Source organism: Paracoccus yibinensis, from assembly GCF_030846195.1.
In the GTDB taxonomy this organism is placed as follows: Bacteria; Pseudomonadota; Alphaproteobacteria; order Rhodobacterales; family Rhodobacteraceae; genus Paracoccus; species Paracoccus yibinensis.
On sequence record NZ_JAVCWH010000001.1, the window covers coordinates 500,378 to 614,103 of the forward strand.

111 protein-coding genes, 3 tRNA genes and 1 pseudogene (2 of these 115 running past the window's edge) are annotated in these 113,726 nt (G+C 66.2%); 61 read left to right on the forward strand and 54 right to left on the reverse strand.

Annotation, left to right across the window (positions count from 1 at the left end):
- The 3 genes in view from RAH32_RS02520 to RAH32_RS02530 are tightly spaced (at most 5 nt apart) and all read left to right on the forward strand, a layout consistent with a single transcriptional unit that may run on beyond the window.
- On the forward strand, positions 1-1,031 hold the 3' portion of the coding sequence (locus RAH32_RS02520; RefSeq protein WP_306604816.1) for a hypothetical protein. Its footprint begins 1,060 nt before the window's first position; only the last 1,031 of its 2,091 coding nucleotides appear in the window; its start codon lies off the left edge, out of view; the stop codon is at positions 1,029-1,031.
- The gene (locus tag RAH32_RS02525) at positions 1,028-2,542 is read left to right on the forward strand and encodes a tyrosinase family protein (RefSeq protein ID WP_306604817.1); all 1,515 of its coding nucleotides are present in this window, start codon (positions 1,028-1,030) and stop codon (positions 2,540-2,542) included. The genes RAH32_RS02520 and RAH32_RS02525 overlap by 4 nt, the downstream gene beginning before the upstream one ends.
- A gap of 5 nt (positions 2,543-2,547) precedes the next feature.
- Entirely contained in the window at positions 2,548-3,456 is a 909-nt protein-coding gene (locus RAH32_RS02530) for a trypsin-like serine peptidase (protein ID WP_306604818.1), read from the forward strand.
- Here the strand turns inward: RAH32_RS02530 and RAH32_RS02535 are convergent.
- Positions 3,453-5,732 carry a coiled-coil domain-containing protein gene (locus tag RAH32_RS02535; protein WP_306604820.1) on the reverse strand — a complete coding sequence of 760 codons (2,280 nt, stop codon included), beginning with the start codon at positions 5,730-5,732 and terminating at the stop codon, positions 3,453-3,455. The two genes, RAH32_RS02530 and RAH32_RS02535, sit on opposite strands and share 4 nt — an antisense overlap.
- Before the next feature lie 95 nt (positions 5,733-5,827).
- Between RAH32_RS02535 and RAH32_RS02540 the strand changes: the two genes are divergently transcribed.
- The 3 genes from RAH32_RS02540 to RAH32_RS02550 are packed head-to-tail and all read left to right on the forward strand — an operon-like array spanning position 5,828 to position 11,102.
- On the forward strand, positions 5,828-6,916 hold the full coding sequence (locus RAH32_RS02540) for a trypsin-like peptidase domain-containing protein (RefSeq protein WP_306604821.1): 1,089 nt from the start codon (positions 5,828-5,830) through the stop codon (positions 6,914-6,916).
- Positions 6,913-7,959: an effector-associated domain EAD1-containing protein gene (locus RAH32_RS02545; RefSeq protein ID WP_306604822.1), complete on the forward strand. Its 1,047-nt coding sequence runs from the start codon at positions 6,913-6,915 to the stop codon at positions 7,957-7,959. The genes RAH32_RS02540 and RAH32_RS02545 overlap by 4 nt, the downstream gene beginning before the upstream one ends.
- Entirely contained in the window at positions 7,959-11,102 is a 3,144-nt protein-coding gene (locus RAH32_RS02550; RefSeq protein ID WP_306604823.1) for an AAA family ATPase, read from the forward strand. Before RAH32_RS02545 ends, RAH32_RS02550 begins: the two co-directional genes overlap by 1 nt.
- A gap of 54 nt (positions 11,103-11,156) precedes the next feature.
- On the opposite strand, the gene RAH32_RS02555 is transcribed toward RAH32_RS02550, so the two are convergent.
- The 3 genes and pseudogenes from RAH32_RS02555 to RAH32_RS21645 form a co-directional block, all read right to left on the reverse strand.
- Positions 11,157-11,657 carry a YciE/YciF ferroxidase family protein gene (locus tag RAH32_RS02555; RefSeq protein ID WP_306604824.1) on the reverse strand — a complete coding sequence of 167 codons (501 nt, stop codon included), beginning with the start codon at positions 11,655-11,657 and terminating at the stop codon, positions 11,157-11,159.
- A 124-nt stretch (positions 11,658-11,781) separates the two neighbouring features.
- Positions 11,782-13,410 carry a Na/Pi cotransporter family protein gene (locus RAH32_RS02560; protein ID WP_306604826.1) on the reverse strand — a complete coding sequence of 543 codons (1,629 nt, stop codon included), beginning with the start codon at positions 13,408-13,410 and terminating at the stop codon, positions 11,782-11,784.
- A gap of 149 nt (positions 13,411-13,559) precedes the next feature.
- A pseudogene (locus RAH32_RS21645) lies at positions 13,560-13,685 on the reverse strand (IS30 family transposase); the annotation flags it as partial.
- Between RAH32_RS21645 and RAH32_RS02565 the strand changes: the two are divergent.
- The 6 genes from RAH32_RS02565 to RAH32_RS02590 all read left to right on the forward strand — a co-directional run bounded on the left by RAH32_RS02565 (position 13,675) and on the right by RAH32_RS02590 (position 17,561).
- Positions 13,675-13,929, forward strand: coding sequence for an ABC transporter permease subunit (locus RAH32_RS02565; protein WP_306604827.1), 255 nt, complete (start codon positions 13,675-13,677; stop codon positions 13,927-13,929). The pseudogene RAH32_RS21645 and the gene RAH32_RS02565 overlap by 11 nt on opposite strands.
- 46 nt (positions 13,930-13,975) lie before the next feature.
- Positions 13,976-14,602 (forward strand): amino acid ABC transporter permease, encoded by a 627-nt coding sequence (locus RAH32_RS02570; protein ID WP_306604828.1) that lies wholly within the window; start codon positions 13,976-13,978, stop codon positions 14,600-14,602.
- Between the two features lie 127 nt (positions 14,603-14,729).
- Positions 14,730-15,443, forward strand: a complete 714-nt coding sequence (locus tag RAH32_RS02575) for a transporter substrate-binding domain-containing protein (RefSeq protein ID WP_306604829.1) — start codon at positions 14,730-14,732, stop codon at positions 15,441-15,443.
- 57 nt (positions 15,444-15,500) lie between these two features.
- Positions 15,501-15,947, forward strand: a complete 447-nt coding sequence (aroQ, locus tag RAH32_RS02580; RefSeq protein ID WP_306604830.1) for a type II 3-dehydroquinate dehydratase — start codon at positions 15,501-15,503, stop codon at positions 15,945-15,947.
- 65 nt (positions 15,948-16,012) lie between these two features.
- Positions 16,013-16,531: a hypothetical protein gene (locus RAH32_RS02585; protein WP_306604831.1), complete on the forward strand. Its 519-nt coding sequence runs from the start codon at positions 16,013-16,015 to the stop codon at positions 16,529-16,531.
- 358 nt (positions 16,532-16,889) lie between these two features.
- A complete protein-coding gene (locus RAH32_RS02590; protein ID WP_306604832.1) occupies positions 16,890-17,561 on the forward strand; it encodes a shikimate dehydrogenase family protein in 672 nt (223 codons plus the stop codon).
- On the opposite strand, the gene dinB is transcribed toward RAH32_RS02590, so the two are convergent.
- Positions 17,491-18,606 carry a DNA polymerase IV gene (gene dinB, locus RAH32_RS02595; protein WP_306604834.1) on the reverse strand — a complete coding sequence of 372 codons (1,116 nt, stop codon included), beginning with the start codon at positions 18,604-18,606 and terminating at the stop codon, positions 17,491-17,493. The two genes, RAH32_RS02590 and dinB, sit on opposite strands and share 71 nt — an antisense overlap.
- Positions 18,607-18,794: 188 nt before the next feature.
- Here dinB and RAH32_RS02600 point away from each other — a divergent pair, with 188 nt between their 5' ends.
- The 3 genes from RAH32_RS02600 to RAH32_RS02610 all read left to right on the forward strand — a co-directional run bounded on the left by RAH32_RS02600 (position 18,795) and on the right by RAH32_RS02610 (position 20,709).
- Positions 18,795-19,214, forward strand: a complete 420-nt coding sequence (locus tag RAH32_RS02600) for a pseudoazurin (RefSeq protein WP_306604835.1) — start codon at positions 18,795-18,797, stop codon at positions 19,212-19,214.
- A 174-nt stretch (positions 19,215-19,388) separates the two neighbouring features.
- Entirely contained in the window at positions 19,389-19,967 is a 579-nt protein-coding gene (locus RAH32_RS02605) for a response regulator (RefSeq protein ID WP_306604836.1), read from the forward strand.
- Positions 19,968-20,073: 106 nt separating this feature from the next.
- Positions 20,074-20,709, forward strand: coding sequence for a cysteine hydrolase family protein (locus RAH32_RS02610; protein WP_306604837.1), 636 nt, complete (start codon positions 20,074-20,076; stop codon positions 20,707-20,709).
- On the opposite strand, the gene RAH32_RS02615 is transcribed toward RAH32_RS02610, so the two are convergent.
- A complete protein-coding gene (locus RAH32_RS02615) occupies positions 20,706-20,957 on the reverse strand; it encodes a hypothetical protein (RefSeq protein ID WP_306604838.1) in 252 nt (83 codons plus the stop codon). The genes RAH32_RS02610 and RAH32_RS02615 overlap by 4 nt on opposite strands.
- A gap of 7 nt (positions 20,958-20,964) precedes the next feature.
- Positions 20,965-21,177: a hypothetical protein gene (locus RAH32_RS02620; protein ID WP_306604839.1), complete on the reverse strand. Its 213-nt coding sequence runs from the start codon at positions 21,175-21,177 to the stop codon at positions 20,965-20,967.
- Between the two features lie 175 nt (positions 21,178-21,352).
- Between RAH32_RS02620 and RAH32_RS02625 the strand changes: the two genes are divergently transcribed.
- The 6 genes from RAH32_RS02625 (at position 21,353) to RAH32_RS02650 (ending at position 29,749) form a co-directional block, all read left to right on the forward strand.
- A complete protein-coding gene (locus RAH32_RS02625; RefSeq protein ID WP_306604841.1) occupies positions 21,353-22,210 on the forward strand; it encodes an SDR family oxidoreductase in 858 nt (285 codons plus the stop codon).
- A 2-nt stretch (positions 22,211-22,212) separates the two neighbouring features.
- On the forward strand, positions 22,213-23,922 hold the full coding sequence (treZ, locus tag RAH32_RS02630) for a malto-oligosyltrehalose trehalohydrolase (RefSeq protein ID WP_306604842.1): 1,710 nt from the start codon (positions 22,213-22,215) through the stop codon (positions 23,920-23,922).
- Complete coding sequence (treY, locus tag RAH32_RS02635) at positions 23,919-26,153, forward strand: malto-oligosyltrehalose synthase (protein WP_306604843.1); 2,235 nt, start codon at positions 23,919-23,921, stop codon at positions 26,151-26,153. The genes treZ and treY overlap by 4 nt, the downstream gene beginning before the upstream one ends.
- Before the next feature lie 105 nt (positions 26,154-26,258).
- Positions 26,259-27,380 carry a sugar phosphate nucleotidyltransferase gene (locus tag RAH32_RS02640; RefSeq protein ID WP_306604844.1) on the forward strand — a complete coding sequence of 374 codons (1,122 nt, stop codon included), beginning with the start codon at positions 26,259-26,261 and terminating at the stop codon, positions 27,378-27,380.
- A 10-nt stretch (positions 27,381-27,390) separates the two neighbouring features.
- Positions 27,391-29,484: a glycogen debranching protein GlgX gene (gene glgX / locus RAH32_RS02645; protein ID WP_306604845.1), complete on the forward strand. Its 2,094-nt coding sequence runs from the start codon at positions 27,391-27,393 to the stop codon at positions 29,482-29,484.
- 1 nt (position 29,485) lies between these two features.
- Positions 29,486-29,749 carry a DUF2934 domain-containing protein gene (locus tag RAH32_RS02650; protein WP_306604847.1) on the forward strand — a complete coding sequence of 88 codons (264 nt, stop codon included), beginning with the start codon at positions 29,486-29,488 and terminating at the stop codon, positions 29,747-29,749.
- Positions 29,750-29,786: 37 nt separating this feature from the next.
- Here the strand turns inward: RAH32_RS02650 and RAH32_RS02655 are convergent, their stop codons facing one another.
- From RAH32_RS02655 to RAH32_RS02700, 10 genes are all read right to left on the reverse strand, one after another.
- Positions 29,787-30,329, reverse strand: coding sequence for a DsbE family thiol:disulfide interchange protein (locus tag RAH32_RS02655; RefSeq protein ID WP_306604848.1), 543 nt, complete (start codon positions 30,327-30,329; stop codon positions 29,787-29,789).
- Positions 30,322-30,465, reverse strand: a complete 144-nt coding sequence (gene ccmD / locus RAH32_RS02660; RefSeq protein ID WP_306604849.1) for a heme exporter protein CcmD — start codon at positions 30,463-30,465, stop codon at positions 30,322-30,324. The genes RAH32_RS02655 and ccmD overlap by 8 nt, the downstream gene beginning before the upstream one ends.
- Complete coding sequence (ccmC, locus tag RAH32_RS02665; protein WP_306604850.1) at positions 30,462-31,187, reverse strand: heme ABC transporter permease CcmC; 726 nt, start codon at positions 31,185-31,187, stop codon at positions 30,462-30,464. The genes ccmD and ccmC overlap by 4 nt, the downstream gene beginning before the upstream one ends.
- A 42-nt stretch (positions 31,188-31,229) precedes the next feature.
- Positions 31,230-31,886: a heme exporter protein CcmB gene (gene ccmB / locus RAH32_RS02670; protein WP_306604851.1), complete on the reverse strand. Its 657-nt coding sequence runs from the start codon at positions 31,884-31,886 to the stop codon at positions 31,230-31,232.
- Positions 31,883-32,509 (reverse strand): heme ABC exporter ATP-binding protein CcmA, encoded by a 627-nt coding sequence (gene ccmA, locus RAH32_RS02675; protein ID WP_306604852.1) that lies wholly within the window; start codon positions 32,507-32,509, stop codon positions 31,883-31,885. Before ccmA ends, ccmB begins: the two co-directional genes overlap by 4 nt.
- The gene (locus tag RAH32_RS02680) at positions 32,506-32,859 is read right to left on the reverse strand and encodes an Mth938-like domain-containing protein (protein ID WP_306604853.1); all 354 of its coding nucleotides are present in this window, start codon (positions 32,857-32,859) and stop codon (positions 32,506-32,508) included. The genes ccmA and RAH32_RS02680 overlap by 4 nt, the downstream gene beginning before the upstream one ends.
- On the reverse strand, positions 32,859-33,839 hold the full coding sequence (gene secF / locus RAH32_RS02685) for a protein translocase subunit SecF (RefSeq protein ID WP_306604855.1): 981 nt from the start codon (positions 33,837-33,839) through the stop codon (positions 32,859-32,861). The genes RAH32_RS02680 and secF overlap by 1 nt, the downstream gene beginning before the upstream one ends.
- Positions 33,840-33,850: 11 nt before the next feature.
- Entirely contained in the window at positions 33,851-35,515 is a 1,665-nt protein-coding gene (gene secD, locus RAH32_RS02690; protein WP_306604857.1) for a protein translocase subunit SecD, read from the reverse strand.
- Positions 35,516-35,552: 37 nt separating this feature from the next.
- Complete coding sequence (yajC, locus tag RAH32_RS02695) at positions 35,553-35,885, reverse strand: preprotein translocase subunit YajC (RefSeq protein WP_306604859.1); 333 nt, start codon at positions 35,883-35,885, stop codon at positions 35,553-35,555.
- Positions 35,886-36,019: 134 nt separating this feature from the next.
- Entirely contained in the window at positions 36,020-36,604 is a 585-nt protein-coding gene (locus RAH32_RS02700; RefSeq protein WP_306604860.1) for a LysE family translocator, read from the reverse strand.
- A gap of 90 nt (positions 36,605-36,694) precedes the next feature.
- Between RAH32_RS02700 and RAH32_RS02705 the strand changes: the two genes are divergently transcribed.
- Positions 36,695-37,147, forward strand: coding sequence for an Lrp/AsnC family transcriptional regulator (locus tag RAH32_RS02705; protein ID WP_306604861.1), 453 nt, complete (start codon positions 36,695-36,697; stop codon positions 37,145-37,147).
- 3 nt (positions 37,148-37,150) lie between these two features.
- On the opposite strand, the gene RAH32_RS02710 is transcribed toward RAH32_RS02705, so the two are convergent.
- A complete protein-coding gene (locus RAH32_RS02710; RefSeq protein ID WP_306604862.1) occupies positions 37,151-38,317 on the reverse strand; it encodes a M20 aminoacylase family protein in 1,167 nt (388 codons plus the stop codon).
- 61 nt (positions 38,318-38,378) lie between these two features.
- On the opposite strand from RAH32_RS02710, the gene mazG reads away from it, so the two are divergent.
- On the forward strand, positions 38,379-39,194 hold the full coding sequence (gene mazG, locus RAH32_RS02715) for a nucleoside triphosphate pyrophosphohydrolase (protein ID WP_306604863.1): 816 nt from the start codon (positions 38,379-38,381) through the stop codon (positions 39,192-39,194).
- Between the two features lie 66 nt (positions 39,195-39,260).
- Here the strand turns inward: mazG and dusA are convergent, their stop codons facing one another.
- From dusA to RAH32_RS02740, 5 genes are all read right to left on the reverse strand, one after another.
- Positions 39,261-40,247 (reverse strand): tRNA dihydrouridine(20/20a) synthase DusA, encoded by a 987-nt coding sequence (gene dusA / locus RAH32_RS02720; RefSeq protein ID WP_306604864.1) that lies wholly within the window; start codon positions 40,245-40,247, stop codon positions 39,261-39,263.
- Between the two features lie 26 nt (positions 40,248-40,273).
- Positions 40,274-40,348: transfer RNA gene (locus RAH32_RS02725), tRNA-Val, on the reverse strand.
- A 57-nt stretch (positions 40,349-40,405) separates the two neighbouring features.
- The gene (locus tag RAH32_RS02730) at positions 40,406-40,729 is read right to left on the reverse strand and encodes an HU family DNA-binding protein (protein ID WP_306604865.1); all 324 of its coding nucleotides are present in this window, start codon (positions 40,727-40,729) and stop codon (positions 40,406-40,408) included.
- Positions 40,730-40,855: 126 nt separating this feature from the next.
- The gene (locus RAH32_RS02735) at positions 40,856-42,709 is read right to left on the reverse strand and encodes a DEAD/DEAH box helicase (protein ID WP_306604866.1); all 1,854 of its coding nucleotides are present in this window, start codon (positions 42,707-42,709) and stop codon (positions 40,856-40,858) included.
- A 147-nt stretch (positions 42,710-42,856) separates the two neighbouring features.
- On the reverse strand, positions 42,857-43,108 hold the full coding sequence (locus RAH32_RS02740; protein WP_103172693.1) for a DUF2312 domain-containing protein: 252 nt from the start codon (positions 43,106-43,108) through the stop codon (positions 42,857-42,859).
- A 112-nt stretch (positions 43,109-43,220) separates the two neighbouring features.
- On the opposite strand from RAH32_RS02740, the gene RAH32_RS02745 reads away from it, so the two are divergent.
- Together RAH32_RS02745 and dtd are read left to right on the forward strand one after the other, a co-directional pair.
- Positions 43,221-43,445, forward strand: a complete 225-nt coding sequence (locus tag RAH32_RS02745; RefSeq protein ID WP_306604867.1) for a hypothetical protein — start codon at positions 43,221-43,223, stop codon at positions 43,443-43,445.
- Entirely contained in the window at positions 43,445-43,894 is a 450-nt protein-coding gene (gene dtd, locus RAH32_RS02750; RefSeq protein WP_306604868.1) for a D-aminoacyl-tRNA deacylase, read from the forward strand. The genes RAH32_RS02745 and dtd overlap by 1 nt, the downstream gene beginning before the upstream one ends.
- Here the strand turns inward: dtd and RAH32_RS02755 are convergent.
- Positions 43,891-44,850: a calcium-binding protein gene (locus RAH32_RS02755; protein WP_306604869.1), complete on the reverse strand. Its 960-nt coding sequence runs from the start codon at positions 44,848-44,850 to the stop codon at positions 43,891-43,893. The genes dtd and RAH32_RS02755 overlap by 4 nt on opposite strands.
- A gap of 507 nt (positions 44,851-45,357) precedes the next feature.
- Between RAH32_RS02755 and RAH32_RS02760 the strand changes: the two genes are divergently transcribed.
- The 8 genes from RAH32_RS02760 (at position 45,358) to RAH32_RS02795 (ending at position 52,769) form a co-directional block, all read left to right on the forward strand.
- On the forward strand, positions 45,358-46,590 hold the full coding sequence (locus RAH32_RS02760; protein WP_306605206.1) for a DEAD/DEAH box helicase: 1,233 nt from the start codon (positions 45,358-45,360) through the stop codon (positions 46,588-46,590).
- A 114-nt stretch (positions 46,591-46,704) separates the two neighbouring features.
- On the forward strand, positions 46,705-47,277 hold the full coding sequence (locus RAH32_RS02765) for a thymidine kinase (protein ID WP_306604870.1): 573 nt from the start codon (positions 46,705-46,707) through the stop codon (positions 47,275-47,277).
- A 90-nt stretch (positions 47,278-47,367) separates the two neighbouring features.
- Positions 47,368-48,513 carry a D-alanyl-D-alanine carboxypeptidase family protein gene (locus tag RAH32_RS02770; RefSeq protein WP_306604871.1) on the forward strand — a complete coding sequence of 382 codons (1,146 nt, stop codon included), beginning with the start codon at positions 47,368-47,370 and terminating at the stop codon, positions 48,511-48,513.
- Entirely contained in the window at positions 48,513-49,109 is a 597-nt protein-coding gene (gene tmk / locus RAH32_RS02775) for a dTMP kinase (protein ID WP_306604873.1), read from the forward strand. Before RAH32_RS02770 ends, tmk begins: the two co-directional genes overlap by 1 nt.
- Positions 49,106-50,212, forward strand: coding sequence for a DNA polymerase III subunit delta' (locus tag RAH32_RS02780; RefSeq protein WP_306604874.1), 1,107 nt, complete (start codon positions 49,106-49,108; stop codon positions 50,210-50,212). The genes tmk and RAH32_RS02780 overlap by 4 nt, the downstream gene beginning before the upstream one ends.
- A 3-nt stretch (positions 50,213-50,215) precedes the next feature.
- Complete coding sequence (locus tag RAH32_RS02785; protein ID WP_306604875.1) at positions 50,216-51,013, forward strand: TatD family hydrolase; 798 nt, start codon at positions 50,216-50,218, stop codon at positions 51,011-51,013.
- On the forward strand, positions 51,010-51,828 hold the full coding sequence (locus tag RAH32_RS02790; protein ID WP_306604876.1) for an MBL fold metallo-hydrolase: 819 nt from the start codon (positions 51,010-51,012) through the stop codon (positions 51,826-51,828). The genes RAH32_RS02785 and RAH32_RS02790 overlap by 4 nt, the downstream gene beginning before the upstream one ends.
- Positions 51,825-52,769, forward strand: coding sequence for an AEC family transporter (locus RAH32_RS02795; RefSeq protein ID WP_306604877.1), 945 nt, complete (start codon positions 51,825-51,827; stop codon positions 52,767-52,769). Before RAH32_RS02790 ends, RAH32_RS02795 begins: the two co-directional genes overlap by 4 nt.
- Positions 52,770-52,829: 60 nt before the next feature.
- Here the strand turns inward: RAH32_RS02795 and RAH32_RS02800 are convergent, their stop codons facing one another.
- The 6 genes from RAH32_RS02800 to RAH32_RS02825 form a co-directional block, all read right to left on the reverse strand.
- Positions 52,830-53,780: an ABC transporter permease gene (locus RAH32_RS02800; RefSeq protein WP_306604878.1), complete on the reverse strand. Its 951-nt coding sequence runs from the start codon at positions 53,778-53,780 to the stop codon at positions 52,830-52,832.
- Between the two features lie 3 nt (positions 53,781-53,783).
- Entirely contained in the window at positions 53,784-55,082 is a 1,299-nt protein-coding gene (locus tag RAH32_RS02805; protein WP_306604879.1) for an ABC transporter permease, read from the reverse strand.
- A 63-nt stretch (positions 55,083-55,145) separates the two neighbouring features.
- On the reverse strand, positions 55,146-56,231 hold the full coding sequence (locus tag RAH32_RS02810) for an ABC transporter substrate-binding protein (RefSeq protein ID WP_306604880.1): 1,086 nt from the start codon (positions 56,229-56,231) through the stop codon (positions 55,146-55,148).
- Positions 56,232-56,274: 43 nt separating this feature from the next.
- On the reverse strand, positions 56,275-57,351 hold the full coding sequence (locus tag RAH32_RS02815) for an ABC transporter substrate-binding protein (protein WP_306604881.1): 1,077 nt from the start codon (positions 57,349-57,351) through the stop codon (positions 56,275-56,277).
- A gap of 90 nt (positions 57,352-57,441) precedes the next feature.
- Positions 57,442-58,512: an ABC transporter substrate-binding protein gene (locus RAH32_RS02820; protein ID WP_306604882.1), complete on the reverse strand. Its 1,071-nt coding sequence runs from the start codon at positions 58,510-58,512 to the stop codon at positions 57,442-57,444.
- A gap of 72 nt (positions 58,513-58,584) precedes the next feature.
- Positions 58,585-59,688 carry an ABC transporter ATP-binding protein gene (locus RAH32_RS02825; RefSeq protein WP_306604883.1) on the reverse strand — a complete coding sequence of 368 codons (1,104 nt, stop codon included), beginning with the start codon at positions 59,686-59,688 and terminating at the stop codon, positions 58,585-58,587.
- 276 nt (positions 59,689-59,964) lie between these two features.
- On the opposite strand from RAH32_RS02825, the gene RAH32_RS02830 reads away from it, so the two are divergent.
- Both RAH32_RS02830 and RAH32_RS02835 read left to right on the forward strand, forming a co-directional pair.
- Entirely contained in the window at positions 59,965-60,720 is a 756-nt protein-coding gene (locus RAH32_RS02830) for a sulfite exporter TauE/SafE family protein (RefSeq protein ID WP_306604884.1), read from the forward strand.
- A gap of 2 nt (positions 60,721-60,722) precedes the next feature.
- A complete protein-coding gene (locus tag RAH32_RS02835) occupies positions 60,723-61,070 on the forward strand; it encodes a RidA family protein (protein ID WP_306604885.1) in 348 nt (115 codons plus the stop codon).
- On the opposite strand, the gene lpxB is transcribed toward RAH32_RS02835, so the two are convergent.
- The 8 genes from lpxB to RAH32_RS02875 all read right to left on the reverse strand — a co-directional run bounded on the left by lpxB (position 61,054) and on the right by RAH32_RS02875 (position 71,173).
- A complete protein-coding gene (gene lpxB / locus RAH32_RS02840) occupies positions 61,054-62,208 on the reverse strand; it encodes a lipid-A-disaccharide synthase (RefSeq protein WP_306604886.1) in 1,155 nt (384 codons plus the stop codon). The genes RAH32_RS02835 and lpxB overlap by 17 nt on opposite strands.
- Before the next feature lie 66 nt (positions 62,209-62,274).
- Positions 62,275-63,087, reverse strand: coding sequence for an LpxI family protein (locus RAH32_RS02845; protein ID WP_306604887.1), 813 nt, complete (start codon positions 63,085-63,087; stop codon positions 62,275-62,277).
- Positions 63,084-63,866: an acyl-ACP--UDP-N-acetylglucosamine O-acyltransferase gene (lpxA, locus tag RAH32_RS02850; protein ID WP_306604888.1), complete on the reverse strand. Its 783-nt coding sequence runs from the start codon at positions 63,864-63,866 to the stop codon at positions 63,084-63,086. Before lpxA ends, RAH32_RS02845 begins: the two co-directional genes overlap by 4 nt.
- Entirely contained in the window at positions 63,859-64,338 is a 480-nt protein-coding gene (gene fabZ / locus RAH32_RS02855) for a 3-hydroxyacyl-ACP dehydratase FabZ (RefSeq protein ID WP_306604890.1), read from the reverse strand. Before fabZ ends, lpxA begins: the two co-directional genes overlap by 8 nt.
- Positions 64,339-64,397: 59 nt before the next feature.
- Positions 64,398-66,509, reverse strand: coding sequence for a hypothetical protein (locus RAH32_RS02860; protein ID WP_306604891.1), 2,112 nt, complete (start codon positions 66,507-66,509; stop codon positions 64,398-64,400).
- Complete coding sequence (locus RAH32_RS02865) at positions 66,506-69,274, reverse strand: DUF4159 domain-containing protein (protein WP_306604892.1); 2,769 nt, start codon at positions 69,272-69,274, stop codon at positions 66,506-66,508. Before RAH32_RS02865 ends, RAH32_RS02860 begins: the two co-directional genes overlap by 4 nt.
- Positions 69,274-70,158, reverse strand: coding sequence for a DUF58 domain-containing protein (locus RAH32_RS02870; protein ID WP_306604893.1), 885 nt, complete (start codon positions 70,156-70,158; stop codon positions 69,274-69,276). Before RAH32_RS02870 ends, RAH32_RS02865 begins: the two co-directional genes overlap by 1 nt.
- Positions 70,159-70,165: 7 nt before the next feature.
- Entirely contained in the window at positions 70,166-71,173 is a 1,008-nt protein-coding gene (locus tag RAH32_RS02875) for an AAA family ATPase (RefSeq protein WP_306604894.1), read from the reverse strand.
- Positions 71,174-71,236: 63 nt separating this feature from the next.
- On the opposite strand from RAH32_RS02875, the gene RAH32_RS02880 reads away from it, so the two are divergent.
- Both RAH32_RS02880 and RAH32_RS02885 read left to right on the forward strand, forming a co-directional pair.
- On the forward strand, positions 71,237-71,779 hold the full coding sequence (locus tag RAH32_RS02880; RefSeq protein WP_306604895.1) for a DUF1285 domain-containing protein: 543 nt from the start codon (positions 71,237-71,239) through the stop codon (positions 71,777-71,779).
- Positions 71,779-72,534, forward strand: a complete 756-nt coding sequence (locus tag RAH32_RS02885; RefSeq protein WP_306604896.1) for a hydroxypyruvate isomerase family protein — start codon at positions 71,779-71,781, stop codon at positions 72,532-72,534. The genes RAH32_RS02880 and RAH32_RS02885 overlap by 1 nt, the downstream gene beginning before the upstream one ends.
- Before the next feature lie 34 nt (positions 72,535-72,568).
- Here the strand turns inward: RAH32_RS02885 and RAH32_RS02890 are convergent, their stop codons facing one another.
- Positions 72,569-72,835, reverse strand: a complete 267-nt coding sequence (locus RAH32_RS02890) for a hypothetical protein (RefSeq protein WP_306604898.1) — start codon at positions 72,833-72,835, stop codon at positions 72,569-72,571.
- On the opposite strand from RAH32_RS02890, the gene typA reads away from it, so the two are divergent.
- The 4 genes from typA to metK all read left to right on the forward strand — a co-directional run bounded on the left by typA (position 72,834) and on the right by metK (position 78,502).
- A complete protein-coding gene (typA, locus tag RAH32_RS02895; protein WP_306604899.1) occupies positions 72,834-74,654 on the forward strand; it encodes a translational GTPase TypA in 1,821 nt (606 codons plus the stop codon). The two genes, RAH32_RS02890 and typA, sit on opposite strands and share 2 nt — an antisense overlap.
- Positions 74,655-74,946: 292 nt before the next feature.
- Complete coding sequence (locus RAH32_RS02900; protein WP_306604900.1) at positions 74,947-75,597, forward strand: TetR-like C-terminal domain-containing protein; 651 nt, start codon at positions 74,947-74,949, stop codon at positions 75,595-75,597.
- A 330-nt stretch (positions 75,598-75,927) separates the two neighbouring features.
- On the forward strand, positions 75,928-77,319 hold the full coding sequence (ahcY, locus tag RAH32_RS02905) for an adenosylhomocysteinase (protein ID WP_306604901.1): 1,392 nt from the start codon (positions 75,928-75,930) through the stop codon (positions 77,317-77,319).
- A gap of 4 nt (positions 77,320-77,323) precedes the next feature.
- Entirely contained in the window at positions 77,324-78,502 is a 1,179-nt protein-coding gene (gene metK / locus RAH32_RS02910) for a methionine adenosyltransferase (protein ID WP_306604902.1), read from the forward strand.
- A 54-nt stretch (positions 78,503-78,556) separates the two neighbouring features.
- Here the strand turns inward: metK and RAH32_RS02915 are convergent, their stop codons facing one another.
- Positions 78,557-79,024 carry a type II toxin-antitoxin system RatA family toxin gene (locus RAH32_RS02915; RefSeq protein ID WP_306604903.1) on the reverse strand — a complete coding sequence of 156 codons (468 nt, stop codon included), beginning with the start codon at positions 79,022-79,024 and terminating at the stop codon, positions 78,557-78,559.
- Positions 79,025-79,102: 78 nt separating this feature from the next.
- Here RAH32_RS02915 and RAH32_RS02920 point away from each other — a divergent pair, with 78 nt between their 5' ends.
- The gene (locus RAH32_RS02920; RefSeq protein ID WP_306604904.1) at positions 79,103-79,288 is read left to right on the forward strand and encodes a hypothetical protein; all 186 of its coding nucleotides are present in this window, start codon (positions 79,103-79,105) and stop codon (positions 79,286-79,288) included.
- Between the two features lie 110 nt (positions 79,289-79,398).
- Here the strand turns inward: RAH32_RS02920 and ypfJ are convergent, their stop codons facing one another.
- Entirely contained in the window at positions 79,399-80,244 is an 846-nt protein-coding gene (gene ypfJ, locus RAH32_RS02925; protein ID WP_306604906.1) for a KPN_02809 family neutral zinc metallopeptidase, read from the reverse strand.
- Between the two features lie 177 nt (positions 80,245-80,421).
- Between ypfJ and RAH32_RS02930 the strand changes: the two genes are divergently transcribed.
- The 3 genes from RAH32_RS02930 (at position 80,422) to RAH32_RS02940 (ending at position 84,853) form a co-directional block, all read left to right on the forward strand.
- Complete coding sequence (locus RAH32_RS02930) at positions 80,422-80,886, forward strand: disulfide bond formation protein B (protein WP_306604907.1); 465 nt, start codon at positions 80,422-80,424, stop codon at positions 80,884-80,886.
- A gap of 171 nt (positions 80,887-81,057) precedes the next feature.
- A complete protein-coding gene (gene gyrA / locus RAH32_RS02935) occupies positions 81,058-83,739 on the forward strand; it encodes a DNA gyrase subunit A (protein WP_306605208.1) in 2,682 nt (893 codons plus the stop codon).
- Positions 83,740-83,785: 46 nt separating this feature from the next.
- Positions 83,786-84,853, forward strand: coding sequence for an AI-2E family transporter (locus RAH32_RS02940; protein WP_306604908.1), 1,068 nt, complete (start codon positions 83,786-83,788; stop codon positions 84,851-84,853).
- 41 nt (positions 84,854-84,894) lie between these two features.
- On the opposite strand, the gene RAH32_RS02945 is transcribed toward RAH32_RS02940, so the two are convergent.
- The 4 genes from RAH32_RS02945 to RAH32_RS02960 all read right to left on the reverse strand — a co-directional run bounded on the left by RAH32_RS02945 (position 84,895) and on the right by RAH32_RS02960 (position 90,331).
- Entirely contained in the window at positions 84,895-87,309 is a 2,415-nt protein-coding gene (locus tag RAH32_RS02945; RefSeq protein ID WP_306604909.1) for a DUF3772 domain-containing protein, read from the reverse strand.
- 5 nt (positions 87,310-87,314) lie between these two features.
- On the reverse strand, positions 87,315-88,346 hold the full coding sequence (locus tag RAH32_RS02950; RefSeq protein ID WP_306605210.1) for a cysteine synthase A: 1,032 nt from the start codon (positions 88,344-88,346) through the stop codon (positions 87,315-87,317).
- Between the two features lie 81 nt (positions 88,347-88,427).
- Positions 88,428-89,483, reverse strand: a complete 1,056-nt coding sequence (locus tag RAH32_RS02955; protein WP_306604910.1) for an NUDIX domain-containing protein — start codon at positions 89,481-89,483, stop codon at positions 88,428-88,430.
- A complete protein-coding gene (locus RAH32_RS02960) occupies positions 89,480-90,331 on the reverse strand; it encodes a hypothetical protein (protein WP_306604911.1) in 852 nt (283 codons plus the stop codon). Before RAH32_RS02960 ends, RAH32_RS02955 begins: the two co-directional genes overlap by 4 nt.
- Positions 90,332-90,422: 91 nt before the next feature.
- On the opposite strand from RAH32_RS02960, the gene RAH32_RS02965 reads away from it, so the two are divergent.
- Positions 90,423-90,512: transfer RNA gene (locus RAH32_RS02965), tRNA-Ser, on the forward strand.
- A gap of 575 nt (positions 90,513-91,087) precedes the next feature.
- On the opposite strand, the gene RAH32_RS02970 is transcribed toward RAH32_RS02965, so the two are convergent.
- Entirely contained in the window at positions 91,088-91,912 is an 825-nt protein-coding gene (locus RAH32_RS02970) for a VPLPA-CTERM sorting domain-containing protein (RefSeq protein WP_306604912.1), read from the reverse strand.
- A 545-nt stretch (positions 91,913-92,457) separates the two neighbouring features.
- Here RAH32_RS02970 and RAH32_RS02975 point away from each other — a divergent pair.
- The 7 genes from RAH32_RS02975 to RAH32_RS03005 all read left to right on the forward strand — a co-directional run bounded on the left by RAH32_RS02975 (position 92,458) and on the right by RAH32_RS03005 (position 98,878).
- Positions 92,458-93,132, forward strand: coding sequence for a response regulator (locus RAH32_RS02975; RefSeq protein WP_306604914.1), 675 nt, complete (start codon positions 92,458-92,460; stop codon positions 93,130-93,132).
- On the forward strand, positions 93,129-94,571 hold the full coding sequence (locus RAH32_RS02980) for a sensor histidine kinase (protein ID WP_306604915.1): 1,443 nt from the start codon (positions 93,129-93,131) through the stop codon (positions 94,569-94,571). The genes RAH32_RS02975 and RAH32_RS02980 overlap by 4 nt, the downstream gene beginning before the upstream one ends.
- Positions 94,572-94,639: 68 nt before the next feature.
- Complete coding sequence (locus tag RAH32_RS02985; RefSeq protein ID WP_306604916.1) at positions 94,640-95,629, forward strand: tripartite tricarboxylate transporter substrate binding protein; 990 nt, start codon at positions 94,640-94,642, stop codon at positions 95,627-95,629.
- A gap of 12 nt (positions 95,630-95,641) precedes the next feature.
- Positions 95,642-96,082 (forward strand): tripartite tricarboxylate transporter TctB family protein, encoded by a 441-nt coding sequence (locus RAH32_RS02990; protein WP_306604917.1) that lies wholly within the window; start codon positions 95,642-95,644, stop codon positions 96,080-96,082.
- On the forward strand, positions 96,082-97,605 hold the full coding sequence (locus tag RAH32_RS02995; RefSeq protein WP_306604918.1) for a tripartite tricarboxylate transporter permease: 1,524 nt from the start codon (positions 96,082-96,084) through the stop codon (positions 97,603-97,605). Before RAH32_RS02990 ends, RAH32_RS02995 begins: the two co-directional genes overlap by 1 nt.
- A gap of 1 nt (position 97,606) precedes the next feature.
- Entirely contained in the window at positions 97,607-98,503 is an 897-nt protein-coding gene (gene prpB / locus RAH32_RS03000) for a methylisocitrate lyase (RefSeq protein ID WP_306604920.1), read from the forward strand.
- A 12-nt stretch (positions 98,504-98,515) separates the two neighbouring features.
- A complete protein-coding gene (locus RAH32_RS03005) occupies positions 98,516-98,878 on the forward strand; it encodes a 5-carboxymethyl-2-hydroxymuconate Delta-isomerase (RefSeq protein ID WP_306604921.1) in 363 nt (120 codons plus the stop codon).
- 56 nt (positions 98,879-98,934) lie between these two features.
- On the opposite strand, the gene RAH32_RS03010 is transcribed toward RAH32_RS03005, so the two are convergent.
- Positions 98,935-99,399 carry an Lrp/AsnC family transcriptional regulator gene (locus tag RAH32_RS03010; RefSeq protein WP_306604922.1) on the reverse strand — a complete coding sequence of 155 codons (465 nt, stop codon included), beginning with the start codon at positions 99,397-99,399 and terminating at the stop codon, positions 98,935-98,937.
- Positions 99,400-99,510: 111 nt separating this feature from the next.
- On the opposite strand from RAH32_RS03010, the gene putA reads away from it, so the two are divergent.
- The 8 genes from putA (at position 99,511) to RAH32_RS03050 (ending at position 109,221) form a co-directional block, all read left to right on the forward strand.
- Positions 99,511-102,909: a bifunctional proline dehydrogenase/L-glutamate gamma-semialdehyde dehydrogenase PutA gene (gene putA, locus RAH32_RS03015; protein ID WP_306604923.1), complete on the forward strand. Its 3,399-nt coding sequence runs from the start codon at positions 99,511-99,513 to the stop codon at positions 102,907-102,909.
- 1,154 nt (positions 102,910-104,063) lie between these two features.
- On the forward strand, positions 104,064-104,735 hold the full coding sequence (locus tag RAH32_RS03020; RefSeq protein ID WP_306604924.1) for a phage tail tip fiber protein: 672 nt from the start codon (positions 104,064-104,066) through the stop codon (positions 104,733-104,735).
- A gap of 182 nt (positions 104,736-104,917) precedes the next feature.
- The gene (locus RAH32_RS03025) at positions 104,918-105,472 is read left to right on the forward strand and encodes a hypothetical protein (protein ID WP_306604926.1); all 555 of its coding nucleotides are present in this window, start codon (positions 104,918-104,920) and stop codon (positions 105,470-105,472) included.
- Positions 105,473-105,475: 3 nt separating this feature from the next.
- Positions 105,476-105,820 carry a carboxypeptidase-like regulatory domain-containing protein gene (locus RAH32_RS03030; RefSeq protein WP_306604927.1) on the forward strand — a complete coding sequence of 115 codons (345 nt, stop codon included), beginning with the start codon at positions 105,476-105,478 and terminating at the stop codon, positions 105,818-105,820.
- Between the two features lie 107 nt (positions 105,821-105,927).
- Positions 105,928-106,317 (forward strand): hypothetical protein, encoded by a 390-nt coding sequence (locus RAH32_RS03035; protein ID WP_306604928.1) that lies wholly within the window; start codon positions 105,928-105,930, stop codon positions 106,315-106,317.
- Positions 106,318-106,337: 20 nt separating this feature from the next.
- Positions 106,338-107,750, forward strand: coding sequence for a hypothetical protein (locus RAH32_RS03040; protein ID WP_306604929.1), 1,413 nt, complete (start codon positions 106,338-106,340; stop codon positions 107,748-107,750).
- An 81-nt stretch (positions 107,751-107,831) separates the two neighbouring features.
- Positions 107,832-108,293: a hypothetical protein gene (locus RAH32_RS03045; protein ID WP_306604930.1), complete on the forward strand. Its 462-nt coding sequence runs from the start codon at positions 107,832-107,834 to the stop codon at positions 108,291-108,293.
- Between the two features lie 250 nt (positions 108,294-108,543).
- Positions 108,544-109,221: a hypothetical protein gene (locus RAH32_RS03050; RefSeq protein ID WP_306604932.1), complete on the forward strand. Its 678-nt coding sequence runs from the start codon at positions 108,544-108,546 to the stop codon at positions 109,219-109,221.
- Positions 109,222-109,889: 668 nt separating this feature from the next.
- Here RAH32_RS03050 and RAH32_RS03055 read toward each other — a convergent pair.
- The 7 genes from RAH32_RS03055 to RAH32_RS03085 all read right to left on the reverse strand — a co-directional run.
- Positions 109,890-109,965, reverse strand: a tRNA-Phe gene (locus tag RAH32_RS03055).
- A 23-nt stretch (positions 109,966-109,988) separates the two neighbouring features.
- Positions 109,989-110,195 (reverse strand): DNA gyrase inhibitor YacG, encoded by a 207-nt coding sequence (locus RAH32_RS03060; RefSeq protein WP_306604933.1) that lies wholly within the window; start codon positions 110,193-110,195, stop codon positions 109,989-109,991.
- Positions 110,195-111,244, reverse strand: coding sequence for a ribonuclease E/G (locus tag RAH32_RS03065; protein ID WP_306604934.1), 1,050 nt, complete (start codon positions 111,242-111,244; stop codon positions 110,195-110,197). The genes RAH32_RS03060 and RAH32_RS03065 overlap by 1 nt, the downstream gene beginning before the upstream one ends.
- Positions 111,241-111,849: a Maf family protein gene (locus RAH32_RS03070; protein WP_306604935.1), complete on the reverse strand. Its 609-nt coding sequence runs from the start codon at positions 111,847-111,849 to the stop codon at positions 111,241-111,243. The genes RAH32_RS03065 and RAH32_RS03070 overlap by 4 nt, the downstream gene beginning before the upstream one ends.
- Before the next feature lie 25 nt (positions 111,850-111,874).
- Positions 111,875-112,093 (reverse strand): translation initiation factor IF-1, encoded by a 219-nt coding sequence (gene infA / locus RAH32_RS03075; protein WP_036636451.1) that lies wholly within the window; start codon positions 112,091-112,093, stop codon positions 111,875-111,877.
- 86 nt (positions 112,094-112,179) lie between these two features.
- Positions 112,180-113,214, reverse strand: a complete 1,035-nt coding sequence (locus RAH32_RS03080; protein WP_306604953.1) for a FliM/FliN family flagellar motor C-terminal domain-containing protein — start codon at positions 113,212-113,214, stop codon at positions 112,180-112,182.
- A gap of 85 nt (positions 113,215-113,299) precedes the next feature.
- Positions 113,300-113,726: the end of an ATP-binding protein gene (locus tag RAH32_RS03085; protein ID WP_306604955.1), read on the reverse strand. Its footprint extends 2,225 nt past the window's final position; 427 of the gene's 2,652 nt are visible here — the last part of the coding sequence; the start codon falls outside the window, past its right edge; it ends in the stop codon at positions 113,300-113,302.

Sequence of the window (113,726 nt, forward strand, 5' to 3'; positions counted from 1 at the left end):
CCTGGCCGAACAAGGCCGTCTCCAGCCTGGCGCGCGGCTGGCCGGTCGAATTTTCCGCGACGCTTGACCCCGACCTCCGCCCCGCGCTGCGCCTGGCCTGCGACCTGGGCGATCCGCGCCTGTCGGCGCCGGGCCGGGCCTGGGTGGCCCGTGCGTCCCTAGTCCGCGCGGCCCGGAAGCTGGAGATGGATCCGCAGCCGCTGCGATCAGGTCTGGCGCCGCTGATCGCATCGGCGCACCAGTGCGATCCGGGCGAACGTTTCCTGATCTGGGGCGGAATGGACCTGATGGACGGCCCGCAGGAACCGCAACCGATCCTGAAGGCCTATGCCAACCTGGCCTTGGCCGGTCGGGATCCCGCCGACCGGCTGAAGCTTGCCGCGCGGATCGTCGCGGCTGCTGGAGGCACGGATGTCGGGGCGGATCTGCTGGCGCTGAACGCCGCCCTTGGGGCTGGCCATCCGCAGCAGATGGGCCTTGCCCTGACGGCGCAGGGTCTGGCGGGTGCCAAGGTCTATTGGGAGTTGCCGCATTACGACGCGGCGGCGGTGGCGCGCATGGCCGTGGCCGTGGGACTGACCAACCTGCCCGACACCTTTACCCCCGAAATTCCCGGCATCGCCAGTCATGCCTCGGCCCTGCGCGTGCTGTCGGGGCTGGCGGTCCATATCCATCCGGTCCGGGGGCTGGCACCCGAACTGACCTTGGCGGTCCAGGCGCCCCAGGGCGTCACCTGGCGCGACGCGCACGAGGCCGCGTCGATCGCCGCCTGGGCCGCTGGGATGGGCCTTTCGGCCAAGCCCGCCCTGGCGCTGATGGCCGCGCTGCGGTCCGAGGGCCCGGCCCCCCGAAGCCTGCACACGCTGACCCTGCGTGCCGATGGGCGCCTGCGGGCGGCGGTCTATTTCCACGCCGATGGCTGGCTGGGCCGCCACCTGACCCGTCCAGCGTCGCCAAAGCCCTTGTCACAGCCCATTCCGATGCCGCCGCGCCACCCAGGCCCGGCCCCCCTGCAAGGAGGATTGTCATGACATCCGATCACCACGACAACGCCCGCCTGTCGCGGCGCGGCTTTCTGGGAACCGCCGCCCTTGGCGGGGCCGCAGCCCTCGGCATGGCCTTTCCTGCCAGCGTTCCCGCCCAGCCGGGCGGCGGGTCCAGCGGGTCGGGCACCGGCACCGCGCAGGGCACCCGCGTGCGCCGCAACATCTATGCCCTGGCCCAGACCGCCGAGGGACGCGCAATGATCGAGGCCTATCGCACGGGCGTCAAGGCGATGATGGCCAAGCCCTATTCCGATGTCACAAGCTGGCGCTTCCAGGCGGCGATCCATCTGCCGAACCCGGCCGATGCCAGTGATTTCGCCAATCTGCCGGTGGAATTGCAGCTTTACCTCGACCGCGCGAACCTGTGCCAGCACCGCAACCTGCGCTTCCTGCCCTGGCACCGGATGTATGTCTATTTCTTCGAACGGATCGTGCGCAAGGCGTCGGGCAAGGCGGACTTCACGCTGCCCTACTGGAACTACACCGACAGTTCCGCCGAACGCGCCCTGCCCGAGGCATTCCGCAATCCCGCCTCGGAATCCGCGAACGCCCTGTTCCGCAGCGCGCGCGGGCCGGGGATCAACACCGGCACGCCACTGGACAGCGCGTCGGTCAGCACCTCGGCGGCCTTCAACGAAACCTCTGCCGCGCCAGCGGGGGCCAGGCCGGGGTTCTATCAGGAAATCGAAAGCCAGCCCCATAACATCATCCACGTGATGCTGGGCGGCGACGGGCTGATGTCCGACCCCGCGACCGCCGCGCTGGATCCGATCTTCTGGCTGCATCACTGCAACATCGACCGGCTGTGGACCCGCTGGAACGCGCGGGGGCGGCCCAACATCAGCGACGGCGCCTTTCTTGGCCGCGTCCACCGCTTCTGGGACGAGGACGGCAACCTGGTCGAGATGACCACGCGCGAGGTGATGGATACCGTCACCCGGCTCGATTATCGCTATGACGACGCCACTGGTCCCGAGGCGGGCGAGGTGATCCTGGCCAATGCCGGCACCGGGGTCGAGGCGGGCGTTCCGGTCAGCGAACTGGCCGCATCCCTTGGCCCCGTCACCCTGTCGCGCCAAGGCGTCAGCATCGAAACGCAGCCCGTGGTCGAGGCAGGCGGACCCGAGCTGTTCGCCACGACGACGGCCGACCAGCTGGCCGAGCCGGTCGTGCTGCGGCTGGACGACATCCGCTTCGACACGCCCCCGCGCACTGTGTTCGAGGTCTATCTGAACGCCCCCGAAGGCAGCGCCCGCGACATGGATCCGGCCTACTTCGTGGGGCTGTTCGCGCCCTTCACCCCGCCGGAAGGTGGCGACACCTATGATGAGGCTTTCGATGTCAGCGGCCTGATCAACCGCCAGATCCAGGCGGGCATCTATGACGGCGGCTCGCTCGACGTGCAGATCGTGCCCCGCGCGCCCGCTGCCGACCCAGGCGTCGAGGCAGGACCGCTGCCCGAGATCACCGTGGGCCGTGTGTCGCTGATCCGGTGACAGCGATGGAATTGTTCAGCGTCAGCAACCGGCCCTTCGACACGCCCCCGGCGGCCCCCGATCCGGTGGCCCCGGTCGAGGCGGGACAGATCGCCCCGGTCCCCGCCCCCGGACCCACACCTGCGACAGGCTTCCAGCCCCCACGGCCCGGCCCGCGGGCGCGCAATCCCGTCACAGGGCTGGAAACCGTGATCGGCAACGACGAACGCCAGCGCGTGCCCGATGCGGGCGGCGATCCCTGGCGGCGGATCTGCCAGCTTGACCTGATCGGGCCGCGCGGCACCTTCAAGGGCACCGGCTGGCTGGCGGGACCGGCGACGGTCATCACCGCCGGGCACTGCGTGCATTATCCGTCCTTCTTCGGCGGCTGGGCCGACCGGATCGTGGTCGCGGCCGGGCGGACCGGCGACAGCTACCCCTTCGGCAAGATCGAATCCGTGCATTTCTCGACCCTGAATGTCTGGGTCGATGGCTTGGCTGCCGACCACGACATTGCCGCGATCCATCTGTCCGAGGCCCTGGGCGACCGGACCGGGATCTTTCCGGTCAAGATATGCGCCGATGCCGACCTGATCGGCCGGATGGTCAACGTGTCCGGCTATCCGACCGACAAGGAATTCGCCAAGGTCCAGTATCACCACGCCAATCGCATCATGGCGGTGACACCCCGGCGGCTGTTCTATGACATCGACACCGTCAGCGGCCAATCGGGCGCGCCGGTCTGGGCACAGGATGCCCCCGACAGCCCGGCGGTCTGCGTGGGCCTGCACGCCTATGGCATTCCGGGAACACCCATCGACCTGCACATCACCGCGAATTCCGCCCCCCGGTTCGACGATGCCGTCCTGGCGATCCTGCGGGACTGGGTAAAGGCGGATTGCGAGCGGCTGGGACTGCCGGTGCCGGTGATCTAGCCGATGTTGAGCGTCTTGAAGACAGCATCGCGCCGTGCCTGCAGCGCCTGGATCGCGTCCGGCAGGTTCAGGTTCACGAAGAACCCCCAGAGCAGCGGCGCCAGCAGCGCCCACCAGCTTGTCAGCGGCACCAGCGAAAACACCGCAACGCCCGAGATCAGCGCCAGCACGGCCGCCGCACCTGTCGCCAAAGCGTCGGCCCGGCGCAGTTCGGTGGTCAACGCCGGGATGGCGTGGTCGGCGGCAGGCTGGACCGTCAGGGTGGTGGACTGGCGCGACAGCACATGGCCCTGCGCGTCGGCCAGCACGATCTGGACCGGGATCAGTCCGGGATGCAGGGGGCGAATTGTCAGCGCGGGATCGTCCCGGCCGGTGAAGCGCGCGGATCCCTGCGGCGTCCAGAGATGGGCGATGTGGCCGGCGGGCAGATCCATCACCCGGATGGTCAGGTCGCGTCCGGCCACCGGCAGGCGGGGATCGGTCTCGATCGCCAACGCATGCGGCTCCGGCAGCTCGATGCGGCGCTCGACGGGCGGGACGAACTCCACGCCGCCCTCCACGCCCGAGGGCTGGACATCGGCCAGATCCTCGAACGTGGCCAGCTTGGCGGTCCGGGCATGACGCTGATAATCCTGGACGAGCAGGGACAACCGATCCAGGGCATCCACGGGCCGCTGGTCCAGATCGCGCAAGATTGCCTCGGTCCGGGCGAAGGCGTCGGGAAAGTGGCTGTTCGCCGCGCCAGCCGCCAGCGTGCGCAGCACGCGCGCAATGGCCGGGTGCCCGGTCGCCGCCGCGCGGCGCAGATTGTGGTGGGCATCGCGCAGGGAGGTCAACACGCCCGGCGGGGTCGCCTCGACCGGCAACAGGAACCCCGCCCCCGCAGCTTGCAGGGGGGCAAAGGCCTGGACGGCCGCGTCGCGCGTCCAGCGGTCCAGGTCGTGGATCGCATGTCCCGCCTGGGCCGCGAAGTCCGACAGTGCCGCCAGCGCGGCCCGTTCGGCCTGGGCCACCTCGGTCTCGATCAGGCGGGCGGGACGTTCGATTTCCCCCGCCTCGATCAGCGCCTGCGCCTTGGCCAGGGCCGCGCCCCAGGCATCCAGCGGTTGTGCGGGCAGTTCGGAAACCGCAGGCAGCGTGCGCAGGGCCGCCAGAGGCGGTGCGATCACTGCCGCAAGGTCCTGACGCCGGGCATCGGCGGCCTGCACCTGGGTGGCGATCCCCTGGTTCAGCGCCTGAACCGCCGTTGCGATGACCGGTTCTTCGGTCGCCGCCAGAAGCTCGGCCCGCTGGCGGGCGATCAGGTCATCCAGTTCCTGCGCCAAGGCCTTGTCGCGCTGTTCGTCGCGCAGTCGGGCCGCCGCGACAAAGGCGCGTTCCGCATCCAGACGCGCGCGGGCCAGCACCTGCCGGGGCAGGATATGGCGGTTGACAAGCGCGCCCAGCACGATCCCCAGCACCAGCATCGACAGCACGGACATCCAGCCGATCCGGCTGGTGGCACGGATCGTCAGCGCGAATGGCTGCACCAGTTGCGGCGCCGTGATCCAGGCCTGCCCGGACAGCGCGCCCAGGGCAGGAAAGGCCCCGGCGGACCCCGGCACCAGCGTCAGTTCGGCGAACCGGCTGGCGGTGACGGTGCTGCCGCCGGTCAGTTCCAGCGATACGGGCACGGGACTGCCCTGCCTGTCCGCCGCATGAAGGCTGGTCCGCGTCGAAACGGTCAAGGGGCCGATGGCGGGCTGGTTCGGCGCGGGAAAGACGGGCTGCATCCGGTCCGATCCCGCCACCCGGCCGAACAGATCGGCATGCAGGACGCCCAGATCCACCTCCGCCGGCAGCGCCAGCAGGCTGGATGGACGCTGCACCACCAGCGTCTGGTCGCAGGCCAGCGGCGCGCCCGCGCGGGGAAATCCGAAATGCAGGGTGGCGGGGATGGCCGGCGGCACCTCTTGCAAGGGATGAAACCAGATGGTCATCCGGCGGGTCGTGCCATTCCCGATCTGCTGGATGGGCGCGGTCTCGACCCGGACCGCCGCATTTCCGAAAGGCGGCAGGGTCCAGCAAGCGACCGGGGGCTGTTCCCCGTCGAACAGAATCTCCACGCAGCCACGATCCGCGTCCTCGGGACAGGTGACGATGGGCAAGGTCCCTTCGGCCAGGCGTTGAATGGCGGGCGGCGGCGCGGGCGGGACTGCGCCCAGGGGCTGCGCCACCAGCGGTCCGGCGATCATCCCTGCCATCACGATCAGGGCCAGCTTCAGTCGGGAAAGCATCTGTCCAACCCCCGCATCCGCGATGCCGAAAGGATGACACGAATGTTGATTCGCAGTAAGATTCAGACCCATGGTCCGTGGTTCAGGTGGCTGCCGTGAATAAGGCCAAGCTCAGCCGGGCGCTCTTGTCGGCATTCCCCAGCCGGGCGAAATTCGCCATGCTGCTGAGCCAGCGGTTCAACGTCCATTACGACACCCTGACCCCGCAAAGCACGGTGGACGTCGAATATCACAACATTGTCGTCCAGGTCGCTGCCGAAGGCTGGCTGGAGGCGCTGGCCCGCGCCGCGCACGAGGCGGTGCCGGGCAACCCCCAGCTTGCCGATCTGATGGTCGAGGAAGGGCTGACCAGCGGCGCGCGCGTCAGCGACGGCGCGGCCACCGTGATCGCGGAAAAGCCGAAAACCCGGCTGGAACGCTTGGTGCGCGAAAACAGCGCATTCACCGACATCGCCACCTTTTTGGCCCGCCTGTCCGCGCTGGAGGGGCAGACCTGCCGGATCGAACTTTCCGGCTCTCCTCCTCGGGCGATCGGAACGGGCTTCCTGGTCGGCCCCGATCTGGTGATGACCAACCAGCATGTGATCGAAGGGCTGGAGAAGGGCACGCGAATGATCTGCCGCTTCGATTACCTGGTCGATGCGGGCGGCGTGCAGGTGCGCGCAGGCGCCGCCGTGCCGGTCGCCGATGACTGGCTGGTCCGCGCGCAGCCCCCCGATCCGTCTGACGAAAGCCTGGAGGAAACCGATCCCCCCGCGCCCGAGAACCTGGATTTCGCGCTGATCCGCCTGGCGCAACCGGTGGGCGAGATGCCGCGCGATGGCGAGGAAGGACCGGACAACCCCCCGCGCGGCTGGATCGCCATCGACCCGGCCTTGCAGGCCGGCGAAGGCGACGACCTGTTCATCCTGCAGCACCCCGAAGGCGCACCGCTGAAGCTGGGCGTCGGGCGGCTGACCGCCCTGCACGGCAACGGCCTGCGATGGCGCCACGACGTGGCGACCGAAGGGGGATCGTCTGGCTCCCCCGTCTTCAACCGGGAACTTGCCCTGATCGGCCTTCATCACGCGGGCGATCCCAACTATTTCCGCATCGCGCTGTTCAACCAGGCGATTCCGATCGCGCGGATCGTTCACTGGTTGCAGGACAAGGTTGACCCCTTCTGGACGCAGGCGCCGCCATGAAGCTGAGTTCCGCCGAAACACTTCAACTGGTCAAGGGGTTGACCGAGGCCTTCCCCAACCGGGTGAAGCTGGACATGATCCTGGCCGCTCCACCCATCGAAAAGTCGCTGGCGCGGGTCGTGACGGGAGGCACGCTTGACGCCGATTACTTCCAGCTTGTGCAGGCAGCCAACGACGAAGGCTGGATCGGACGGCTGCTGGACGGGCTGCGCGCCGCCGACGGGGTCAACCCGGCCTTGCTGGCGCTGATCGACGGCTTTGCCGGGACACGCGCCCCCAGCACGGTGCCTGCGCATCTGGAACTGCTGCTGGAAGGTGCGCCCTTCGTGAACCAGCGTCCCTTGCGACACGCATTGCTGTCGATGACCCAGGCCCACGGCCCCAAGGTGCTGCATGTCACCGGAACGCCCGCCAGCGGCAGGACATACAGCCAGTACCTGATCGCGCATGTCGCATGCAGTGTCGGTGCCCGGATCAACGTCCCGCTCAGTTTCGAAGCGACCACCACGGCACGCGACGTGATCCTGGATCTTGCGGATCAGATGAAGCTGGGGACGCCCCCCACCCTTGCGGATGGGCCGCAGGATCCCGCGGCCGTCACGCGAATGGTGCGATGGTTCGCCATCGCCGCAAGCGAGCTGAAGGAAACCTGGTGGCTGATCTTCGACGGCTTCGACAGCCAGAAAATCGACGACAGCGTGCGGATGCTGATGCACGGGCTGGGACAGACCATCGGCAACGGCCAGCCCCGGCAGGTGCGGCTGTTCCTTCTGGCCTGGGACAGCCCGATATCCGGCCCTCCTCCGGGGCGGGTGTTCGGCCAGGACGTGCAGCCCTTCGACAAGCTGCATGTCAAGGAATACCTGGACGACCTGGTCAGCCAGTTCGCCATGCCCTCCGGCATGACCTCGACCGACGAAATCCTGGCGCTGTGCTATGAAGGGTGGGACACGGTGCCTGATCCGATGGCGCGGGCCACGACGCTGACGATGCGCATCCAGAAGATCGCCCAGGCGGCGCTTGCCGCCAAGGCAGGGATGTGATGGACCTGCGCCAGGCCTTGTCGGAGACGGCGTTTTCGGCCGGTCCCGCCCCCGCGGCGGCCGAGGCCCGGCCCTGGATCGCGGCGGCGGCGGTCCTGACGCATTTCGAACCGCTGACCCTGAAGTCCGAAGCGGGAACCCTGTCCCCGCTGTCACCTGCGATGGCGGAACTTCTGGATGCCTCCACCCCCAGCCGCGCATCCCGCCATGCGCGGCAACTGCGGACCGGCATCCGCAGGCAGGCGCTTGCCAGCCTGGGCGACCGCCTGGCCATGAAGGCGCAGCTTGCCTTGAACCCGGCCCCGGATCACCCCACGCAGACGGCGTTCCAGGCGCTGCTGGAAGGCCCGGATGCCATAGGCCCCTGGCTGGAATCCCAGGACCCGATCCGACTGGCCGCCCTGGACGAGGCCGTGGGCTGGGTCGACGGCATCCTGGACGCACTGCCCAGCCCAGACGACATCGCCGCGCGCCTGTCCCGCGCCCGCCTGCTGGCGCCGCTGCGGCGTCTGGTGGGCGAACATTTTGCCGGCCGGGAAGACGTGCTGATGGAAATCGCCCAGCATCTGAACCTGGCGTCCGAAGGCATGGTGCTGATGCTGCAGGGACCCGGGGGCGTCGGCAAGTCCACGGTTCTGGCCAAGTTCATCCTGGACGCCGTCGAGAAAAGCCCCGACCCCCCCACCGTGATCGTCCTGAACCTGGACGACCCGCAACTGGTCCTGGACGACCCCTTCACCCTGCTTCAGGAAGCCGGGCGGCAATTGCGCATCCAGCATCCAGACCTGAACGCCCCGCTTGACGGGATCAAGGGCTATATCGCCTCGCTGCAGCTTCGCAGCCGAACCACCGAGGTGCTGGAATCCGTCTCGGGCGGGACGGTCCTGTGGGCCGCGATCAATGATGTCGCCCGCGAGATCGTGGGCCTGATCCCCGGAACCCAGCCCATTCTGCTGGTGCTGGACACGTTCGAGGAAGCGCAGACCACAGGTCCCAGCGCCGTCGCCCGTCTGCTGCAACTGGTCGAAAGCCTGCGGGCGGGGAACCCCCGCCTCAGCGTGATCATCGCCGGACGCGTGGACGAAACCTCGGCCCCGCGGCGCACGCTGACGCTGGGTGCGCTGGATCCGGTGTCTGCGCGGGCGGTTCTGGAAAAGGTGGCGGGCCTTGGTCCCCTGCCCGATGATCTGGCCGACCAGATATTCGACGTCGCGCGCGGCAATCCCCTTGCCACCCATCTGGCGGGCAAGATCCTTGCGGCCGAAGGCGCCGACATCTTCCGGCGCGACGCCGATCTGGCGCGGCTGATCGGCCAGATCAGGACCGAAAAGGTCCAGGCCCAGCTTTACGGCCGCGTCCTGGGCCATATCCGCGACCCCGAGGTGCGGCGCCTGGCCTATCCCGGCCTGATCCTGCGACGCATCACGCCCGATGTGCTGCGGTATGTCCTGGCGGATGCCTGTGGCGTCCCCATCCCCGACGATGCCGAGGCCGCGCGCCTGTTCGACCTGTTCGCGTCCGAAGTGGCCCTGGCCGAACCCGAAGCCGGCACCGGCGCCCTTCGTTATCGCGAAGATGTGCGCCGCGTCATCCTGGCCGATCTGCGCGCCGATCAGCGCGAGCTGGCGGCCCGGATCGACCAGGCCGCCATCGCATACTACCGGACGCAATCCGGCGCCGTCGCACGGGCCGAGGAAATCTATCACCTGCTGGCCAGCGGCGCAGGGGAACCTGAAATCGACGCCCGCTGGGAACCCGGCGTCGAACCCTATCTGGTCCGTGCGGTCGAGGAATTGCCGCCGCGTGCCCAGGTCTGCCTGGCCAACCGCCTGCGCATGGACCTGCGCCCCGAGTTGCAGAAGGCCGCCGACCAGCATCAGTGGGAACAGAACGCCGAACAGACCGCCCGCGACCTGCTGCGCGACGACCTGCCCGAACAGGCGCTGTCCGTCCTGAACCAGCGCACGACCCGCCTGCCCGGATCGCCCCTGTTTCTGACCGAGGCCGAGGCCCTGGCGGTCCTGGGACAGCCCCACACTGCGCTGGAGGTCATTGCGGCAGGCCTGGCCAGCGCCGAGGCAGTGGGCGACCGTCTGCTGGTCGTCAACCTGCGGCTGCTCGAAAGCCTGCTGCACGGCGGCAGCCAAAGGGAAAACACCGAAGTTGCCCCGCATCCCGGACCCAGCGTGCAGGCCGGTGGCGAGGCAAACGCCAAACCAGCGATGCGGCGACGAGGGGTGGCAATTGCCGCCATCATTTCAATGCTGCTGATGACTTTGATCGCCTTGGCGGCCTTGGCCTTCGTGTTCCTTGCCGGATCGGACGAAAACGCGGCCGACATCATCCTGGGACCGCCGATCGATCCGGCAGTGCCGGCCTTGGCCCGCCAGGAAAATCACCTTGTCTGGATCCTGCTTCCGGCGATGCTTGCGGCGGGAAGCCTCTGGCTATGGTCCAGACGGCGCGGCCGGGTGCCGGACCGCGCCGTGGGTCCGCCTGTGACCGTGGCCCCTGCCGAACAGGACAGGCAGGCAATCCGCCATGCCGCCGCCGAGGCCTACCGCATCGCCAGCCTGACCCATAACGACATGGCGCGTCTGCGGTCCATCGCAAACCTGTTGCGGTTGCATCGCAATGCCATGCCGCCAGACGGGTCCGACCCGTCCGCCCTGGTGGCCGAGGCCGAAGAGATCATCGACAGGATCGGCCTTGCCGCCCTTTACGAGGCGCCGGGCCTGATGCGGGAACTGGCGGCGGAACTGGGAATGCGCAATCCGCAGCTTCTGGCCATGGCGCTGCGGGTGACGGGCAGCCATGTCGTCATCCCGCCCGAACTGCGCAGCGAAGAAAGCGGCAGCGCGGCCGCCGTCACCTCGGACCCGCGCGCGCGCGTCATTCTGGGGGATACGACCCTGCCCGCCGGCACGGCGGTGGATGTCCTGATGATGATCGCCACGGCCAGAACAGCGGATGAACGCTATGCGATGATGGCCCTTGTCACGGACCTGCTGGCCGCCGAACTGGACGCCAGGCGCGGCACCCTGCCGCCGCCGGAAATCCGCCAGCGCCCCCTGCCCTGGCGGCAGAACACAATTTCGCCGGATGACATGGCTTGGTTCGAGACGACTAAGGCCGCATTCTGACGCATGAAAAAGGCGGCCCCGCCAGGGGACCGCCCGACAGAGTGGTGCAGACGATCAGGCCGCCTTGCTGGTCGCCGCGGCGTTGATCACCGCTTCGGCCAGACCGGTCAGCTTTTCATCCGTTGCGGATTCTTCCTGAAGCGTCTCGTCAAGCAGCGAGACAGCCTCGTTCATTCCCAGCGTTTGCGCCCAGGCCTTCAGGGTGCCATAGCGGCTGATCTCGTAATGCTCGACCGCCTGGGCCGCAGCCAGCAGGCCCGCGTCAAGCGCCGGGCTGCCCTTGAATTCGTCCATGATCTCTTCGCCCTCGGCGATGATGCCTTCGATGGCATCGCAGGTCTTGCCGCGCGGGCGCTTGCCGATCAACTCGAACACCTGGGTCAGACGCTCGATCTGGCCCTGGGTCTCCTGTTCGTGCATCTCGAACGCGGCCTTCAGATCCTGGCTCTGCGCGGCGCGGGCCATCTTGCGCAACGCCGTGGTGATCTTGCGTTCGGCGTAATAGATGTCCTTCAGGGTTTCGTGGAACAGGGTGTCAAGCGTTTGGTCGGCCATGAAAAGCTCCTCTTGGTTGCGCCACCGTCCCTGTCCGGGGCAGCGGCATCGCCAAGTCAACAAACCCGCAGGGCGAGCGTTCCCACAGCCTTTTCAAAATCACAATTATTTAGCCGCATCCGCGTCAGCGGCTGCGCAGACGGCTTTCGAACAGCAGCCCATCTTCGTCCAGAATCGGATGGGCGACCGAGATGACATGGGCATTCACCCGCTTGAGGTCGCGCAGGATGTCCAGATGCAGCGACGACGTCTCGCGGCTGGCCGCCAGCCCCTCGCGCAGGCGGAACAGGTGCCGCTGCGACGACTGGCGTTCAAGATTGCGGATCTCGACCTTCAGTTCCATCAGCCTGCGCGCCATGTCGCGGTCGCGGGTCATGAAGACCGTCTGCGCCATGCGCAGGTTCTCCTGGGTCATCACGAACATCCGGTCCAGTTCGTCAAAGCCCTGGGGCGAAAATCGCAGGCCGAGGCCGATCTTCTTGCGCACCTCGGGGGCGAGGCCCTTGTCGATGATGTCGCCCACATGTTCCAGGTTGATGACGTAGTCCAGGATGGTGATGGCGCGGCGGCGTTCCTCCTCGCTGGCCTGGTTTCCCAGGCGGGACAGATAGGTCTTCACCTCTTGCTGGCGGCGATCGACGCGGCGTTCCAGTTCCAGCACCTCGGCCAGGGGGGCGGGGTCGTTCTGCTGAAAGGCCAGCCGGGTCTGGGCGAGCATCCGCTCGACCGTGTCGCCGATGGCCAGGACCTCTCTTGCGGCGCCGGTCAGGGCGACAAGCGGGGTGTCCAAGGCCGCCTCGTCCAGCCACAAGGGGCCGGGTTCGGACTCGCGGTCATCCGCCGCGACAAGGCGGTCCAGCCCGCGGGTGATCAGGCCGGCAAAGGGCCAGATCAGCAGGGCAAGGGCCAGGTTGAAGGCCAGATGCGCCTCGACCGCAAGGCCGGTCAGGGGCAAGGGCACCTGCTGCAGCGCGGGGCCGATCCATCCGGCAAAGGGCAAGGCGATGAAGCAGCCGATGGCGCGGATCACCAGGTTGCCCACCGCAACGCGCCGCGCGGGTGCAGCAAGGCCCCTGGTCAGCATCACCGGCACCACCGCGCCCCCCAGGTTGGCGCCCAGCACCAGCACCACTGTCAGCGGGGCAGGAAGGCTCAGCGACAGCACCAGCAGCACGGCCGCAAGCGACGAGGAACAGGCAAAGGCCAGGCCCGCAGCCATCAGCAGGGCCACGGGCCAGGCCTGATCCAGCATCGGCAGGAATGCCGCCAACAGGGGCGATTCCCGCAAAGGCGCCGCCGCAACATCCAGCAGCGACAGGGACAGCAGCATCAACCCGATGCCGATCAACCCGCGCCCGGTTCCCGCCAGCATCGGCCCGGTCCGCCTGGACAGGGCATAGCCCGCCACCAGCAACACAGGTGTCAGTGCGCCTGCCCCCGACGAGACGACCCAGGCGGTCAGCGCGGTTCCGACATTCGCGCCCAGCAGCACGATCTGCGCCATCCGCGCGCGGATCATGCCGCGATCGACGAAGGACGCAGCCAGCAATGCCGTCGCGGTCGAGGATTGCAGGCCCAGCGTCGCGGCAAGCCCGGCCAGGAACGCACCCGGCCCCGTGCGCGTGCCTATACCCAGGGCCATGCGCAGGCGGATCCCGAACGCCTCGGTCATGCCGTCGCGGACCAGATGCAGACCGAACAGCAACAGGGCGACGGCGCCGCCCAGTTGCAAGATGATCATCAAAGACGCCATGCCACCCCCTTTACCCACAGGGAAACACGCACCACCCCCTTTTGCCAATCGCCGAGTTGCCTAAAAGTTTCCTTTGCTGATTGGCGCTGTCCGCCGCCGCGCGAAGCGTCGCGACAGCCAGGGTGGCCGGCATTCGGGCGGTGGACGCGCTACCCCAATTGCGACTTTGGCTGCCGGGAAAGTTTCTCGCGTCTGTAGCTGCGGCCGAGCAGGTTGGCCTTGAACACCTCTGCGGGTGTCCGGTAGCCCAAGCACTTGCGCAGCGTGGCATTCAGCCCCGCGCCGCTGGCGGGCATCCGGCTGAACCCCACGGCCACCGCCATCATCGCCCTGGGGCTGAACGGCAGAGCCTATGCGATCGAGATCATCCGGGGCGGCGTCGAAAGCATTCCGAAGGGCCAGACCGAGGCTGGGCTGGCCCTGGGCCTGAAGCAGAGCGAGATCTTTCGCAAGATCATCCTGAAGCCCGCGCTGCGTCGTCTTTCCATCGCTGTCCAGCCAGTTCGCTGTTCGCCCTGATCAGCTGGGCCCCATCACCTGTCCCATGCGCTGACTGGGGACGATCATGTCAGCCCTCGGACCCCCCGAGCTGCTGTTCCTGCTGCGCGCCAGGGGCTGGCCGCTGGCGCTGACTGCGATCGGTTTCGTGGGCGGGATCGCCTTCGGCCTGGTTATGGCCCTGATTTGCGTCGCCCGCAGTCGGTGGCTGCGCACAGTCGCCGCTGCCGGGATCGCGATCTTCCAGGGCACGCCCCTGCTGATGCAGCTTTTCATCGTCTATTTCGGCCTGCCGCTGGTGGGGTTGGCCCCCCGCCCGGGGGCCGTCGCCATCGCGCTGACCGCACGGCCGGTTTGGGCGAGGTCTGGCGCGGCCATCCAGGCCGTGCCGCTGGGCCAGTCCGAGGCCGCGCACCCCCCGGGCATCGGGTATCGCAGCCTGATGCGCGACATCATCCTGCCCCAGGCGTTGCCCGCCGCCATTGGTTTTCTGGTGCAGCTTCTGAACGGAACCTCCTTGGCCGCCATCGTGGGCTTTATCGAACTGACGCGGGTGGGGCAGATCGTGTCGAACCAGCCCTTCAGGCCGCTTATCGTTTTCGGCATTGTGGGGGCGCTGTATTTCCTGCTGTGCTGGCCCTTGTCGCTGTGGGGCAGCCGCATCGAGCGCCACCTGGTCCGTGACCGTCGCTGAGTTGCAGAAATGGCCTCGGGTTCCCGCCCCGGACCCTCGGGGCACCCCTGACGGCGTCAGCTTCACCGCGGCGACAATAGGCTTTAAGACAGCAAGGACCGCCGGTCCCCTTTCCGGGAGGAGAGATATGCTGCATTTCACCCGCATCCCCGCCGCCAGCGTCCTGGAGCTTGCCGCACCGGGCGCAACCAAGGCCGACGGTTACGACGCGGCCATGGGTCGCGCCTCCGCCGAATACCTGGGGGTCGAGGCCGAACTCCTGCCCCTGGCCGTCGCCAACCGCATCCCGGCGCTGACCACCGACAAGGTGGACGTTCTGTTCGCCGCCATGGCGATGAACCCCGAACGGGTGCAGTCGATCCAGTTCCCGGTCCCCTATGCCGCAAACCAGATGGCGGTGGTGGGATCGAAGGACGCGGATCTCTCCACGCCGGAATCACTGGCGAACTGCCGGATCGGCGTGCCGCATCCGGCGGCCCAGGATACCGCGCTGACGGCGATGGCGCCCGAAGGCACGACCATCATGCGCTTTGACGACGCGGCGACCATTCGGGCGGTGATGTCGGGACAGGTCAATGCCGTGGGCGGCAACCAGTTCTACAACAACCGGATCGAGGAAGGCGCACCCGGCAGGTTCGAAAACAGGATACCGCTGACCGTGCTTCATAACGGCGTCGGCCCCCGCCTGGGCGAGGCGGACCGGAACCAGACGGTGAACGCCTTCTTGACCGAATTCATGGCAACCGACGAATTCCAGGACATCTACAACACCTGGATGAAGATGGATCCGCCGCAGTTGCCGCTGGAAATGGAAGGCGTCCCCTTCAGCATTGCCCAGTAAATCCCCCCGCCCGGCGCACGGTCCGCCGGGCATCCCCCTACCCCGGAAGGTCAAACCATGCCGAAGCCTGTCTATATCCTCAACGGTCCCAACCTGAACCTGCTGGGCAAGCGCCAGCCCCATATCTATGGATCCGAGACGCTGGCCGACGTGGAACGCGACTGTGCGGCCCTGGCGGCCGACCTGGGGGTCGGGATACGTTTCCTGCAATCGAACACCGAAGGCCAGATCATCGACTGGATCCACCAGGCGCGAGAGGACGCGTCGGGCATCGTCATCAACCCGGCCGCCTATACCCATACCTCGGTCGCGATCCTGGATGCACTGAACGCCTTCGACGGCCCGGTGATCGAGGTCCACATCTCGAACGTCCACAAGCGCGAGGCGTTTCGCCATCACTCCTATGTCAGCCTGCGCGCCGATGGGGTGATCGCGGGCTGCGGAACGGAAGGCTATCGCCTGGCGCTGCGCCGCATCGTCACGCTGGCCGGGACGAACGCGTGATGCCCCGCATCGCCGTCATGGGCGCGGGCTGATCGGCCACGCGGTGCATGTCGCGGCATCACTCGATGCCGACCTGGCCTGCGTCATCGACCATGGGCCAGATCGCAGCCGTCACTGCGCGCGAGTTCAATGGCGTGCGCGGCAACGCGGTCGAGGACACCACGGTCATTCTTCTGGAATTCGCCAGCGGGCTGCTGGCCACCGCCAGCGTCTGCGATGCCACTGTCTCCTCCTGGAGCCGGGAGATGACATCGGGCGCAAACCCCGCCTTTCCGCAGACGGACCGGGACTGCTATCTGATCGGCGGCACGCATGGGTCGCTGGCCCTGCCGTCGCTGAGGCCGCGCACCGCGACGGGCGACGGAAGCTGGTATTCGCCCCCGGACATCCGGCGCATCGACGTGGGCAGCCAGGATCCCCTGGCTCGCACGGTCACGCAGTTCGCCCGCGTGATCCGGGGCGCGGAACCGCCGCTGGTTTCGGGCCGCGGGGCTGGAAACCCTGCGCGTGATCGCGGCCGTCAAGTGGTCAGCCGCGACCGGCGCCCGCATCGTTCCTTGATCCCGCAGGAGAGGAGATCATGACCGAAAACTATCTGATCAGGATGGAAACGTCCGCCCCAAACACGAACGCGCCCTGAACTTCCTGGGCGAAATCGTGCATCACTGCCCAGCTGATCGCGCATATCGGCTTTCCCACCGATACCTTCAAATCACCGATGATCTATAATCCCCGGCTCGACGCGCAGGGCAGCGACGCCGCGGTGGTGCCGATGGGCTGCAAGGCCGGGACTACGCGGGTTTCCTGCCGCTGCTGTCCCGCCTGTCCAACATCCACGGCGCGCTGACCACCACGCCCCACAAGACAGCCACCATCGCCCCTGCCGACCGGCTATCCGTATCCGCCCGGATCGCGGACGCGGCCAATGCGCTGCGGCGGGGTGTGGACGGACTTCTGGAAGCCGACATGTTCGACGGCAAGGGCTTCGTGCTGGGCGTGCTGGCCAAGGGGCACCGCCTTCAAGGCGTCAGCGCGCTTGTCGTGGGCGCATGCGGCGTCGGACCGGCCATCGCCGCGTCCCTCGCCAAGGCAGGCGTGGCGCGACTGGCGGCCTTGGATGCCAACCCGGCCTCATCGCAGGCCCTGGCCGACCGGTTGGCGGCATACCCGGCCTTGCGGGTGAAAACCGGCAGCAAGGATCCGGCGGGGTTCGGACGGATCGTCAACGCCACGCCCGTGGACATGAACGCGGGCGATCCCTTGCCGGTGGACGTGGCGCGCATCGACCCCGGCGCCTTTGTGGTCGAGGTGGTGCTGAAATCCGGGATGACGTCCTTCCTCTCCGCCGCCGAACGCGGCTGCCGCTATCAGGCGGGTACCGACATGCCGTTCGAACAGATCCCCGCATACCTGGACTTCTGCGGCTTCGGCAGGCCCGCCGCTGACGAACTGCGCCGGGCGGCCATGATCGGCTACCAAGGCCCACCCTTGGCACCGCAATGCCGGCGAGAGTCGCCACATAACGGCCGCACCCGGGCGGCGATCAGAAACCGGGCAGGCTCAACGAAAGCTGCTGCACCTCGGCGTTGTCATCTTCCAGCGAGGACAGCGTGACACCCAGCAGGCGCACGCCTTTTTCCACCGGGAACAGCGGCTGCATCAGGCCGACCGCGATGGCGCGCAGATCCTCGGCGCCGTGGACGGGGGCGGACAGGGTGCGGCTGCGGGTGATCTGCTGGAAGTCGGCGTATTTCACCTTCAGCGTCACCGTCCGGCCAGTCAGCCCCTTTCCTTCGCAGGCCCGCCAGACCTTCTGGGCCAGGGGGGCAATCTCGTGGCAGGCGGCGTCGAAATCGAAGATGTCGCGGTCGAACGTATCCTCGGCCCCCACGGATTTGCGGATGCGGCAGGGCTCGACCGGGCGATGGTCGATGCCCCGCGCGATACGGAAATACCAGTCGCCGGCCTTGCCAAAGTGCTGGCGCAGGAACTCGACCGGCTTGTCGCGCAGGTCGGCACCGGTGACGATGCCCAGCCGTTCCATCTTGGCCGCCGTGGCGGGTCCGATGCCGTCGAATTTGCTGACCGGAAGGGCCGCGACGAAGGCTGGACCGCGCGCCGGGGTGATGACCGCCTGGCCGTTGGGCTTGTTCAGGTCGCTGGCCAGTTTCGCCAGGAACTTGTTGTAGGAAATTCCGGCCGAGGCGTTCAGCCCCGTCACCTGCCGGATCCGGTCGCGGATCATCAGCGCGATGGTGGTGGCGATGGGAATGTCCTGCTTGTTCCGGGTCACGTCCAGATAGGCCTCGTCCAGGGACAGCGGCTCGATCAGGTCGGTATGTTCGGCAAAGACCTCTCGAATCTGCTGGGATACGGCGCGATAGACCTCGAATCGGGGCCGGACGAAGATCAGGTCGGGACAGCGCCGTTTCGCCGTGACCGAGGGCATGGCCGACCGAACGCCGAAGGTCCGCGCCTCATAGCTGGCTGCGGCAACCACGCCGCGCGCGGCGGACCCGCCCACGGCGACCGGCTTGCCCCGCAGGTCGGGATTGTCGCGCTGTTCGACCGAAGCATAGAAGGCGTCCATATCCACATGGATGATCTTGCGGACCGCTTGTTCGGCTGCGGATGCGATTTGATCCTGGGGTTCCGCCATCTGGTTTCCCTGGTGTGCCGAAGGGCAGTCTAGTCCACCCTTCCACGGAAACAAAGACAGAACGAAAATCGCCTTCGAACGTCAACCGCGCCGCTGTTTGCGTTTGGTCAAAGTGTGCGCCAGACCCAAAGGGTAATCCGGTCCATGAACAGGCCGCCTTCCTGGCCTGACCTGACCGGAGAATGACAATGAGACTTTCCCTGATCCTCGCTGCCCCCGCCCTTGCCCTTGTTCTGTCCGGCACCGCCTTTGCGGCCGAGCACGAGGTCCACATGCTCAACAAGGGCGAGGCCGGGATGATGGTGTTCGAGCCCGCCTATGTGAAGGCCCAGCCGGGCGACGTGATCCGCTTCGTGCCCACCGACAAGAGCCACAACGTCGAGGCCATCAAGGACATCCTTCCCGAAGGCGTCGAAGCCTTCAAAAGCAAGATCAACGAGGAATATGCGCTGACCGTGACCGAGCCGGGCCTTTACGGCGTCAAGTGCACGCCGCATTTCGCGATGGGCATGGGCGACGCGCCCGCGAACCTCGACGCCGCCAAGACCGCCAAGATGTCGAAAAAGGCCCGCGAACGCATGGATGCCGAGATCGCGCAGGTCCAGTGACAGGCTTGCGGCGGGCGGCCCCCGGCCGCCTTGCCGCATCGGCGGTTTCCGGCCGCGATCGCGTGGATCACAAGGATTAGGTTGCCTTTCGGTTCATATGATTGCAATCGCTCCTATCTTCAGGAGGCTTCCTTGATCGGGGGCGTATACCCTGCCGATGGAAGGAGAGGCCAGATGGCGATCGACGCCTTGCGTGTCATGCTTGTTCAGGCAGATGCCGTGCTTGCCGAAAGGCTGGCCACCGAGATCCGCAGCTATGGCCATGTGGTCGTCGGCCCCTTCGCCGACATGCACGAGGCGATCGAGGTTGCGGCAACGGTGCAGGCGGCGATCCTGGACATGGCCGTGCAGCCCGAAACCGGCTTGTGGCTGGCCGACAGCTTGCAGCGCAGTGATGTCCCCTTTGTCTTTCTGACGGAAAGGGGCAATGCCGCCCTGCCCCAGCGCTTCAAGGGACGCCATACCTATCCCCGCCACCGGCATGCGGCCCCGCTTCTGGCCGATCTTCACGGCCAGCGGCAAAACCTCAGGCCCGCGGATGACGACAGCCTGGGTGCGATCGCCACCCAGATGATGCAGCGGTCGCGCCGGATCATGCCGGACGATCCATCGGCGGAACGGCTGGTCGAGGCGACCTTGCAGCGCGCCGTGGCGCAGCGGACCGCAGGCCGGGCGCCGGACGATGTCGGCGATTGGCTGCTGCGATTGCTTGACCAGGAATACCGGCTGCGGGGACGGACGCATCTGCACTGATGCCGTGCAAGGCGGTGGACAGAACAAATGTTTGGACGCGGGCGGACTTGGAAACTTCCCCTCGGGCGTCGCCGTTCTGGGTGATGCTCAATCACAGGGGGAACCGATGACCGTGCAAGGGGCCGAGGCAGGCAAGGTGGAAGAAGGGCTTCGCTATGGTCCGCCGGGCGATCGGGCAGTGCATCTGTGCATCGACATGCAGCGGCTGTTCGACAAGGGATCCGAGTGGGCGGTGGACTGGATGCGGGAGGTGCTGCCCAATGTCTGCCAGGTGGTCGAGATGTTTCCCGCCCGCACCATCTTCACCCGATTCATCCCGCCCGAGAGCCTGGACCACGCCCCCGGCGCATGGCGGCGCTATTATGAAAAATGGCCGCAGATGCTGCGGCAGAACCTGGATCCCGACTGGCTGCGGCTGCTGCCGGAACTTGAAATCCACCTGCCGACCGCGCGGGTCTTCGACAAGGCGGTCTATTCGCCCTGGATGGACGGGCGCCTTCATCCGATGCTGCAACAGGATCGCGTCGATACACTGATCGTCACCGGCGGGGAAACCGACATCTGCCTGCTGGCTGCCGTCATCGGCGCGGTCGATCTGGGATACCGGGTCATCGTCGTGTCCGACGCCGTCTGTTCATCGACGGATGACACGCATGACGCCGCGATGGAGATGTATGCGAAACGCTTTGGCCAGCAGATCGAGATGATCCCGACCAACCGCCTAATCGCCGCGATGGTCTAGCCGCGATCCGCGTCGGCGGGCGGGCAGTCCAGTCTTTCGGCAAGCTGCCGAAAGATTTCCGCGATGGCAAGTTCGGTCTCCAGACCCTCGACGATCACCGCGCCGGGGTCTTCCTGGCCGTCATGCAGAACCTGGCGCGGGGCCAGCCAGTCGCACAGCGCCTGGCGGCCCCTGGAGTCCAGCAGGTCCGGCAGGGCATCGATCAGCTTGGAATAGGCGATCAGCCGGGCGTCCTGTCCGATGGGCATGGCAACCTCAATAGGTCGAGGGCGGATCGCTGGCGGGAAAGGATTCGTCCACGGCTTCGTCCACGCGGTCCCAGTCGCGCGGCGGGGCCGACATTTCCCGTGGGCCTGCCGGACGGACATAGCGGTGATGCGACGACCGGTTGCTGCCGATGGCCTTGGCGATCAGCCCGCCCGCCAGCAGGATCCCCCCCGCTGCTATCATGATATCGCAGTTTCGCATGTCATTGCTCCGATCCTTGTTCAGGTGCCAAACGACCTCATGGCGGCAGATGTTCCGCAACGGTTTTTTCGAACTGATAAACAGCAAGGCGGAAACTTGATCGGCCCCCGGTGGTTCTGCATTGGCAAGGCCGTCCCCCGACGGACAGCATTCTTCAGACCAGAAAGGCCGCAAGATGCGCGACTATCCCAAGCCTCCTTTTCCGAAGCAGCAGCAGGAACTGCCCGGCAGCTTTCAGAAGATGGATCCCAAGCCCGATCACGGCGAGGAAAGCTGGCGCGGCGCCAACCGGCTCGAGGGGATGAAGGCCATCATCACCGGCGGCGACAGCGGCATCGGCCGCGCGGTCGCCATCGCCTTTGCCCGCGAAGGGGCGGATGTGGCGCTGTCTTATCTGGACGAAACGGATGACGCCCAATCCACCGCGCAACTGGTCCGCGATGCAGGCCGCGAATGCCTGACCTTTGCGGGCGACATCTCGGACCCCGACCACTGCCGCAAGATCATCGCGGAAACCGCGGCAAAATTCGGCCGGATCGACATCCTGGTCAACAACGCCGCCCACCAGGAAACCTTCGACAAGATCGAGGAAATCCCGGACGAGGAATGGCAATACACCTTTGCTACCAACATCCACGCGATGTTCTATCTGACCAAGGCTGCCGTGCCGCACATGAAGCCCGGAGCCGCGATCATCAACACGGCATCCATCAACGCGGACAATCCCAGCCCCAACCTGCTGGCCTATGCCACGACCAAGGGCGCGATCCAGAATTTCACCATGGGCCTGGCGCAGATGCTGGCCGAACGCGGCATCCGTGCCAATGTCGTGGCCCCCGGTCCCGTCTGGACGCCGCTGATCCCCGCCAGCATGGATCCCGAAAAGGTGTCCAAGTTCGGCGAGAACTATCCCATGGGCCGCCCTGCCCAGCCGGTCGAGCTTGCCTCGGCCTATGTGATGCTGGCGGAGCCGATGTCGTCCTATGTCTCGGGTGCCACGATCGCCGTCACCGGCGGCAAGCCGATGATCTGACGATGACACAGACATGGGGGGGACGATGGACGGATGCGGGCTGGACGGTCGGCATCTGGGCGCCCAAGGCGGATGATGTCGATCTGATCCTGAACGGCCGCGCGCATGCCATGACACGCGCGCCCGACGGGTTTTGGGCGGCCACGGTTCAGGCGCGTGCGGGGGACAGTTATCTGCTGCGCGTGGACGGCCAGGACATTCCCGATCCGGCCAGCCGCTTGCAATCGGGCGATGTCCACGCGCCTTCGGTTGTGGTAGGTCCGTCCAACCACGACTGGCAGACACCCTGGACGGGGCGCGACTGGGCCGAGGCAGTCATCTATGAACTGCATCTGGGCACCTTCACGCCCCAAGGCACTCTGGACGCCGCGTCGGACAAGCTGGCCGAACTGGCCGACCTGGGCATCACCGCGGTCGAACTGATGCCCGTCGGCCAGTGGCAGGGCGAGCGCGGGTGGGGATATGACGGGGTGCTGCCCTATGCGCTGCACCCGGCCTATGGCAGCCCGGACGATCTGCGCCGCTTTGTGGATCGCGCGCATTCCCTTGGGCTGATGGTAATCCTTGATCTGGTGATGAACCATTTCGGCCCGGAGGGCGCCTATCTGCATCACGCCGCCCCGCCTTTCTTCGACGAGGGCCGCCATACCCCTTGGGGCGCAGCGATCGACTTTTCGCAGGACGCGGTTCGGGAATACTGGATCCAATGCGCGGAATACTGGATCGGCGACTTTCGCCTGGACGGGCTGCGGCTGGATGCGGTCCATCAGATCAGCGGGCCGGGTGCCGACGATTTCATGACGACCTTTGCCCGCCGCGTCCGCGCGGTGGACGCCGCCCGTCCCATCCACCTGATCGTCGAGGACGAACGCAACGAACGCTTCCTGCGCGAAAACGGCTATGACGCAAGCTGGAACGACGATTTCCATCATGCCATCCACTGTGCCCTGACGGGCGAATCCGCCAGCTATTATGCCAGCTTCTCGCATGATCCCATCGGCGATCTGTGCCTGGCCTTGCAGCGCGGTCACATCGAGGAAGGCCAGCCCCGCCCCGGCCGCGACGAACCGCGCGGAGAGCCTTGCGGCGATCTGCCCCCCACCGGCTTTGTCAATTCGACCCAGACCCATGACCAGGTCGGCAATCGTGCCCTGGGCGAACGCCTGTTGTCGCTGGCCGATCCGCAGGGTGTCAGGACAGCCTTCGCCCTGCTGCTGACCACCCCCTATATCCCCATGATCTTCATGGGAGAGGAGCGCGGCGCGACGACGCCCTTTTTGTTCTTTGCCGATTTTACCGGCGATCTGGCCCGTGCGGTGCGCGAAGGCCGGGCGGCGGAATTCACAGGCATCGCCAGTCTTGGATCCAAGGTGCCCGACCCCCTGTCGCCGGACACCTTTGCCCGATCGAAGCTGGATTGGAACGATCCGCTGGCCGGCGACTGGCTGGATATGACCGCCCGCGCCCTGGCCTTTCGCCGCGACCATGTGGTGCCGTTGCTGAAAAGCGGCCGCAGCCAGCCTGCGCAGGTCACGCGCCACGGCCCGGCATCCTTGTCCGCCACCTGGAATTTCCAGAAGGGCGTGCTGGATCTGCGGCTTAGTTTGGGCCAGGCTGAACCGGACCTGGCACCTTTTCAAGACGCGGCGTTTTCGCTGGGTCGCATCGGCACCGATCCTTTTGCCCTTTCTGTCAACGCAAGGCTCAAATGACCCCCCATATTCCCACGGCGACCTATCGGATCCAGTTGCGCGACGGCGTTGATTTCGCGCGGGTGACGCAGCTTCTGCCTTATCTGGAAGACCTGGGGATATCGCACCTGTATCTGTCGCCGATCTTCCAGGCATCGACGGGATCGACCCACGGCTATGACATCATCGACCCGACCCGGATCGACCCGGCGCTTGGCGGGCGCGAGGGGTTTGACGCCCTGGCTCATGCCGCCCGAGAACGCGGGCTGGGGATCATCCTGGATATCGTGCCGAACCATACGGCCTTTACCTTGGAAAACCCCTGGCTGCTGGACGTTCTGAAACACGGACCCGCCAGCCGCTATGCCCGGCATTTCGACATCGACTGGGAAGCGGGGCCGCTGATCCTGCCGTTCCTGCCCGAACCGTTCGAAAAGATGCTGGCCGATGGCGCCTTTCGCGCCGCAGACGGGATGTGGCAGTTCGGCGATGTGTCCGTGCCCCTGGCCGAAGGCAGCCCCGCCACGGACGACCTGCGCGCCTTGCATGAGGCGCAGCCGTGGCGGCTGGTCCATTACGAACTGGAACGCGACGGCATCACCCACCGGCGGTTCTTCAACGTCACAAGCCTGATCGGGATGCGGGTCGAGGATCGCGCGGTCTTCGAGGACACGCACAGCCTGATCTTCGATCTGGTCCGCTCGGGGCAGGTGCAGGGGCTGCGTGTCGATCACATCGACGGATTGGCCGATCCCGCGACCTATCTGGACTGGCTGCACCAGGCCCTGCCGGACACGCCGGTCTGGGTGGAAAAGATTTTGGTGGGCCATGAAACCCTGCCGCCTGAATGGAAGACCGTGGGCACCACCGGCTACGATGCCGCGCGCCTGATCGCCAGGGCATTCACCGATCCATCCGGGATCGAGGAGCTGGACCACGCATGGCGGCTGGCGACCGGCATCGACAGCGATTTCCGCGACGAATTGCGCCAGGCCAAGCTGGACGTCCTGGACAACGAACTGGCCGCCGAACGGCGGCAGTTGCGCGACATGGCGGCGGCGGCGGCGCAAGGATCGCCCTTGGCTGAACCCGGCCCGGAATCCCTGCGCGAGGCGGTGACGGCGCTGCTGATGGCCACGCCGCGATACCGCACCTATGTCACCGACAAGGCCCGCCCCGAGGATCGCGAGTTGCTGCGCGCCATTGCCGACGACGCAGCGCAGGGGTTGCGCAGCCGCACCGTTCTCGACCTGCTGGTCGATGTGATGGTGGATCCGCAAACGGAAGCAGCCCGCACCTTCGTTCGCCGGTTCCAGCAGGTGTCGGGCGCGCTGCTTGCCAAGGCGCAGGAAGATACCGCAGGCTTCCGCTGGACCCGCTATCTGGCGGCGAACGAGGTGGGGGCGGAACCCGACGAACCCGCCGTTACTGTCGAGGAGGCCAACGCATTCCTGGCGGCGCGACGCCCCACCGACATGACGCTTGTATCGACCCATGACACCAAGCGGTCGGGCGATTCACGGATGCGCCTGGTCGCGATCAGCCACCTGCCCCAGGCGTTCCGGGCGCTTTATGACCAGTCCGCCGCCCTGCCCTCGGCCGACAGGGTCGAGCCGCGCTGGCGGTGGTATATCCTCCAGTCCGCGCTGGCGATCTGGGACGGGCAGGCCGAGACGGCTGCGGACCGGCTGAACCAGCATATCGAGAAGGCGATGCGAGAGGCCAAGCTGACAAGCTTCTGGACCAACCCCGACGAGGCCACCGAAACCGCCGCGCAGACCTTTGCGCGGGACCTTCTGGATCAATGGGGCAATCGGGAACCCCCTGCCCTGCAATCCCTGCTGCAACGGGGCGAAGCCCTGGCCTTTGCGCAGCTTGCCTTCCAGACGCTGATGCCCGGCTTCCCCGACATCTATCGCGGGGACGAAGCAGGGCTTCTGGCGCTGACCGACCCGGACAATCGCCTGGCCGTCGATTGGGCGGCGTTCCCCGAACGGGCGCAGGACAGGGACGCCAAGATGCACTGGACACAACAGCTTCTGTCCTTGCGCAAGACCCGGCAGGATTTCCTGCGCGATGCGGATGCCGCGATCCAGATCGACGATACGGGCATTCGTCTGATCCGCAGAAGCAAGGATCAGGTTCTGACCGCCGCATTTTCACACGTCTCGGTTCAACCCGAGGCAGAAATCCTGTCTCGTGCCTTCGCCGATGGCAGTCAGGTCAGCGTGACACTCGCTCAGGCCTCCTGACGCCGTATAATATTTGGCGTTCCCGGGAACAATCACGCGTTGTTTCAGTTTGAAAGGCAAGTTGCCCAACGGGCTGCTTGCATTTTCAAAAAAAGGATCGCCCCGGTGTCAGCATTGCGCACATCCAGTACCACGGGCCAGGCTGTTGCAACCGTCCTTCTGGCCGGCGGCAAGGGTTCCCGGTTGCACGACCTGACGGCAGCCGAAAGCAAGCCGGCCGTGCATTTTGCAGGCCGCAACCGGATCATTGATTTTGCCATGGCGAACGTCGTCCGGTCGGGGCTGGACCGGTTGCTTGTGGCCACGCAGTTTTGCCCGGCCACCCTGCATCACCATTTGCCGGCGCGGTGGGGCGGGCACTTCACGGAAGGCGCGATGATCCTCTGCGACGGCCACAACCGCTATCTGGGCACCGCCGATGCGGTGCGGCACAACTGGGCGCAGATCGACGATTGGGGTGCGGATCAGGTTCTGGTCCTGGCTGCCGATCATATCTATGACATGGATTACGCCGCGCTGATCGCCGCACACCGCGCATCGGGTGCAGCCGTCACCGTCGCCGTGGACGTGGTTCCGCTGTCCCAGGCCAGCAGCTTCGGCGTGATGCAGGCCGACGCCACCGGGCGAATCCGGTCCTTCCTTGAGACCCCCCCCCATCCCCCTGCGATGCCGGGCGAGCCGGACCGGGCCATGGTGTCGATGGGCATCTATGTCTTCGAGACGGATTGGCTTCGGGACGCGCTGTTCGGCCGGGATATCGAATCCCTCGATTTCGGGCACGAGGTCATTCCTGCCGCCGTGGCGCAGGGTCTGGCCATGGCCTATCGTCTTCCCCCCGGACCTTCGGGGCAGGCCTATTGGCGCGATGTTGGCACTCTTGACGCCCTGCGCCAGTCGCATCTGGACTTCCTGGGCCAGCAGCCGGTGCGACTGCCGCGCATCTCGACGCTGTCGGAATGGTATCTTGGCCGGGGCAGCGTGGCGATGCCGGGGGCATTTGTCCCCTCCTCGGCCCGGCTGTCGCAATGCCTGGTGGCGCCGGGCGTGCGAATTCCTGCGGGCCTGGTCGTGGGCGAGGACCCGGACGAGGACGACCGCTGGTTCCGCCGCGACCGGAACACCCTTCTGATCACTCAGGCCATGCTGGACCGCCGCGACACGCTGCGTGTGCCGACAGTGTTGCCTGCCGTAGCCCGTCCGTCTTTGCAGCCGCGCGATGTCGCGTGAATCGGAACACATGATGCGCGATACCAAGCAAGTGCCCGCCTTCGACCTGACCGTGACCCGTCCCGATATCCTGGGTGCCGAATTCCTGGGCGAAGGCACCAACTTCGCCCTGTTTTCCGACCATGCGACAAAGGTGGAACTGTGCCTGTTCGACGACAGCGGCGAACATGAGCTGCACCGCGTGGAACTGCCCGACATGGAGGGCGGCGTCTGGTTCGGCTATCTGCCCGGCATCGGGCCGGGGCAGGTCTATGGTTACCGGGTCCATGGTCCCTATGACCCTGAACAGGGCCACCGCTTCAATCCCAACAAGCTGCTTCTGGACCCCTATGCCCGCGAATTGCGCGGCCAGATCAAGTGGGACGATGCCCTGCACGGCTATCAGGTGGGCGAGGATGACCTGACCTTCGATACCCGCGACAGCGCGGCCTTCATGCCCAAGGCCGTGGTGGTCGATGCCAAGTTCGACTGGGACACCGACCGCGCCATCCGCACGCCCTGGCAAAGCACCATGATCTATGAAAGCCACGTCAAGGGTCTGACGCAACTGCATCCAGGCGTCCCCGAGGCCGACCGGGGGACATTCCGGGGCCTTGGCAGCGATGCGGTGATCGAACACCTGCACCGCATCGGGGCCACCGCGATCGAGCTTTTGCCGATCCATGCCTTTGCCAACGACCGTTTCCTGGTCGAACGCGGGCTGTCGAACTACTGGGGCTATTCGACGCTGTCCTTCTTCGCGCCCCATGCCCCCTATCTGAAATCCGGCCAGATCCGAGAGGTGAAGGAGGCGATCCGCAAGCTGCACAAGGCGGGGATCGAGGTGATCCTTGACGTGGTCTATAACCACACCGCCGAGGGCAACGAACTGGGCCAGACGATGTCCTTCCGGGGCATCGACAACGCGTCCTATTACCTGCTGTCCCCCGACAATCCGCGCCACGGCTTTGACACGACCGGCACCGGCAACACGCTGAACGTCGCCCATCCCATGGTCTTGCGGATGGTGATGGACAGCCTGCGGTACTGGGTCGAGGCGATGCATGTGGACGGCTTCCGCTTCGACCTTGCCTCGACCCTGGGGCGCGAAGCGCAGGGGTTTGAACGCGACGGGTCGTTCTTCAATGCCATTCGTCAGGATCCGATCCTGTCCAGCGCCAAGCTGATCGCGGAACCCTGGGACATCGGCGAAGGCGGCTATCAGGTCGGCGGCTATCGCTGGCCGTTCCGCGAATGGAACGACAAGTTCCGCGACGATACGCGCGCCTTCTGGCGGCGCGATCCGGGGCTGTTGCCCGCCATGGCCGAACGGCTGTCGGGTTCGCCCGTGCAGTTCAACCACAGCCATCGCCCGGCGACCTCCAGCGTGAATTTCGTGGCGGCCCATGACGGGTTTACCCTGTGGGACACGGTCAGCTTCAATGACAAGCACAACGATGCCAATGGCGAGGAGAATCGCGACGGGCACGATCACAACCTGTCCGACAACCTGGGGGCCGAAGGCGCGACCGACGATCCCGGCGTCATCGCCGCGCGTGTCCGCAGGGTCCGGGCGATGCTGGCGACCGTGATGCTGTCCCAGGGCGTGCCGATGATCCTGGCGGGCGACGACCTTGGCAATACGCAGGACGGCAACAACAACGCCTATTGCCAGGACAACGCGATCAGTTGGCTGGAATGGGACAAGGCGAGGGAAGACATCCTGACCGCCGTTCAGGCTCTTGCCGCGTTCCGCAAGGACGTGCCACTGTCGCAGTCGCGTTTCGGCGCATCACCCGAGGATGCGCAGGACCGCCAGCCCGCGTTCCTGTGGCTGCACCCGCGCGGCGGCACGATGGAGGAGGGAGACTGGCAGGATGCCGAGCTGCGCTGTCTTGGCCTGCATCAGGCGACCCCCGGCGGGCCGAACCTGCTGATCGTGATCAACGCGGGCGAGGACGCGGAATTCGCCCTGCCCGAGGGCGAATGGACATTGCGCATCGACACCTCGGCCGAGCAGGTCGAACAAGATCGTTCCGTCACCGGCACCCTGACGGTGCCATGGCAGACCGTGATGGCGCTTGTCGCCGCAGGAACGCCCCAAGCCCAAACCGAAGGAGAATGACATGGATCAGGACCATCAGGATCGCATCAGGCAACGCGCCCACGAGATCTGGGAAAGCGAAGGCCGCCCCGAGGGACGCGACGCCGATCATTGGTCGCGCGCCGAGAAAGAACTGCGCAACCAGACGGGCAACGACCAGCCCGACGGGGACTCTGCTGAACCGCAACTGGCCCAGACGGCGGCGCCGGCCAAGCCCAAGCGGGCCAGCCGCAAGTCCACCAAGGCCAAGGCAGAACCGACGCCCTACCTGAACGACGGGCCATAGTCTTGGCCCGCCTGCCCGGCCACCGTCGCCGGGCAGCCTAGTCCGCGCCTTCCAGGGCCTTTTCCAGTTCCGGCAGGAAGCGATTGGTATAGTCCTCGCGAACCAGCGGACCGGCAAAGCGGTAAAGGATCGTTCCCTGCCCGTCCACGATGAAGGTCTCCGGCGGGGCGGTCACGCCCCAGTCGATTGCGGTCCGCCCCTTTGGATCGGTTGCGATGGCCGCAAATGGATCGCCGTCTTCCGCCAGGAACTGCAACGCATTGGCATCCGTATCGCGCAGATCGACCCCATAGACGGGCATCCGCTTGGCAAGCTCGGTCAGCGTCGGATGTTCCGCCCGGCACGGCGGGCACCAGCTTGCCCAGAAGTTGACAAGCTTCACCCCGGGCTGGCGCAGCATCTGGTCCGTCAACTGGGTCTTGCCGGGCAGCGTGGTCTGCGGCACCGCCGGGGCTTCGCGCCCCACTATGGCCGAGGGCAGTTCGTTCGGCGCATCGCGGCCCATTCCCCACAGGAACATCCCCGCCAGGGCAGCAAAGGCCAGGGGCGGGATGGCGACAAGAGGTGAAATCCTAGCCACGGCGTTCCTGCCTTTCCAGATCGCGGCGGGCGCGGGCATTGGCGGCCAGCGTCTGCCAGATCAACCCGCCCAGCAGCGCAAGCGACAGGCCATAGGCGCCGATCACCGCGCCCGCGTATTTCCCAAGTTCGATCATGCGCGCATTTCCCGTGCTTGCAGGGCGGCCAGCCTGCGCCTGCGGATTTCCGTCCGGGTGCGGATCAGCAGCAGCGCCAGGAACAGAAGGCCGAAGCCCAGCATGGTCAGGTAAAGCGGATAACGGTACACCGCGCTCATCCTCTCGCCCGGCTGGACCGACAGGCTGGCGCCCTGGTGCAGGCCCTGGTTCCAGAAGAACACCGCATAGCGCGACAACAGCGCAAAGACCGATCCGACCAGGCACAACACGCCGGTCAGGTCGGCGGCGCTGTCCGGATCCTCGACCGCGGACCACAGGGCGATATAGCCGATATAGAACAGGAACAGGATCAGGAAGCTGGTCAGGCGCGGATCCCATTCCCACCAGGTGCCCCACATCGGCTGGCCCCAGACCGCGCCGGTGATCAGCCCGATCAGCGTCATCACCGCGCCGATGGGGGCGGCGGCCTTGGCGGCAAGCGCGCTGACATGATGGCGGCGGATCAGCCAGATCAGGCTTGCCACCAGCATCATCACCCAGATGTTGATCGCCATCATGGCGGCAGGGACGTGCAGGAAGACGATCTTGACGGTCGATCCCTGCCGGAAATCGTCGGGTGTCAGGAACCCCCAGACCAGCCCCGTGAGCGTGCAGACCGCCGCACCTGCCACGACCCATGGCAGGATCGCGCCGGATGTGCGCATGAACTTGACAGGGTTTGCATATTCCCAGATTGACATGGATATTCCCCTAGCGCCCACCGGCTTGCCGCTCAAGCCGGTTCACCGCAGATTGACCCGCAGCGCGGCGGCTGCGGCAAAAGGTATCACGGCCAGCACGCCCGCGGTGATGCCCGCCAGGAACAGCAGCGGCGGTCCCATGTCGCCCCCCTCCTGCCCGCGCCGGATCATCTCGGTCCCGAAGATCAGCGTAGGGATATAAAGCGGCAGGACCAGCAGCGACAAAAGCAGCCCCCCGCGCCGCAGCCCCACGGTGACGGCCGCGCCAAAGGCGCCCAGCATCGACAAGGCCGGCGTGCCCAGCAGCAGCGATCCCAGCAGCGCCGGGATGGCAGCGGGCGGCAGGTGCAGCAGGATGCCGAACAAGGGCGCCACCACGATCAGCGGCAGACCGGTGGTAATCCAATGCGCCATGGCCTTGACCGCCACCGCCCCCTCCAGCGGCAGGGGCGAGGTCGCCAGCAGATCCAGGCTGCCATCCTCGTGATCCAGCGCGAAGATGCGGTCCAGCGACAGAAGGCAGGCCAGCAGCGCGCCCAGCCACAGGATGCCGGCGGCAATCGGTTGCAGCGCGGCGGTGTCGGGGCCCACGCCAAAGGGGACAAGGGCGCAGAGGATCAGGAAGAAGGCCACGCCCAGGCCGAAGCCCCCGCCCGCCCGGACGGCCAATGCCAGGTCGCGGCGCAGAAGGGCGATCACGCGAAAGCCTCGTTGAAGCCTGCCGGTCGCGTGGCGGGCGCAGGTTTGGCCCGGAAGGGGGTCAGATCCAGCACCTGCGCATCCAAGCCCAGGTCGATATGCGTGGCGATCAGCGCGGCCCCGCCCTGGGCCAGATGCTCGCGCACCATGTCGGCAAAGCGCAGGACCGATGCGGCATCCAGCGATACAGTCGGCTCGTCCAGGATCCACAGCGGACGGCGGGAAACCACCAGTCGCGCCAGCCCAAGCCGGCGCTTCTGCCCAGCGGACAAGGCAGCGGCGGGACGGTCGGCCAAGGGGGTCAGGTCCATTGCCGACAGTGCCCGGTCGATATCCCCGCCGCCAAACACCTTTTCCCAGAAACCCAGGTTCTCGGATACCGTCAGCGCGCCTTTCAACCCGTCGGCATGGGCGGCATAGGCGACCGCATCCTCGGGCATCTCGATCCGGCCCGTCACTGCGGGCTGCAAGCCCGCGACCGTGCGCAGCAGCGTCGTCTTGCCGATGCCGTTCGGGCCGCGCAGGATCAGGGCCTGTCCGGCATCGATGGTGAAGGATACCCCCTCGACCGTCCGCAGACCGCCGCGCGCCACGGCAAGGTCATGGACGGCAAGCAGGCTCACAGCGGCAGAAGCGCGCAGGCGACACGCCGCCCCTCGGACAGCGTGACGTTATAGGTCCGCGCGGCCGTGGGCGAGGCCATGGATTCGACGGCCACGCCGCCATCGCGCAGGGCCGCGACCAGATCGGCGGGGGCATGGGCGGCATCTGCCCCCATGCCGATGAAAAGAACATCCACCTGCCCCGCCAGCGCCAGCAGGGGCGCCCGATCATCCAGGCCGTTCCAGGTCGTCGCGCCCGCAGCCGTCACCAGCACCGCGCCCTCGATGACGCGGCCACCGACGCGGAAAAAGCCCGGGCCATAGCCATCGACGGCCACCGCCCCGCCGAACTGGGTGGGGGTCAGCTTCATCAGGGACGTTCCGCGTTTTCAAAGGGGGACGCGGCCAGCTTCGGATCCTTCTTGGACCAGTCGCGCTTGACGCCCAGCCACAACACGATGTTCTTGGCGACATAGATCGTGGAATAGCAGCCGACGACCACCCCGAACAGCATGGCGATCACGAAGTCGCGGATCACGTCCCCGCCGAAGATCAGCATCGCCGTCAGTGCGATGCCCGTGGTGACCGCGGTCATCACCGTGCGCGACAGCGTTTCGTTGGTGGTCAGGTTCATCAGCTCGATCAGGGGCCGCGTCTTGTATTTCATCAGGTTTTCCCGCAGCCGGTCGAAGACCACGACCGTGTCGTTGCAGGAAAAGCCCAAGGTCGTCAGCAGGGCCGCGATGGTCGTCAGGTCGAATTTCAGCTGGAACAGCGAGAACAACCCGACCGTCAGCAGCACGTCGTGGATCAGCGACACCACGCAGCCGATCGAGAACTGCCATTCAAAACGCAGCCAGATATAGGCCATGATGCCCAGACACGCCGCGCCGACGGCATAGAAGGCGGTCTTGATCAACTCGCCCGAGACCTTCGGCCCGACCGATTCGACGGATGCGAAGGTGATCTGCGGATCGACCTCGTGCAGCGCGGCCTCGATCTGGTTCAACTGGTCGGCGGACACGGATCCGGTTTCGTCGGTGGTGCCGATGCGGATCATGGCAACGTGGCGATCCTGGCCGAAGCTGGGATCGAAAACCTCGGTGATGGCAAGGTCGCTGAAGCCCAGGTCGTTCAGCGCGTCGCGGTAGTCCCCCACCTCGAAGGCGGTGGGGCTTTCGGTGCGGATGGTGGTGCCGCCCTTGAAGTCGATGCCGAAGTTCAGCCCCATCGTGAAGATCAGGATGACGGACACGACCATCGCCGCCATGGACGCCCCGAAGGTGATCCACTGCCAGCGGAAGAAGTCGATATTGGTGTTGTCAGGGACAAGTTTCAGACGGAATGCCATATACGGTCCCCTTACAGGATCAGTTCTTTGGGCTTGCGCCATTCCAGCCACCAGATGATCATCAGGCGCGTCAGGAAGATGGCCGTGAAGACCGAGGTGACAAGCCCGATGGTCAGCGTCACGGCAAAGCCCTTGACCGGGCCGGAACCCAGGAAGAACATCACCGCCGCCGCGATGAAGGACGTGACGTTGGCGTCGATGATCGCGCTCATCGCCTCGTCGAAGCCGTCGCTGATGGCCTTGGCCACGCGCTTGCCCGCGCGCAACTCCTCGCGGATGCGTTCATAGATGATGACATTGGCATCCACCGCCGTGCCCACGGTCAGCACGATCCCGGCAATGCCCGGCAGGGTCAGCGTGGCGCCCATCATCGACATGATCGACAGGATCAGGATCACGTTCAGGATCACCGAGATCGAGGCGAAAGCCCCGAACAGGCCATAGCTGGCGATCATGTAGGCCACCACCGCCGCCGTGGCGATCACGGATGACAGGCGACCCGCATCGATGCTGTCCTGCCCCAGTTCCGGGCCGATTGTGCGTTCTTCCAGGAAGTCCAACTGCGCGGGCAGCGCGCCCGCGCGCAGCAGAACGGCAAGCTGGTTCGCCTCCTCGTAATCCATGGACCCGGAGATCTGGCCCGTCCCGCCGGGAATGGCGGACCGAATGACGGGGGCGGAAATCACCTGATCGTCCAGGACGATGGCGAAGGGCTGGCCGATATTGGCGGCGGTATAGGCGCCGAACTTGCGCGCGCCGGTCGGGTTGAAGCTGAAATCGACGGCGGGCTGGCCGTTCGGATCGGTCCCCGGCACGGCATTGGTCAGTTCCTCGCCGGTGACGACGGGGCTTTCTTCCAGCGTATAGTAGATGCCTTCCTGATCCGCCGCTGGCAGAACCACCTGGCCCACGCCGGGGCGCGCATCGGGATTGGTTCCGGTGCCGACGACAGAATTGAAGGTCAGCTTGGCGGTCGTGCCGATCAGCGCCTTCAGTTCCTCGGCCGAACCGATGCCCGGCACCTGGATCAGGATGCGGTCGGCGCCCTGCCGGACGATGGTCGGTTCGCGGGTTCCGACCTCATCGACGCGGCGGCGGATGATCTCGACGCTTTGCTGGACGGTGCGGTCGTCGGTCACGGCCTTTTCGGCATCCGACAGCTGGATGGTGATGGTGTTGCCCTGGACCTGGATCGCAAGGCTTTGCTGGCCCGCGCCGGTCAGGGTGGTCACGGGCGTGGAAAAGCCGCGCACAATTTCCGTGGCGCGGGCGATCTGGTCGGCGTTCTCGATCTCGATCTTCAGGGTGCCTTCGGGCGACGGCAGGCGGCGGATCGCCCCAAGCGTTGCGCGTTCGTCGGCAAGCGCGCGGCGCAGTTCGGGCCACAGCGCGTCCATCCGGGCCTTGTAGACCTCGGCCACGCGAACCTCGCCCAGCAGATGCGCACCGCCCCGCAGGTCAAGGCCAAGCGCCACGACCGACGAGGGCAGCCAGGACGGCCAGCCATCGCGGGCAGCGGCCAGTTCGGGCGTCTCGACACCCGTGCGCTCGATCTCGGCCACGGCGTCGTTATGGCTCTCGACCCGCTGGTAGAACAGGTTGGGCACGGCAAAGCCTATGCCCAGGACGCAAAGCCCGACGATCAGGATGCGTTTCCAACGGTCGATCTGAAGCATCTTGCCGAAGCCCTTGAATATTATTGTCTAGATAGCGTCAGGCGTTCGCGGCGACAGGCTCTGTCTTGTTCAGCACCTGGGACACGGTGCCGCGCACCACCCGGACCTTGACGCCCGACGCGATCTCGACCTCGAGTTCCTCGTCGCGGACGGACGCGACCTTGCCGATGATGCCGCCCTGGGTGACGACGTGATCGCCCTTCTTCAGCGCCGCGACCATTTCGCGGTGCTGCTTGACGCGCTTCTGCTGGGGGCGGATCATCAGGAAATACATGATTGCGAAGATCAGGATCAGGGGGATGAACTGCGCGAAGGCCGCGCCGGCTCCTGCATTGCCTGCGGCCTGGGCATAGGCGGGGGTGACGAACATGGCTATCCTTTCGGCTTGTCATGGCGGTGGACCCCGCCCGGATTGGCGCGCAACCTATCCCCGCATCCCCTGCTTGGCAAGGAAGGCCGATCCCCTGGCGGACCAAGGGCGGCAAACAGGATCGTGAGCGCGTCCTAGAGGACGACCGGCAGCATGGACAGCACCAGCAGCGCCGCCATCACCGCGTTGAAGACGCGCAGCCGGGCGGGGTGGGCCAGCAGTCCCCGCATGCCGTGCCCGGCGGCCGCCCAGGCCGCCACCACCGGCAGGTTCACCACGGCAAAGACCACTGCCACGACCAGCGGCCCCCCGACCCCCGCCGCATAGGCCGACAGCGCGCCAAGCGCCATCGCCCAGGCCTTGGGGTTGACCCACTGGAAAGCCGCCGCCGCCCAGAAGCCAAGCGGCCGGCCCGCCGCTTCGGCCTGGGACGGCGGCGCGGCGGTGGCGATCTTCCAGGCCAGCCACAGGACATAGGCCAAGCTGGCCCATTTCATCGCCTCGGCCACAGCCGGGTTGTCCCTAACGATCCGGTCCAGCCCCAACCCCAGGATCGCCACCATCGCCCCAAACCCCAGCGACACGCCCAGCATGTGCGGCACGGTCCGCCGCAGGCCGAAATTGGCGCCCGACGCCATCAGCATCATGTTGTTCGGCCCGGGCGTGGCCGAGGTGACAAGGGAAAAGCCCGTCAGGGCAAACAGGATCTCGGCCGTCATCGCTGGTCTCCGCAACAGGGCGCAACAATGTCCCATGACTGCCGCCATGATCTTGCAAAGATGATTGAAACGACATCAATACTGCAATTCATGAGCGCGGATGACCGGATCAACGACCGCATATTGCACGAACTGTCCCGCAACGGGCGGCTGGCCAATACCGAACTGGCGGCGCGGGTGGGGTTGTCGCCCTCGGCCTGCCTGCGCCGGGTGCAGGATCTGGAACGGCGCGGGATCATTGCGGGCTATCGCGCAGTGATCAGCCCCAGGGCGCGCAACATCGGCTTTGTCGCGTATGTCGCGGTGGGCCTGGCCCGCCATGCCAACGACGCGCAAAAGGCGTTCGAGCGGACCTGCCTGGCCGCCCCCGCCGTGCGGGAATGCCACAACATCACCGGAACGATGGAATACCTGCTGCGGGTCGAGGTGGCGGATCTGGCCGCCTACAAGCAGTTCCATGCCGATGTCCTGGGGGCCTTTCCCTGGATCGCCACGATCACCACCCATGTGGTGATGGACAGCCCCAAGGACGAACGCGCCTGACCCTCAGCGCGCCACGGGCTGCGCGCGCTCGACCAGCCGGGCAAGGAAGCTGGCCCCGATCGGCGATATCGCGTCGTTGAAATCATAGGCCGGGTGGTGGACGCTGGCGGTCTCTCCCTGGCCGATGAACAGATAGCAGCCGGGCCGCGCGTCCAGCATGTAGCTGAAATCCTCGGCCCCCATTTCCCGCCCCGCCTCGCCCGAGACGTTGTCTGGTCCGACGATTTCCTGGGCCACCTGCACGGCAAAGGCGGTCTGGTCGGGGTCGTTGACGGTGGCGGGATAGCCTTCGACGTAATCCAGCCGGATCGCCACGTCATAGGCGGCGGCCTGTCCGTCGCAGATCTGCGTCATCCGGCGGCGCACCATGTCGCGCACATGAGGGGCGAAGGTGCGCACGGTGCCGCAGACATAGGCGGTGTCGGGCACGATGTTGTCGGCGCTGCCGGTGTGGATCTGCGTGACCGACAGGGCCAGGTCTTCCAGCGCATAGTAGTTGCGGCTGGAGATCGTCTGGATGGCGTTGACCACCGCCACGGCGGCGACGATGGGATCGGCGGTCAGATGCGGCATCGCGCCATGCCCGCCGCGGCCCTGGACGTGGATTTCGAAGGTATCCACCGCCGCCATGATTGGTCCCGGCGTGGTGTTCATCATGCCGACCGGCAGGCCGGGGCTGTTGTGCATGGCAAAGACCCGCTCGATGGCAAAGCGGTCCATCATGCCGTCCTGCACCATCGCCTGGCCCCCTCCGCCGTTCTCCTCGGCCGGCTGGAAGATCAGCGCGACGCGGCCGGCGAAATTGCGCGTCTCGGCCAGATAGCGGGCGGCGCCCAGCAGCATGGTGGTATGCCCGTCATGGCCGCAGGCGTGCATCCGCCCGGGAACCGTCGACGCATGATCAAGGCCGGTTGCCTCCTCCATCGGCAGGGCGTCCATGTCGGCGCGCAGGCCGATCGTCGGTCCCGGTCCCTGCCCCTCGATGATCCCCACGATACCCGACTGGCCGATGCCGTCGTGAATTTCATCCACACCGAATTCGCGCAGGCGTTCGGCCACGAAGGCCGCGGTGCCATAGCACTCGAAGCCCAGTTCGGGATGCCGGTGCAGGTGCCGCCGCCATTGGATCATGTCGTCGGAGAAATCGGCGATGCGGTTCAGGACGGGCATGTGGACTAACGACCTTGGCTGTGGCAATGGCCCATCAGGACAGAAGCCGGGGGAAATCGCAATGACCAAGGCAGATCGCGACGCCGGGACCCAGATCGCCCGCCTGATCGACATCATGGCGCAGTTGCGCGACCCGAACACCGGCTGCCCCTGGGATATCGAGCAGGACTTCGCATCCATCGCCCCCTATACGATCGAGGAAGCCCACGAGGTCGCCGACGCCATCGAGCGGCAGGCCTGGGACGAGCTTCCGGGCGAGTTGGGCGATCTGCTGCTGCAGGTGGTGTTCCACGCGCAGATGGCGGATGAAAAGGGCATGTTCGATTTCGCCGACTGCGCGGCGGCGATTTCCGACAAGCTGGTCTTCCGCCATCCCCATGTCTTCGGGGACGAATCCCGCGACAAGTCGGCGGCCCAGCAGGTCAAGGATTGGGAGGCGATCAAGGCGGTCGAACGCGCGGGCAAGGCCGAGCGCGGCACCCTGGACGGCGTGGCGATGGGCCTGCCCGCGCTGACCCGCGCGGTCAAGCTGCAGAACCGCGCGGCCCGCGTGGGCTTCGACTGGCCCGGCGCCGCCGAGGTGCTGGACAAGATCGCCGAGGAAACCGCCGAACTGGTCGAGGCGCGCGACAGGCTTGGGCCGGACGCGCTCGAGGAGGAGTTCGGCGACCTGCTGTTCGTGATGGCGAACCTGGCACGCCACCTGGAGATCGACCCCGAGCAGGCGCTGCGCCGCGCCAATGCCAAGTTCACGCGCCGCTTCCGGGCCATCGAGGCCGCCCTTGCCGCCGAGGGCCGCCGCCCCGAGGACAGCGACCTGGCCGAAATGGACCGGCTTTGGGACGAGGCGAAGGCGGCCGAGAAGGCGGCGCAGTAAGGGGCTTTGCCCCTCGGCCCCTGGGGGGCCTCACCCCAGGATATTTGAGCACAGAAGATAAAGTGGTTACGCGGCCAGTTGCGTGACCTGCCGCAAGGCGGCGTCATAGACCTCGATCCCGCCCTTGGAGGCGCCTTCGGACAGGGTTCGTTTCCATCCGCGCGCGCCTGGCATCCCATGGAACAGGCCCAGCATGTGCCGGGTGATCTGGTGCAGACGCCCGCCCGCTGCCAAATGCGCGGCGATATGGGGGCGCATTGCCTGGGCGACCTGGTCCGGGCTGTCGAAGGGCGGCGTGTCGCCCCAAAGCCGGTCGGCCTGCCCGAGGATGTCCCAGGGCTGGTGATAGGCGGCGCGCCCGACCATCACCCCGTCCATCACGCGAAGATGGTCGCGGACCGAATCGCTGTCCGCGATTCCGCCGTTGATCGACAGGTGCAGGTCCGGGAAGTCCCGCTTCATGCGGTGGACCAGGGGATAGTCCAGCGGGGGGATGTCGCGGTTTTCCTTGGGGCTGAGACCTTGCAGCCAGGCCTTGCGGGCATGGATCATCACGCGGCGGATGCCCGCGCCGCGCATCTTTTCCAGGAAGGCGGGCAAGACATCCTCGGGCACCTGGTCATCCACGCCGATACGGCATTTCACCGTGACCTCGACCGGGCTGACGGCGATCATGCGCGACACGCATTCGGCCACGAGATCCGGCGTCTTCATCAGAACCGCCCCGAAACAGCCCGACTGCACGCGGTCGCTGGGACAGCCGACGTTCAGGTTGATCTCGTCATAGCCCCAGTCGGCGGCGATCCGGGTGGCGGATGCCAGTTCGGCGGGATCCGAGCCGCCCAGTTGCAGCGCCAAGGGATGTTCGGCGGCGTCGTAATCCAGCAACCGGTGACGGTCGCCGTGGATGATCGCTGGGGCAGTCACCATTTCGGTATAAAGCAGCGCGCGGTGCGACATCAGCCGATGGAAGACACGGCAATGGCGGTCGGTCCAGTCCATCATGGGCGCGACGGACAGGGTAGCAGCGTCTGTAACAGCGGTTTTCATCATCTGACGGACGCGGCGAGGAGAAGGAATGGTGGGTGATAACGGATTTGAACCGCTGACATCTTCGATGTGAACGAAGCGCTCTACCGCTGAGCTAATCACCCGTGGGCGCAGCATCTAGCAGGGGCGAAAGGGGACCGCAAGGGCGAATCGACCGCAGCTCAGTCGGCCGGATGGCGGGCGGGCTGGCGGATACTGGCAGGGCGGCGGCGCAGCCGCAGGGTGATGATCTCACCTCCGCGCTGATCGCGCTCCAGGTTGACCCTGGCCCGGCCAAGCGGGGGAACGGCCAGCGTCTCGCCGGCGGCAAGCGCCTTGCCAAGCTGGGCCAGGGTTGCCTCGATGATGGGCCGCGCCTCGGCCTTCTTGGCGCCGCTGGCGGCGACGACGCGGTCCACGAAATCCTTCTTCTGAAGAACATGCGCAGGCTGCGGATGGTGGGGAACCGTTCCCGATCCATCGCCGGAAGAAACACGCTTGACCATCACACACTCCAACAAACAGATGACGAGGCCAAGCGTGAAACTTGTTTGACCCAAGGTCAACAATATTTGTTAACCAATTTTGAGCAGGCATCCCCCCAAGCGGGGAGATGCCGCACAATCCTGCTCTCAGCGTCCGCCCTTGCGCGGCTTGTCCTTTCGCGGGGCCGCGAACTTGGCGCCCCGATCCTTGGGGCCTGCCGCCTTGTGCGCACCGGCCTTCGGGCCGCCGACCCGGGCTGCGGCCTTGGTGCTGCGTTCCTCGGCCGTCCAGCGTGGCTTGCTGCGGACCTTTGCGGAGGCAGGGGCGTCGCCTGGGCTCTCAACGCGCAGGTTTTTTTTCCCCTCTGCGTCAGGCTTGCGGCGCGCGGGACGAGCCTCGGTCTGCCGAGGGCCGCGATTCAGATCAGGCTCGCCGTCCAGCCGTCGCATGGTCAGGCCTGGCTCGAGTTCCATCGTCTTGCCGAATCTGTCAGCCTGAGCCACGGCGATCTGGACGAAACTTTCGTCTTCCCGAACCCGGATCGCGCCAATGGCATCGCGATTGATGCCGCCGCCGTCGCAAATCTTGGGCAGCAGCCAGCGTGCCTCGGCCCGGCCGGTATGGCCGACCGAGAGAGAGAACCAGACAGCCTCGCCAAAAGGCGGTCGTTCGCGCGGCGCCGCAGGGGCACGATCTTGCAGGACGGTCAGTTCCTCGGGCGCCGGGCGGCCTTCGCGCCACAGGCTGACAAACGCCTGGGCCAGCCGTTCCGCGCCGAACCGGTCCAGCAGCAGCCGCGCCATGTCGCCGTCATCTTCGGCATTCCGGTGCAAGGCGGGATGGTCAAGCATCCGGGTATCATCCTGTGCCCGAACCTCGTCGGCCGAGGGCGCCGGACTCCAAGTCGCCTCGACCTTGGCGCGCTTCAGCAGCATCTGCGCCTTGCGCAGGTCGGACGGCATGACGATCAGCGCGGACACGCCCTTGGCCCCTGCCCGTCCGGTCCGGCCCGACCGGTGCAGCAGCGTTTCCGAATTGGTGGGCAGGTCGGCATGGATCACCAGCTCCAGCCCCGGCAGGTCGATGCCGCGCGCGGCCACGTCGGTCGCCACGCAGACCTGCGCGCGTCCGTCCCGCAGGGCCTGCAGGGCATGGGTGCGTTCCTGCTGGCTGAGTTCGCCAGACAGGGCCACGGCCTTGAAGCCGCGATTGCCCATCCGGGCCAGCAGGTGGCTGACATTGGCCCGCGTCTTGCAGAAGATGATCGCGGTGCGGGCCTCGTGCAGGCGCAGGATGTTGAAGATCGCAGGCTCTCGGTCGCGTGCGGCGACGGTGAAGGCGCGGTATTCGATGTCGCCGTGCTGGCGCGATTCGCCTTGGGCCTGGATCCGCAGGGCGTCCTGCTGGAAGGTCGTCGCCAGATGTTCGATCGCGGGCGGCACCGTGGCCGAGAACATCAGCGTGCGCCGGTCTTCGGGCGCGGATTGCAGGATGAATTCCAGATCCTCGCGGAAACCCAGGTCCAGCATCTCGTCCGCTTCGTCCAGAACGGCGACGCGCAGGGCTGACAGGTCCAGCGACCCGCGTTCGATATGGTCGCGCAATCGGCCCGGGGTGCCCACGACGATATGGGCACCGCGTTCCAGGGCGCGGCGTTCGGTGCGGTAATCCATGCCGCCGACGCAGGTTGCGATGCGGGCACCAGCCTGGGCATAAAGCCAGCCCAGTTCGGCCGCCACCTGCAGGGCCAGTTCGCGCGTTGGTGCAATGGCCAGGCCCATGGGGGCCACGGCATCGGGCAGGCTGTCGCCGTCCAGCAGCTGCGGCGCGATGGCCAGGCCAAAGGCCACGGTCTTGCCCGATCCGGTCTGCGCCGAAACCAGCATGTCCCGGCCCTGCGCATCGCTTTCCAGAACCGCCTGCTGAACCGAAGTGAGGCTGGCATAGCCCTTGGCCGCCAGGGCCGCTGCCAGTGGCGCGGCTATCGTCTTGTCTGTCATGTCTTCGCCAGAATGGGGGGTGCGGACACCCGTGAAGGCACCGCGATCCTTGCGACAGACATCTCCCGTGGTCCGCCGCCCCGGAAATCCGAAGCCGAAGGGGCGTCCATAGGGGATCAGACAGGGGAAGTCAAAGGAATAAGGGCGTCAGCCCATGCCAAGCGCCTGCTTGTACATCTCCAGGATGGCCTCTTCCTCGGCGATGTCGTCGCGGTCGCGCTTGCGCAGGGCGACGATCTTCTTCATCACCTTGGTGTCATAGCCGCGCGCCTTGGCCTCGGCCATCACCTCTTTCTGGCGTTCGGCGATGTCCTTTTTCTCGGCTTCCAGCTGCTCGAACTGCTCGATGAACTGGCGCAGTTCGTCCGCCGCGACGCTGTAAGCCTGATCGTCCATCATTCCGATTCCTTCCGTTTGATCCTGCCCGTTCTTGGCCGCACCTGTTAGGCGGTCTTGCCGCGCGGCGCAATCGCCGCTAGGGCGCGGGCACGGATATCGGCGGGGGTGTGCGATGACGGTTTTCGACGGGCTGATCTGGGGCGGGGCGGTACTGACGCTGGCTGGGGTCGCGGCGCTGATCTGGTGCGTGCTGACGGTGGCCCGCGCCCGCCGGGCGGGCCTGGACGATGCAGCCTTGCGCCAGAGGATGCGGCCGGTGATCGCGATGAACATGGGTGCGCTGGCGCTGTCGATGATCGGGCTGCTGCTGGTCATCACCGGGATCATGCTGGGCTGATGCGCGCCCTGGTGCAACGCGTGTCTGACGCCTCGGTCGAGGTGGACGGCGCCGTCATTGGAGAAACCGGGCCGGGCCTGCTGGTGCTGGTCTGCGCCATGGGGGGCGATGATGAAAGCGCCGCCGACAGGCTGGCGCTGCGCGTGGCCAAGCTGCGCATCTTCCGCGACGATCAGGGGCGGATGAACCGGTCGCTGCTGGACGTGGGCGGCGGCACTTTGGTGATCAGCCAGTTCACCCTGGCCGCCGATACCCGCACCGGCAACCGCCCCGGCTTTTCATCCGCCGCCGCGCCCGATGACGGGCGGCGGCTTTACGAACATTTTGCGGCTAGCCTTGCCGCGCAGGGGATCCCGGTCCAGACCGGCAGCTTCGGCGCGGACATGAAGGTCCGGCTGACGAACGACGGGCCGGTGACGATCTGGCTGGATACGGCGGACCGCGCCTAGAGGATGAAATCCGTCGCGGCCACGCGTGTCGCGTCATCCACCCAGATCTCGAAATCGGCGGTCTTGTTGCCGTTCAGATCGCCCCGCACGATCACGCCGCCGGCGGCCTTGGCATACCAGACCGCATGGGCGGCGGCGGTCGTGCCGGCAAAGGCAAAGGCCTGGTTTCCGGCCCGCGCGACATTTGCGTCGATCAGCGACAGGTCGATGTCGTCCTGACCGGGCCGGAATTGATGGATCTGATCGCGTTGTGAGCCAACTGCCGTGTCCATGCTGGCGCGGAAAACGAACACATCGCGCATGCTGTCCAGACCCGCGAACATCATGTCGCGGCCAAGCCCGCCTTCCATAAGGTCCACGCCGCTGCCACCCTCCAGCACGTCGTGGCCCACCGCTCCGATCAGGCGGTCATTGCCCCCCTCGCCCACCAGGCGGTCGTTGCCAAGCCCGCCGTTCAGCATGTCGTTGCCGGTCCCGCCAAACAGCCGGTCGTGGCCACCGTTCCCCCACATCTGGTCATCGCCGCCCCATCCCTCGAAGCGGTCGTCATGGGCGCTGAGGTTGATCGTGTCCGCACCCGCCATGATCGAGGACAGCAGCGTCCGGTCATCGGCATTTCCGTAGGTCAGGCCCACCTTGTAAAGGCTGACCGCGGAGACCGAGAAATCCTGCGCCCACCAGAGGTCGTCGCCGTCATAGACGCTTTCCAGCAGACCTGTAACCGTGCCCCCTGCGACAGTGCCCCGGCTGTCGAACCGGAAGCCATGCCCGCCCAATGCAAGGATCAGGTCGTCATAGCCGTCATAGCCGTTGATCGCATAGACATCCTGGTACGTCCTGCCGTTATACCATTCGTACTGGTTGTCCAGAAAGACATGGTCGTAGAAATGGCGGTCATAGAAATTCAGGTCGATCGAAAGGCTGTCGATGCCGTAATTGGCCCAGATCCTTGCCATTTGGTATCCTGCAAAACTGTCACTGGTTGGCAAACACGTCGGAATTGGCCACGAATGTGCCATCGGAGAGTCAACTCCGCCAGAGGAAGTCTTAAACAAGATTAACGCGACCGCCGCCCCAATCTGCATCGGAGGTGTCCCACCTCAATGTTCTTGACTTGCACGTCAAAAGGCCCCATGTGGGTCCAGCCGATGCCTGCTGCCGCGTGAGCAGCCGCGTTTTCGCCCAAGGCCCGGCATCCATTCCAGTTTCCCATTCACGCGGGGAGGCTTGCGGGCATCCTCGTATCGCGCCTGCATCCCTGCTGATTGCCGCGCATCCGCCGCGGCCACTGCCTTGCGTCCGATACGGGGGACGCGGCATGAAAGTTTTTGATGGAACAGACCAATACCCGCCGCCCGTCCCGCGGCCAGAAGCCCCGGCCCCGCAACCTGCCCAACTTCGATGCGAACGAAGGCCGCCGGGCACCCGCACGCGACCCGCTGCCCACCGGCCCCTTTGCCGACATGGGCATCGACCACCGCATCAACGCCAATGTGGCGGCGATGGGGCTGACCAAGCCCACGCCAATCCAGGACGAGGCCATTCCGGCGGTCGTCAAGGGCCGCGACGTGCTGGGCCTGGCGCAGACCGGCACGGGCAAGACGGCGGCCTTCGGCCTGCCGATGCTGACCCGGCTGATCAAATACGGCAAGAAGCCCGACCCGCGCACCTGCCGCGCGCTGATCCTGGCGCCGACCCGCGAACTGGCGACCCAGATCGCCACCAATATCGACGCCTATGCCGAAGGCACGCCGATCCGCAGCTTCCGTGTCGTGGGCGGCGCCTCGATCAACGTGCAGACGGAACGCCTATCGCGCGGCGTCGATGTGCTGATCGCCACGCCGGGCCGCCTGATGGACCTGATCGAGCGCCGCGCCATCAGCCTTGAGGCCACCACCTATCTGGTGCTGGACGAGGCCGACCAGATGCTGGACATCGGCTTCATCCACGCGCTGCGCAAGATCGCGCGGATGCTGCCCAAGGAACGCCAGACGCTGCTGTTTTCCGCCACCATGCCCAAGCTGATGGAGGAACTGGCCGACACTTACCTGACCGATCCGGTCCGCGTCGCCGTGAACCCTCCGGGGCAGGCGGCCAAGAAGATCGAGCAGGGCGTGCATTTCGTGACCCAGGGCGACAAGGCGACGCTGCTGGCGGAATACCTGTCCAAGCATCCCGGCGAACTGGCGATGGTATTCGGCCGCACCAAGCACGGATCCGAGAAGCTGGCCAAGCTGTTGGAGAAGTGGGGCTTCGCGGTCGCCGCGATCCACGGCAACAAGAGCCAAGGCCAGCGGGAACGCGCGCTCGACGCCTTCCGCAAGGGGCAGACCCAGGTGCTGGTGGCGACCGACGTGGCCGCCCGTGGCCTGGATATTCCCGAGGTCGCGCATGTCTATAACTATGACCTGCCGAACGTGCCGGAAAACTATGTCCACCGGATCGGGCGCACCGCGCGGGCGGGCCGCGACGGTCGCGCCGTGGCCTTTTGCGCCCCGGCCGAGGTCGGCGAGCTGCGCGCCATCGAAAAGGCCATGAAGGCCGCGATCCCGGTCATCGGCGGCGAACCCCCGGTGGGACCGGTACCGTCGGCCCGTCCCCAGAGCGGCGGCGGACGCGGCAAGCCGATGGGCGCGGGCGGGAACAAGCGGCCGGCACGCCGCCCCTCTCGCGCGCCGAAAAGCCGGCAGGCGTAACGCCGGGGGCGATATCGCCCTTTGGATATTTGGATGAAGAAGAAGCCGCCGGGGATCGCCTCTGCGGCTTTCTTGTGGCCTTGATGCCCCTTGGCCGCGGGGCTATCTGGCGGCATGGCCAAGCTTTATTTCCACTACTCGACCATGAACGCGGGCAAGAGCACGCTGCTGTTGCAGGCGTCCTACAATTACCGCGAACGCGGGATGCAGACGCTGCTGCTGACGGCCGCGCTTGACCGGCGGGCGGGACAGGGACGCATCGCCAGCCGCATCGGCATCGGCGACGACGCGCTGACCTTCGACGATGCGACCGACATGTTCGCCCTGATCCGGGACCAGGGCGCCGATTGCGCATGCGTCTTCGTGGACGAGGCGCAGTTCCTGTCCCCGGCCCAGGTCTGGCAACTGGCCCGGGTAGCCGACGACCTGCGCATCCCGGTGATGTGCTATGGCCTTCGTGTCGATTTCCGGGGCGAGCTGTTCCCCGGATCGGCCGCGCTGCTGGCCCTGGCCGACGACCTGCGCGAGGTCCGCACGATCTGCCATTGCGGCAAGAAGGCCACGATGGTCATCCGCCGGGACCACGAGGGCCGCGCCATCACCGAAGGCGCGCAGGTGCAGGTCGGCGGGAACGAGACCTATGTCTCGCTGTGCCGCAGGCACTGGCGCGAGGCGACCGGGAACTGACCATCAATTCCATCTGAGGATGTGTTGCCCGCGTTGCGGGATGCATGGCCTTGTTGTAACCATCGGCCCCAAACAGGCAAAGGATCTTCCATGCGCGCGTTCCTGCTGCGGCTTATCGCCATTTTCTGTCTGGCTGCCCCGGCGCAGGCCTTCGAGACGACGGCAACCTCGGCCTGGGTCTATGACGTCAACACCAGCACGGTGCTGATGTCGAAGAACGCCGACGTGCCGATCCCACCCGCGTCGATGTCCAAGCTGATGACGCTCTACATGGTCTTCGAGGCGCTGGAGAACGGCCGCCTTGAGCTGGATGATACGCTGCCCGTATCCACCAGGGCCTGGCAGATGGGCGGGTCCAAAATGTTCGTGGAACCCCGCGACACGCCGACCGTGGAACAGCTGATCAAGGGCGTGATCGTCCTGTCCGGGAACGACGCCTGCGTGGTTCTGGCCGAGGGGCTGGCCGGGACCGAGGAAGCCTTTGCCCGCCAGATGACCGAACGCGCGAAGACGCTGGGGCTGAAGCATTCGGTCTTCAAGAACTCGACCGGCTGGCCCGCCGAGGGTCACGTGATGTCGGCCGAGGATCTGGGGATGCTGGCCATGCACATCATCAACGACTTTCCGCAGTATTACGACGACTTCGCCTTGACCGAGTTCCGGTACATGGACCGGGTGCCGTCGAACCGCTTCAACCGCAACCCGATCCTCAAGCTGGACATCGGCGCCGACGGCCTGAAGACCGGGCACACGCAGGAAGCGGGCTATGGCCTGGTCGGATCCGCCGTGCAGGACGGGCGGCGGGTGATCTTTGTCATCAGCGGCCTGCAAAGCGAGACCGCCCGGGCCGAGGAATCCGAGCGGATCGTCAACTGGGCCTTCCGCCAGTTCAGCATGGAAACGCTGGTGCCTGCGGGCGATACCGTGCTCGAGGCGCCGGTCTGGCTGGGCACCAAGGGGCGCGTCGGGCTGACCACGAAGGACGGTGTCAACGTGCTGGTTCCTGCCGGGTCCCGGGACCAGGTGAAGGTCGAGGCGGTCTATGAATCGCCCATTCCCGCCCCCATCGCCAAGGGTGACCAGATCGGTCGCCTGGTCGTCTCGGTCCCCGGCACCCAGGATGCGGTGACCCCCCTGCTGGCCGCCGAGGATATCCCCGAGGCCGGTTTCGCGGGTCGGATGAAGGGCGCCGTGATGCGGCTGGGCCACAAGGCCGTCGAGGCCGCCGGCCTTTGATGTTCATCAGCTTCGAGGGGATCGACGGCTGTGGCAAGTCCACGCAGGCCCGCCTGCTGGCCGAGGCCTTGCGGGCCGAGGGGCGCGGCGTCGTCCTGACCCGCGAGCCGGGCGGCAGTCCGGGGGCCGAGGAGATCCGGCGCCTGCTGGTCGAAGGCGCGGGCGAACGCTGGTCGGCGGAAACCGAATGCCTGCTGTTCACCGCCGCCCGCCGCGATCACCTGGAACGCACCATCCGCCCGGCCCTGGCCGCAGGGCAGACCGTCATCACCGACCGCTTTGCCGACTCGACGCGCGTCTATCAGGGCGCCACACGGGGCGAGCTGCGTTCCTTTGTGGACCGGATGCATGACCTGGCGATCGGCGTGGAACCGGACCTGACCTTCGTCATCGACCTCGATCCCGAAACTGCGCTTGGCCGGGGCAAGGCACGGGGCGGGGCCGAGGATCGCTTTGAAAGCCTGGGCTTGGATTTCCAGCAGCGCCTTGCGCAGGGCTTCCGCGCGCTTGCCAAGGAATTTCCCACCCGCGTCCGCCTGATCGACGGCAGCGGCAGCGCCGATGACGTCGCCGCCCGCATCCGGGCCGCGTTGTGAAGACCGATCCCGACGACATTCCCGAACCCGACCGCGTTCCCGGCGCGCCCCATCCGCGCCACACCGACCGCGTGATCGGCCAGGACAATGCCGTCGCCCAGTTCATGGAGGCGGCGGCAGGCGGGCGCCTGCATCATGCCTGGCTGCTGACCGGCCCGCGCGGCGTGGGCAAGGCGACGCTGGCCTGGGCCATCGCCCGCTGGGTGCTGTCGGGCGCGGTCGGCCCCTTCGGCGCGACCGACACGCCCGAGGCGCGGCGCATCGCGGCGCTTTCGGAACCGCGCCTGCACCTGGTCCGCCGCCCCTGGGACGACAAGGCGGGGCGGCTGTCCGCGCAGATCACCGTAGACGAAATCCGGCGGCTCCTGTCCTTCTTCCACCTCTCGGCTGCCGAGGGTGGGCGCCGTATCGCCATCATCGACGCCGCCGACGACATGAACGTCGCTGCCGCCAACGCGCTCCTGAAGGTGCTGGAGGAACCGCCCGCCGATGCGCTGATCCTGATGATCGCCCACCAGCCCGCGGGCCTTCTGCCCACGATCCGGTCACGCTGCCGCACGCTGCGCCTGTCGCCGCTGACGCCTGCGCAGATGGCCAATGTCCTGGCCCATCTCGGCATCGACGAGGATGCCGAGGCCTTGGCCGCGCTGTCCGACGGGTCTGTGGGCGAGGCGCTGCGGCTGGCGGGCCAGGGTGGCCTCGACCGCTACCAGCAGCTTGTGGACCTGATGGCCACCCTGCCCCGGCTTAATCGCCCGCAGGCCACTGCTTTTGCTGACGAGGCCGCAGGCCGCGCCGGGGTCGATGGCGATCCGTTCGACCTGACCATGACCGTGCTGGACCGCTTCCTGGCCCGCACCGCCCGCGCGGGGCTGATGGGTCCGCCCCTGCCCCAGGCCGCGCGCGGCGAAGGCGCACTGCTGGCCCGCCTGTCGCCCGACGACGCGGCCGCGCGCGCCTGGGCCGATGCGCAGGCCCGGCTGTCGGCGCGCGCCCGGACGGGGCGGTCGGTCAACCTTGACCCTGCCGCCCTGGTGATGGATATGCTGCTCGAACTGGCGCATCTGCCGCCCGCGCGATCCGCCCTGCCAGCCAAAGGTTGATCCATGTCCAACGCGGTCCCCACGCCGATCGTCGATAGCCATTGTCATCTGGATTTTCCCGACTTCGAAGGCGAACATGACGCGCTGATCGACCGCGCGCGGGCCGCAGGCGTCACCCGCATGGTCACGATCTGCACCCGCCTGCGCCAGGAACCCCAGGTCCGCGCCCTGGCCGAACGCTATGACGGCGTCTTCTATGCCGCCGGCACCCACCCGATGAGCGCCGCCGAAGAACCGATGGCCACTGTGGCGCAGCTTGTCACGCTGTCCGCCCACCCGAAGTTCGTAGGCATCGGCGAAACCGGGCTGGACTACCACTACACCGCCGACAGCGCCGCCCGGCAGGCCGAAAGCCTGCGCGTCCATATCGAGGCCGCGCGCCGCACCGGCCTGCCCCTGATCATCCATTCCCGCGACGCCGACGACGACATGGCCCGCATCCTGGCCGAGGAACACCGGGCCGGGGCGTTTTCCTGCGTGATGCACTGCTTCACCTCGGGCGCGGCCCTGGCGCAGACGGCGCTTGACTTGGGCTTCTACCTGTCGATGTCGGGCATCGCGGCCTTTCCTCGGTCCGCCGACCTGCGGGCGATCTTCGCCGCCGCCCCCGTGGACCGCATCCTGGTCGAGACCGACAGCCCCTACCTCGCCCCGCCCCCGCATCGCGGCAGGCGCAACGAACCGGCTTATGTCGCAAAGACAGCCGCCCTGGTGGCCGAGGTCTTCGGCATGGACTACGCCCAGTTCGCTGCTCAGACCTCGGCCAATTTCGATCGGCTGTTCGCAAAGGCTGCAAGATGATCCGGGCGACGATCCTGGGCTGCGGTTCTTCGGGCGGCGTGCCCCGGCTGGGGAACCGCTGGGGCGCCTGCGACCCGGCCGAGCCCCGGAACCGCCGCCGCCGCTGTTCGCTGCTGGTGGAACGCCCCGGCCCCCATGGGGTGACGCAGGTGCTGATCGACACCGGCCCGGACCTTGTCCCGCAACTGCTGGATGCCAATGTCGCGACGCTGGACGGGGTGGTCTATACCCACGCCCATGCCGACCACATCCACGGCATTGACGACCTGCGGCAGGTGGCCTTCAATGCGGGCCGCCTGATCCCCGCCTGGGCCGACATGCCCACGTCGGAACAGCTGCTGGACCGCTTCGGCTATATCTTCAAGACCCCGCCGGGCAGCTACTACACCCCCATCTGCGACCTGCACCTGATCGACGGGCCTATTACCGTGAACGGTGCCGGTGGCCCGGTCACGATGATCCCCTTCCGCGTCCAGCATGGCGAGATCACCGCGCTGGGCCTGCGCATTGGCGGCATCGTCTATCTGCCCGACGTCTCCGAGATCCCCCATGCCGCCTGGCCCCTGATCCACGGGGCCGAGGTCTTCATCTGCGACGCTCTGCGCCCGCAGCCCCACCCCAGCCATGCGCACCTGGCCTTGGCGCTTGACTGGATCGCGCGATCCGGCTGCCCACGCGGGGTGCTGACGAACATGCATATCGACATGGACTACGCGACCGTCGCGGCGACGACGCCGGACCACATCCAGCCCGCCTTCGACGGCATGGTGATCGAGGCCGCGGCGGACATCCCCGACCACCCCGCCGCGCTATGAGCGCGCTGTTCACCATCATCGTCCCGGTCTTCCTGATCGTGGGCTTCGGCTATGTTGTGGCCTGGCGCGGCCTTTTCCGCGAAAGCGCGGTCGATGGCCTGATGGTCTTCGCCCAGAACTTCGCGGCGCCCACGCTTCTGTTCCTGTCCATGTCGCGCCTGGACCTGGGGGCCGAGTTCCGCCCGGCCGTGCTGCTGCCCTTCTATATGGGGGCCTTTTCCAGCTTCTTCATCGGCTGGGCGGGCGCGCGGTTCGTCTTCAACCGCCCGCCCATGGATTGCGTGGCGATCGGCTTCACCTGCCTGTTCTCGAACAGCCTGCTCTTGGGCATCCCGATCATGGAACGCGCCTATGGCCCGGATTCGCTGGCGGGCAACTGGGCGATCATCGCGATCCATTCGCCGCTGCTCTACACCTTCGGCATCACCTTCATGGAGTTTACCCGCGCCCATGGCAGCGGGTTGTCGGTGGGTCGCGTTGCCCTGCGCGCCATGACGGGGGTGCTGCGCACGCCGCTGGTGATCGGAATCCTGACCGGCCTGTCCATGAACGTGCTGCAACAAGCGGGTTTGGTGATGCCCGAGGGGTTCTGGGCCGCGGTGCAGATGATCGCCGACGCCGCCCTGCCCGCCGCACTGTTCGGGCTGGGCGGCGTCCTCTACCGCTATCGTCCCGAAGGCGACATGGGCGCCATTGCCATGTGCTGCGCCTGCTCGCTGCTGGTCCATCCCGGCATTGCCTATGCCCTGGCCCGCATCAGCGGCCTTGATGATGCAGGCCTCCGTTCAGCCGTCATGACCGCCGCCATGGCGCCGGGCGTGAACGCCTATCTCTTTGCGAACCTCTATGGCTCGGCCAAGCGGGTCGCGGCCACCACCGTCCTTGTCGGCACTGCCATCTCGGTCCTGTCGATCTGGATGTGGCTCGCAATCCTGCCGTAAGATTTCTTCTTCACTTAAATATCCCACAGGGGGTCCGGGGGACGTGAAGTCCCCCGGCTTTCACCGCGGCGTCACGCCCCGGATCCGCTCGGACCTGCGCCGCAACAACTCCACCGTGGTCAGCAGCGCGATGGAAAAGATCACCAGCAACGTCGCCACGGCCAGGATCGCGGGGCTGATCTGCTCGCGGATGCCGTTCCACATCTGGCGCGGGATGGTCTGCTGCTCGGGGCCGGCGATGAACAGCACCGCCACCACCTCGTCAAAGCTGGTGACAAAGGCGAACAGCGCACCCGAGATCACGCCGGGAAGGATCAGCGGCATGGTCACGCGGAAGAAGGTGGTGCGCGGATTGGCCCCCAGGGACGCCGCCGCCCGGTTCAGCGACTGGTCAAAGCCCACCAGCGTCGCCGTCACGGTGATGATCACGAATGGAATGCCCAACGTCGCGTGGGCCAGGATCACGCCGACATAGGTGCCCGCCAACCGCCCGCAATCCGTGGGCAGGCCAAAGATGCCCAGCATCTCGCAGGGGTTCGAATAGAAGAAGAACATCCCCGTCGCCGTAATGATCAGCGGCACGATCATGGGCGAGATCAGGATCGCCATGATCGCCCGGCGGAACGGCATCTCGGGGCGCGACAGTCCAAGGGCCGCCAGCGTGCCCAAGACGGTCGCCACCAGGGTCGAGAAGACGCCGATGATGATCGAGTTCTTCGCCGCCTTCACCCAGTTGGCATTGTTCCAGGCATCAACCCAGAAACCCCAGCCGGTCGCATCCGGGTTCTGCATCCCGAAGGTCAGCAGGCTTTCATACCAGCGGGTGCTGTAGCCCTCGGGGTCGAAGGACAGCATCCGGTCGGTAAAGGTGAAATAGGGCTCGGCGTTGAAGGACAGCGGGATGATCACCACGATCGGCGCGATCAGGAAGAAGAAGATCAGTCCGCAGATCACCAGATAGGCGTAATGCCAGATGCGCTCCAGCGGGGTTGCATAGGTGGGAACTGCCATGGATCACCCCAGCTTCAGGTTGTCGATGCCGACCATGCGGTCATACACCCAATACAGCAGCAGGACCGCGCCCAGCAGCAGCGCGGCCAGTGCCGCCGCCATGGACCAGTTCAGCGTGTCGGTCATGTGCATCGCGATCATGTTGGAAATCAGCTGGCCCGAGGATCCGCCGACCAGCGCGGGCGTGATGTAGTAGCCCACGGCCAGGATGAACACCAGCAGCGCCCCTGCCCCCAGCCCCGGCAAGGTCTGCGGGAAATAGACCCGGCGGAACGCGGTCCAGCTTGTCGCGCCCAAGCTGCGCGCAGCGCGGACATAGGACGGGTTGATGGTGCGCATCACGGAATACAGCGGCAGGATCATGAAGGGCAGCAGGATATGGGTCATGGCGATGATCGTGCCCGCCTGGTTGTAGATCATCTGCAGCCGCCCGTCCGGCCCGATCACGCCCAGCCAGACCAGGATGTCGTTGATCACCCCCTGCTGCTGCAACAGCACCATCCAGCTTGTGGTCCTGACCAGAAGCGAGGTCCAGAAGGGCAGCAGCACCAGGATCATCAGCAGGTTCGACTTGCGCATCGGCAGGGTCGCCAGAAGATGCGCGATGGGAAAGCCCAGCACGAAGGTGATGCCTGTGATCAGCAGCGACAGCCAGAAGGTGCGCATGAACAGCATCACATAGACCTGCTGGCGTTCCTCGACCTGGGTGATGCTGCCGGTTTCGTCCCGCTTGCGGTCCACGGCGGCAAGATAGAAATTGCCGGTCACGGGGCTGGACGCCTCTCGCATGGCGGACCACAGCGCGGGATCGCCCCATTCCTCGTCGATTTCCAGCAGGGCGGCTTGATAGGGCGGCTCGATCCCGCGCCGGACCTGGCGCCCGGTCGAGGTGAACAGCGACCGCGTGCCCGGCACGTCATAGTTGATGCGCGTGCCCACCACGCCGATGGTCCGCGCCTCGGCGCTTGCTTGCAGGTCAGTGGCCAGGGCGCTCCAGGCGGCCTCGTCGGGTTCCGTGCCGCGCGGGTTTTCGGCGAACCATTGCGACAGCGCCGGCATGTTGGCCGAGAAGCCGTCGTTATAGAAGGATCGCTGCAGCATCTGCCCGATCGGCACCACGAAGGTGATCAGGATGAAGGCCAAGAGCGGCAGCACCAGCAGAAAGGCGCGGCGCCGGGCCAGCGACTGCGACCGGGCCAGGGCGCGGGCCAGGGGCTTGCCATCGGCGGTCCGCAGCGCCCCGTCGGTCAGGCCGGTGGCCGTTGTCGCAATGGCCGCGTGCGGATCTAAAGCGTTCGCCATGGATTCCTCGGATATATCAGGGGCCGCCGCCCCGCGTCGCGCGGGACGGCAGCGGTCGTCAGGTCACGCTCCGGCCAGCCAGCTGTTGAACCGCTCGGTCAGTTCGGCGTCGTGATCGGCCCAGAAACCGGCGTCATTGACCAGGGCACGCTCGGCATTTTCGGGCGTCGTCGGCAGATAGGGGGCCATCTGCGTGGTGCCGTCCTTGTAGGTGCCGACGCTGGCCGCCGCCGATTTGCGCGGCGGACCATAGGCGATGTATTTCGACAGGTCCGCCTGCCGCGCCGGGTCCGAGGCGAAGGCGATGAATTCCATCGCCGCGTCGCGGTTGGGCGCCCCCATCGGCACCACCCAATAGTCCATGTCCAGGTTCGCACCATCCCAGACAAAGGCAAAGGGCTTGCCTTCATCGACGATGGCGTCGAAGATCCGGCCGTTATAGGCCAGCGTCATCGACACCTCCTTGTCGGCCAGCAGTTGCGGGGCTTGGGCGCCCGCCTCCCACCAGACCACCTGGTCCTTGATGCTGTCCAGCTTGGCGAAGGCGCGGTCCACGCCTTCGGGGGTGCCAAGGACCTCGTAAACCTGGTCCGCCGGCACGCCGTCGCCCAGCAAGGCAAACTCCAGGGCGTATTTCGGACGCTTGATGATGCCGCGCTTGCCGGGGAATTTCTCGAGGTCGAAGAAATCGGCGGCGGTCGTCGGCGCGCTGTCCGGGAAGGCCTCGGTGTTATAGGCGATGACCGTGGACCACACCATGATCGCGGTCGCGCATTCGTGCAGCGCCTGGGGCAGATAATCCTCGGTCGCGGGGGTGCCATCGGCGGCGGCGGGCAGGATCGCGGGGTCGATCGGCTCGATCAGGCCCTCGTCGCACAGCCGCAGAACGTCCGACTGCTCGACGTCGAAGACGTCGCTGGTGATGTTGCCGGCCTCGACCTGGGCCTTCAGCGTGGCCGGAGGGTTGTCGTTGTCCACCATCGTCGTCTGGATGCCGGTTTCGGCCGTGAAGGGCTTGGCGAAAGCCTCGTTCACGGCCGCCCCGAAGGCGCCGCCATAAGTGGTGATGTTGATCGGCGCATCCTGTGCCTGGGCCGCAACCCCGGCGATCAGCGCCAGTGCCGTTCCTGCAATCAGTTGTCTGGTCATGGTCAGCTCTGTCTAAAACATTCGGGGTTGCGGTCGCGTGCGGTCAGGAACCTGCCAGCCAGCTGTTGAACCGCTCGGTCATCTCGGCGTCGTGGTCAGCCCAGAACTCCGGGTCATCCACCACGGCGGTCGTCAGGTGGTCGGGTTCGGTCGGCATATGCGGAGCCATCTCGGTCGTGCCGTCCTGATACATCCCGACCAGCGGGGCGGATGACTGGCGCGCCGGGCCATAGGCGATGTATTTCGCCTGATCCGCAAGCGGCTGGGTGCCGGTCGCGAACTTCACGTATTCCACGGCGGCTTCGGGGTTGGGGGCGTCCTTGGGCACGACGAAGGCGTTGATTTCCAGATACTGTCCGTCCCAGATGACGTCGAAGGGCTTGCCCTCGCCGACCATCGCATCGAAGATCCGGCCGTTATAGACGGTGGTCATCACCACCTCTCCGTCCGCCAGCAGCTGCATCGGCTGGGCGCCTGCTTCCCACCAGATCACGTCGTCCTTGATGGTGTCCAGCTTGGCAAAGGCGCGGTCCACGCCTTCGGGCGTTCCCAGCACGTCATAGACATCTTCCGCGGCCACGCCGTCGGCAATCAGCGCCAGATACAGCGTGCGCTTGGGCGACTTGGGCAGGCCGCGCTTGCCGGGGAAGGTTTCGGTGTCGAAGAAGTCGGCGACGGTCGTGGGCGCCTTGCCCTCGAACTTCGTCTTGTCATAGCCGATCACCGTTCCCCAGACGATGTTGCCCACGGCGCAATCGGACAGCGATCCTTCGACGAAATCCTCGGCAGCCGGGGTGCCGTCGGCACCGGCGGGCAGGTCTGCGGGATCGAATTCCATCAGCGCGCCTTCGTCGCACAGGCGGATCGCATCGGCCATCGCCAGATCGAAGACGTCTCCGGTGACGTTGCCCGCCTCGACCTGCGCCTTAAGCGGCGTGGCCGGGTCGTCTGCGGCGATCATGTTGGCCTTGATCCCCGTCGCCTCGGTAAAGGGCTTGTTATAGGCCTCGACCTGGCTGACCTCGTAGGCGCCGCCCCAGGATACGACATTGACCTCTTGCGCGGTCGCCGCGAAGGCCATGCCGACCAGGGCGGTGGATAGAACCAGAGTGGTTTTCACGTTCTTGAACTCCCGTTGATGAATGGGCCGTTGCCCTTGTTCTTGGCCCCGCAGGGCTGAGGGCGGGCCGTTCCGCCCGCCCCTAACCGTTCAGCTTGCAAGCCAGCTGTTGAAGCGTTCGTTCAGTTCGGCGTCCCGATCGACCCAGAATTCCAGGTTCGACGCCAGGGCGTTGGTCATGTTTTCCTCGGTCGTGGGCAGGTGCGGACCCATCGGCTGATCGGTCCCCTCGATGTTTCCGACCAGGGCTGCGGCGGATTTGCGCGGGGGGCCATAGCTGATGAACTCGGCCGCACGAGCCTGCGGCGCGGGCGAGGTCGTCCAGGCCACGAACTTCTTCGCATCCTCCAGGTTCTCGGCCCCCTTCGGGATCACCCAGCCTTCCATCTCATAGATCTGACCGTCCCAGATGATCTCGAAGGGCTTGCCCTCGCCCTGGGCGGCGTTGAAGATCCGGCCGTTGAAGGCATAGGCCATCGTGACCTCGCCATCGGCAAGAAGCTGCGGCGGCTGGGCGCCGGCTTCCCACCAGATGACCTGATCCTTGATGGTGTCCAGCTTGGCAAAGGCGCGGTCCACACCCTCGGGAGTGCCCAGGACCTCATAAACCTCGGCGGCGGGGACGCCGTCAGCCATCAGCGCCAGTTCCAGGTTGAACTTGGCGCCCTTGCGCATGGTGCGCTTGCCGGGGAACTTCTCAAGATCGAAGAAATCGGCGGGGGTGGCGGGCTTGGCGTCGGGGAACTTGCTGGCGTCATAGGCCAGGACCATCGAATAGACGTCGGTCGCGACAAAGCAGTCGGTGATCGCGCCCTCGATGAAGTCCTCGGTGGCGGCGGTGCCGTCCTCGGCCGCGACCAGGATCGCGGGGTCGATTTCCTCAAGCAGGCCCTCGTCGCACAGCCGCACGGCATCTGCATATTCGACCGATGCCACATCGGTGGTGACGTTGCCCGCCTCGACCATGGCCTTGATCGGGGTTGCGGGGTTGTCGGCGTCGGCCATCGTCACCTTGATGCCGGTCTCGGCCTCGAAGGGCTTGGCATAGGCCTCCAGGTGGCTGTTGCCATAGGCCCCGCCCCAGGACAGCAGGTTTACCTCGGCAAGCGCGGGACAGGCGATCAGTCCAAGCGCGGTGGTCAGGGCAAGCGTGTTTCTCATTGATCACTCCAACTGCAAAAACATGCGGCGTTTGCCGTCATTCGTGGGCCGTCCGGGTGGCGCGACCCGCGATCAGACGGGATCCAGCGCGCGGGCATCCGCCGGATGCCAGCCGACCTTGATCTGCTGGCCGGGCTCCAGCCGGGTCTGGCCGATGGTGTTGCGCATCTTCATCACGAAATCCGCGCTGCCCGCCACCTTCAGCCGAGCCCGCAGGATGTCGCCCATGTAGATGACCTCGCAGACCTCGGCGGCGATCATGTGGGCGCCGGGGGGCATCATCTCGGGCTTGAACTCGACCCGTTCGGGGCGGACCGACACCAGCACCTGCTGGCCCCTGGCAGTCACGTTCACCGGCGTGGCGTCGATCACCTCGCCGGTGGCAAGGCGCACCAGGGCCTTGTCGCCCGACAGCTCCTCGATCACGCCGGGCAGCTTGTTGTTCTCGCCTATGAACTGGGCGACGAAGCTGTTCTCGGGGCGTTCATACAGGTCGGCGGGGGCGGCAAGCTGCTGAATGCGGCCGTCGTTGAAGACCGCCACGCGGTCCGACATGGTCAGTGCCTCGCCCTGGTCGTGAGTGACGTAAACCACCGTAATTCCAAGGCGATGGTGCAGGTGCTTGATCTCGAACTGCATGTGTTCGCGCAACTGCTTGTCCAGCGCGCCCAGGGGTTCGTCCATCAGGACCAGCTCGGGGTCGAAGACCAGGGCGCGCGCCAGCGCGATCCGCTGCTGCTGGCCGCCCGACAGTTGCGCGGGGCGGCGGTTGGCGAACTTGCCCATCTGCACCATGTCCAGCGCGCGCGCGATGCGGGTTTCGCGTTCGGCCTTGGACATGCCGCGGACTTCCAGCGGGAAGGACAGGTTCTCGCCCACCGTCATGTGCGGGAAAAGGGCATAGTTCTGGAACACCATGCCGATGCCGCGCTTGTGGGGCGGCACCTGGTTGATCGGCCGGCCTGCCAGGCGGATTTCGCCATGGGTCGCGGTCTCGAACCCTGCCAGCATCATCAGGCAGGTCGTCTTGCCCGAACCCGACGGCCCGAGCATTGTCAAGAATTCCCCCTTGCCAATGGCCAGGTTCAAATCTTTGACGACAAGCGTCTGACCATCGTAGCTTTTTTGCACATGTTCAAAGGCGACGAAGGCATCGCCGCGGGTCGTGTCCAGCAAAAGGCGCTCTCCCTGTTTCTGGTTCTCGTTGTCAGCGCATCTGCACGTTAAGCCCCTGCCCGGTAGTCGTGCAACACCATTTGCGACATTTCACCGGGGGTTTAGGTCGCTAACATGCCACGGTGACACCCGCCCGCCCGGGGGACAGGCCACCCCGAAAGCGGGCGGGGGCGCATGGCCTTGTGCCCCTGCAACCCTGCGGCTAGCGTCGCGGCCGATCCGAATCCCGCCCACCGCCAAGGACGCGCGTCCTTCGCCCCTGATCGAAGGATTGCCATGCTGGAGGCCCTGCTTCTGTTCGCCGCCGCGTTTTTCGGCGGGATGCTGAATGCCGTCGCCGGCGGCGGCACGTTCATCACCTTTCCCGCGCTTGTCTTTGTGGGGATCCCGCCCGTCGTGGCCAATGCCACCAGCACCATCGCCGCCCTGCCCGGCTATCTGTCCGCGGCCATCGCCTTTCGCGGCGACATCCGCCGCATCCAGGACGCGCCCTTCGCCAAGCTGACGATCTGGACGATGATCGGCGGCGCCATCGGCAGCGGGCTGCTGCTGGTCAGTTCGAACGAGGCCTTTTCGATCCTGGTGCCTTTCCTGCTGCTGGCCGCGACCCTGGTCTTCTATCGCGCCGACGACGTGCGGAGGATGGCCTCGCGCTGGCGGTCGGTGGTCAAGCCCTTCGGCCTGGGCATCCTGCTGCCGGTGGCGGTTTATGGCGGCTATTTCAACGGCGGCCTGGGGATCATTCTTCTGGCGGTCTTCGCCATGTGGGGCATGACCGACCTGCACGCGATGAACGGGCTGAAATGCTGGCTGTCCTTCGCCCTGTCGCTGATCGCCTTCGCGATCTTCGCGGCGGGTGGCGCGGTGGCATGGGGACCGGCGGCGCTGATGGCCGTGGGCACCATCGCGGGCGGCTATGCCGGTGCGCCCGTGGCCCGCATGATTCCCCGCGACAGGCTGCGTCTGCTGATCGCCGTGGTGGGCTTCGGCATGACCGCGATCTTTTTCTGGCGTCTCATCCAAGGAGCATGAACATGAGCGACATCAAGCGTATCGAGACCGGCCCGCGCATGAGCCAGGCGGTCATCGCCAACGGCATCGTCTGGCTGGCAGGCCAGGTGGGCGAACCCGGCGCATCCGTCACCGACCAGACCCGCGTGGTGCTGGAACATGTGGACCGCCTGCTGGCCGAGGCCGGGACCGACAAGACCCGCATCGTGTCGGCGCAGATCTGGCTGGCCGACATGGCCGATTTCGCGGAAATGAACGCCGTCTGGGACCAGTGGGCGCCGCAGGGCCACACCCCCGCCCGCGCCACGGGCGAGGCGAAGCTGGCCACCCCCGACTACAAGGTCGAGGTGATCGTCACCGCGGTCCTGTAACCGCCCGCAACACGGACCGGGCGGCGCGCAGACCCGGCGCCTCGCCCCCCTTTCCTAAGCGGTCCATGGTCAGGTCCATCGCGTCCAGTTGGGCCTGCCGGGCCGCCGGGTCGTTCAGCAACCGCAGCAGGGCCTGCGCCATCGGCGCGGGCTGACAGTCGCGCCCCAGGAATTCGGGCACCGCGCGGGTGTCGCTGACCAGGTTCACCAAGGTCACGGTGTCGGTCTTCAGAAGCATACCCACCAGCATCCGGCTGAGCGGCGCCATATCATAGCCGATCACCATCGGCACCCGGTTCGCCGCCAGATCCAGGCTGACCGTGCCCGATGCCGCAAGCGCCAGGTCAGCCGCGGCAAAGGCCGCGCGCTTCTGGTCCGCATCTTCGACGATCAGGGGCCGTATGGGCCATTGCGCGGTCAGCTGTCGGACCTGACCCACGACGCCGGGCACGGTCGGCAGCACCACCTGTATGTCGGGGGCATGGTGGCGCAGATCCGTCAGGGTCTCTCCAAACCGGGGCAGCAGACGCCCCACCTCGCCCGCGCGCGACCCCGGCAGGCACAGGACGACGGGATCATCGGGGGCGATGCCGTGGCCCGCGCGGAACAGCGCGGCCTCGTCCGGTCCCGCCACCTGGGCGGTTGCAATGGGGTGGCCCACGAAATCGCAGGACATGCCTGCCGCCTTCATCAAGGGCGGCTCGAAGGGCAGGATCGCCAGGACGTGATCGACCACCTCGGCCATCTTCAAGGCTCGCCCCGGCCGCCAAGCCCAGACCGAAGGGGCGACATAATGGATCACCCGCAGGTCGGGACGCTGCGCCCGCGCCGCGCGGGCCACGCGCAGGCAGAAATCTGGGCTGTCGATGCCGATGAGCGCATCCGGGCTTTCGGCCGCGACGCGGGCGGCTGTCTCGGCAATGCGGCGCTTGAGGTGGCGGTATTTCGGAAGCACCTCCCAGATGCCCATGACGCTCAGCTCCCCCATGGGGAACAGGCTGCCCAGGCCCTGCGCCGTCATCGCCTCGCCGCCGATGCCCACGAACTCGGCATCCGGCACCAACTCGCGCAAGCCCGCCATCAGCGCCGCGCCCAACTGGTCGCCCGAAGGCTCGCCCGCGATCAGGAAGAACTTCATGCGCGTCACCCTGTTGCTGCTGTTTTATGGGTATTTGGGCAAAGAAGAAGCCGGTTTCTTCTTTGTCTAAATACCCGAATGCGGCATCGCCCACAAAAACAACCCTGCGGCTTCCGCGCGCCGGACTGCCTCGTCCCGATCCAACAGGATCACGCCACCCGCCTGCCAGGCAATTCCGGCCAATCCGGCGGCAGCGGCCTGCGACACGCTGTCGGGACCAAGCGTCGGCAGGTCGATGCGCATGTCCTGCCCCGGCTTGGGCGCCTTGTAGAAGACGCCCCTCGCGCCCTTGGGATTGGGGCGCAGGTCCGCATGGCGGGCGGCAAATTCCAGCATCGCCGCCGTGCCCGGCAGCGTCTCGATGGCAAGGCACTGGCCCTGCGCCACAACAGCACCCTGCCCCACGTCCAGCGGTCCCAGCGTCGCCTGGATCAAGGCCGCGCGTTCGGCGTCCCGCCGATCGGCAGGTGAGGGCTGGCCCGCCAGCACGCCCTCGCCTGGGATCAGATCGGGCGCGATCTCGGCGACCGAGGCGATGGACAGCCCATGTTCCTCGAAAACGTCCAGGACCGCCCGCAGCGCGCCATCGTCGCCCGACTGCATCGCCATCATGATGCGCGGCACCAGTTGCGCGGTGCGGTTGTCGAACAGTTCCGGGTCAAGGCGCGGGCGGCGGATGGCGCCAGCAAAAACCACGCGCGACACGTCCTGATCGGTCAGGCTGTCCAGGAAGGGCACAAGCCGTTCCAGGCGGAAGGGTTGCGCATCCACGCCGTCCGGCGCAAAGCCGTCCAAGGCATAGACCAGCGGCGCATCCAGCGCGGCGATGACGGCGGGGGCCAGGGCACCCTGGCCTGCGATGACGGCAGTGCGGCTCATGCAGGTTTCGGGGTCAGGAAACTGCGGTCGGACGGACCCAGGATGAAGTCCAGCACGTCGCGCACCATCGCCCCCGTCTCGGCTTCGGCCATCTGGCGGGCACGGTCGCGGAAACTGCCCGCGCCCAGCCGGTCCAGCATCTCGCGCAACTCATGAATGTCGGCGCGGCTGGCGCCCCGGCGCTTCAACCCGACAAGGTTCAGCCCGTCCAGATGCCCGCGCGGGCCTTGCACGAGGCCATAGGGGATCACGTCCGCCGTCACCATCGTCACCGCGCCGATCATCGCACCGCGTCCGATGCGCACCCACTGATGCACACCCGACAGCCCGCCGATGATCACGTCGTCGTCCAGGTGGCAATGCCCGGCCAGGGACGCGTTGTTGACCAGGATCACCCGGTCGCCAAGCTGGCAGTCGTGGCCCACATGGCAGCCCGCCATGAACAGCCCGTCGTCACCGATGCGGGTCACGCCGCCGCCGCCCTGGGTGCCGGGGTTCATGGTGACGTATTCGCGGATGCGGTTGCGCGCGCCGATCTCCAGCCGCACATCCTCGCCCTTGAACTTGAGATCCTGCGGCACCTCGCCGATCGAGGCGAAGGGAAAGACCACCGTGCCCGCGCCGATGCTGGTATCCCCGGCAATGGCGACGTGGGATTTCAGCTCCACCTCGTCGCCCAGCCGCACCTTGGGACCGACCACGCAGAACGGGCCGATCCGCACGCCCGTGCCGATTTGCGCGCCGTCCTCGATGACGGCGGTGGGGTGGATCTCAACCATCGGCCTTCAGGGCCATCATGGCGGTGAATTCGGCCGAGGCGCAAAGCTGGCCATCGACCAGGGCGCGGCCCTCGAACTTCCAGATCTTGCCGCCGCCGCGCAGGGCCTTGCAATGCAGTTCAAGCACGTCGCCCGGCACCACCATGCGGCGGAACTTGCACTTGTCGATGCCCATGAAATAGGTCGCCAGCGGCTTGTCGATGATGTTCATGCTGACGCCCACGATCACGGCGGATGTCTGGGCCATCGCCTCGACGATGGTGACGCCGGGCATGACGGGTTCCTCGGGGAAGTGGCCCTGGAAATGCGGCTCGTTGCTGGTGACCATCTTGATGCCCACGCCGCCTTCGTGCGGGACGATGTCGCGCACCTTGTCGATGAACAGGAACGGATAGCGATGGGGAATGATGCGCTTGATCAGCGACAGATCGGCCTCGGCATAAGGGGCGGGCGCGCGCGTTTCTTCGGCCATGAGCGTTCCTTCAGGACGTTTTATTCCGGTTAGCAATGCGGTTGCCACTTGGCAAGCGGTCAGCCCGGCGAGGTCGGGGCCATGGGCGCAGCCTTGCCGGGCCGGCCTTCGCGCAGCCAGCCGGTCAGGATCAGCCCCGACACCAGCAGCAGCCAGGCCCAGCCAGGCAGCAGGGGCTGACGTTCCAGCCCGGTCACCGATGCCGCGTCGCGCGGCGTGATCGCGATCCAGTCGCCAAGCGCCGCGCTGCCATGGGCGCTGCGTCCCGGATCGACCGTGCGCAGGTCGGGCACCCCGTCGGACAGCGCCACGGCCCCGCCCCCGGTCGCCGACATCAGCGGCTGCAAGGCGGCGGGGCTTGCCACCGTCTGCTCGAACTCTCGCGGGGCGGCAGGACCAAGCGCCAGCACCCGGCGCAGGCCGCCGTCCGCCAGGCGATACAGTCCCGGTTCCGGCGCGGTCCAGTCGGCGGTGAAGCGGCCCGGCCCGGCTTCAGACAGGGGCACCTCCTCGGTCTCGCCATCGGGGCGGGTCACGACCAGCGGGCCGGCGCTGTCGGCCATGGTGCGGCGGGTAAACCGCACCGTCATCCCGTCCGAGACATCGGCCAGCAGGGCCTCCTCCTCCAGCTCGGGTTCCTTCATCGACCAATGGGCGATGCGGCGCAGCAGTTCCAGCTGCGGCCCGCCCCCTTCGAAACCGCGCCCCCACAGCCACACCTGGTCCGAGGTCAGAAGCGCCACCCGCCCCTCGCCCACGCGGTCCAGGATCAGCAGGGGTTCGTCGTCGATCCCGGTCATGGCGACCTGCGCATCGGGGTCGGGCTGGACCGTGGCCATGCGCAGCCAGCGGCCCCAGGTCGGATCCTCGCCTTCGGACCCCGGCAGTGCGGCGGTCACGGGATGGCGGCGGCCTTCCTCGGTCAGTTCGGGCCGGAAGGGCTGTTCAAGCACCCGGCCCGTCGGGCGGGCAGGCAGGATCCGGCCCAGCGGGGACAGATAAAGGCTTTCGACCCCCGCCATTTCCGGCCCCGCAGAAATCAGGATCGCGCCGCCGTCTTCGACATACTGGGCGATGTTGAGGTAATAATCCGGCGGCAGGATTCCCCGCACGCTGTAGCGGTCGAAGATGATCAGGTCGAAATCGCCGATCCGTTCCATGAACAGTTCCTGGGTCGGAAAGGCGATCAGCGACAGTTCGTTGACGGGGACGCCGTCCGACTTGTCGGGCGGGCGCAGGATGGTGAAGTGGATCAGGTCAACCGCCGCGTCGGATTTCAGCAGGTTGCGCCAGGTCCGCTCGCCCGCGTGGGGTTCGCCCGACACCAGCAGCACCCGCAGCCGGTCGCGCACGCCGTTGATGGTGATGGCGGCGCTGTTGTTGCGGTCGGTCAGTTCGTCCCCTTCGGGCGCGTCGAAACCGACCTGCACGACGTTCTGCCCGGCGTGATCCAGCGTCAAAGGCAGGGTGATGGATTGGCCCAGGGGAACAGCCAGAACCAGCTCGTCCTCGCCGTCCAGGGACAGGCGCAGGTTGACGGATCCTGTCTGCGCCTCGGGCGGGACGACGCCCTGGTCCTCGATCCGCAGGCGGATCGTCACCTGCTGGTCGATCAGGCCGAAGGCGGGGGCTTCCTCGATCACCAGGCGGCGGTCCCAGTCCTGGGGCCTGCCGGTCAACAACACATGGACCGGCGCAGGCACCGTTGCGGGCAGCATGGCCGGGTCGTGCAGCCGCCCGTCGGTCACGGCGATCACGCCCGCCAGCCGGGTTTCAGGTTCGGCGGCGATGGCACGGGCCATCTCGGTCGCCAGCAGGGTGCCGTCGTCGCTGTCGCCGACTGTCACGCGGCGCAGTTCGGTATTGGGCAGCGCGGCGATCTGGCGGGTCATGGCAGCCACCGCAGCATCGGCCTGCGCGGTCCGTTCCGGCAGGCTCTGGCTGGCGGAACGGTCGTCGATCAGGATCACGATGTCCGAAAGCCCGGCACGGCTGCCGATCTCAAGCGCGGGTCCGGCTAGGGCCAGGGCGGCGGCAAGCCCGGCAAGTCCCCGCCAGGCCCAGCCGCGCAGGCCCCGCCACAGCGCGAAACCCGCCACCAGCAGCGCAAGAACGGCCAGGGCGGTGATCGCCCACCAGGGCAGCAGCGGGTCGAAGCGAAGCTGGGTCATGGGCCAAGCGTCTCCTCGGTCCGCATCCGGTCCAGCAGGGCGGGAACATGGACCTGGTCGGATTTGTAATTGCCCGTCAGGACATACATGATCAGGTTCACGCCGAACCTGAAGGCCATCTCGCGCTGCATCTCGCCCTCCCATCCGCTGCCGATGGGAAAGGTGGGATAGCCGTTCTCATCGACGGCCCAGGCTTCGGCCCAGGAATTGCCGCCGATCACCACGGGGCTGACGCCGTCGTTCAACTGGCGGAAGGGCACCCCCTCGGCGGCTTCGGCCCCGGCGGGGGGCGCCTCCAGCCAGACGGGATTGCCCTGCCAGCGGCCCGGAAAATCCGACAGCAGATAGAAGCTGCGGGTCAGGACGTGATCGTCGGGGACCGGCGACAAGGGCGGGACCTCCAGCGGCGCGGCCAGGGTCTGCAGCGCCTGCGACATGTCCGGCCCGCCAACGCCGGCGACATCGCCGTCGCGCGTGTCGAACAGGATCATCCCGCCGGAGCGCAGGAAATGGTTCAGCCGGACATAGGCCTGCGGCGAGGGCGCAGGCTGCGTGTCGGTGATCGGCCAGTAGAGGAAGGTCAGGACCGACAGGTCGTCCTGGTCCAGGTCGATGGCGACCGGCTGGCCCGGCTCGACCGAGGTGCGCTGCGCCAGCACCATCGACAGCCCGCGCAGCCCTTCCAGCGATGCTTCGTCCACACGATCGTCGCCGGTCACGACATAGGCCAGCGCGACCTCGTTGGCGGCGCGGGCCAGTTCGGGGTTCACGTCCGGCGCCGGTTCTTGGGCCTGAGCCTGAGCCTGGGGCGCGGGCAGGATCATCACGGCCAGCAGCATGGCCGCCGCGACCCGTCCGCCGCGCGCGATCATCGCCGACCCCAACGCATCCAGCGCCAGCATCAGCGCCGCCAGCGCCAGAAGCAGGCCGCGCAGATCGCGCCCGGTGGCCGCGCCCGCAGCCTCAACCGTGGCGCCGGGCCACTGGGCCAGCACCAGCGGACCGCCCGCGTTCAGCGCCACCCGTCGTTCGCCCGCGGCATAGATGCCCGCCGGACGGTCCGGCCCCGGCCCCAGCACCAGGTCGGCCGCCGCGACCGGCGCCAGCCCCTCGGCGGGCGAGGCGCGGCCAAAGCCGTCCAGCACGGTTTCCGGCGTCCAGAACGGCTGGTCACGATCGTCCGCCCGTTCTTCGGCCGGCGAGACGCGGGCGGTCTGAACCAGGCGATTCAGCATGTCCACGAACAGGCCCGAGATCGGCAGGTTCGACCATTCGGCATTGGCGGTGACATGGAACAGCACCACCTGCCCCTGCCCCACGCGGGCGCGTGTCACCAGCGGCGTATTGTCCGACAGCGCGGCCAGTGTCTTTTCCGCCAGATCGGGCGCGGGCTGCGCCATCAGTTGCGCGCGGATCGCGACATCCTCCGGCGGGGTCAGCCCGGCGAAGACCCCATCGGCGGCAAAGGGCGCGATCCCGCGCGGATCGCCCCAGGACAGCGCCCCGCCGATGTCGCGCCCGCCCTGCCGCAGGGCAACGGGGATCAGGGGTTCGTCCTGCAAATCCTCGAACGCGGCCATGCGGGGGCCTGCGAAACGGATCAGCAGCCCCCCTTCATCGACCCAGGCGGCCAGGTCATCGGCTTCGGCCAGATCGACCTGGTCGGCCAGCACGATCACGTCCGGCGCGGTGTTCAGGACATCGCCAAGTCCACCTTCCACCAGATCGGTCGTGGGCGTCAGCGCACGGCGAAGATAATGCAGTTGCGACAAAAGCTGCTGCCCCTCAGCCTGCCGGTCCGCCTCGCCCACCAAGCCCACCTTGCGGCGTTTGACCCGGTCGTCGGCCAAGACCACAGCACCGGCATGAGCCTCGCCCTCGACTTGGAAGCGGGTGATGCGGTTGCGCAGTTCGGGCGGCAGGTCGATGGCCGTGGGGCGGGTGCTGATCCCCGCAGCCGTGGCCGCATCGCCAGGGGTCAGGCGGGCCAGTTCGCGTTCGACGCCCTGCGGGTCGGGACCGATGGCCAGGATCGCAGGCGCGGCCTCGTCCGTGGCGGACAGCGTCAGGGACGGGGTGTCGCCAGCATGGAGCGACAGCGACCGAAGGGCGCGCGCGGGCGGGACCACCGTCACCGGCCCGCGGTCGGCCACGGCCGCAAGCCAGGCGGCGCGGTTCGGGTGATCCAACCCGTCGCTGATCCACAGGGTGGAAAGCTGGCCCTCGGGGACGGCAGCCAGGGTCGCGCTGGGATCATCGGGAAGGCCCGTAGGCCAGGACACCGGTTGCGCGGCGCGCAGGCCCGCCAGCAAGGTATCGGCGGGGGCAAAGGGCAATGCGCCGGGCGCGGGACGGCCATCGGCCAGCAGCAGGGCAGCGGGGCGACCCTGGGCTGCCGCGTCCGACAACGCGGATTCGGCGCGTGTCACGCGGGCGGGCCAATCGGGCGCGGCGGACCAGCCTGCATCCAGCACCACCAGCAGCGGGCCGGTCTGATTGCCGGGCGCCGCCGGCTTCCAGCTTGGTCCGGCGAAGGCCAGGATCATCGCGGCCACCGCCGCCAGGCGCAGCAGCAGCAGCCACCAGGGCGTGCGCCGCGCAATCGGAACGCGGTCCAGCAATCCCCGCAGCAGCGCCACGCCGGGAAAGGCAACCTGGCGCGGCGCGGGCGGCAGGGCGCGCAGGATCACCCACAGCACCGGCAGCGCAATCAGCGCGGTCAGCACCCAGGGGGCCGCGAAGCCTATGGGACCCAGCATCAACATCAGTCGGCAAGCACCTGATAAAGCCAGCTTAGCGCCACGGCGGGGGCATGGCCGGTCGAATGGTGGCCGAACTGCCAGCCCGCCTGGGTCGCCCGGCGGCGCAGCCAGTCGCGGCGTTCCGCCAGACGCGCCAGATAGGCATCGCGCAGCCCGCCCGCATCGCGGCTGTCATGGCGGACGGCGCCCGACAGGGACCGGAACAGCACCGCGCCCTCGTAAGGGAAAACCTCCTCGTCCGGGTCCAGGATCTGCATCAGAACACCGGTGACGCCGATGCCCGCCGCTCGGGCCAGCAGCGCATCGACCCAGGCCGTGTCGGTCAGGAAATCCGACAGGATCACCAGACGCTGGTTGGGGCGCAACATGTCGGGGGACGGCGCGTCGTCGTCGCCGGGGATCGGCACGGAGGCGGCGATCTGTTCGGCCAGCCGGTCCGCCTGGACCCGGCCCGCGCGGGCTGGCTGGCCCAGCAGGCCCACCTTCTCGCCCCCCCGCAGCAGAACCATCGCCAGCGCCAGCGCCAGAAGATGCGCCCGGTCCGCCTTGGTCGGCCGGTCGGGCGAACCCGCATAACCCATCCCCTGCCCGGCCGAGATCCAGAGGCCGACCGCCTGCGCCGTCTGCGCCTCTCGGTCGCGGACGAATTGTGCGTCCGACCGTGCGGACCGGCGCCAGTCGATCGACCGGGCAGAATCGCCCTGGGCGGCGGGGCGGTATTGCCAGAAATCTTCCCCGGGACCGCTGCGGCGCAGGCCGTGGGCGCCCGGCGCGATCATCGCGGCAAGCCGTTCCGCCGACAGGATCAGCGCCGGCAGATGGCCGCTGGCCGACTGCGCCCCCGATCTGAGGGTGGCGGCGCGGAGATCGGCGGGGCGTTGTGTCAAGACGCCCTCATGCTGCCTGGCGTGCGCTGAAGCGGTCGGCCAGCAGACGGCCGATCACGCCGTCCACGGTTTCCCCCCGCGCACGGGCGGCGAAGGACAGCGCCATGCGGTGGCGCAGGACAGGCGCGGCCATGGCCTCGACATCCTCCAGCGTGGGGGCGAAGCGGCCGTTCAGCACGGCGCGGGCGCGTGTCACCAGCATCAGGGCCTGCGCCGCGCGCGGTCCCGGCCCCCAGATCAGTGTGTCGCCGATGAAACCGGCTGTTTCCGCGCCGCCCGGACGGCAGGCGCGGACCAGATCCAGGATCGCCTCGACCACCCCCTCGCCCACGGGCATCTGGCGGATCAGGCGCTGCGCGTCGATCAGCCCCTCGGCGTCGAAGGCGGCATGGGCGCGCCCATCCTCGACCCCTGTGGTGGCCAGCAGGATCGCCCGTTCGGTGTCGCGGTCGGGATAGTCCACGTCGATCTGAAGCAGGAAACGGTCCAGCTGCGCCTCGGGCAGCGGATAGGTGCCTTCCTGCTCGATGGGGTTCTGGGTCGCGAGGACGTGGAACGGACGGCCCAGGGGGCGGTGCTGGCCGCTGATCGTGACCTCGCGCTCCTGCATGGCCTGCAGCAGGGCGGACTGGGTGCGCGGCGACGCCCGGTTGATCTCGTCCGCCATCAGAAGCTGGGTGAAGACCGGGCCTTCGATGAAGCGGAAGGCGCGGGACCCGTCGGGCAGGACATCCAGAACCTCGGACCCAAGGATGTCGGCGGGCATCAGGTCGGGGGTGAACTGGATCCGCTGGCTGCCCAGGCCCAGGACAGTGGACAGCGTATCGACCAGCATCGTCTTGCCAAGGCCCGGCTGGCCCACAAGCAGCGCGTGGCCGCCCGACAGGATCGCCGCCAGGACCTGTTCGACCACCTGATGCTGGCCGACGAAACGGCGCTCGATGCTGGCGCGGGCATCGGCAAGGCTTTGCCCAAGTTGTTCGACCCGCGTAACCAGATTCTCATCCGAAGCCATGACAACGTCCCTTCGCTGCTTTAGACGAACCATAAGAGGATATCGGAAAGGCGACCACAGAGAATGGCAGATCGCGGTGACAAAGCTGTGAGCGCCGAAGGCATTGCCGCCGCGGCCAGCAAGGCGGCCAAGGGGGGCCTGCCGCCCGTGCATCTGTGGAACTCGCCCTTCTGCGGCGACCTGGACATGGAGATCCGCGCCGACGGCAGCTGGTTCTATCAGGGCACGCCCATCGGCCGCCCCGCCATGGTCCGGCTTTTCTCGACGATCCTGAAGCGAGAAGGGGACAGCTTCTTCCTGGTGACGCCGGTCGAGAAGGTGGGCATCCGCGTTGTGGACGCGCCTTTCCTCGCAATCGACGCCGATATCCTGCCCGATGCCGTGACGTTCACCACGAACGTGGGCGACCGGGTCACGGCCGGGCCGGACAACCCCATTACCCTGCGCGGCACCCCTGACGCGCCGCGTCCCTATGTCCATGTGCGCGCCGGGCTGGAAGCCCTGATCGACCGCAAGACCTTCTATCGCCTCGCCGCCGCCGCGGCCGAGGATGCGGGCCGCGCGGGCATCCGGTCGGGCGGCGTGTTCTTTCCGCTGGAACCCTGATGCCCCGCTTCGCCGCCAACCTGACGATGCTGTTCACCGAACTGCCGATGCTGGAGCGATTCGCCGCCGCGGCGGATGCAGGGTTCCAGGGGGTCGAGATCCTGTTTCCCTATGACATCCCCGCCCGCGACCTGTCGCGCGCAGCCATTTCGGCGGGGCTGGAATTCGTGCTGATGAACACGCCGCCGCCCAACTGGGCAGGCGGGCCGCGCGGTTTTGCCGCCGAGCCGGGGCTTGAGGATCGTTTCCGCAGCGATTTCGACCGCGCGCTGCGCTTTGCCGAGGCGTTGCGGGCGCGCCATGTTCACGTCATGGCAGGCTACGCCCAAGGCCCCGAGGCGCGTGCCACATTCACACGCAACCTGGCCTGGGCGGCGGATCGCGCCCCCCATGTCAGCCTGACGGTCGAGCCGCTGAACCCCGTGGATCAGCCGGGCTATTTCCTGGCGGATTTCGACCTGGCGGCCGAAATCATCGCCGAAGTCGGCGCGCCGAATCTGGGGCTGCAATTCGACAGCTATCATGCCCAGTTGATCACGGGGGACGCGATGGCAGTCTGGCGCAGACATGCGGGCATCGTCCGTCATATCCAGGTCGCGGGTGTTCCCGGACGCCACGAACCGGCGGGCGGGATGATCGACTATCCGGGCTTTTTCGCCGCCCTGGATCAATCGGGCTACAAGGGCTGGGTCAGCGCCGAATACAATCCCCGGTCCCTGACCGAACAGGGTCTGGGCTGGCTGCCGCGGAGGTGAGGCGGTCTGCCCTGGCAATGGAACCCGATGCAGATCAAACCGTTAAACGTTCGATCGCCCTAAGGGCACAGGCCGGGCCGCATCCCTTCCAGGATACAGGCATGGCAGTCAACACAAAGGAGCCGTTGCCATGAACTCGATCATCTACATCGTCGGCCTGGTCGTCGTCGTCTTGTTCATCCTGTCCTTCCTGGGACTGCGCTAGGACCCGATGCGCGGCGCCATGGCGGCGCCGCGATTGCGTCTGGTCTTTCGGACGACTTTTCTGTAGGGCGACCGCGAATTGAAAAGGGTCGTTCATGGATATCCGCAACATCGCCATCATTGCTCACGTTGACCACGGCAAGACGACGCTGGTCGACCAGCTGTTGCGCCAGTCCGGGGCCTTCCGCGAGAACCAGGCCGTCGCCGAACGGGCGATGGACAGCAACGACATCGAACGCGAACGCGGCATCACCATCCTGGCCAAGGCGACTTCGGTCGAATGGAAGGGCACGCGCATCAACATCGTGGACACGCCGGGCCACGCCGATTTCGGCGGCGAGGTGGAACGGATCCTGTCCATGGTCGATGGCGTCTGCCTGCTGGTCGATGCCGCCGAAGGTCCGATGCCGCAGACGAAGTTCGTGACCTCGAAGGCGCTGGCGCTTGGGCTGCGTCCGATCGTGGTGCTGAACAAGGTGGACAAGCCCGCCGCCGAACCCGACAACGCGCTGAACGATGTCTTCGACCTCTTCGCGAACCTGGGCGCCAATGACGAACAGCTGGACTTCCCGCATGTCTATGCAAGCGGCATCGGCGGGTGGGCGGACGAGACGCTGGACGGTCCGCGCAAGGACATGTCGGCGCTGTTCGACCTGATCCTGTCGCATGTCCAGCCGCCGAAGCAGATTGCCCGCGTGGACGAGCCGTTCCAGATGCTGGCGACCACCTTGTCCGCCGACCCCTTCCTGGGCCGCCTGCTGACCGGCCGGGTCGAGGCGGGCCGCGCCAAGGCGGGCGACACCGTCAAGGCGCTGTCGCGCGACGGCGAGCGGATCGAGCAGTTCCGCATCAGCAAGGTCCTGGCCTTCCGCGGCCTGACCCAGACCCCCATCGACGAGGCGCAGGCCGGCGACATCGTGACCCTTGCCGGCATGTCCAAAGCCACCGTCGCCGACACCATCTGCGCGCTGGACATCGACACCGCCCTGCCCGCGCAGCCCATCGATCCGCCCACCATCAGCGTGACCTTTGGTATCAACGACTCGCCCCTGGCAGGCCAGGACGGCAAGAAGGTCCAGTCCCGCGTCATCCGCGAGCGCCTGATGCGCGAGGCCGAGGTGAACGTCGCAATCAAGGTCGAGGACACGCCGGGCGGCGACGCCTTTGTCGTCTCGGGCCGGGGCGAATTGCAGATGGGCGTGCTGATCGAGAACATGCGCCGCGAGGGCTTCGAGCTGTCGATCAGCCGTCCCCGCGTGATCTTCCGCGAGGAAGACGGCCAGCGCATGGAGCCGATCGAGGAAGTCATCATCGACGTGGACGACGACTATACCGGCGTGGTGATCGAAAAGCTGACCGGCGAGCGCAAGGGCGACATGGTGGACATGCGCCCGGCAGGCGTGGGCAAGACCCGGATCGTGGCCCATGTGCCGTCGCGGGGGCTGATCGGATATCATGGCGAATTCATGACCGACACGCGCGGCAACGGCGTGCTGAACCGCATCTTCCACGGCTGGGCGCCCTACAAGGGTCCGATCCAGGGCCGCCGCCAGGGCGTTCTCATCAGCATGGAGGACGGTGTGTCCGTCGCCTATGCGCTGTGGAACCTGGAGGACCGGGGCAAGATGTTCATCGGCGCGCAGGAGCAGCTTTATACCGGCATGATCATCGGCGAGCACAGCCGCGACAACGACCTGGAAGTGAACCCGCTGAAGGGCAAGAAGCTGACCAACGTCCGCGCATCCGGCACGGACGAAGCCGTGCGCCTGACGCCCCCGGTTCGCATGTCGCTGGAAGAAGCCATCGCCTATGTCAACGACGACGAACTGGTCGAGGTGACGCCCAAGAACATCCGCCTGCGCAAGCGTTACCTGGATCCCCACGAACGCAAGCGCCAGGCCCGCGCCGAGGGCTGACCTCGCCCTGACCTGACCATTTGGCGAAGTTCGCAGACCCCCTGCACCGTGTTAACCTTGAGCCGATGGAACCCGTGTCGGGATCGTCGGCGCATGTCCCTGGTGTCTGGTGATACGGTCTTGTGGTGTTTGCGACGGTGCCCTGCATCCGATGGATCGGCCGCAATCCCGCTTGTCGACGTTATTGGCAGGGAACCAGCCGGGAAAGGATCGGTTCAAGATATGGGAGGGGCGTCCGGCGCCACCCCTGCACGTTTGTCCCGCCATGAACCTCGTTGACCAGGACAGCCGCGTGAGCAAGCACAACGACATCATGAAGGGCCTGGGGCTGCACGGGCAGGCGGTGGTTGCCACGCTGGAAATCATCGTTGATCCCGACGGTCGCGGCCCCGATCTTCCCGATGTCGCCAGGCGCATCGGAATTCCGGTCGATGATCTTCGCCGCATCTTTCCCGATGATCGCAGCCTGCTGATCGCCGTGGCGGAACAGGCCTTGGTCCGGTTGATGGACTCCTGCACGAAGGCGGTCGTGAAGGTCAATCCCGACGACGCGGTGGGCCAGTTCCTTGCGCTGGGCAAGGCCTATATCCGCTGGGCGGTGGATCATCGGGTGCAGTTCCGGCTGATTTCCGGTCATCCGGCGCTGGATGCCGCGCGGGAACCTGAATTGCGCCGTTACCTGGATTCCGTGATCGACCTGATGACGCGAATGCTGGAACGCGCGCGCGATGCAGGCCACCTGCGCCAGGACGAGAATATCCCGTTGCTGGTCCTGTCCTCGCGTGCCTTCGCCGTTGGTCTGGCGCAGATGATCGTCGAGGGCCGGTTGGAAACCCAACCAAACGCCTGCACCCCGCTGGAGGCGGCAGAGCAGGCGATGGCGGATTTCGTGACCCGGATTGCCCGCGCCACGACCCGGCGAAAGCGTCGCGGCAGGGGGTGACGGCCCAGGCTGCGGCTGGCGGTTTCAGTGATGCTATTTGACATCGCGGTCAGCCTGCCCCAGGGCCGACCCAGCCTTAATCATATTTTCAGATTTTTCTGACAGCCTGCTGGTTCGAAGGGTGGCTGCCGTCACCCGCAGCTGGCTTGTCGCAGGGAAGGAAGACGCGTGGCGCACCGCCGTCTTCCGGGCTGCGGCGGATCTGGGGTTCCGCCGCAGCCACATCCCCATCGCCTGGGCGGCGTCGGGCACGGCAGCCATTTTCGCTTTCGGTCGCGGCGGCCTTGGGCTATCCCATCCCCGACCGCAGCAGATGAAAGACGAACCGCCGTGAAAGACTATATCATCAGGGATATCTCGCTGGCCGATTTCGGCCGCAAGGAACTGGACATCGCCGAAACGGAAATGCCCGGCCTGATGGCACTGCGGGCGGAATATGGTGCGGCCAAGCCCCTGGCCGGCGCCCGGATCGCGGGCAGCCTGCACATGACGGTTCAGACCGCCGTGCTGATCGAAACGCTGGTGGCGCTTGGCGCCGATGTCCGCTGGGCGTCCTGCAACATCTACTCGACCCAGGACCACGCCGCCGCAGCCATCGCGGCATCCGGTGTGCCGGTCTTCGCCATCAAGGGCGAGACGCTGGTGGATTACTGGGCCTATACCGACAAGATCTTCCAGTTCCCGGAAGGCACCTGCAACATGATCCTGGACGACGGCGGGGACGCGACCATGTATGTCCTGCTGGGCGCGCGGGTCGAGGCGGGCGAAACCGGCCTGATCGACGTTCCCACCAGCGAGGAAGAAGAAGCCCTGTTCGCCCAGATCCGCAAGCGCCTGGCGGAAAGCCCCGGCTGGTTCACCCGCCAGCGCGACGCCATCAAGGGCGTCAGCGAGGAGACGACCACGGGCGTCCATCGCCTTTACGACCTGCACAAGAAGGGCCTGCTGCCCTTCCCTGCGATCAACGTGAACGACAGCGTCACCAAGTCGAAATTCGACAACAAGTACGGCTGCAAGGAATCGCTGGTCGACGGCATCCGCCGCGCCACCGACACGATGATGGCGGGCAAGGTTGCGGTCGTCTGCGGCTATGGCGATGTGGGCAAGGGATCGGCCGCATCCCTGCGCGGCGCGGGCGCGCGGGTGAAGGTCACGGAAGTGGACCCGATCTGCGCCCTGCAGGCCGCTATGGACGGGTTCGAGGTCGTCCTGCTGGAGGATGTGGCCGACAGCGCCGACATCTTCGTCACCACCACCGGCAACCGCGACGTGATCCGCATCGAGCATATGCGCGCCATGAAGGACATGGCGATCGTCGGCAATATCGGCCATTTCGACAACGAAATCCAGGTGGCCAGCCTGCGCAACCATAAATGGACCAACATCAAGGACCAGGTGGACATGATCGAGATGCCTTCGGGCAATCGCATCATCCTGCTATCCCAGGGCCGGTTGCTGAACCTGGGCAATGCCACGGGCCATCCGTCCTTCGTCATGTCGGCCAGCTTCACCAACCAGGTTCTGGCCCAGATCGAACTGTGGACCAAGGGCGACGAATACGCGCCTGGCGTCTATATCCTGCCCAAGGCCTTGGACGAAAAGGTCGCGCGCCTGCATCTGGACAAGGTGGGCGCGAAGTTGACAGAACTGTCGCGCGAACAGGCCGACTATATCGGCGTGGCGCCCGAAGGCCCCTTCAAGTCAGATCATTACCGGTATTGAGTTCATGACAGAATACAGCCTGTTCACCTCGGAATCCGTGTCCGAGGGCCATCCCGACAAGATTGCCGACCAGATTTCCGATGCGATCCTCGACGCCATTCTGGCCGAGGATCCGCGCGCCCGCGTCGCTTGCGAGACGATGGTGAAGACCGGCGTCGCAATCATTTCGGGCGAGATTTCGACAAATGCCTGGGTCGATCTGGAAAGCATCGTCCGCGGCGTCATCAACGACATCGGCTATACCTCGTCCGACGTGGGCTTTGACGGCTCGACCTGTTCGGTCATCAACATCATCGGCAAGCAATCGCCCGAGATCAACCAGGGCGTTGACCGCGACAACCTGGAGGACCAGGGCGCGGGCGACCAGGGCCTGATGTTCGGCTATGCCTCGGACGAGACCGACGTGCTGATGCCTGCGCCGATCACCTATGCCCACCGGCTGGTGGAACGGCAGGCCAAGGTCCGCCGCGACGGCACGCTGAAATGGCTGCGCCCGGATGCCAAGTCGCAGGTGACGCTGCGCTATGGCGCGGATGGCAGGCCGGAGGCCATCGACGCGGTGGTGCTGTCCACGCAGCACAACCCGGAAATCACCCTGTCCGACCTGCGCGAGGCGGTGATCGAGGAGATCATCAAGCCGGTCCTGCCCGCCGAATGGCTGTCGGACAACACCAAGTATTTCATCAACCCGACCGGCAAGTTCGTGATCGGCGGGCCGGTCGGCGATTGCGGGCTGACGGGCCGCAAGATCATCGTGGACAGCTATGGCGGCATGGCGCGGCACGGCGGCGGGGCGTTTTCGGGCAAGGATCCGTCCAAGGTGGACCGTTCGGCCGCCTATGCGGGCCGCTGGGTCGCCAAGAACATCGTGGCCGCCGGTCTTGCCAGCCGCTGCGAGATCCAGGTCAGCTATGCCATTGGCGAGGCTCAGCCGACCTCGATCAGCCTGAATACCTTCGGGACGGAAACCGTGGCCCATGACAAGATCGTGGCCGCGGTGCGAGAGGTTTTCGACCTGCGCCCCTTTGCGATCATCCGCGATCTGGACCTGCTGCACCCCATCTATCGTCCGACCGCCAGCTATGGGCATTTCGGGCGGCAGCCGTATCAACTGAACCGGGGAACCGCCTTCAGTTGGGAAAGGACCGACCGGGCCGAGGATCTGAAGGCGGCGTTGAGCTGAGGGCGGCGGGGTGGAAGCCCCACCCCGCGCGGTCTTCTGTTGCCGGGTGGGCCTTCACCCCACCTTGGCAGCGTAAAGCACCTTTGCCCGGCTTTCGAAGGCGCGGACGATACGAACCATCGCCTCGTGGAACACGACGCCGATCAGCTTCTGCAAGATCGCGTTCCTGAATTCGAAATCGACGAAGAACTCGACATGGCAGCCGCCTTCGGGGCGGTCGGCGAAGGTCCATCCGCTGCGCATGTACTTGAACGGGCCATCCAGGTATTCGGTATCGATCCGCATCGGATCGGCCTGGGGCCACAGCACCACCCGGCTGCCGAAGCGTTCGCGGAAGACCTTGAAGCTGATGACCAGATCTGCGGCAATCTCCTCGGATCCATCGGGGCGGGTTTCGCGGGACCGGATGCGCGCGGCGCTGTTCCACGGCAGGAACTGGGGATAGCTTTCGATGTCGGCCACCAGGTCGAACATCTGCTGGGCGGTATAGGGAAGGTCCCGGGAATCCTGATGATGGGGCAATGGTGTCTCGCAGGGTTCGGTCTTGTCAGGCGATCTGGTTTTTGATCCTGTCCCCCGGTCTAACAGGAGGCCATTGCCGTGAACAACCTGATCTGGCTGCTGCGTGCTTCGAAATGGGCGCGAAATCCACCCAGCGCGCGAATGGTCAAGCTGGTGCTGGTGGTCGTCGCGGCAGGTCTGTCGATCGCCGTCCTGGAATGGCTGGAACTGTGGCCGGACTGGGCGCGCCTGGAAGAAGGCCGCGCCCCGCGGATCCCGCGTTAGCGACGGACGCGGACCGGCTGCGGCTGTGGACGGCGGGCCATCAGGGCCGCAAGGCCCAGCGTCATGAGAGTGATAAGCGTCAGCATTGCCTTTCCTTTCGTTGCGGGGGCTTACAGCCCCGCCGCCTGGAACGTGTCGCATTGGGCCATGTCGCCCGAATTGAAGCCGCGCATCAACCATTCCTGGCGCTGCGCCGCGCTGCCATGGGTAAAGCTGTCGGGCATCGGCGTGCGCCCAGCGTTCGACTGGATCACGTCGTCGCCGACGGCCTGGGCCGCCCCCATGGCTTCCTCGAGATCGCCCTCTTCCAGCGTGCCGAACCGCTGCTGGGCATGACGCGCCCAGATGCCAGCATAGCAATCGGCCTGCAATTCGGTCAGGACAGAGACCTGGTTGGCATCACGCTCGCTCAGCTGGCTGCGCAAACGGCTGGTCTCGGCCAGCACGCCGGTCAGGTTCTGGACGTGATGGCCTACTTCGTGCGCGATGACATAAGCATAGGCGAAGTCACCCCCCGCCCCCATACGGCTGGCCATCATGTCGAAGAAATCCGTGTCCAGATAAAGCTTCTGGTCGCCGGGGCAGTAGAACGGCCCCATGGCCGAGGACGCGCCCCCGCAGGCCGATTGCACGACGCCACTGAACAGCACCAGCGTCGGATCGCGATAGTCGATCCCTGCCTGCTCGGGCAGCAGAGGCCTCCAGACTTCCTCGGTATCCGCCAGCACGACCGAGACGAATTCGCCCCATTCCTGTTCTTCCTGGGTCAGCGGACGGCTTTCACCGGGCTGGCCCTGATCAAGTCCCTGCACCACTGGCGTGATGTCGATGCCGAAGAAATATCCGACAGCCAGGATCGCCAGCATCCCCACGACGCCGACGCCGCCTGCTCCGGCGGCACCCATGCCGCGCCGATCCTCGATATTGCTGCTGCCGCGCCGTCCACGCCATTGCATTGCCGCGATCTCCCTTGGCCGAACAGGCCTTCCACCCCAAAACACAAGGGCCATGCCGCAGGTTCCCGTGGCTGCTGCCCTGCACCCGATGATCACAGCGCCGCGACAAGATCGCAAGGCGCTTGACGCCGCCGTGCTGCGGGACGATCCACAAGCCAAATCAAGGACGAGGGCACCATGGACGGACGACAACTTTCCCTGCTGGCAGGGGCCGGTTCGGCGGGCCTTCTGATCGCCGCGCTGGGTTTTCAGGCGGCAGGCTATGCGCCGTGCGAGCTGTGCATCCTGCAACGCTGGCCGCATGTCGCGGCGATCATCGTGGCGGTGCTGGTCTGGTGGACCGGCTGGGTCCGGGGCCTGGCGATCCTGGGCATGATCGCGGCGGGGGTCGCCATGGGACTTGCGATCTATCACACAGGGGTCGAATGGAAGCTGTGGCAGGGTCCGACGCATTGTTCGGGCACCATCGGCAACCTAGCCACCATGTCCGCACAGGATCTGATGGATCGGCTGCAATCGGCCCCCGTGGTGCGCTGCGACGAGGTGGCCTGGCGGTTCCTGGGCCTGTCGATGGCGGCCTGGAACGCCGTCTTTTCGGCTGGTTTGGCAGTGGTTTGGGGAATGGCGGCGAAACGGGCCTAAGCCGGTTCTAAAGCTTGTCCGGGGTGCCGCCAAACATTGCCCCCAGGGGTCAGGTTGCCTATATATAACCCAACAAGATGTTGAGGAAATCCCGTGGCCGACACCCCCGAAGACGACCTGCCCGAGACCCCCGAGGCGGGTGACGATACCGCCCCTGCGACCCGCCAGGTGATGCCCCATGACGGCCCGGTCATCGACATCAGTTCCGAGATGCGGACTTCGTATCTGGACTATGCGATGTCGGTCATCGTCAGCCGCGCGATCCCCGACCTGCGCGACGGCTTGAAGCCGGTCCACCGCCGCATCCTTTATGCGATGGACGAGTCCGGCAACACGCCCGACAAGGCCTATCGCAAGTCGGCGCGACCGGTCGGCGATGTCATGGGTAAATACCACCCGCATGGCGATGCCGCGATCTATGACGCGCTTGTCCGCATGGCTCAGGATTTTTCCATGTCCCTGCCGCTGCTGGATGGCCAGGGCAACTTCGGGTCCATGGACGGCGACCCCCCCGCCGCCATGCGCTATACCGAGGTTCGCATGGACAAGCCCGCGAACTTCCTGCTGATGGACATCGACAAGGACACGGTCGACTTCCAGGACAACTATGACGGCAAGGACCGTGAACCCACCGTCCTGCCCGCGCGCTTTCCGAACATGCTGGTCAATGGCGCGGGCGGCATTGCCGTCGGCATGGCCACCAACATCCCGCCCCACAACCTGGGCGAGGTGATCGACGCCACGCTGGAACTGATCGACAACCCCGACCTGCCGACCGAGCGCATCCTGGAAATCGTGCCCGGTCCCGACTTTCCGACCGGGGCAATGATCCTGGGCCGGTCAGGGGCGCGCAAGGCCTATCTGGAAGGGCGCGGCAGCGTCATCATCCGCGCCAAGACCCATATCGAGGAACTGCGCAAGGACCGCTGGGCCATCGTCGTGGACGAGGTGCCCTATCAGGTCAACAAGGCCAGCCTGATCGAACGCATCGCGGAACTTGCCAAGGAAAAGCGGGTCGAAGGCATCGCCTCGGTCCAGGACGAATCCGACCGGCAGGGTGTCCGTGTCGTCGTGGAACTGAAACGCGACGCCACGCCCGACGTGGTGCTGAACCAGCTGTTCCGCTTTACCGCGCTGCAGACCAGCTTTGGCTGCAACATGCTGGCGCTGAACGGCGGCCGTCCCGAGCAACTGACGCTGCGCGACTTCCTGACCCATTTCATCACCTTCCGCGAGGAGGTGGTGGCCCGCCGCACCGCGTTCGAACTGCGCAAGGCCCGCGAACGCAGCCATGTGCTGTGCGGCCTGGCCGTCGCGGTCAGCAACGTGGACGAGGTCGTGGCGACGATCCGGTCATCGGCCGACGCGGCCGCGGCGCGCGAGCGGCTGATGGAACGCCGCTGGCCCGCGCATGAGATCCTGGAATACCTGCGCCTGATCGACGATCCGCTGCATCCGGTGAACGAGGACGGCACCTACAACCTGTCGGAAACCCAGGCCCGCGCGATCCTGGACCTGCGCCTGCAACGCCTGACGCAGCTTGGCGTCCAGGAAGTCACCAGCGAATTGCAGCAATTGGCCGATTCGATCCGCGATTACCTGGCGATCCTGGGATCGCGCGAACGGATCATGGGCATCATCAGCGACGAGCTGCGCGAGGTGCGCGACCTGTTCGCCGTGCCCCGCCGGACCGAGATCACCGATTGGTCCGGCGACATGCTGGACGAGGATCTGATCGAGCGTGAGGACATGGTCGTCACCATCACCTCGGGCGGGTATATCAAGCGCACCGCCCTGGCCGAGTTCCGCAGCCAGCGGCGCGGCGGCAAGGGCCTGTCGGGGATGGCGACCAAGGAAGACGACGTGGTCACCACGCTGTTCGTCGCCAATACCCATACCGAACTGCTTTTCTTCACCACGGACGGCATGGTCTATCGCCTGAAGACCTGGCGGCTGCCGCTGGGCGGGCGCACGGCCAAGGGCAAGGCCATCGTCAACATCCTGCCGATCGAGCCGGGCGTATCCATCGCCGCGCTGATGCCGGTCGATGCGCCGGAAACGGAATGGGAAAACTATCAGGCGGTCTTCGCCACCTCGGACGGGGACGTGCGCCGCAACGCCTTGTCGGACTTCACCAACGTCAAGTCGAACGGCAAGATCGCCATGAAGCTGCCTGACGGCGTGGAACTGGTGGGCGTCCGCATGGCGACCGTGGACGACGACGTGATGCTGGTCACCGCATCCGGCCGGGCGATCCGCTTTCCAACAACCGATGTGCGCGTCTTCAAGGGCCGCGATTCGACGGGGGTCCGGGGCATCCGGCTTGGCGACGGCGACCGCGTGGTCAGCATGTCGGTAATCCGCCACTTCGAAGCCGACCCGGCCGAGCGCGCCGCCTATCTGAAGATGCGCCGCGCGGTCGAAGGTGCGCTTGACGACGGGGCCGAGGCGGACGAGGACGAGGAAACCGTGGCCGAGGCCGCAATCACCCAGGAACGCTATGCGGAAATGTCGGCGGCCGAGGATCTGATCCTGACCATCACCACCAAGGGCGCGGGCAAGATCAGTTCCAGCCACGACTACCCGGTGCGCGGGCGCGGCGGCCAGGGTGTGATGGCGATGGACAAGGCCATGCGCGGCGGCGCCCTGGTTGCCAGCTTCCCGGTTGAAATGGACGACCAGATCATGCTGGCGACCTCGACCGGGCAGTCGATCCGGGTGCCGGTGGACGGCATCAGCTTCCGCTCGCGCAGCGCGGGCGGGGTCAGGGTCTTCAACACCGCAGCGGGCGAGGAAGTCGTGTCCGTGGCCCGCATCGCGGAACAGGGCGACGAGGAACCGACTGAAGCATGAACCAGGGCCCGGCATCTGCCGGGCCTTTTTCAAGACGAGGGACAGATTGACTCCATCCAGCGAAGACGTGCTGCGCCAAAGGCTTCAAACCGGTTTCCTGGGCATCATCGCCTTTTCGCTGATCCTGTTCCTGCTGTTCCAGGCGCGTTTCGTGCTGATCTGCCTGGCCATCGCGATCATCCTGTTCTCGCTGACCTCGGACGCGATCCAGGCGATATCGTCGCGGTTGAAGGTGCCGAACTGGCTGGCGACGGCGCTGGCTCTGATCGGCATCACGCTGGGGCTGATCTGGCTGTCCACGACCATCATGTCCCAGATCAACGAGGTCGTGGGCCGTGCCATCGCCTATACCGAATCCGTGCAGATCGCCCTGACCGCGCTGATCGAGCGTTTCGGTCCCGAGGCGCAGACCCGCCTGCTGGCCGCACTGACCGAATTCAACATCACCGGCTGGCTGCGGTCGCTGGCCGGGCAGGCCTCGGGGCTGTTGTCGGGCAGCCTGCTGGTGATCCTGTTCGTGGGCTTCATGTTCGCGGAACGGACCTGGATGCCGGTCAAGGTCGAACGGCTGACGGGCGATCCGACCCAGGCCGCGCGGATCCGGCAGATCATGGCCTCGATCATGCGGCGGGTGAACCGCTATCTGGTCGTCAAGACCTTTGTCAGCGCGCTGACGGGTGCCGCGGTCTGGCTGATCTTTGCCCTGGGCCGGCTGGAACTGGCCGGGGCGGTGGCCTGGCTGACATTCGTGCTGAACTTCATCCCCAACATCGGGTCGATCATCGCCTGGGGCATCACCGTGGCCCTGGCATTCGTGCTGACGGGCGATCCCACAACGACCGTCGTCGTCGGCATCAGTTGCCTGCTGGTGCATTTCGTCGTGGGCAACATCTTGGACCCGATGCTGACGGGCCAGACGCTGCAACTGTCCAGCTTCGGGATCATCCTGTCCCTGGCCTTCTGGGGCGCGATCTGGGGCATCGCGGGCGCCTTCCTGGCCGTGCCGATCATGGTCGCGGTGATGATCGTCTGCTGGCACGTTCCCTGGCTGCGCCCGGTCGCGATCCTTCTGTCACGCGAAGGGCTGGCGGATACGGATACGGCCATTCGCTGACGACACCGTGACATGACCCAGGCTTGGCCTTGTTGCCGACTTCAGCGGGTGACCGCTTCATCTTCCTTCGATGTCGGCGATTCCTGGGTGTCGCACCGCATCCCGACCTTTTCGGCGACGCTCATCAAGGCTTCCGGGTTGCGCAGCCGGATCTCGCGCTGTGCATAGGGAATTTCGATACCTTCCTCTGCAAAGCGTTCCACGATGCGGTGGTTGATCTCGTTCTGGACGCTGCCCTTGCCGTTCACGTCGGTCACGACGACGTACAGGCTGAAGTTCAGGCCATCGGCGCCAAAGCCGCTGAAGGACACGAAGGGCGCGGGATCAATGGTTGCCGTCGGCTGATCCTCGGCGATCTCGCGCAGGATCTCGGCCACGCGCCGGGTATCGGTGCCATAGGCCACGCTGACATTGATCGTGATGCGCCCCATCAGGCTGCCGCGCGTCCAGTTGGTCACCTGCTGCGTGATCAGGTCGCCGTTCGGGATGATCACCTGCTGTCGGTCGAAGGTCTCGATCGCGGTGGACCGGACCGAGATGCGCCGGACGATGCCCTGTTGCGTGCCCACGCCGATCCAGTCGCCCACGCCCACCGGCCGCTCGATCAGCAGGATGATGCCGGACACGAAGTTCGACACGATGTTCTGCAGGCCGAAACCGATGCCGACCGACAGCGCACCGGCGACGATGGCGAAGGACGCCAGGTTGATACCGGCCGAAGTGACCGCCAGCAGTGCCGCCAGGATGATGCCGATATAGCCGATGCCGGACACGACCGCGTTCTGGCCGCCCGGATCCAGCTTGGTCTTGGGCAGGACCGAGGTGCGCATCGCCCCCTGCACCGCGCGGGTGATGGAATAGCCGATGGCGAAGACCAGCAGGAACATCAGAACCGCGCCGGGCGACAGGCGCACCCCGCCAAGCGTGATGCCCTGCCGGAACCGGTTCCAGTATTCGGCCAGTTCGTTGCCCGAGGCGCCCCAGATCAGCAGGAAGATGGGGATCGACAGCAGCACCAGGGCAAAGCCGATCAGCAGAGGCGCCAGCCCGTCGCGCGCGCCTTCCTGGCCTCGTTTCAGCATGTTGAACAGGTCGGCGATGAAATCCTGCAGCAGGATCAGCAGGCCCAGCATGGCAAGGGTCTGGATCCAGGGCCAGATCAGCAGGTTGCCGATGTTGACGTAACCGATGGCCGCAGCAATCACTGCCGCGATGGCCAGGGGCCGGGTCAGTGTGCCGGCAAAGGACAGGACGCGATGGCGATAGCTGGTGCCGGATTGGTCCGGCCAAGGTTTCAGGCGGCGCAGGATCACGCCCAGCTTGAACAGCAAGGCCCCCGCGATGAGGATCAGCACGAAATGCCAGACGACGGCCGCGCCTTCCGCGAAGTCCATCGGCACGCGCACAAGCCGAGAGTTACGCTCGGCCAGGCCCGACAAGGGAAGAAAGGCGACCGAGGCGACATGGTGGACCGCCAGGGCAAGCGCCAGTGCGTTCACCAGCCGGCGGGCGCTCTGGCGCTTTTGCGGCGGGACGTTCAGCGTGTCGTAAGCGACCGACTTGGTGGGAAACAGTTGGCGGGCCAGCCAGGCGGCACCGAACAGGATCACCGCCGCGACAGGCAGCGCGTCCAGGAAGGGCCGGGTCCAGGGGCCGAAGATGCCCGTTGCCGTGAGCGCGCTGATCAGCAGATAGATCCCGATCATCGGCAGAACGATCTGCGCCAGCGACACCACGAAGGCCACCACGGCGCGCGAATAATCCATCGCCCGCGCCGATACGCGCGAGGGAAGGGTTTCCACCCAATGCCGGCCCAGCGTCAGCAGCAGCAGCGCAGCGATCAGATAGCCAGCAACCTGCGGCAAGCGGGGGCGAAGTTCGGTCCAGGTCGCCCGCTCGGCAATCCGCTGGCCGGTGGTTTCCCAGATCCCGTTGACCAGCCGGGTCGTCTCCGATGCCGCCAGCAGCCAGTTGCCCGGCAGGACCGGCGAGGTCGAAAGCCGCGCCAGTTCGCTGACCTGCCGTTCGCTCAGCACCTGGTCGATCCGCCGGACCAGGGCATCGGCACGGCTGAAGGCCTCGACCGCGGCAAGGCGGGGGGCCTGCAATTCGGCAAGCTGCGCCTGCAGTTCCGCGCGCCGCGCGGCGATGTCCTCGGGTTCCGTCGCGCCCTCGGCCGGTGCCGGACCCAAGGCGGCGATCTGGCCCTCGACCGTTGCGATCCGGTCGGCGTTGATGCCCTGCGCATCCTCGAACTGGCTGCGCCATTCGACGACGCGGGCGCGGATGTCGTTCAACTGCGCAGCAGAGGTGTCGGCCTCGCCGGCCAGTTGCTCGCTCTGCGTGGCGACACGTTCCCAGGTCTGATAGTTGGGAACCGCCGGCTCTTGCGCCCAGGCAGGCGACACAAGGATGGTCAGGACCGTCAGGACGACAGCCAGGAACGCGCGGATCATGGGGGTCAGCCTTCGTAAACTTCGGGAATGTCGGGCGCTTCGCGGGTCAGCCAGCCGGGCACGGGCAGGCCCTTGGCACGCAGGAAGTCCGGGTTGAACAGCTTGGTCTGGTAACGGTTGCCATAGTCGCACAGGATCGTGACGATCCTGTGGCCCGGCCCCATGTCGCGCGCCATGCGGATCGCGCCCGCGACATTGACGCCGGACGACCCGCCCAGGCAAAGCCCTTCGTGTTCCAGAAGGTCGAATACAACCGGCAATGCCTCGGCATCGGGGATGCGATAGCTGAAATCGGGGGTGAAGCCTTCCAGGTTCGCGGTGATGCGCCCCTGCCCGATCCCTTCGGTGATCGAACTTCCGGGAGAGTCGAATTCGCCCGTGGTATAGAAGGAATGCAGCGCCGCACCTTCCGGGTCAGCCAGGCCCATCTTCACGCCCTTGTGCTGCAATGCCTCGGCCACGCCCGCCAGCGTGCCGCCCGAACCGACCGCGCAGATGAAGCCGTCCACCTTGCCGCCGGTCTGGTCCCAGATCTCGGGGCCGGTGGTCTCGACATGGGCCTGGCGGTTGGCGGTGTTGTCGAACTGGTTGGCCCAGATCGCGCCGTTGGGTTCGGTCCGGGCCAGGGCCTCGGCCAGGCGGCCGGAATAGCGAACATAGTTGTTGGGGTTCTTGTAGGGGGCTGCCGGAACCTCGACCAGGGTTGCCCCGGCCAAGCGCAGCATGTCCTTTTTCTCCTGGCTCTGGGTTTCCGGGATCACGATCACCGATCGGAAACCCATCGATGCGCCGACAAGCGCCAGCCCGATGCCGGTGTTGCCCGCCGTGCCTTCCACGATGGTGCCGCCGGGCCGCAGGGCGCCGCGGGCCACCGCGTCCTTGATGATGAAAAGCGCCGCGCGATCCTTGACCGACTGGCCGGGGTTCATGAATTCGGCCTTGCCCAGGATTTCGCAGCCCGTCGCCTCGCTGGCCTGGCGCAGGCGGATCAGGGGCGTGTTGCCGATCATGTCGGCCAGGTCGGGGCAAATTCGCATGGTCAAGCAACCTATCCGTCGGGGTCCAGTTCCGCGTTACCTACACACGGGTCCGTCAGAGGCACAACCCCGCAGCCCGGTTCAACCAAATCCCAATTCCGTGCGGATCGCCTGATGGCGCAGTTCCAGCCACAGCGCGATCATCGTCAGCGGCCCGCTTGTCAACTGTCCCGCCATGGCCATCCGGGTCAGTTCCGCGCGGGTCGTCAGATGGCCGCGGATATCCTCGGCCTCGCTTTCCAGTCCGTGGATGCCCTCGACGCCGTCCGGCAGGTCGGTGATGCCCACGAACTGATACAGGTATTCGCCAAGCGCGCCGGGGCTGGGATAATGGTGGATCGCGGGGAACAGCCGCGTGACGGTCAGGTTCGCCTCCTCGCGCGCCTCGCGGCGGGCGGCATCCTCGACCGTCTCGCCGGCATCGACGCGGCCCGCCACGGCTTCCAGCAGCCAAGGCTGGGGATCGTGGCGCAGCCAGGGGGCCACGCGGAACTGTTCGATTAGCAGCACCCGGTCACGCACGGGATCCCAAGGCAGCAGAACCACGGCGTCGCCCGAGACAAGCACCTCTCTCCGCAGAACGGGCGTCATGCCGCCCGCATGGGTGCTGTGGCGCAACTGGCAGACCTGGAGTGAGAAGAAGCCCGCATGAGGCTCGTCCCGCGCCACGTCCTCAACGTCCCCGGGCGAACGCAGGCTGACCAGGGAACCCCCGGACAGGGGGCTGGCCGCACCGCGCAGTTCCGACGCCGCGATCACCCCGATCATCGGCAGGCGGGCGGCAATGTCCTCCACCGGTCGATCCGTGGGCGCGGCCAGGACATGCCGTGCGATGGCAACGGCCAGCGGCACCTGCGGCTCTCCCTCGGCGGTGCCCGATCCCAGACCCAGGATGCCGTCCTGCGGCGCCAGCCCCATCACTGCGGCATAGCGGTTCAGCGCCGCATTCGGCACGACGCGCATGGCGGCAACGCTCCCCTGCCCCGGCGCCAGTTTGGGCCAGTTGTTCCGGTCGATCCCCGCCCGCGCACCGCCCGTCAGGATGCCGGGCAGCGTTTCGGGCGTTCCTGTCAGGCCGAAGACGTCCATCATCTCGGGCCGCGCCAGGATGCCCGTCAGCAGGACCGAACCTTTCACAATTGCCGCCCCTGCATCTCGGCCGCGGCAGCCAGGCCCATGTCATGGGCGGTCTGCGTAAAGACCCGGTCGAAGCCCGCGAACATCACCCGCGACAGCGCCCCGCCTGCGCTGGATTCGGCAAAGGCGATATAGGCCTCCAGCTCCCTGTCCCCCAGCGAGGAATAGGCCAGGAACAGATAGGCGCCGATCCAGCTTTCGGTATCGGCGCGCAGTTCCGGTTCCTCGGCCCAGGCGTTCTGGATGACCTCGCCCTCTGCCAGCGGCATCGAGGAACCGCCGCCCGCCTGAAATCCCCTGGCAAAGGCGATGGATGCGTTCAACCCGCCCGCCACGTTCGGATCGACCAGGTCGGCGGCGTCGATCAACCTTGCGATGCGGGCGGCGCGGGGGGTCGACCGCCGCTGCGCCTGTGCCCAGGCCGCCCGTGCGGCGGCTTCGACATCCTTGTCCAGCATCGCCACGCGGGCAGTCGTCTCCAGCGCCAGCAGTCGCTGGCCAAGACGGGTGCCATAGAAGGTCAAGCCCGCTTGCAGATCGGCCGGATCCATCGTGGTCAGCGATTCCACCGCGCCGCGCATGAACAAGGCCTGGATGCGCGGCGGCGCATGGATCGCCGCGACCTGCCCCAGCCAGCGTCCGGTGCCGCCGCGCGGAAACATCGTCGCGGCCATCTCCGCCCCTTCGGCCACGGCCTCGTCGCGCAGGACCGGGGCAAGCCGGTCAAGCTGCATCACGTCCCACAGAACATGGGCGGCCTGCTGGTGCGGGGGCACAGGCTGACGCGGCTGCGCATGGGACGGCTGCCCGACCGCGACCAGAAGACAAAGGCACAAGAACCGCAGCATCCGGCATCCTTTCGTGACACAGGTGTTTTTTTCGACAAAACCACTTGCGCTTCAACCCCCACCCCTCTAAATCCCCGCCTCACCACGACGCGGAGAGGTGGCAGAGTGGTCGAATGCGGCGGTCTCGAAAACCGTTGAGCCTTCACGGGTTCCGTGGGTTCGAATCCCACCCTCTCCGCCATATCATTTGCATAGCGCCTTAACTTTATTCTAACGTCCTTAGTTCGGCTCGCTTACTTCCCAAAAGCTTTCCCCTTTTAGTTCGGGAACATGCAGAACAGATGGCCGTATTGGCGGGGGCTGCTCCAGTTTTCGTATCTTGCCAGAGCCACCGACCTGCCCCCTTCTCATTCCGAGAATCTGCTGCTGCCTATGACTTCGGTGGATCCATGCAGCGGACTGAAAGAAAATTTGTCACGGATTAGCAAAGGCGGTCAATGCGAGCGGTCTTGCCTGCGACCAACCGTGACTTTGAACCGCCCCCTGCCGGCTTTTTAAATTGAGGATGCGCGCCAATCCTCCGGGCGCTCGTTCCAAGCAGGCAAGTCATGTCCGGCTCCTAGGAGCCTCGTCAAGAATAAGCCGCCGGCCCTTACTTCCAACCCGAGAGGATATTTCACATTCAGGCCTTGAACCGCGCGCACAGCGCATGCGGTAACGGTGCTGACATCATCGCTTCACGCAGAAAGGATGCATCACAATCAGCCCGTCCATCAAATTCCCTAAAGCCGGTCTTTGCCGAACTGCTTTAGCTGACTACATGATAGTAGAGCGCGAGACGCGCGCCTTTCGGCGCTGCCTCGCCGCCATCGCGGCGATACTTGCCAGCCCTGCTCCAAGTAGCGGGAAAGACGCCGGCACCGGAACTGGCGCGATTGCGGCCTCTCCCTCTACATCCAGCGAAACGCGAAACTCGACAACAGTAGGTTCAAACCTTTCCCATTGCATGGTGTAGCTCATTCTAGTCGCAAATTCGTCCGCGTCCTCGTTGCTGCCGCCACTGTCCGAAGCTGCCTGTGCTACGAAAGTTGCAATGACTCTCTGGGGGCGGAAGGGAGTCCTGTCCAAAATCTCGATTTGCGCCTTCGCCCCCGCGCTTGATCTTGATCCCGCTCCTGAAGACATCGCGGCGGCGTCGGCGCGAAGAAGGATATCGAACACGATATCGAAGGCCACTCCGATATCGCAGTAGGGATTACAATCGCACTGACCTATCAGGTCACATTCGTTGATCATCAATACGGGAAAGAAATGGGCACCAAAGCCGCCCGTCCAGGAACTGACTGCTCCAGAGCCAGCCGAAAGTGCCTGCCCCTTGGTCACCAGGAGGGAAGTCCCATCGCCGTCCAACGTTGTGTCACCTGATTCATATCCCTGCAGTGGATACGTAAACCGCTCTTCTATCGTCGGCCCTTCCCGGTCGTCCTCGGAAATGGGATAATCCCCGACGAATTCCGGTACGATGTAACTCCACCTGACCTCTGCGGAGGCTTCTGCCGTATACAAAGCGGTCGCGGCGGACGCCGCCGACATTGGAAGCGCGATCAAAACCAAAGAGATTAATGCTGTCCGGCTCGTCATCTGGACCTCCTGATGCAAGCTCCGCTGATATCAAATCCAAAATAGCATTGAACTGGTCCTCTTAACAGCAGCCGGATTTCAGAGTGGCCCTGTTTCCGGGTACGGCAACGGCTTTACACAATATATTTCCGGGTTTCCGCCAACGATGTTGGTTCGCTTTGTGTCCAAGCCGCTCGGCATATCTCGGTCCGCTTATTCAGCAGAAAATGCCCCAGCTGCATCAGGACTTTGGCCGTTCTCTGCCTGCTCTGGACGAGCTTACGAATGTTGCCAAGCCCCTAAACCGAACCCACTCCACGCCTTCCGTTCTTCCGGCTTCACCAACGCTGAACGATCCCGTTCGCCTCTGGGTCCTTTGTGGACCGCAGGATGATCGGATGCCTGTCAAGCCAGCCCGTCCAGATCCTGTGCTTCTTCCGTGACCCTGGATGGGGCGGAATGGCAACTGCCCTGCGCGCAGGGCAACGCGGGCTATCTGGTGACCGCCTTCTGTGGCATGGGATGGTGGGTTGCCCGTTGGCCCCGAAGCGTTGGAGGAGTGCCCCTTGCGTGTTCTTCTTGTGGAAGATGACGCTGATCTGGCGAGTTGGCTGACCCAGGCCTTGATGGGGCGTGGCTTTCAGGTCGATTGGGCCGAGGACGGCCGCATGGCCGAACTGCGCATCACCTCCGAGGATTTCGACGTCATCCTGCTGGATCTTGGACTTCCGGCGCTGTCGGGGACCGACCTTCTGGCCCGGCTGAAATCACGGCGCAACGACACGCCCGTGCTGGTCATGACCGCGCGGGACAGTCTGGCGCAGCGCGTGGCCCTGTTGCGGGACGGGGCCGACGACTTCATGGGCAAGCCCTTCGCCATCGAGGAGCTTGAGGTCCGCATTCAGGCCTTGATCCGGCGCAGCCACGGCCGGGCGCGCGGGATTTATGGCTGCGGGCCGTTGCAGTTCGACCAGGCCAGCCAGCGTTTCACCATGTCGGGCCAGCCGCTGGCCCTTTCGCCCAGGGAACAGGCCGTGCTGCGGCTGCTGATCCAGAAGCAGGGCGATCCGCTGTCCAAGCAGCAGATCGTGGACCGGCTGGTCAGCATGGAAAGCGACCTGAACCCCGACGCGGTCGAGGTGATCGTCCACCGGCTGCGCAAGAAGCTGGGCGAAGGCCGCGTCCAGATCGTCACGCTGCGCGGCGTCGGCTATCTGCTTGAAGCGGAAGACGAGGGATGAGCGCCAGCCGGACCGAGGCCACGGAGCGTCCCTTGTGGAAGACGCTTGCCCTGTGGACGCTTCCGACGCTGTTGTTCCTGATGACCGCCAGCCTGCTGCTGACGGTCCAAAGCCTGCGCGACGTGGCCGACAGCGCCTATGACAGATCCCTGCGCGGCGCGATCCGCGCGATCGACCTGCGCGTCTCGACCGAAAGCGGCGGGTTGGGGGTCGAACTGCCCTATCCGCTGTTCGAAAGCTTTCAGGCCACGGCCGATGGAGAGATCCTGTTCCGGGTCTCGACCGACGACGGGCTGGTGCAGATCGGAGAGCCGCTGTTGCCGCCGCCCCCGCCCCTGAAGCCCGAGGAGTTCGTCTTCTACGATGCGACCTATTTCGACCGGCCGATCCGCGTCGGCGCCTATATGCGGCCGCTGGACCCGCCGCTGTATGGGGCAAGCGGCGGCCAGAACCTTGTCATCGAGATCGCCGAGACGACCGAATCGCGGGACGCCTTCCTGCACACGGTGATGACCCGGACCATGCTGCGCGACCTGACGGCGCTGATCGCCGCGATGGTCCTGCTTTCGCTGGGCGTCCATGCCGGGCTGCGGCCGCTTCGGTCGCTGCGTGACCGCCTGGATCGGCGCGCCTCGGACGATTTGCGCCAGCTGGACCCGACGGGCCTGCCCCGAGAGGTCCAGCCGCTTGTCACCTCGGTCAACCGCCTGGTGGATCGCCACCGCGCGCAGGGCGAGGCGCAGCGGCGCTTCATCGAGGACGCCTCGCATCAGTTGAAGACGCCCCTTGCGGTGCTGCGCGCGCAGATCGACCGTGCCCGGCAGCTTGATGACACCGGCCAGATCCAGGATGTTCTGGCCGCGATGCGGGAAATCGTGGACAGGTCGGCGCATCTGACCAGCCAGCTTCTGTCGCTGGCCCATGCCCGCAACGCCGCCATGTGGATCGACGGCGCCCCCGACCGGGTCGATGCCCATGCCCTTCTGGACAGCGTCGTGCGCTTGCATGTCGGGCCGGCCCGACAGCGGCGCATCCTTCTGGAGGTCGAGGTGTCGCCCGAGATGCGCCCCCTGCACGTCCCCGAGGCCCTGCTGTTCGAAGCTGTCAGCAACCTGCTGGGCAACGCCATCAACGCCAGCCCGCGTGGCGCCACCATCGTGCTGACCGCATGCCGGGGCCGCCACGAAACCCTGATCGAGGTGCGTGACGCCGGACCGGGGCTTTCGGATGCCCTGCTGCGCCAGCTTGCATCCGGGCAGCGGTTCAATCTGGCAGGCGGGCGGCGTGCCGGAACGGACAGCACCGGGCTTGGTCTGACCATCGTGCAGGAAATCATGAAGTCCCTGGGCGGCCGCGCCGTGCTGTCGAACCGGCCCGAGGGCGGGCTTTCGGCCGTCCTGCATCTTCCCGACAGGCAGGAACGGTTGAAAGCTGATTGAAAGGTTCCGTTTCGTATCCAGGCTGCATGAGCTGGGAGGCTCATCACATTCGTTCTGGGAGGAACCTCATGATTCGCATCGACATGATGCGGGCCGCCGCCCTGGCTGCCCCGGCGATGATCCTGTCATCCACGATCGCCTTTGCCCAACCCGAAAACCCGGAATGCATCGCCCCTGCCCAGCCGGGCGGCGGGTTCGACATCACCTGCAAGCTGGCGCAGGCCGCCCTGACCGAAGCGGGCATCCTGGAATCGCCCCTGCGCGTGTCCTACATGCCCGGCGGGATCGGGGCGGTGGCCTATAGCACCGTGGTAGGCCAGCGTTCGGACGAACCGGGCACGATCGTCGCCTTTTCCTCAGGGTCGCTTCTGAACCTGGCGCAGGGCAAGTTCGGCGACCATGACGAGAACGCCGTCCGCTGGGTGGCATCCATCGGCACCGATTACGGCGCGGTGGTCGTGCCTGCCGACAGCCCCTGGGAAAGCCTGGGGCAGATGATGGACGCCATCAAGGCCGATCCGGGTTCGGTGATCCTGGGCGCCGGCGGCACCATCGGCAGCCAGGACTGGATGAAGGCCGCCCTGACCGCGCGGGCGGCGGGGATCGACCACAAGACGATGCGCTTCGTGGCCTTCGAAGGCGGCGGCGACTGTGCCACGGCCCTGCAGGGCGGCCATGTGCAGGCCTGCATGCAGGATGTCGGCGACAGCCAGGCCGCCATCGACGGCGGCGCGCCCCTGAAGCTGCTGGCGATCTTTGCGCCCGAACGCCTGTCCGGCAAGCTGGCCGAGGTGCCGACAGCGAAGGAACAGGGCTTCGACATCCAGTGGCCCATCGTGCGCGGCTTCTATGTCGGCCCCGACGTTTCGGACGAGGATTACGCCTGGTGGGCCGAGGCCTTCCAGAAGGCCATGGCTGCGCCCGGCTATGCGGCGCTGCTGGAAAGCCGCAACCTGCTGCCCATGCCGATGACCGGCGAGGAACTGGACAGCTTCGTCAAATCGGCCGTCGAGGACTATCGCACGCTCGCGGCCGAGTTCCAGCTGGTCCAGCAATAAGGACAGGACGCCATGAGCAATAACCGAACCCTTGGGGCCATGGCATTGCTCATGGCTGCCGTCCTTGTCGTCTTCGGATGGGGGCTTGTCGCGCCCTTCGCCTATGAGCCGGTCGGACCCCGTGCCTTTCCGATGATCACCGCCGCCCTGATCGGGATCTGCGGGATCATCCTGCTGATTCAGGGCGGCGGCGAGGCCGAGCCGGTCGGAAGCCGGACCCTGTTGGGCCTGCTGATGATGGCGGCGACGCTGTTCGTCTATGCCCTTGTCTTCGAACCGCTGGGCTATGTCCCGTCCACCCTCGCGATGAGCGCGGTGGTCGCCCGGCTGTTCGGCGCGACCTGGACCCAGGCGGGGATCTCGGGGCTGATCCTGTCCGTCGGATCCTATCTGCTGTTCGACCACGGGCTTGACGTCGTGCTGCCCGCTGGAATTCTCAGGGGGCTGATCTGATGGAAACGCTTGGCTTCCTGATGTCCGGCTTTTCGGTCGCGGCAATGCCGATGAACCTGCTGCTTGCGGCCATCGGCGCGGTCGTCGGCACCATGGTCGGCGTTCTTCCGGGCCTTGGCCCGGTCAATGCCGTGGCCATGCTGGTCCCCGTGGTCTTTGCCCTGGGCCTGCCGCCCGAAAGCTCGATGATCCTGATGGCCTCGATCTATATCGGGTCCGAATACGGCGGCCGCATCAGCGCGATCCTGATCAACGTGCCCGGCGAGGCTTCGGCGGTGATGACCGCGCTGGAAGGCTATCCGCTGTCGCGGCAGGGCATGGCGGGCGTGGCCCTGTCGCTGTCGGCCTGGACATCCTTCCTGGGTTCGGTTCTGGCAACGGTCGGGATCGTGCTGGCGGCGCCGGTCCTGTCGAAATGGGCCTTGGCCTTCGGGCCGGTGGAATATGTCGCGCTGATGGTCTTTGCCTTTGCCTGCCTGACCGGGCTTCTGGCCGACCAGCCGGTCAAGGCGCTGCTGGCCGCCGGCATCGGGTTGGCCCTGGCGACGATCGGCATCGACGCGAATTCCGGCGTCATGCGCTATACCTTCGACATGCCGAACCTGATCGACGGGCTGGCCTTTTCAACCCTGGTCATCGGCCTTTTCGCCATTTCGGAACTGCTGATCCTGCTGCAGAACCATCATGACGAGGAAGAGGTGAAGATGGAGCGGATGGGCCGCAGCCTGTTCAACCTGTCCGAGATGCGCTTCACCCTTCCCGCGGCCCTGCGGGGATCGGCCATCGGCTTCTTCATCGGGCTGCTGCCCGGCGCGGGCGGCACGGTGGGTTCGGCCCTGGCCTATTCCACCGAACGCAAGATGGCGGCGCGCCGCGATCCGGCCCAAAACCGCTTCGGGAACGGCGACCTGCGCGGGCTGGCGACGGTCGAGGCGGCGAACAACTCGGCCTCGAACTCGAACTTCATTCCGATGCTGACGCTGGGCATTCCCAGTTCGGGAACGACGGCGATCATGCTGGGGGTGCTGACGCTCTATAACATCACGCCGGGACCGATGCTGTTCTCCTCGCAGCCGGATCTGGTCTGGGGGCTGATCGCCTCGCTGTTCATCGGCAACGTGATGCTGCTGGCGATGAACATCCCCCTGGTCGGCGTCTTTGCCCGGATGCTGACGGTTCCCGCCTGGGTTCTGGTGCCCTTCATCGTCGTGGTTTCGGCCGTAGGGGTCTATTCCGGCAAATCGGCCGGGTTCGACCTGATCTTGATGGTCGCGGTCGGGTGCATCGCCTATTGGCTGCGCCGGCTGCATGTGCCGATGGCGCCGCTGATTCTGGGCTTCGTCCTGGGCGACATCCTGGAAACCAACCTGCGCCGGTCCCTGTCGCTGTCGGCAGGCGATGTGGAGGTGCTGTGGTCCAGCTGGATCGCCATCGTGCTGTGGGCAGCGGCTGGCGCCATCCTGCTGGTGCCCCGGCTGCTGCGGCGCCTGCTGCCGCCGGAAGCCCAACTGGCAGAGGACTGACATGACCTGGCTGACAGACCACCACCCCGTTCCCGCAGGCAGGCGCTTTCGCGAGCGCCTGTCAGGCCCCGGCATATTCCGCCTGCCGGGCGCGCATAATGGGCAAGCTGCCCTTCAGGCCCGCGCGGCGGGGTTCGAGGGGCTGTATCTCTCGGGCGCCGCCATGAGCGCCTCAATGGGGCTTCCCGATCTGGGGCTGATCACGATCGAGGATGTCTGCTTCTTCATCCGCCAGACCGCGAACGCCTCGGGCCTGCCGGTGCTTGTCGATGCCGATACCGGCTATGGCGAGGCGCTGAACGTCATGGTCATGGTGCGCCGCTTCGAGGAGGCGGGGGCCGGGGCGATCCACCTCGAAGACCAGATCCTGCCCAAGAAATGCGGCCACCTGTCCGACAAGCGCCTGGCGACGCCGCAAGAGATGGCGGCCAAGATCGCGGCGGCAGTCCGGGCGCGCCGCGACCTTGTCGTCGTCGCCCGCACCGATGCGGTTGCAAACGAAGGCATGGACGCCGCCTTGGCGCGCGCGCGCCTGTATCTGGAAGCCGGCGCCGACGCGATCTTCCCGGAAGCCTTGACCAGCGTGGACATGCTGCGCGAATTCGCCCAGGCGCTGCCCGGTGTGCCGCTTCTGGCGAACATGACCGAATTCGGCCGGACCCCCTCGCTGACCGGGGCCGAGCTTGAGGGCCTTGGCTACAGAATGGTGATCTGGCCCGTTTCGTCCCTTCGTGTCGCCAACAAGGCGCAAGAACGGCTTTATGCCGCCCTGCGCGACCACGACACGACGGCGCCGATGCTGGATCAGATGCAGTCGCGGCAGGACCTCTATGCCACCATCGGCTACTTCGACTTCGAGGCGCTGGACCAGTCCATCAGCCAAAGCATCCTGCCCTGACCGGAGATCCCGATGCCGCATGTCATCATCGAATATTCCGACAACGTGGAAGAATGGGGGGATCCCGGTCAGATCACGTCGGCGGTCCACGACGCCTTGTGCAACTCGGGCCTCTTGCCCGCCGAGGCCATCAAGACCCGTGCGATACGCCACGGCATGGTCCGCATCGGCCGGGACCGGGCCGGCCTGAAAGGGTTTGCGACGGTCCTGATCCGAACCCGTCCGGGGCGCGAGGATCATGTCCTTCAACAGATCTCGGCGATTGCCCGCGATGCAGTGATCGAAAGGATCGCCGCCCGCCCCGGCAAGGAATTCAGCGTATCGGTTGAAATCCAGATGATGGATCCGGTTGCGGTCCTTCAGGCGAAAATCTGACGCGCCCCCTCACACAGACGGCAAAGGGGCCAAGCCACGGGACCCGCGACAAGCGTTCAGCCAAAGGTGAAGGTCTGCTCCACCACCGCCTCCATCGAGACATAGCTGGAGGTGTTGCTGATATGGGGCAGCCCCGAGATCTTTTCCGCCATGATGCGCCGGAAATCGGCCATGTCGCGGGACCGGACCTTGACCAGATAGTCGAAGCCGCCCGCGATCATGTAGCATTCCTCGATCTCGGGGATGGCGCGGACGGCGGCGTTGAACTGTTGCAGCGCGGCCTCGCGCGTGTCGCTCATGCTGACCTCGACATAGGTGACATGGGTCAGGCCCAGCTTCAGGGGCGACAGGATCGCGCGGTATCCGGTGATCAGGCCGATGTCTTCCAGATGCCTGATCCGCAGGGCCACCGGGGTCTTGGACAGGCCAACCTTGCGCGCCAGTTCGGCGATGGGGATGCGGGCGTTGCGGGTCAGTTCCGCCAGGATCTTGCGGTCCAGGGCATCCAGATTGACGTTCATCCTGAAAATCGCCCCCAAAATGTTCCTTTGGACCAGATCGCGTGCCTTCTTCAGGCGCACGGCCTACCAAACCTATGATAAACCTGTCCGATCCAGTCAAGGAGATCGGCCATGTCCTCCGTCAGCCCCAGCGTCTTTTCCACCGAGGCCAAGTTCGCAGACGAAAGGCAGCTTCTGGAACGTCTAGCCGAACAGGCCGCCCTTTCCCCCGACGCCCGCGCCGCCATCAGCGCCCGCGCGGCCGACCTGGTGCGCCGCATCCGGGCCGAGGCGCGGCCCAGCCTGATGGAGCATTTCCTGGCCGAATACGGCCTGTCCACCCGCGAGGGCGTGGCACTGATGTGCCTGGCCGAGGCTATGCTGCGCGTGCCCGACAAGATTACCATCGACGCCCTGATCGAGGACAAGATCGCCCCGTCCGACTGGGGCAGGCACCTGGGCGAGGCCTCGTCCAGCCTCGTCAACGCCTCGACCTGGGCCTTGATGCTGACCGGCAAGGTTCTGGACGACGACCAGGCGGGCACGCTGCGCCGCATGGTCCGCCGCCTGGGCGAACCGGTGATCCGCACAGCTGTCGGTCGGGCGATGAAGGAAATGGGCCGCCAGTTCGTCCTGGGCCAGACCATCACCGACGCCCTGGACCGCGCGAGGGCGCGCGAGAAGCAGGGCTTCACCTACAGCTATGACATGCTGGGCGAGGCGGCGATGACTGGCGCCGATGCCGCGCGCTATGCCCGCGCCTATGGCGATGCCATCGCGGCGATCGCCAGGGCCTGCGACAAGGGATCGGTCGAAAAGAACCCCGGCATCTCGATCAAGCTGTCGGCGCTGCACCCCCGCTACGAGGTCGCGCAGGAAGCCCGCGTGATGCGCGAACTGGTGCCGGTGGTGCTGCGGCTGGCGAAGGCTGCCAAGGCCGCGAACATGGGCATGAACATCGACGCCGAGGAGCAGGACCGGCTGGTCCTGTCGCTGAAGGTGATCGAGGCGGTGCTGTCCGACCCTTCGCTGGCGGGCTGGGACGGCTTCGGCGTCGTGGTGCAGGCCTATGGCAAGCGCGCGGGCCCCACCATCGACTGGCTGCATGACCTGGCGGTGCGGCTGGACCGCCGCATCATGGTGCGGCTGGTCAAGGGCGCCTATTGGGATACCGAAATGAAGCGCGCCCAGGTCGAGGGCCATCCGGGCTTTCCGCTGTTCACCAGCAAGGTCGGAACGGACGTCAGCTATATCGCCAATGCCCGCAAGCTGATCGGCTATGCCGACCGCATCTATCCGCAATTCGCCACCCACAACGCCCATACTGTCGCCGCGATCCTGGAAATGGCGGGCGACATCCGCTTCGAGTTCCAGCGCCTGCACGGCATGGGCGAACGCCTGCACGACATCGTTTTGCGCGAAACCGGCGGGCGCTGCCGCATCTATGCCCCCGTGGGCGCGCATCGCGACCTGCTGGCCTATCTGGTGCGCCGCCTGCTGGAAAACGGCGCCAACAGCAGCTTCGTGAACCAGATCGTGGATGAGGCCGTAACGCCCGAGGAGGTCGCGCGCGATCCCTTCGACGCGCTTGCCACGGCCAAGGCTCCGGCCTCGCTGCTGGCGCCTGCGGACCTGTATGGTGCCTCGCGGCGCAACTCGGCAGGCTTCGACCTGTCGGACGAACAGACGCTGGCCCGGATCAACGCGGCCCGCGATGTGGCCATGCCCGACGTGGTGCCGCTGACGGTGTCCGAACCTTCGGGCGAGGTGCAGGACGTGGTGAATCCCGCCACGGGCGACAGGCTGGCCACGGTGATGATGGCCAATGCCGCGACCGCCGCCCGCGCCATCGAGGATGCGCGCCCCTGGGACGCCCCCGCTGCAGAGCGCGCTGCCATCCTGCGCCGCGCCGCCGACCTTTATGAGGAAAACTTCGGCCCGATCTTCGGCATCCTCGCGCGCGAGGCGGGCAGGACCCTGGCCGATGCCGTGGCCGAACTGCGCGAGGCGGTGGACTTCCTGCGCTATTACGCGGCCGAGGGCGAGGCGAACCCCGGCACCGCGCGCGGCATCGTGGGCGCGATCAGCCCCTGGAACTTCCCGCTGGCGATCTTCACCGGCCAGATCGCGGCGGCGCTGATGGCGGGCAATGCGGTGATCGCCAAGCCTGCCGAGGCCACCCCGATCATCGCGGCCCTGGGCGTCAAGCTGCTGCACCAGGCGGGCGTGCCCCTTGCCGCCCTGCAACTGCTGCCGGGGCGCGGGGGCGTGGTCGGCACGGCCTTGGCCCAGGACTGCCGCGTGAAGGGCGTGGTCTTCACCGGATCGACCGCCACGGCCCAGACCATCGCGCGCAACATGGCCGCGAACCTCGCCCCCGGCACGCCGCTGATCGCGGAAACCGGCGGGCTGAACGCGATGATCGTGGACAGCACCGCCCTGCCCGAACAGGCGGTCCGCGACATCGTGAACGGCGCCTTCCGGTCCGCCGGGCAACGCTGTTCCGCGCTGCGCTGCCTTTATGTCCAGGACGACATCGCCCCCCATGTGATCGAGATGATCCGCGGTGCCATGGACGAACTGGTCGTGGGCAACCCCTGGGATCTGGCAACCGATGTCGGCCCGGTGATCGACACCAAGGCACAGGGCGACATCGCAGGCTATGTCGCCGCGAACGGCAATCGGGTGATTCACAGGCTGGACGCCCCTGCACAGGGCACCTTCGTTCCGCCGACCATGCTGCGCGTAGGGGGTATCGGCGATCTGGAACGCGAGATCTTCGGCCCCGTCCTGCACGTCGCGACGTTCCGGGGCGATGAACTGGATCAGGTGGTGGCCGATATCAACGCGCGCGGCTTCGGCCTGACCTTCGGTCTGCACACCCGCATCGACTCTCGCGTGCAAGAGATCAGCGACGCGGTCCATGTGGGCAACATCTATGTCAACCGCAACCAGATCGGCGCGGTGGTGGGCAGCCAGCCTTTCGGCGGCGAAGGGCTGTCGGGCACCGGACCCAAGGCGGGCGGGCCGTGCTATGTCCCCCGCTTCTTCGCGCCCGCTGCCCCCGCAGCCGCCGGGGGCGACTGGCAGGGACAGGCCGATGAAAACCGCATCCGCGACCAGCTTTCCACCCATCGTTCGCGCAAGATCGACGAACGCCTGATGCCCGGCCCGACCGGAGAGTTGAACCGCCTGACCGCACATACCCGCCCGCCGGTCCTGTGCCTTGGCCCTGGCGCGCAGACGGTGGCGGCGCAGATCGCCGCCGTTGCCGCCCTTGGCGCCGATGCCGTGGGCGCCGACGGCACCCTGCCCCCCGAGGCATTGACCCGCCTGCCCCCCATGGCCGCGGCGCTGTGGTGGGGTGACGACGCGCAGGGCCGCGCCTATGCGCAGGCCCTGGCTGCACGGGATGGGGCGATCGTCCAGCTTGTCACCGGAATGCCCGATCTGGCCCATGTCGTCCACGAACGCCATCTGTGCGTGGACACCACGGCGGCAGGCGGCAACGCGGCCCTGCTGGCGGGGTGAGTTCATCCGTTCCGTGAAGATTTCAAAGTGGCGCCCGTCATCCTCCTCGGGTCACCCCTTTGTTCTGATCTGCCGGATTGTCCCGGATAGCACCCGCCAGGGATGCCGGATCTCGATGGGGGCGCTCATCAGGCCAGGTCTGGAAAGGTCGGATTGCGAGGTCATCCCGCCTGATCGTCCATGCCGCGTCTTGAAAAGGGAAGCCAGGCCATCCGGCGTGCGTGAACAACCCCCTGCCCGCGGTCTTGGCCGTCAGGGCACGGAGGCGACCGCCAGTCCGAACATGATGATGGCGTCGAGGAACATGACGGCGGTGGTGATGAGGAAGTTGACCATCGGACGGCTCCTTGTTCAGCAGGGCTCTCCTTGCCCAACAAGGAAACGGGCACTTGGATGCATTGTTCCTTCGAACAACCCACTGAAATCGCCCAGACCTGCATTGCCTTTTCGAATACTGGCCCTGAAGGACGGGGCGGAAAGACCCCACCGCTCATCCGCCCTCTCCTGACGGGCTGGCTGCGGCGCCTCCTGGAGAAGATGTGTCGAGAGAAGGGCAGCACATCCCCCTGAAAGGGCAGTCCGTCGAGACGACTTCAGGGCCGAGATCGAGCAGGCCCCTGGAATTCGGCAATGGCAGCCCGCGGACATGCCATTGGACCAAGTAACATGCGTGACGCCGATCCCAAGGAGGTCAGGCACATCCGCCTGCCTGGGTCGGACTCGATGCCCGCTCGCCGGTGCTGAACCGCGACGATGCCGAAGATATGGGCAAGCGCGCTTGAAGCCTTGCCAACCGATTGGCGGATTTCGAGAAGCACGTCCGTGGTGGCAACTGCGCCCCGCTTCCGGACTAGGACATCTTCACGCCCGATCTCGGCCGTCTCCGCCATGTTGGCCCACACACCGCGCATGGCGACCAACTCGACCCCGGTATGGTGCGCGTCCTGCTCAAGCCCCAGGATCGCCGCAAACTGAGGGACTTCCGCGACCTAGTCCTGAAAGTTTCGCCAAGGCTGGCCGCCAGCTTGCTGACGCTCTTGCTCGACGGAAAGATGTCCGTGTGGTGAAGCACCTCGAACGCGATCAGCGACCGCTACACGAAGACCCAGACGGACGGCGCGATCTCGGCGGGCATCCAGGCCTTCGACGCCACCTTGACCAGCCGCCTGGGCCAGAAGGCCAATGCCTTGACGGTAAGCGCCCTGGCCAGCCGCGTCACGGATGTCGAGGGTGAGTTGGTCTCGCAATCCAACGCCATCACCCAGACCAAGGCGCAGACCGACCGCGCCTCCGCCAGCGGCCTGATGCGGATGACCTCCTCGGCCGGGGGCACGTCCGGCTCGACCCGGATCGCGATCATTGCCGAGGCGGCCGCCAACCAGGTGTCGCAACAAGCCGGCATCTTCATCGAGACCAACACCAACGGCCAAAACGACGTCTATGTCCTGGCCAACCGTTTTGCCGTCGTGGCCAGCCGCACGGCCAGTGCCGCACGAACCGTCCCGTTCCTGATCGCCAATGGCCGCGCCTACATGGACGGCGCCGAGATTGCGGACCTGACGGTCGGCCGCCTGCAGCTGGGCGCCTATTCTGCCACGGTGTTTCCCTGCAGCTTCGCGGCCGGGGCCGTTGCGGCGAACGCCGACGCCGACGTTGTCCTGGCCTCGCTGAGCCTGACCAAGGCCGTGTCGATCCCATGCCGATCTTCTATCGGGTGGGAGGCCTGGACGGCTCTACCGATCCGAAGTGATGCTGTATCCTGGATCGACCCTGCTTCAGACAACGCGTTACGGCGATTGGGCATCGGGCGCCAAGCCTTGGGATGAGGTGATAACGGCCGTCGATCTGTGGACCGGGACGACAGCCGTCACCTATCAGCTGCGCGGCCGGATGTATCAGCGCGTCACCCAGAACAGTTCCCGCGGACCTGAGACCACCTGGAACGGTGTGACCGGCGTCTCCTGTGACAACCGTTATCTTGGAGCCTCCAATGCTTTCAAGTGACACCATGGTGCCGTGCGCCGTCTTTTCCATCGCCACGGGCGCCATCCTGTGGACCAGCATCTGTGAACTGGGCCTTCTCGCCGAGCAGGCGGGCGCGGGCCAGATCGCGGTCCTGCTGCCCGAGGACGTGGCCGACGATACGCATTACTGGGACGGCACCGGCTTCGTTCCCTATCCGCCGTGCCCCGGCGACTGGGCCGTCTGGAACGGCGCCTTCTGGACCGACCCGCGCCCGCCAAGGGATCCTGCGGCGGACTTGGCCGCACGGCGGGCGGGCGCGTCGATGACGCGGGCCAACCTGGTCATGGCGGCGGTTCAGGCGGGGATCATCCCGATCGCCGACGCCGCCGCAGCCGCGCGCGGCGAGATCACGCCCTCGATCCAGGCGCTGATCGACCAGTTGCCTGCCGAGGATCAACTCGAGGCGATCGTCCGCTGGGCGGCCTCCACCGTGATCGACCGCACCAACCAGATCCTGACGGCCCTCGGCGCCTCGATGGGCCTGACGGACGAGGATCTCGACCAGCTTTTCGGGTTCACAGCCCCAACCGAGGAGTAACCCATGCCTGGAAAGGCCACCATCAAAGGCACCCTGAAGGACGCGTTCGGCGCGCCGATCGTCGGCGGCAAGGTCATCGCCACCATGGTCGGCAGCGACGCCTTCGAGAATGGCGCCCGACTTGCCAGCCGCAAGATCGACGCGACCACCGACGCAAACGGCTCCTGGAGCCTGTCGCTGATCGTGAACGGCGAGGGGCGTCATGGCAGCTCGACCTGGAAGATCGAGGCCTTCGATGCCGCCGTCGTGCCGATCTACACGGTCGAGAAGCTGTTCATCCTGAACACGGCCGAGATCCTGCTCGACGACCTGGAACAGGTCACGGCGGCCAACGAGGCCGCAGTCTAGGCGGCGGGCCTGTCCCGCATCCTCGCCGCCGACAACCTCGAGGAATACCAGGCGATGCCCGAGGCGCAGCGCAAGCCCACGGACATCGTGTTCAGGAAGATCCTCTGATGGTCGTCCGTCTGCTGCATCCGGGCGTGTCGCCGCATATCTTCCGAGGCGCCCACGAGGTCTGGTTCGAGGGTGAACGGTATGACGTCCTGAACACCCACGGCGTGTCGCTGCTGGCAGGCGATGCGCCGGAACCCCTGCCGGTGCCGCCAAGCATCGAGGGCGGCGCCATTGAGATCGACGGCGACGATCTCGTGCTCGTTCCGCCGGCGATCACTGCAGGGCGTCCGTCGCCCAATCTGACACTCGCCAGCTTGACGCGCGATAGCGATGATGTCCGCACGGAGCTTGAGGACGGCCGATCCCCGCTGCGGCGCATGGCGACTACATCGCCATCTGGACCGCGGCCAATGGCGTCGACGACAACGCGACTCAGACAGCCAGCCTGACGATAGCCACGGATTGGGACGTGGGCCTCGGCATCAACAGCATGACCATCAGCACCATGCCGGATGTGCCGGAACTCGCCGCCACGACCGGAACAAACAGCATCATCATCACAGACGGGGACTGGAGCGGCGACTCCGTGCGGCTTGTTCCCCGCGAGGTATTCCCGCAGACCTTGCCCAACCTTCCGGAGGGTCAATACTGGCTGACCAACACCATGACGCGCGGTACGGCTTACACCGTTCCGGGGCCGGCCACAGCAGCCCCGCAGATGTCTGGTGGAAGCCTGGTCAAGAACGGCGCCGATCTTGTGATTCATGCATCGACGATCACGGCGGGAATCCCTGCGCCCTCGTTGACCTTGGATTTGACCCGTGGCGGTCAGAGCGTCCTGGACGAAATCGTCCACGGTCGTATCGAGGACGCCGAGCCGGGAACCTATGTAGCGGTCTGGACAGCAACCAATGGCGTTGGATCGCCCGCGGAGATCACCCGGACGCTGACGATTGTGCCCGCCAATGCCACCGACACCGTTGCGCCGATCATCAGCGAGGCCGAATACAACCCCGATACGGGCGCAATTGATTTCGTCATGACCTCGGAGGGCGGGACGCTCCACTGGGCGATCTACTGGATGGACTTCGGCAATCCGGTATTGAACTCTGATGGCACCTGGACCGGCGCAACCATCGAAACAGGATCCGTGGCCGTCCCTGCGGGCGATGGCTCCATGACCATCAGCTACAACACCCCGGTCGGCAACCGCCTCGCCTACGGCATCACCGACGCGGCAGGCAATGTATCCAACATCATCTATGAGGATGTCGTCATCAACGACATCGCAGCCGCGCCTGCGTTTGTCGGCAAGGGGACGGCCAATGCCTGGACTCCACCCTTGCATCGGCGTGGCCCACGAACCATCAGGCCGGGGATTTTGCGGTTGCTTTCTTGGCCACGCGGGAAACAAAGCCGTCAACCCAGCGCCTGCCGGGGGGACCAAACTCGGTCGGTATCAGGCAGGGACCACCACCGCACATGGCGCCCTGGAGGTCTATTCGCGTCGCGCGACAAGCGGCGCCGAGGCCAATCTTGTCATTCCCGACCAATGGAACTTTGGCCTTCTGACCATGATGGTGTATCGCCCGACGCAGGGCGGCACACTTTCTGTGCGCAACCTGGGCGCCCGGGCGGACGCGGCCAATACTTCGAGCGGTTCCGGCACAACCCTGTCGATTGCGGGCGGGACCACCGCCGCCGCGCGGGGCCGACTGCTTGTCGCGGTGCGCGACGTCTACGACAATGTGCGGCGCGGCCTGTCCGAACTGATCTGCCGCGATGTCAGCGCCTTTCGGGAACGAGCCTCCTTCGGAGGCGATCAAGGCACGGGCGGCTGGCTGCATATCGCCGAAGGTGCCTTCGAGGGCGGCGGCCCTGACACTATCGCCCCCATCACCGCCACCTATCCCGCCAACACCCCTTGGGTCGGCGCCATCTTCGAAGTTTATGAGGCATAATCATGGGTAGCATCCCTGTCACCGTCAAACGCCTGGGCACACCGTCCATATCCATTCAGGTCACGCGCCCCAACGATCCGTCCGACCTGACCCGAGGCGGCCCGGAGCCGATCATCTTCAAGGCCTTGTTCTCGAACTTCGCGCACAAAAAGAAGCGTGCGAAATATGCGCGTGATCCGCAATTCCGCGAGATCCACGTCGAATGGGACTACGGCACATCGGGCGGGACGTTCGACATGCCCGAGCGCCTGCTGCCCGCGCACCGAAATGCCAACCGGGCGCGCGACCAGTATTCGTGCCGCATCCTTGATCCGGGCACCCATACCGTCTTGGCCGCAGCCACTGATTACTGGGGCGCACGGCCTATGGCTCTATTACATTTGCGGTCAATCCGTATCCCGCCAGTTACATCCCCCTCGTGGTCAGCAGCACCAGCACCTGGACGGGTGAGCCGGCGGGCATGACGGCGGATCGGCGCTTCACCACGTTCAGCGATGCGGTAGGCTATCTGGCCGCCAATGCCGGGTCATACCTGATCCTGTTCCGCGCGGGCGATACATTCACACCCGCAGCCCATCGCGCGATCACCAATTACGCGGGCCGGGTCGCCATCAGCACCTTTGGCGGGAGCGAGCGGTCGACCATCGACCTTGGACAGTCCGTGGCGTATTTCCTCAATGTGGGGGGCGCACACCCGGCACCGGATCGGAGTACGTGTTCGTTGAAAACCTCGACATCCGCGCACCATGGGACAGCAGCATGGGAAAGCACCGCGGAAGGCAACGTGTCCTCGCTGCCGGCTACATCGAGGGGCAGATCGCCTGGGGCGATGCGGCATCTGAAATCGCAAGCGAACAGGACGCGACCAACGGTCGGATCTCGGAAAGCATCGTTGCGCTTCCTGCGTGCACGCCGCAGGCGGGCAGTCTCGGCAACGGCGGCATCTGCTATGAAAACTGCCTCCTGATCAGGCCCGACACCGAGCAGGCCAAGACAGCGACCGATTACCATTTGGATCTCACGGGCGCGCCGGGCTTGAAGGAGGATTCGCGGGAAAGCGGCGTCGCGCTGATCCATTGCAGCATCATAAACCTGCAATCGGATGATCATTATTCGGGGGCCTATACTCCGGTAAAGGGGACCGATTTCACTTTCTTCAGGCAGAAGGATATTGCGAATAACCTGATCTACACGCCGAACCGGGCCGATGGGACGACCAGCGACGGTCCCTTCGATCTTGTCCCACTCTGGGAGATGTTCGACCAGGGCTTCACGATCGAGGTGGCGCGGGGCGTCTGGCCGACTGGCTTGCCCGCCGCCGTGCCGAATGGCGGCACGATCTTCATTCCCTATGGTGATTTAGCCCAAGGGCTGGGAGGTGACGCCGCATAACCAGGCCATGTTTACCGCTGATCCGGCTCGGCATGTCCACCATTGGGTGCGATACGGTGGCAAGGACGCGGCAAACGAGGGTGAAACAGCTTCGGGGACATCCTGGGGGTCGATGGGTGGTCAGATCGCAGTGTCGTTCGGCGCGACGGGGATCACCGTCACGAACAATTCCGGAGGCACATGGCAGGCAGGTGCGGATCGCGCCGCGAACGCAAGGGCATTCGACTTCGGCTTCGATCACCGCACCGTGCCGATGGTCAGCAGGTCGTCGTTCGATCCCGCGAACGGCCTGGTGAACTCCTGCAACTGTATCACCCTGCGGTGGGTTAGGGGGCCTATCAGGACGCCACCGAATGGCCGCGCCTGCCGCGTGACCTCCTGGGCAACCTGCGCGGCCCGAACCCCTCGCGCGGCTGCCTCGAACCGCTGGCGGCCTAAAACCGGCGGCGCCCTCGCATCACCGCGAAGGCGCCCCTCCAGCTGTCAGGAACTCAGCTGCTCGCGCGAAACTGACGAAATTTTTTCGTCCAGAAGCTAGTGCGCTGCCACATAGTGCACGTCACTGCCAAAGCTGGTGCGCTGCCACACAAAGATCGAACGGCGAACGCAGGTTGTCAAACCTTTCCCGCAAAAGTGTCAAACCCAAGGCAGGAGGTTCGCTAAGTTTATGGTGCCCGGAGACGGATTTGAACCGCCGACACGCGGATTTTCAATCCGCTGCTCTACCAACTGAGCTATCCGGGCAACCTGGCACCGTCAGGCGGTGTTTACGGGCGCTTGCGGCGACTGTCCAGTCCCTCGCCACTGTTTTTTTCGCCTTCCTCGCTCATGTCCGAAGACAGGTCATCCTGGGGAACGCCGGGGATCACGTAATCGCCGCGCAGCCAGCGGCCCAGGTCGATGTCGGCGCAGCGTTTCGAACAGAACGGCCGATAAGCCTCCATCCCCGGCTTGTTGCAGATCGGGCAGGCCATCAGTCTGCCCCCTGGGCCAAACGGTGCAGGGGGATGCGGTCGCGTTTGCGGTTGATTTCGTAAAGACCCATGGTGGTCCAGCCGATCAGCGATGTCTCGGCGCTTTCGCCCTTGAATGCGGCGCGCAGCACCTGGTCCAGCGTGGCGCGGTCGCGCTTCGGGACCGGTGCGAAATCGACAACCACCTGCCCTCCCAGTCCGCGCAGGCGCAACTGGCGCGGCAAGTCGCGGGCAAGCGCGATGTTGGCCTTGAGCGCGGCGGCGGGGCTGCCGTCCTGGCCGGTATTCACGTCGATGGCGACCAGGGCGCGCGTCGGCTCGATCACCGCATGGGCGCCGCCGGGCAGCGCCACAGCAGGCGTCAGCAAGGCATCGACCGCCTCGAGCACGCCGCAGCGGGCAAAGCTGTCCTCGCCTTCCTCGATCGCGTCGGGTTCGGGATCGGCCCATTCCATCCAGGCCTGCTCATGCGGGGAAGCCGCGCCCAGCAGCAACTCGGGCGATCCCCCCTGTTCCGCGATGACCTTGCCTGCCAGATCCAGAAGGCTTTCCAATTCCGCGGCAATGTCGTCGGGATGGGCTGAATCGCACAGGCTGCGGAAGATGATGCCGGTGCCTTCCGGGGGGCTGGCCGCCGTGCCGAGGGCGGTCAGGTCCGCGCGCATTTCCTCGTCCCGGATGCGGCGAGAGACGTTGATCCCCGGCGCCCCCGGCGTCACCAAGACATGACGGCCCCGGAACAGGATGCGCGAGGTCAGCGGAATGGCCTTGCCGTCGTCGGCGACGCCCGTGACCTGGACCAGCAACGCCTGTCCCTCGGTCAGGCCGGACCGGTCGCGCAGATAGCCGCGCTGTCCGTCGGGCAGGCGCAGGAAAACGCCGCCCTGCCCCTTCATCAGCCGCTCTACCACGCCGCGGCAGATGTCCCCCGGCACCAGGGGCGCCAGGTCCTTGGCATCGACCAGAAGGTCGATCAGCCGGCCGTCCTCCATCAAGGCGGCGGCCTCGGCGCCGAACAAATCGCCCAGAACGACCTGGCGTCCCTTCATGACCGGGCTTCCTTCCTGGTTATGCCGCAGCTTGTCAGCATGGCGGCGGTCTCGGCCAGCGGCAGTCCGACGACGGATGAAAACGACCCCTGGATCCAGGGAATGAACGCCGCCGCAGCACCTTGGATGGCATAGCCGCCCGCCTTGCCTTCCCAATCGCCCACATCGAGATAGGCGTCCAGTTCGGCGGCGGTGATGGGTCGCATCCGCACGGTCGTCTCGACCAGCCGATCGCGCAGCCTGTCGCCGTGGCGGATAACGATGGCCGTCAGAACACGGTGGCGGCGACCGGACATCAGGCGCATGAAATCGGCAGCCTCTGCGCGCGAGACGGGCTTGCCCAGGATCCGGCGGCCGACCGCCACCGTGGTATCTGCGCAAAGCAGCACATCGTTCAGGCCGGGATGCAGCGCCAAAGCCTTTTCACGCGCGATCCGCCGAACGTAATGATGCGGCAATTCACCCTTCAGCGGCGCTTCGTCGATATCGGCATGGCGGATCTGATCGGGCACGATGCCGATCTGGGCCAGAAGATCCAGCCTTCGCGGGCTGGCCGAGCCGAGGATCAGGCGCGGGCGTTCCACGGCCGCAGGGGGCGTGGTCATCGCGGCGCCGTATCGAAAAGCCGCATCACTTGAAGCGGTAATTGATCCGTCCCTTGGACAGGTCATAGGTGTTCATTTCCACCTGCACCTTGTCGCCGGCAAGGACGCGGATGCGGTTCTTGCGCATCTTGCCTGCCATATGCGCGATGATCTCATGGCCGTTTTCCAGCTCGACCCTGAACGTCGCATTCGGCAGGAGTTCCTTCACGACGCCGGGGAATTCGAGCATTTCTTCCTTGGCCATGGTCACTCCATAATGATCGCCCCGCCTGATTCGGGACGGGGGTTAAATGCGACCGGAACGCCCGGAATTCAAGTGTAAAGCGCGATTCACGCCCCCAGCGCTTGTTGCGTCACGCCGGCGCCAGTCTCTGTTTCCGGGGTCAGTCGGGCGCGGAACGGGTCAGCCTCGCCCAGATCCGGGGGAAGCATCGTGGCGGGCGGGTCGATCGGGCCAAGCTGCGGACCCGCCGCCTTCCGGGCGGGATCGTGAAGGCGCAGGGCGTGACAGCCTTCGGCCTCGCCCAGCTTGCCGGTGGCAAGCAGCTGGCCATCGCGGGTTTCCAGCCGCGCCTCGGCCAGGGTGACACGCGGCAGGGCAAGCAGCTTGCCGGGAACCAGGGCGCGCAATTCCCCCAGGGTCATGGTGCGGCGGCACAGGACGCCCACCACCTCGACCGGGGCGGTGGCCATGGCGTTGGCCAGCGTGGCCTGCGATGGGGGCGGCACCGGGGCCTGGGTGACTGCGGATCGATGCACCGGCGCCGGACGAAGATCGGCCTTGTGCGGCACTGCGATCAGGATCGTTCCGTTGCGGCTTTCCCCGCCACCCAGGCGGAGGTCGAAGCTGAGGCTGCGATAGGGCCGATCCTCAAGCATGAGGATCAGCGGACGAGGATCGTCCAGATAGGTGGCATAGCGATAGCCCTGGATCGGTCCGAACCCCTCGACCTGCTCCATCTCGGTCCCCAGTTCGGACATGAGGGCGTTCACGAAATCGACGCAGATCGCGGCGTCGCTTCGGGTCAGCCTGCGCCGTTCGGCGGGCCGGGCGGTGACGCGGCCCAGGGCCTGAACCTCGATCAGGGCCGTTACCGTTTCAAACCCCAGGGCCATCACGCCGATCTGGTCGCCCGGCCCTTGCAGGACGATCAGCAGCGATTGATCCGGCAGCAATTCGGGCAATTCCGCCAAGGTCGCCGCGCCAGACGTGATATCGACCGGAAGGACGGGCAGCCGATACAGCCGTTCGGCCGCGCGGCCCACGGCATTGGCGGCTGCGCGGGCAGGCGACAGGGGCTGCGGCTGCGGAAGACGGGCAGGATTGTCCGCGCCGCGGCCGCGCACCCGAAGCAGAGTCTTCAACAGTTCTGCCTGACCAGATTGTGCCATGACCATCCCGAATCGCATTCACTGATCCGCACTCTGGCAAGAAGCGGTTGAGAAAGGTTTAAGCGCGCCGCAATCCTGCATTGACCGGCACCGGAGGCCGACGGGGCAGCAGGATGCGGAAAGCCGCACCCCCCTGACCTGGCAGATAGGTGATTTCCCCGCCCAGATTGGCCATGATTTCCTTGCAGATCGCCAGGCCCAGGCCTGCCCCCCCGGCCCGTGCCGGATCGTTCAGGCGGGCGAATTTCTCGAAGATCAGCGACTGGCGCGCGGTCTCGATCCCCGAGCCGTTGTCGATGATGTCGATCTGCGCCCCGCCCCGCAGGGTCCGGCGGACGCGGATCGACAGGATCGGGGGTTCGGCGTCGCAATACTTGCGGGCGTTCGTGATGACGTTGATCAGGACCTGCAACAGCCGGTCGGCATCGGTGATGATGCCCACATATTCGGCCAGCGGTTCCCGCTCGACCCGGAAGACGCGTTCG

Coding starts and splice junctions, on each gene's coding strand:
- RAH32_RS03070 (WP_306604935.1), bottom strand. CDS start 111,849: ATGACCACGCCCCCTGCGGCCGTGGAACGCCCGCGCCTGATCCTCGGC.
- RAH32_RS02990 (WP_306604917.1), top strand. CDS start 95,642: ATGAGCAATAACCGAACCCTTGGGGCCATGGCATTGCTCATGGCTGCC.
- gyrA (WP_306605208.1), top strand. CDS start 81,058: ATGCCCCATGACGGCCCGGTCATCGACATCAGTTCCGAGATGCGGACT.
- RAH32_RS02530 (WP_306604818.1), top strand. CDS start 2,548: ATGGAATTGTTCAGCGTCAGCAACCGGCCCTTCGACACGCCCCCGGCG.
- RAH32_RS02880 (WP_306604895.1), top strand. CDS start 71,237: ATGGCAGATCGCGGTGACAAAGCTGTGAGCGCCGAAGGCATTGCCGCC.
- infA (WP_036636451.1), bottom strand. CDS start 112,093: ATGGCCAAGGAAGAAATGCTCGAATTCCCCGGCGTCGTGAAGGAACTC.
- RAH32_RS02985 (WP_306604916.1), top strand. CDS start 94,640: ATGATTCGCATCGACATGATGCGGGCCGCCGCCCTGGCTGCCCCGGCG.
- RAH32_RS02605 (WP_306604836.1), top strand. CDS start 19,389: ATGGCGATCGACGCCTTGCGTGTCATGCTTGTTCAGGCAGATGCCGTG.
- RAH32_RS03065 (WP_306604934.1), bottom strand. CDS start 111,244: ATGAAGGGACGCCAGGTCGTTCTGGGCGATTTGTTCGGCGCCGAGGCC.
- aroQ (WP_306604830.1), top strand. CDS start 15,501: ATGCCGAAGCCTGTCTATATCCTCAACGGTCCCAACCTGAACCTGCTG.
- RAH32_RS03035 (WP_306604928.1), top strand. CDS start 105,928: ATGGTCGTCCGTCTGCTGCATCCGGGCGTGTCGCCGCATATCTTCCGA.
- RAH32_RS02885 (WP_306604896.1), top strand. CDS start 71,779: ATGCCCCGCTTCGCCGCCAACCTGACGATGCTGTTCACCGAACTGCCG.
- RAH32_RS02835 (WP_306604885.1), top strand. CDS start 60,723: ATGAGCGACATCAAGCGTATCGAGACCGGCCCGCGCATGAGCCAGGCG.
- RAH32_RS02570 (WP_306604828.1), top strand. CDS start 13,976: ATGTCAGCCCTCGGACCCCCCGAGCTGCTGTTCCTGCTGCGCGCCAGG.
- RAH32_RS03045 (WP_306604930.1), top strand. CDS start 107,832: ATGGGTAGCATCCCTGTCACCGTCAAACGCCTGGGCACACCGTCCATA.
- RAH32_RS02980 (WP_306604915.1), top strand. CDS start 93,129: ATGAGCGCCAGCCGGACCGAGGCCACGGAGCGTCCCTTGTGGAAGACG.
- treZ (WP_306604842.1), top strand. CDS start 22,213: ATGACACAGACATGGGGGGGACGATGGACGGATGCGGGCTGGACGGTC.
- RAH32_RS02845 (WP_306604887.1), bottom strand. CDS start 63,087: ATGAGCCGCACTGCCGTCATCGCAGGCCAGGGTGCCCTGGCCCCCGCC.
- ccmD (WP_306604849.1), bottom strand. CDS start 30,465: ATGATCGAACTTGGGAAATACGCGGGCGCGGTGATCGGCGCCTATGGC.
- putA (WP_306604923.1), top strand. CDS start 99,511: ATGTCCTCCGTCAGCCCCAGCGTCTTTTCCACCGAGGCCAAGTTCGCA.
- RAH32_RS02810 (WP_306604880.1), bottom strand. CDS start 56,231: ATGACCAGACAACTGATTGCAGGAACGGCACTGGCGCTGATCGCCGGG.
- RAH32_RS02995 (WP_306604918.1), top strand. CDS start 96,082: ATGGAAACGCTTGGCTTCCTGATGTCCGGCTTTTCGGTCGCGGCAATG.
- RAH32_RS02650 (WP_306604847.1), top strand. CDS start 29,486: ATGGATCAGGACCATCAGGATCGCATCAGGCAACGCGCCCACGAGATC.
- RAH32_RS02680 (WP_306604853.1), bottom strand. CDS start 32,859: ATGAAGCTGACCCCCACCCAGTTCGGCGGGGCGGTGGCCGTCGATGGC.
- treY (WP_306604843.1), top strand. CDS start 23,919: ATGACCCCCCATATTCCCACGGCGACCTATCGGATCCAGTTGCGCGAC.
- dinB (WP_306604834.1), bottom strand. CDS start 18,606: ATGGCGGAACCCCAGGATCAAATCGCATCCGCAGCCGAACAAGCGGTC.
- RAH32_RS02700 (WP_306604860.1), bottom strand. CDS start 36,604: ATGACGGCCGAGATCCTGTTTGCCCTGACGGGCTTTTCCCTTGTCACC.
- RAH32_RS02525 (WP_306604817.1), top strand. CDS start 1,028: ATGACATCCGATCACCACGACAACGCCCGCCTGTCGCGGCGCGGCTTT.
- RAH32_RS02790 (WP_306604876.1), top strand. CDS start 51,010: ATGATCCGGGCGACGATCCTGGGCTGCGGTTCTTCGGGCGGCGTGCCC.
- lpxB (WP_306604886.1), bottom strand. CDS start 62,208: ATGAAGTTCTTCCTGATCGCGGGCGAGCCTTCGGGCGACCAGTTGGGC.
- RAH32_RS02770 (WP_306604871.1), top strand. CDS start 47,368: ATGCGCGCGTTCCTGCTGCGGCTTATCGCCATTTTCTGTCTGGCTGCC.
- RAH32_RS02865 (WP_306604892.1), bottom strand. CDS start 69,274: ATGTTGATGCTGGGTCCCATAGGCTTCGCGGCCCCCTGGGTGCTGACC.
- RAH32_RS02890 (WP_306604898.1), bottom strand. CDS start 72,835: ATGAACGACCCTTTTCAATTCGCGGTCGCCCTACAGAAAAGTCGTCCG.
- RAH32_RS03010 (WP_306604922.1), bottom strand. CDS start 99,399: ATGAACGTCAATCTGGATGCCCTGGACCGCAAGATCCTGGCGGAACTG.
- RAH32_RS02795 (WP_306604877.1), top strand. CDS start 51,825: ATGAGCGCGCTGTTCACCATCATCGTCCCGGTCTTCCTGATCGTGGGC.
- yajC (WP_306604859.1), bottom strand. CDS start 35,885: ATGTTCGTCACCCCCGCCTATGCCCAGGCCGCAGGCAATGCAGGAGCC.
- metK (WP_306604902.1), top strand. CDS start 77,324: ATGACAGAATACAGCCTGTTCACCTCGGAATCCGTGTCCGAGGGCCAT.
- RAH32_RS02560 (WP_306604826.1), bottom strand. CDS start 13,410: ATGGCGTCTTTGATGATCATCTTGCAACTGGGCGGCGCCGTCGCCCTG.
- RAH32_RS02785 (WP_306604875.1), top strand. CDS start 50,216: ATGTCCAACGCGGTCCCCACGCCGATCGTCGATAGCCATTGTCATCTG.
- RAH32_RS02745 (WP_306604867.1), top strand. CDS start 43,221: ATGACGGTTTTCGACGGGCTGATCTGGGGCGGGGCGGTACTGACGCTG.
- RAH32_RS02875 (WP_306604894.1), bottom strand. CDS start 71,173: ATGGCTTCGGATGAGAATCTGGTTACGCGGGTCGAACAACTTGGGCAA.
- RAH32_RS02585 (WP_306604831.1), top strand. CDS start 16,013: ATGCCGACCTGGCCTGCGTCATCGACCATGGGCCAGATCGCAGCCGTC.
- lpxA (WP_306604888.1), bottom strand. CDS start 63,866: ATGGTTGAGATCCACCCCACCGCCGTCATCGAGGACGGCGCGCAAATC.
- RAH32_RS03025 (WP_306604926.1), top strand. CDS start 104,918: ATGGTGCCGTGCGCCGTCTTTTCCATCGCCACGGGCGCCATCCTGTGG.
- ccmC (WP_306604850.1), bottom strand. CDS start 31,187: ATGTCAATCTGGGAATATGCAAACCCTGTCAAGTTCATGCGCACATCC.
- dtd (WP_306604868.1), top strand. CDS start 43,445: ATGCGCGCCCTGGTGCAACGCGTGTCTGACGCCTCGGTCGAGGTGGAC.
- RAH32_RS02550 (WP_306604823.1), top strand. CDS start 7,959: ATGGACCTGCGCCAGGCCTTGTCGGAGACGGCGTTTTCGGCCGGTCCC.
- RAH32_RS02615 (WP_306604838.1), bottom strand. CDS start 20,957: ATGCCCATCGGACAGGACGCCCGGCTGATCGCCTATTCCAAGCTGATC.
- mazG (WP_306604863.1), top strand. CDS start 38,379: ATGACCAAGGCAGATCGCGACGCCGGGACCCAGATCGCCCGCCTGATC.
- RAH32_RS02755 (WP_306604869.1), bottom strand. CDS start 44,850: ATGGCAAGGATCTGGGCCAATTACGGCATCGACAGCCTTTCGATCGAC.
- secD (WP_306604857.1), bottom strand. CDS start 35,515: ATGCTTCAGATCGACCGTTGGAAACGCATCCTGATCGTCGGGCTTTGC.
- prpB (WP_306604920.1), top strand. CDS start 97,607: ATGACCTGGCTGACAGACCACCACCCCGTTCCCGCAGGCAGGCGCTTT.
- RAH32_RS02860 (WP_306604891.1), bottom strand. CDS start 66,509: ATGACCCAGCTTCGCTTCGACCCGCTGCTGCCCTGGTGGGCGATCACC.
- RAH32_RS02765 (WP_306604870.1), top strand. CDS start 46,705: ATGGCCAAGCTTTATTTCCACTACTCGACCATGAACGCGGGCAAGAGC.
- RAH32_RS02730 (WP_306604865.1), bottom strand. CDS start 40,729: ATGGTCAAGCGTGTTTCTTCCGGCGATGGATCGGGAACGGTTCCCCAC.
- RAH32_RS02535 (WP_306604820.1), bottom strand. CDS start 5,732: ATGCTTTCCCGACTGAAGCTGGCCCTGATCGTGATGGCAGGGATGATC.
- RAH32_RS02760 (WP_306605206.1), top strand. CDS start 45,358: ATGGGCATCGACCACCGCATCAACGCCAATGTGGCGGCGATGGGGCTG.
- RAH32_RS02945 (WP_306604909.1), bottom strand. CDS start 87,309: ATGATCCGCGCGTTCCTGGCTGTCGTCCTGACGGTCCTGACCATCCTT.
- RAH32_RS02600 (WP_306604835.1), top strand. CDS start 18,795: ATGAGACTTTCCCTGATCCTCGCTGCCCCCGCCCTTGCCCTTGTTCTG.
- RAH32_RS02970 (WP_306604912.1), bottom strand. CDS start 91,912: ATGACGAGCCGGACAGCATTAATCTCTTTGGTTTTGATCGCGCTTCCA.
- RAH32_RS02800 (WP_306604878.1), bottom strand. CDS start 53,780: ATGGCAGTTCCCACCTATGCAACCCCGCTGGAGCGCATCTGGCATTAC.
- tmk (WP_306604873.1), top strand. CDS start 48,513: ATGTTCATCAGCTTCGAGGGGATCGACGGCTGTGGCAAGTCCACGCAG.
- RAH32_RS02830 (WP_306604884.1), top strand. CDS start 59,965: ATGCTGGAGGCCCTGCTTCTGTTCGCCGCCGCGTTTTTCGGCGGGATG.
- ypfJ (WP_306604906.1), bottom strand. CDS start 80,244: ATGCAATGGCGTGGACGGCGCGGCAGCAGCAATATCGAGGATCGGCGC.
- RAH32_RS02735 (WP_306604866.1), bottom strand. CDS start 42,709: ATGACAGACAAGACGATAGCCGCGCCACTGGCAGCGGCCCTGGCGGCC.
- secF (WP_306604855.1), bottom strand. CDS start 33,839: ATGGCATTCCGTCTGAAACTTGTCCCTGACAACACCAATATCGACTTC.
- RAH32_RS02710 (WP_306604862.1), bottom strand. CDS start 38,317: ATGCCCGTCCTGAACCGCATCGCCGATTTCTCCGACGACATGATCCAA.
- dusA (WP_306604864.1), bottom strand. CDS start 40,247: ATGATGAAAACCGCTGTTACAGACGCTGCTACCCTGTCCGTCGCGCCC.
- RAH32_RS02545 (WP_306604822.1), top strand. CDS start 6,913: ATGAAGCTGAGTTCCGCCGAAACACTTCAACTGGTCAAGGGGTTGACC.
- RAH32_RS02575 (WP_306604829.1), top strand. CDS start 14,730: ATGCTGCATTTCACCCGCATCCCCGCCGCCAGCGTCCTGGAGCTTGCC.
- RAH32_RS02705 (WP_306604861.1), top strand. CDS start 36,695: ATGAGCGCGGATGACCGGATCAACGACCGCATATTGCACGAACTGTCC.
- RAH32_RS02950 (WP_306605210.1), bottom strand. CDS start 88,346: ATGCGAATTTGCCCCGACCTGGCCGACATGATCGGCAACACGCCCCTG.
- RAH32_RS02820 (WP_306604882.1), bottom strand. CDS start 58,512: ATGAGAAACACGCTTGCCCTGACCACCGCGCTTGGACTGATCGCCTGT.
- RAH32_RS02625 (WP_306604841.1), top strand. CDS start 21,353: ATGCGCGACTATCCCAAGCCTCCTTTTCCGAAGCAGCAGCAGGAACTG.
- RAH32_RS03030 (WP_306604927.1), top strand. CDS start 105,476: ATGCCTGGAAAGGCCACCATCAAAGGCACCCTGAAGGACGCGTTCGGC.
- RAH32_RS02960 (WP_306604911.1), bottom strand. CDS start 90,331: ATGCTGCGGTTCTTGTGCCTTTGTCTTCTGGTCGCGGTCGGGCAGCCG.
- RAH32_RS02555 (WP_306604824.1), bottom strand. CDS start 11,657: ATGGCCGACCAAACGCTTGACACCCTGTTCCACGAAACCCTGAAGGAC.
- fabZ (WP_306604890.1), bottom strand. CDS start 64,338: ATGGCCGAAGAAACGCGCGCGCCCGCCCCTTATGCCGAGGCCGATCTG.
- RAH32_RS02930 (WP_306604907.1), top strand. CDS start 80,422: ATGGACGGACGACAACTTTCCCTGCTGGCAGGGGCCGGTTCGGCGGGC.
- RAH32_RS02620 (WP_306604839.1), bottom strand. CDS start 21,177: ATGCGAAACTGCGATATCATGATAGCAGCGGGGGGGATCCTGCTGGCG.
- RAH32_RS02610 (WP_306604837.1), top strand. CDS start 20,074: ATGACCGTGCAAGGGGCCGAGGCAGGCAAGGTGGAAGAAGGGCTTCGC.
- RAH32_RS03005 (WP_306604921.1), top strand. CDS start 98,516: ATGCCGCATGTCATCATCGAATATTCCGACAACGTGGAAGAATGGGGG.
- RAH32_RS03060 (WP_306604933.1), bottom strand. CDS start 110,195: ATGGCCTGCCCGATCTGCAACAAGCCGGGGATGGAGGCTTATCGGCCG.
- glgX (WP_306604845.1), top strand. CDS start 27,391: ATGATGCGCGATACCAAGCAAGTGCCCGCCTTCGACCTGACCGTGACC.
- typA (WP_306604899.1), top strand. CDS start 72,834: ATGGATATCCGCAACATCGCCATCATTGCTCACGTTGACCACGGCAAG.
- RAH32_RS02805 (WP_306604879.1), bottom strand. CDS start 55,082: ATGGCGAACGCTTTAGATCCGCACGCGGCCATTGCGACAACGGCCACC.
- RAH32_RS02740 (WP_103172693.1), bottom strand. CDS start 43,108: ATGATGGACGATCAGGCTTACAGCGTCGCGGCGGACGAACTGCGCCAG.